Source organism: Gemmatimonadaceae bacterium, assembly GCA_020846935.1.
GTDB lineage: Bacteria > Gemmatimonadota > Gemmatimonadetes > Gemmatimonadales > Gemmatimonadaceae > RBC101.
Map to the genome: position 1 here is coordinate 57,672 of JADLCY010000008.1, position 115,343 is coordinate 173,014.

Below are 115,343 nucleotides of genomic sequence, written 5' to 3' on the forward strand. Positions count from 1 at the left end.
CCACATCGGGCCGGCACACTGCTCGACCTTGGGAAAGTCGAACGCGTCGTGGCCGGCGGGGACGGGCGTGTGCGTGGTGAAGATGCTCGATGCACGCACCTGGTGCACGGCGTCCTCGAACGAGGTGCCGGTTGTGCACAGTTCGCGTACGCGCTCGACCAGCATGAACGCGGCGTGGCCTTCGTTGGCATGCCACGCGGCCGCGCGCGCACCCACCGCACGCAGCACGCGCACGCCGCCAACGCCCAGGATCCACTCCTGACGCAGCCGTACGTCCGGGCCGCCGGTATACAGCTTGGACGTCAGCTCGCGATCCTCGGGCGCATTGGCCTCGAGGTTCGTGTCGAGCAGGTACACCGTCACGCGCCCTACGCGCATCTGCCACGCGGCCACGCGGATGTCCCGGTCGAACGTGCGCACGGTGGCCAGATAGGGCTCGCGCTGGGGGCCGTAGAGACGCTCGAGCGGCGTGTTGGCGATGTCGTATTGCTCGTCGGAGTCGACCTGGTGACCCTGGAGGTCGAGCTGCTGATCGAAATAGCCCTTCTGATAGAAGAGGCCGACACCAATCAGGGGTACGCCGAGGTCCGATGACGACTTGCAGTGATCCCCGGCCAGCACACCAAGGCCACCCGAGTAGATGGGGACCGAGTTGTGCAGGCCAAACTCGGCGCAGAAGTACGCGATCGAGCCGTTGTCCAATGCGCCGAACTGCTCGCGAAACCACGTCCCGTCGAAGGAGTCCTCGCGGGCGGTCTCGCGCGCCACGCGATCGTAGAGGTCGAGAAACCGCGGGTCACGCGCGAGTTCGCTCAGACGGCTCGGGTCGATCCGCCGCAGCATCGCGATCGGATTGTGCCGCGTCAGGTGCCAAAGCGACTCGTCCAGCATCTGAAAGAGCTGGCGCGCGTTCCGGCTCCAGCTCCAGGACAGGTTGGTGGCGATGGTGCCGAGCTGCACTATGCGCTCGGGCAGGTATGGAATCTTCTCGCGATTGGCCGACATGAGGCGGAAAATAACGCGCCCCCACACCGGGGGCGGCGCGCGCAGGGGCGACGACCGCGAGCAGCAGCGCGCATCCCCTGGACCGCGCGTTCAAGGGCGCGCGGTCCTCCTGTGGCTCGCGACCGCCCGCGCGATGCGCCCTTGCGCTCAGGCCCCGACGTGCATACGACGCTGCACCTCGTCGTGACGCGCGAGCGCCACCGGGTCGCGCGACGCGAGTGAGACGACGATACCGATGGCGAATGACAGCGGGATGGTCACCAGCGCCGGGTTCTTGAGCGCGAACCAGGCACCGTCGTGTTTGAGGATGTCGACCTGGATCGTCGGCGACAGCCAGATCAACACCAGCGTGGCCGTGGTGCCCAATACCATCGCCGAGACCACACCCGCGGTGGTTGCGCGCTTCCAGAAGATCGCGAGCACGAGCGCGGGAAAGTTCGAGCTGGCGGCGATCGCGAAGGCGAGCGACACCATGAATGCCACGTTCTGCCCCTTGAACGTGATGCCGAGCACCACCGCTACGATGCCGAGCCCCACCGTGGCGAGCCGAGCCACGCGCAACTGCTCGTGCGGACTCGCGTCGCCCTTGCGCGCCACGTTCACCCAGAGGTCGTGCGACAGCGCGGCCGCACCGGAGAGCGTGAGACCAGCCACGACTGCCAGGATCGTTGCGAAGGCCACCGCCGCAATGAACCCCAGAAAGGGCGTGCCGCCCAGGGTTTCTGCCAGGAGCGGCGCCGCCATGTTGCCGCCGCGATCCACCGCGGTGATCGCGTCGGGACCGACGAGCACCATCGCGCCGAAGCCCAGGATGAACGTCATCAGGTAGAAGAACCCGATCAGGCCCGTCGCGTAAAACACCGACGTACGCGCCGCGCGCGCGTCAGGCACCGTGTAGAAACGCATGAGGATGTGCGGCAGGCCCGCCGTGCCGAACATGAGCGCCATGCCAAGGGACACGGCATCCCAGGGATTCGCCACCAACCGTCCCGGCGCCAGCACGCCGGAGCCATACCGCTCGGCGGCTGCGGCAAAGAGCGCACCGGGACTGAACCCGAACCGGGCGAGCACCAGTCCGGCGAGGATCGTGGCGCCCGCCAGCAGGAGCACCGCCTTCACGATCTGCACCCACGTCGTCGCGATCATGCCGCCGAACAGCACGTAGGCGATCATGGCCGCGCCAACGATCACGATCGCCGTTTCGTACGGCAGACCGAACATGAGACGGATGAGACCGCCCGCGCCCACCATCTGCGCGATGAGGTAGAAGATCACCGTCGCGAGTGTACCGATGGCCGCGGCGATGCGCACGGGCACCTGCCGCAGGCGCGCCGCCACCACGTCGGCGAACGTGTATTTTCCGAGATTGCGCAGTGGCTCGGCGATGAGGAACAGCACGACCGGCCAGCCCACCAGCCAACCCGTGGAGTAGATCAGGCCGTCGAAGCCGGTGGTCGATACCAGGCCAGCGATGCCAAGGAACGACGCAGCACTCATGTAGTCGCCGGCGAGCGCGAATCCGTTCTGCCCGGCCGTGATCGAACGCGCGGCCGCGTAGAAGTCCTCGGTCGTGCGCGTGCGACGCGCTGCCCAGTAGGTGATGCCGAGCGTGACGCCAATGAACGCGAAGAAGAAGAACATCGCCACCGCGTTCGGCTCGCCGATCCGCGTGGCGGTCCGGATCGTATCGGCGGCCGCCTGCGCCTGTGCCAGCAGGATCATCGCGTGGCCTCCCGGACGGCGTCGTCGTAGTGCCGGTTGGCCCAGCGCACGTAGACCCACGTGAGGATCCACGAGGCCACGATCACGAGGGCCCCCGCCACGATCCCGACGCTCAGCCCGCGGCCGATCAGGCGCCCCATCATCGGCTTGTCGAACGCGATGAGGAGGATGAATCCGAAGTAGATCACGACCATCGCCGCGGTGAGCGTCGCGGCGAGGCGAAGGCGCCGGCGCGCAATGTCGCGCAGACGATGTTCACGGTCCGTCATGTCGTGAAGGCAGGAGGCAACGGGCCGGGTGGCTCGCCGAGCACGGCCGTCACCGCATCGACGGCGCGGCCAAGCTGCCACCGGTGGGAGAACAGGGCAAGGGCGCGCACCGCACCGCACTGGTGAGATCCCAGTGGCAACGACGCACGCATCGCCGGGAGCTACAGCGAGTCTTCGCCGGCGTCGCGCGTGACCACGGCCGCGAGGGCATCGACGCACGATGCGTCGAGTCGCGTGCCCTTGTCCCGCTCCAGGATGCCCAGTGCCTTCTCCACCGACATGCCGTCGCGATACGGGCGCGAGGCGGTCAGGGCTTCATAGATGTCCGCCACCACCAGCGCGCGCGACGGCAGGTCCAGTTCATCGGCGCCGAGGTTCCACGGATATCCCGTGCCGTCGAGCTTCTCGTGATGCGTCGCGGCCTGGCGCGCGAAGTCCGCGAACGCGCTGATGCGTCGCAGGATCTCCCACGTGTGCAGGGGATGCCGCTCGATGGCCGCGCGCTCATCGAGGTCGAGCGGCCCGTTCTTGTCGAGGATGCGGTTCGAGACGCCGACCTTGCCGATGTCGTGCAGCAACGCGGCCCGTCGCGTCCGCGTCATCGTCGCCGCGTCAAAACGCAGCTGCTCGCCGATGGCGGTCGCGTACGCGGCCACCTGCGACGAGTGCCGGAACGTGAACGGGGACTTTGCGTCGATGATGTCCGCGTAGGCCCTGGCGATGTCGTCCAGGCCCCGGGCGCCGACGCGCCGCATCTCGGCCACCGGCTCCATCGCCACCACCAGGGCGTCGACGTCGGGACTCTGCACGCTCACCCACAGCGAGGGATCGGGCAGCATCGCCACCGCACGATCCGTGAGCGTGGGATCGAACCAGCGACCCCGCCGATCGCGAAGCATCGTGGCCGTCGCCTCGGGGCCTTCGCTGGCCCAGAAGACCTCGATCGTCTGCGCGATGTTCAGGATGCGCGACAGGAGCGGAATGGCCTCGCCGGAGCGACCTTCGGGATGCCCGTTGCCGTTCCAGTGCTCGTCGAGCGATCGGATCGCCTCGACCGTGCCCTTGGGAAACCCCAGGCGGCGCGCGATCTCGGCGCCGCGCTCGCACCGCGTCGCGATCACGTCGCGCGCCATGTGCTCCTGACGGGCCACGCCCAGGAAGTAGCGCAGGCGCGAGCCTAACGACTGACGCATGCCGCTGGCGCGCCAGGTTTCCACGGCCAGGGCCATGCGATCGTCCCAGTCCACGGTCTTCAGACGCGGCTTGACGGCGTGGTCGTCCGATCCGAACACCGACGCGAGGCGCGCCGCGTTGCTCGAACAGCCGGCGTCCTTGAGCAACAACGCGTAGTACAGCTCCGCGAGGTCGTCCTCCCCGAGCCCGGCTTCGCGGCCGAGCCTCATGCCGATCACGCAGGAACGCACGGAGTGCCCGAGCGGCTGCCCCTCGGTCAGGTCGAGCGCGCGCGAGAGCGACGCGAGCACCTCCGAGACGGGAACAGCCTGGTCGCCAGCATGGGGAACGGCCGGTGTGGACGGCTGAGTGGCGTCGGGCATCGAGAACGTGGCGGGAAGGCCCCGAGGGGGACCGAAGCAGGGACGACCGCGTTGGCCGGCCCGACACCCGCGACATGACAGAGTTCGTCGAGATCGTGAGGGTCGCCGGTCATTCCGTCGCGCCGCACGGCCCTCGGCCTGTCAGACCGGCCAACGTGACCGGCGCGCCGCGCGAGCGCGCACGCGTGTTCGTGTGCCTGGCACACCGTGGGTGTCCGCGTCGCACCTTCAGTTCAGAGCAGATGCGTCAGGCGCCACACCCGCAGGCCTGCGTGTCGCACGCATGCGCATGATGAGCACCGGGTGCGAGTCCGCAACCCGGGGCGTCGGCGCTGGTTGCTGGCCGTGTTGGCCGACCGTACGTTCCCGCCGCACGCGACCCGGCGAACCGCGGACAACCATGGGCGCGCGCAGGGCAACGTGTCAGCTGCTGCGATCCTCGAGCCGGTACGCGCCACGTTCCGAGCGGTGGCGTCCACGGTGATACCGGAAGTTTCGGCGCTCGACCACGAGGGCTGGTCGGCCCTCGAGGCCGCGGTGGAGCGCGCCCTCGCCAAACGCCCCGAAGCAATGCGCCGGCAACTGCTGACTCTGTTGCGGCTCATCGAGTACCTGCCGGTCGCGCGTCCGTTCGGGCGCTTCTCCCATCTCCGCGAGGACCGTCGGCTGGTGGTGTTGCGACGACTGGAGCGGTCACCGCTGCCGCTCATGCGACGCGGAATCTGGGGATTGCGCACGCTCGTCATGCTCGGCTACTACACGCAGCCCGCCATCCAGGACGCACTCGGCTATCGAGCGCACCGGGACGGATGGGCCGCACGCCGGCGCCTGGCGCCGATCGAGTCGCGCGGCGTACCGCCGATCACGCTGGACATGCCGGCGGTGCCTGACACGTCGACGACCACGTGATCGACCGCGCCTGCGACATCATCGTCGTCGGCTCGGGCGCCGGAGGTGGCGCCGTCGCGGCGTCGCTGGCACCGATGGTGGCCCAGGGTGTTCGCGTGCTGGTGCTCGAGCAGGGCCCGCGGCTCGACGACCATGAATACACGGGCCGCGAAGAGGAGATGGCCGATGTCCTCTATGAAGATGGCGGCGGCTTTCTCACGGCCGACGGCAGCATGACCCTCGCGTTCGGGCGGCTCTACGGCGGATCGACGGTGGTGTACACCGGCACGTCGCTCATTGCGCCCGATCGCGTCATCCGCGGGTGGTGCGTGCCGGGCCTCGACCAAGCCGACCTGCAGCGTCGCAGCGAGAAGTACATGGCGCAGAACCACGTGCACTACCTGCCGCGCGTGCTGCTCAACGAGAACAACAAGCTGTTCTTCAATGGCTGCTATCGGCTCGGATTCCGGGCCGAGCAGTTTCCGCTCAACGTGAACGGGTGTCAGGGCTCGTCGCTCTGCAACCTGGGGTGCCCTAACGGCGCAAAGATGGGCACGCACCGCGTACAGCTGCCGGCCGCCGAGCGCCTGGGCGTCGAGGTCGTGACGCGTGCCGAGGTCCTGCGGCTGGAGCAGCGGGTGGCGGTCGTGCGCGTCCATGACAAGCCGCCAGGGGGCAAGGGCCGGCCCTCGGAGTGGGCGCCGGGCGAATACCGCGTGTCGGCTCGCCTCATCGTCGCGGCCGGAGGAGCCATCGGTACGAGCGCGCTGTTGCTGCGCTCACCGGTCACGCAGCGCGTTCCCGGGCTCGGCGAAAGCTTCACGTGCCACCCGGCGCACATCCTGGTCGCCGAACACGATCGCGAGATCACCAACGACGTGGGCCACCCCAAGAGCTACTACCTCGATCGTGCCATCGAAGAGGGCTTCGTTCTCGAAACGTGCATGTACTTTCCCTTCACCACGGCCAAGAACCTCACCGGCTTTGGTCCGGAGCACAGCGCGCTGATGCGCGCGTATCGACGGTTGCAGATGGTTCTGGTCCTCGCCTGCGACAAGGCCGTGCCGGGGAATCGCGTCACGGTCGATCGGCACGGAAAGCCGGTGGTGCACTACACCTTCACGGATGCCGTCGTGAAGTCGATGGTCGCGGCGACGCGCACGTCGGCGCGCATCTTCTTTTCCGCCGGCGCACGGCGCGTCCACGCGCCGTCGGCCGATCCCCCGCTGATCGATCGCGCCGACGCCTATCGCGTCGATGACCTCGTGACCGCCGAGCACTTCCTCACTGGGCGCCTGTCGATCTCGGCGGCGCACCTGATGGGCGGGTGCGGCATGGGCGCCGAAGGGGCCGGTGTCACCGATTCGCGCGGACGAGTCTACGGCGTGCCGTGGCTCAGGGTCGCCGACAGCGCGCTCTTTCCCGATGCGCTGCAGATCAATCCCTATTTGACCGTCATGGCGCTGGCCGATCGCGTGGCCGAGGGCATTCGCGAGGACTGGCCACGCCTCGCGGCGCCGGCGACCGATTCGACTCGAGCGTCGGCCCGGGACCCCTAACTCGTGGGTGGAGCGATGTCGCTGTTGTTGATGTCGCGCAAGATCTTCCATGAGCCGTCGGCCTGCCGGTGCCAGACCGTCAGGTACTTGCCCTTGTCGGGCGCGGGCTTGCCGCCCTTGGGGGTGAGCGTCCACGAGAAGGTGCCCGACTCGATCGCGTAGTCGCCGGTGACGATCACGTCGGCGGTGGTCACGTTCATGTCGGAGATCTTCGCGGTGGAGAGCATGCCGATGATGCCCTGCTCGATCGCTGCTCTCCCCGCCATCCCTGGCGCTCCCGGCATCATCACCATGGCTCCGTCTTCATAGTGCGCCAGGATCCCCATGGCGCGTGCGCTGTCGCCCGATGACATGGCAGCGGTGTTCTCGGCATTGATGGCGTCTATCGCCGCCCGAACCGCTGTGGGGTCGGGTGCGGTGGCGGCCGGAGCCTCGGTCTCTTCCTGGGGCGCAGCGCATGCGACGAGCGCGAAGACCAGCAGACTGCCGAACGGGAAGGCACGCATGGGGCTCTCCGGTGTCACGCTGAGGAGCGTCCGGGCCGGCGCGACGCAGCGCCGGGCGCCAACAGTTGGTTGCATGAGACTGCGTATCGCTGCGCGGCGCTGTCAAGCCGGATGCGCCGAAGAACGCCCGCCTCGCCCCGTGCCGACGTGCCTGGTGTGCGGGGCATCGGCAATGCGCCGGCCCTATCCGAGGTTGCTTCATGAGATGTTCACGAACCCCGGGGGGGAGATCGCGGGGTTGGTGGGGGACATGGCGCATCCGCTCGCCGGTGCGTATCTGGAGGGGTCCGCCACCGCCCTCGCCCGGAGTGAACCATGTCCTGCCGGATCTCCGCCCTGCTGTGCCTCAGCCTGCTTCTGGCCACCGACGCCCAGGGCCAGGGCAGCTCGGCCACCACACCCCGACCACAGCTCAACGCCACCGACGATCCGCTGCTGCGTGGCTTTAGATGGCGATCGATCGGCCCCACGGGGCAAGGGGGCCGCGTCAACGACATCGCCGTGGCCGAAGGGAGGCCCTCTACCTTCTATGTAGGCTTTGCCACCGGCGGCCTGTGGAAGACGACGAACATGGGCACGACGTTCACGCCCGTCTTCGACACGTTCAGCACGCACTCGGTCGGCGACGTCGCGCTGGCGCCGTCCAACCCCGACGTGGTGTACGTCGGCACCGGCGAGCCAAACAATCGACAGAGTTCGTCGTTCGGCGACGGGATGTTCAGGAGCACTGACGGCGGCGCGACGTTCTCGCCCATCGGCCTGCGTGAGACGCAGTCGATCGCCCGCGTGGTCGTACATCCGCGTGACCCGAATACGGTGTGGGTCGCCGCGGTGGGCCGGCTCTTCGGGCCAAACCCGGAACGCGGCGTGTTCAAGACCACGGACGGCGGCCGCACCTGGAGCAAGGTGCTCTACGTCGACGAGCACACCGGTGCCACGGATCTCGTCATCCACCCACGTGACCCCAACACGCTGCTCGCGGCCACATACACGCGCCGGCGGACGTCATGGGGCTTCGCTTCCGGAAGCGCGGGCACCGGCATCTGGAAGAGCACCAACGGCGGACAGACCTGGTCGCGGGTGTCCGGCAACGGGCTCCCGGCCGGCGTGATGGGACGCATCGGACTCGACTGGTCACGTTCGAACCCCGGCGTTGTGTACGCACAAATCGAGGTGGGGCCGAGCGCCGAACCCATCCAGTCGGGCGCCCGCGCGGCGGGGGGACAGGGGAGTGGCGCTCAGGGCGGCGGTGGCGGCGGCGGATTCGGCCAGCAGAACCAGCCGCCTGACGATCGCGTGAGCGGAATCTGGCGCTCGAACGATGGCGGGCGCTCCTGGCAGTTTCGCTCGAACGAGAACCAGCGTCCCATGTACTACTCGCAGATTCGCGTCGACCCGAACAACGAGGACGTCGTGTACGTGGGCGGCGTGAACGCGGCCAAGTCCACCGATGGCGCAAAGACGTTCCGCCAGCTCACCGGGTACGGACACGTCGATCATCACGCCATCTGGATCGATCCGCAGAACAGCGAACACGTGATCTACGGGAACGACGGTTCGGTCGACGTGTCGTGGGATGGCGGCACGACCTGGGAGTCCATCCGACATTGGGCGGTTGGTCAGCCCTACCATGCGTCGGTGGACATGAAGCGCCCCTACACCGTTTGCACCGGCCTCCAGGACAACGGCTCATGGTGCGGACCCTCGTCCGTGCGCTCGGGCCCCATCCTCGGCCAGGACTGGTTCCGCGTAGGCGGCGGTGACGGGTTCTACAGCCAGATCGATCCCACCGATCCGAACATCCTGTACACCGAGTCGCAGAACGGGAACGTGAACCGACTCGACCTGCGCCAGGGCACATCGGTGAGCATTCGTCCCCGCGCACCACAGCGCGGGCCCGACGGGGGCGCCAACTTCGGTGCAGGAGGGCCCAACGTGTTCCCCACACCGGAGCCTGGAACCGTGTTCCGCTTCAACTGGAACATGCCCATCCAGATCTCGCCACACGACGCCAACACCATCCTCACCGGGGCAAACCGACTCTTCATCTCCAGGGACCGCGGCGCCACGTGGTTCATGAGCGGCGAACTCACGAAGGCGGTGAATCGCGACGATCGCGAGATCCTCGGGATGAAGGGCTCTCTGCCGTCCTGCAACCGCCAGCGCGTCGGTACGTGCATCAACTCCAAGAACGACGGCGTCACCTTCTACGGCACGATCATCGCCGTCGGACAGTCGCACATCTCGCCGGACGTCATCTGGGTCGGGTCCGATGACGGGAACGTTCAGGTGTCACGGGACGGAGGGCGCACCTTCACCGAAGTCGGCAAGAACATCCCCGGCGGTACCCGCGAGTACTACGTCTCACGGGTCGAGCCTTCATACTTTGATCTCGGCACGGCCTACGTCTCGCTCGACGGTCACCGGCACGATGACCTCCGGCCGTACGTGTACGTCACGCGCGACTACGGCGCGACGTGGTCCGCGATCACCGGGGATCTCCCGGGCTTTGGCAACGTGAACTCGGTCCGTCAGGATCCCCGCAACCCCAACCTGCTGTATGCCGCGACGGAGTTCGGCTTCTTCACGTCGCTCGATGAAGGCAGGACATGGAAGCGATTCATGACGAACCTGCCCGTGGTGCGCGTGGATGACGTGATCGTGCATCCGCGGGACAACGACCTCGTGCTGTCCACGCACGGACGAAGCGTGTGGATCATGGACGACGTCACGGCGCTGCAGCAGCTCACGCCCGCCGCCATGCAGCAGGACGTGATGCTCTTCGAACCGCGCAACGCGGTGGCCTGGAAGCAGGACATCCGATTGCGGCGCTCGGTGACGGGCCAGAAGAACTTCGAGGGCGACAACGCCCCGACGGGCACCGCCATCGCCTACTATCTGAAGGCGCCGGTCACGGGTGAGGTCAAGGTCACGATCCGCGACCTCGGCACCGGTGATTTCGCGCGGACCATCGACGGCCCCAGGGAGGCGGGCCTGCATCGGGTGCAATGGAACCTGTGCTCCGATCTGCGCCAGGTGCCGCCGGGACAGGGCGGCGGATTCGGTGGCGGCGGTGGCGGCGGCAACCCGTGTGCCCAGGGTGGCGGCGGTGGTGGTGGGGGCGGAGGCGGTCAGGCCGGCGGTGCTCGCATTGGACGTGTCGCCGCGCCAGGTGCTTATCTCGTGACGCTGACCGTCAACGGCCGGGAGTACACGAAGACGGTGACGGTGCTCGAAGACGTGTGGATGCCGTAGAACGACTGCTGGCGTGGTGAGGCACCAGCGCGTCCGCACTCGCAGGCCCGTGCCGGTGCGTGTCGGTGCTGCCCGCACTCGTATGCGGTGGAATCTCCGTTCGCCGTGCAGCACGGATTCGACCAGTGGAAGGGTTCGCCGCCGAATAGCGGCGGGAGATGTGCGAAGGGTCCGGGTCGCGCCCTGACGCGACCCGGACCCTTCCTTTCCTGAACCGGTTGGCGCGGGGCGCCGGTCCGTCAGCGGTGTGTTGCCCTAGCGGGCGGCAGCGATCCGCGCCGTTCCTGGGTCATGAGACAATGGATCACCTCCTCGCAAGCGGGTGGACGTGAGGGCTACCCTTGCATCGGGAACCATAGCGCGTGACGTCGGCAACCGGAATTGCCGCATCACGGAAGCGGCGTGATCGGCACGGCGCTCTGCTGCCGATGCGCCGAGAAATCGCCAATGGGCGGTGTGCCGGCGTCGAGCGCCGGCGCCGCGGCGGGACTCGCCAGCGCGTTCCGCCGCGGGCGCAGCAGCATCCAGCCCGACCACAACAAGAGCGGCGGAATCGTGATCCACCCAAACACTGCGGAGAGCGGAATGGCGCTCATCCACGTGGTCGCACCGCCCTGCATGATGGTCAGGGTCAACGTGCCGTCATCCACCCCGGCGCTCACGCTCCCACGTGACAGCTGCATCAGGATCGTCGCGGGCTTCCAGAGCGCCAGGGCACCGAGCGCGGTCCAGTAGCCAAGCCACGAACCGAGCAGGTGGCGGGGAGTCAGCCGTCCAATCCAGTTGGTCATGGGTCCTCCATGGGGCCGCACCGCGTGCCGCCGCGGCGTCACTCATCATACCACTTCACGCGGCCTGAGGTTCATCGGCGCGTTGCGTGCCTCGTGGCGGGGGGCGAGGTTGACGGCCAGCGCCGTCACCGCGCACGACGCACCCTCCTGCCCACCGGCACCACCGCCCGATGACCCGACACCTTTTCATCGCCTCCTCGGCCCTCGCCCTCTCCCTCACGTCCCCGGCCAGCGCGCAGGGCACCCTGCTCCTGCGCCAGCCCACGGTGAGTGCGCGTCATATCGCCTTTGCGTACGCAGGGAACATCTGGGTGGTGGACCGCGGCGGCGGTCAGGCGCGTCGCCTCACGTCGTTCCAGGGCGGATCTTCAGACCCGCGGCTTTCGCCCGATGGCCAGTGGGTTGCCTTCACTGGAACCTACGCAGGAAATGCAGATGTGTACGTGGTCGCGGTGGATGGCGGCGAGCCGGCGCGCCTCACCTGGCATCCGGGCAATGACGCCGTCACCGGCTGGACGGCCGATGGCAAGCGCGTCGTGTTTGCCAGCGGGCGGGCGAGTCACGCGCCGAACGCCGTGCCGCGCTTCTGGACCGTGGCCACCACGGGCGGGTTCGAGCAGCCGATGGCGCTGCCTCGCGCGTTTCAGGGTCAGGTGAGTCCCGACGGCGGGCGCATCGCCTATCGCATGGCGTCGTCCTGGGACGATGAACGGCGCAACTACCGCGGCGGACAGAACAAGCCCATCTGGGTGGTCAACCTCGCGAACTGGGCGACCGATACCATTCCGCGCCCGATCAACTCCAAGGAGATCGAGCCGGTGTGGCTGGGTGATGACGTGTACTTCATTTCGGATCGCGACGGGGTCCAGAACGTCTGGCGCTATGGCTCGCGCTCCAGGCAACTCACGCAAGTCACGAAGTTCCGCGACTTCGACGTGAAGACGCTGGGTTCCGGCGGCGGCGCCGTGGTCTTCGAGCAGGCCGGTCGCATCCACCTGCTCGATCCGGCGTCAGGAACGAGCCGTGCGGTTCCGATCACCGTGACGGGAGACTTTCCCTGGATCATGCCGCAATGGAAGGACGTGACGGCACGCGTCTCCAACCTCGCGCTTTCGCCCACCGGGCGACGTGCGCTGGTCGAGGCGCGCGGCGAGATCTTCACCATCCCCGCCGAGAAGGGCGACGTGCGCAACCTCACGCACACGAGCGGCGCCGCGGAACGCATGCCGACGTGGAGCCCCGATGGGCAGTCGATCGCGTGGTTCTCCGACGTGTCGGGCGAATACCAGCTCGTGGTCGCGTCGCAGGACGGCATGACGTCGCGGTCGATCGCGCTTCCGTCCATGAGCTTCCCGTACTCGCCATCATGGTCGCCCGACTCGAAGAAGCTCCTGTTCACAGACACGCATCTCAGGCTCTGGGTCGTGGACGTTACCTCGGGGACGGCACGCCAGTTCGACGGCGACCCGTTCATGGTACCGGAGCGTTCGATGAATCCGGTGTGGAGCCCCGACTCCCGATGGATTGCGTTCGCCCGACGCTTGCCGACCTACTATCGCGTGATCGTGGTGATGAACGCCGAGACCGGTGAGCAGAAGCAGATCACCGACGGGCTGGCCGATGCCACGTGGCCGGCCTGGGACGCCAACGGCAAGTACCTGTGGTTCCTCGCGAGCACCGACTTTGCGCTGCGCTCGCAGTGGCTCGACATGACAAACTACGAACGGCCGCGCACCAACGCGCTCTACGTCGCGGTGCTCAAGGCCGGCGAGCCGACACCGTTCACGCCGGAGAGTGACGACGAACCGTTGGGCGGCGCCGGCCGTCCACCGACACCAGGCGGTGCCCAGGCAACCGACGCGGCCCAGTCCGCGGCGCCGCGGTCCGTGGCGGTCGCGATCGACTTTGACGGGTTGGCGCGGCGGACCATCGCCGTGCCCGGCATCTCCGCGCGCGACTACGCGCAGCTCAGGGCCGGATCTGCGGGGACCGTCTTCTTCACGGAGAACGTCGCGGCGTCTGGCACGGGCGGCGGTCCCGGAGGGGCACCGCTGCACCGCTACGTGCTGCGCGAGCGTCGCGCCATGACGTTTGCTAACGGCGTACAGCAGTACACCGTCAGCGCCGACGGCCGCAAGCTGCTGTACCGGACCGGTGGACCACAGGCCGCCCTCTACCTCGTGGATGCCGGCGCTCCCTCGGCGCCGGCCGCGAACAGCGGCCGGCTCAACGCGACGCTCCGCATGTGGTGGGATGGCAAGGCGGAGTTTGCGCAGATCTTCGAGGAAGCGCGCCGCAAGGTGCGGGACTACTTCTATGTGCCGAACCTGCACGGGACTGACTGGCCAAAGGTGGTCGCCCAGTACAAGCCCTTCCTCGCCCACGTGGTGCACCGCGAGGACCTGAACTACCTCCTCGACTGGATGGAGGGCGAGACGGCGGTCGGGCACTCGTACGTACGTGGCGGGGACATGCCCGCCGTTCCTGACGCCAACGGCGGCCTGCTGGGAGCCGACCTCGCTATCGAGAACGGTCGCTATCGCATCACGCGCATCTACGACTCCGAAAGCTGGAACCCGGAGTTGCGCGCCCCGCTGGACGCGCCGGGAATCGACGTCCGTGCGGGAGAGTACCTGCTCGCCGTAAACGGACAGGAGCTCCAGGGTTCGGACAACGTCTATCGGTTGCTCGACGGCACGGCGAACCGACAGACGATCATCACGGTGAATTCGCGCCCGACGCTTGAAGGCGCGCGTCGAGTCACGGTGGTGCCGGTGGCGAACGAGCAGGGACTCCGGACCCGCGCCTGGGTCGAAGGCAACCGGCGGCTCGTCGACTCGCTCTCCGGCGGAAAGCTCGCCTACCTGCATCTCCCCAACACCGGACAGGGGGGCTACGCCTCGTTCAACCGCTACTACTTCGCGCAACAGGACAAGCTTGGCGCCGTCGTGGACGAACGATACAACGGCGGTGGCTCCGCGGCCGACTACATCATCGAACTCCTGAGCCGCGACTTTGACGGATACTTCAACAACCCGGTGGGGGATCGGCGGCCCTTTACGTCGCCCTCGGCCGGGATCTGGGGCCCAAAGGTGATGATCATCAACGAAATGGCCGGCTCTGGCGGCGACCTGATGCCGTACATGTTCCGCCGCCGCAAGATCGGTCCACTCATTGGCACGAGAACCTGGGGCGGCCTCGTGGCCACCTCGGACCAGGCACCTTTTGTCGATGGAGGCGGCCTCGTGGCACCTCGGCTTGGCTTCTTTGATCGCGACGGAAAATGGGCCGTGGAAAACGAAGGCGTCGCGCCAGACATCGAGGTGGAGAACTATCCGCGCGAGGTGATCGCCGGTCGCGATCCTCAGCTCGAGCGAGCAGTCGCCGAAGCGATGAAGCTGCTTCAGGCGAATCCGGTGGTGCTGAGGAAGGAGCCACCCGGGCCCACCTGGGGTCGACGACCCTAGAAGAACGCAGCGGGGCCCGGCAGACGCCGGGCCCCGCCGTGCCTCGGGCGCTGGGCGTTACGGGTTGTTGCTCACTGCCTTCGTCCGCCTGAGCACGTGCTCCGAGAACCACTTGTCCTGTTCCACGTCCAGGTGGAGCCGGTGGACCGGCTCGGTGATGCCGTGTCCTTCGCGCGGATAGCGGAGGAACTCGACCGTCTTTCCGAGCTTCTTGAGCAGCCGATAGTACTCGTCGGCCTGCGGGATGGGCACGCGAGTGTCGTTCTCACCGTGCGTGATCAACAGCGGTGTGGTGACCTTCGTGGCATGCTCGATGGGCGACCACCGCTCGTACGTGGCCTTGGACGCACTCGGCAGGCCGCCGAAGCCGAACTCCAGCAGATTCGGGATATCGGTCTGACCAAAGAACGAGTACCAGTCGGAGATGCCGGCGTGGCCGATCGCGGCCTTGAAGCGCGAGGTCTGCGTGACCGTCCAGAAGGTCATGAACCCGCCGTAGCTGCCACCCATCACAGCGAGCTTTGACGAGTCCGCGACGCCCATCGCGATCACGTGGTCGACGCCCTTCATCAGATCGACGTAGTCCTTGCCGCCCCAGTCGTTCTGATTGGCCGCACCAAACGCCAGCGTGCGCCCGGAGCTGCCGCGTGGATTGCCCTGCAGCACGGCATACCCGCGCGCCGCCCAGATCTGGGCGCCGGCGTTGAAGTTGGCACTGTAGCGTCCAAACGGCCCGCCGTGGACCTGAAGGATCATCGGAACCTTCGCACCCGGCTGGTAACCGAGCGGGTAGGTGAGAATGCCTTCGATGGTCCAGTTGTCGGCCCCCTTCCATGTGATGGGCTCCGATCGGGCGATATTGAACTCATCCAGGCGATCTTGCTCGGCGAGAATACGCACCGGCTGTGTGCCGTCACGACCGGTGAGGTAGACGAGACCTGGCTCGGTGAGTGACCCACCACTCACCAGCCACTTCGTGCCGTCGGACGACGCCGAGAAGTCGCCGAAGACAAAGTCCTTGCCGAGGGGCACTTCCACCGGCGTGCCGCCAGAGGCCGCGATCCGGTAGAGCCGCGTCGTCAGCCCTTCGGCCGACGCAAAGTAGATGTGCGAGCCGTCGGCCGACCACTCGAGGTTGGAGATCGAGTAGTCGTGCGTCGACGTCAGGTTCCGCGCGGTGCCGCCCTGCGCGGGGATGACCTTCAGATCGATCTGGTCGGCCGAGTGATTGCGGAGGTCGCTCGAGGCGTACGCGATGAACTGACCGTTCGGGGAGAACACCGGGCCGTTGTCGGGGCCGAGGTTCGCGCCGGTGATGGCGCGTGGTTCGCCGCCAGCCGCGGGGACAATGTAGATGTCGCTGTTGTTGCTCCAGTTCGCATCGCGCGCCGTGGTGCCGGTGCGGTTCGAGCTGAACGCGATCCACTGCGCATCGGGCGAGAACACCGGCCCCTGGTTGTCGCTGGTACCGCTCGTGATCTGTGTCCGGGCCTTCGTCGCCAGGTCGAACGTCCACACATGCGTATACGTGAGCTTCTTCTCGGCGTAGTAGCCATCGTCCTTCTTCTTGACGCGGTCGTCCCATTCCTTCTTGTCGGGTCGCTCGGTTTCCTGTGTGTAGACCAGGTGCTGGCCGTCCAGGGAGAAGCTGCCACCCGTCGGCAGGCTGTCGCCTTCAACCAGCTTCACTGCTTCGCCGCCGCGCGGGGAAATGACGTACCAGGCGTTGCGCCCATCGCGATTGGACGTAAAAGCCACACGTCCATCCGGCAGGAACCGCGCGTTCGATTCACCGCGCTGGGAGTTCGTCAGCTGGAGCGACGTGCCCGCAGCCACGTCGTACAACCAGATGTGGGATGTGGCGGCCCACTCCCGGGGCTCGCGATCGGTGCGTGTGAAGAGTACGGTCCTGGCATCCGGCGAGAGCCGGTAGCCGCCGTACGTGGGCCGCGCGAGCACGTCGCGGAGCGTGATGTTTTTCTTCTGTTGGGCCGCCATCGGCGCGGCCAGCAGGAGTACCGTGGCGGCCGCCAGCGTGCGCAACAGGTACGCCCGGGTGCAGCGAGCGGAGGAGGTGTGCATGGTGTCGAGGTCGAAGGTGGAAGACGCCGGACGCCGCCAGCGACGCGGAACGCCCGCAGAACCTACAGCCGGGCCGCGGCCGCAACAGCCATCGCGGGGCCTGATGCCGCCGCGGCAGCAGAGACGCGTTGCGCGGCGCTCGCTCGCCGTCGGGCCCGAGGGGCCAGCGAGCGCCGTGTGCTCCCCGAAGCCCACCCGGTTCGCGGTACCTCGCTGGCAAGGCGTTCCGCCTCTCAGCGTGGCACGCCCACGCTCCGCTGACGTGGGCGCACCAACGCCACAGCCGGGTCGGCCGGCGCGGCATCCGGAACGGCGGAGGCGAACGCGCACCCCGCGTCACAGAGTGCTCGTCGGGTGGCGGAGCCAGCGAGGCAGCGGCGAGTCTGCGGGTGTAGCCGATGCCTGACGGACGTCGAAAGCTTGACAGCGGGGACACCGACCCACCGTATGGAGCGAACTGCGCTGCATTCTCGCCCCTTCAGCTCGCCGCCGCCATGCTCCTCACCCTGAGCCTTGCCGCCGTGACGGCGGTCGCCCCCATCGCATCGCGACGGCCCGCCGTCGACACCATCACCATCCGTGAGTGGAGTGTGCCGTGGGACAAGACCCGCCCACGCGACCCCTACGTCGCCGCCGATGGACGTATCTGGTTCTGCGGCCAGGCCGGCAACTACATCGCCGTGCTCGATCCGCGCACCGGCAACTTCAAGCGCTACGAGCTGTCGGAGAATACCAACCCGCACAACCTGATCATCGACAAGCAGGGCTTCATCTGGTATTCGGGGAACGTGAACGCGCACATCGGCAAGCTCGACCCCAGGACCGGCGAGATCACCCGCTTCCCGATGCCCGATCCGGCGGCACGGGACCCGCACACGCTGATCTTCGACAAGGCAGGCAACATCTGGTTCACCGTGCAGAACGGCGCCTTCGTCGGCCACCTCGACACGAAGTCCGGCAAGGTGCGCCTCGTGAAGATGGAAGCCGGGTCGCGCCCCTACGGCATCGTCATGAACTCGCGCGATGAGCCGTACTTCAACCTGTTCGGGACCAACCGCATCGGCACCATCGATCCGAAGACGATGACGCCACGCACGTTCGCGCTGCCTAACGAACGCGCCCGCGGTCGACGCATCGCCATCACCTCCAACGACGACGTCTGGTACGTGGACTACACGCGGGGATTCCTCGGCAGGCTCACGCCGTCCACCGGCGCTGTGCACGAGTATCCCTCACCGGGAGGCCCGAACTCGCTGCCGTACGCGCTCACGGTCGACGACCACGACCGACTGTGGTATTCCGAGAACGCGCCCAACCGGCCGAATCGCATCGTGGGCTTCGACCCGCGCTCCGGCATGTTCGTGCCGGGCATCGAGGTGCCCAGCGGTGGACAAACGGTGCGACACATGATCTTTCATCGTCCCACGCGTTCGCTCTGGTTCGGCACCGACGCGAATACACTCGCCAGGGTCACTCTCCCGTGACGCGCACCACCGCGTCGCGGATCCAGCACTCAGGTCCGTCTGCTCGGCAGGATCGGCAGCGAGCCTGAGTTGCTTACCCCGCGCTCGTGCGGGCCACACGTGCCAGTGCCGTTCCGCCGCCGGGAGTGGGCAGGGTGACTGAATGTGTGTGACGCCTTAACGGCGTCCTCTGACACGCGTCCGATTCAACAGCGGTGAGGGCACAGCCGCCATGCACCTATAGCGAATCGGAGGGTTCCATGCGTTCGATGATCGTCGCTCCACTCGCGGCCCTGCTCGTGGTCGCCACCGCCTCGACGCTCGAGGCCCAGTCTGCTCCGCCCCGATGCTACCGCATGCCCTGCGATCTGCTCGAGGATGTCCGGGATCGACGGGAGAACCGGCGTGATCGCGCGGAGGACGTGCGCGACCGACGCGAAGATGTCCGCGATCGGGCCGAAGATCGCCTGGATCGACGCGAAGACCGGCGCGATGCGCGCGTCGACGGTGGGCCGAGGGATCGACTCGAGGATCGGCTCGATCGGCGAGAGGATCGTGCGGATGTGCGCGAGGACCGTCGTGATCGTCGCGAGGACGTGCGCGATCGTGCAGAGAATCACCGCGACCGCCGCGAGAACCGTCGCGACCGCCGTTCCTGATCAGCACCTCTTCAATGGCAACCGACCCCCGCTCGATCAGCGGGGGTCGGTTTGTCTGTGCCGTACGTTGACTGGACTCAGGGACGCGGCGTGAGCTCGACCCGTTCGGGTGCAGCGATCGCCTCGCGCTTGTCGCGCGCCGGCATCAATGATGTCCTGGTCGACGGCATCACCGCCGCGATCGCAGCGCGCGTGAGCGTCGTCAGCATCGGGATGCCGAGCCCGGTGGCCGCGAGGGCAAGGTTCGCGGCCAGCAGCCGTCCCGTCCATCGGTTCACGAGCGAGCGATCGCGCGTGAGTACGAACGCCGAGATGGCCACGCCATTCATCACGATGAAGGTGAGCGCCGACCACCGAAAGGCTGTCGTGCCGACGCCTGCGAGCCAGCTGAGCATGCCGTCCATGACGCCTCCGCCTGATGCGGCTCCCGCGGACCCCATGGGGTGTGAGGGAGTGGGTCGGGGTCCTGCGGTCGCCGCTGCGCCCTATATACGCCACGCAACGACGATGCGCGAGAGGCGATCTATCCCTTGCCGAGGAGTTTCTGCGCGGCCTTGATGCGGCGATCGGCCGCGCGACGGCTTTCGCCTGCGTATCGACTCTCGGCCTCCATGCTGCCGAGGATCGCACTGCCGCGCAGGATGATTCGCGGCGCACCCGGCAATGGCACCGCCGTTGGGTCGGGCTTGAAGGTGTAGCTCCCCATGAGCGCGTCGCCCTCCATTTCGACCGTCACGCCGGGGGGCAGAAGCAGTTCGACCGATCCCAGCAGGATTTTGGTCTCGATGATCGTCTCGCCCTCGGCGAGGCGCGCCTCGCGCAGGTCAACTTCGACGCTGCCCATGCAGCAGGCGATCCGCAGGTGGCGCGGCACCTCCCACGCCCCGCGTCGTTCCTGCGAACTGAAGAACGACAGGATGCCTCCGCGTTCCCGCACCGCGTCACCTGGGACAACGTCGAATTGATCCTGGCGCGTCGGAAGCGTCATGGTCTCAGGGTGCTTCGATGGGGAAACCTGTCGCCGCCACGGCGCGCTGCAAGGCGTCGAGATCGGGCGCGCTGCCCTGTGCCAGGCGCGGCGACCCTCCACCCTTCCCACCGACGGCCGTGAGCGCGGCCTTCACGCTGCGGCCGGCATCCACGCCCGAATCCTCCGACGACGCAATGAGCAGGGCGCGCGAGGCATCGAGCACGGCGACGTAGACGGCTCGTGGCTGGTTCGCCATGGCCAGTGCGAAGGCGCGCACCTCGTCAGCACCACTGGTCGCGCGACGTTCCACGATCCACCGAACACCTTCTGCATCCGGCGCGGTCGAGTCCCAGCGGGCGCGCGCACGATGCCCGGCAAGCTCGTCTTCGAGTTTCCGTCGTGCGGCCTCGACCGTACGCAACTGCTCGGCCTGCGCGGGCACCAGGGTTCCCAGCTCGTCGATGGACGCCGAGGCCGCGGAGGCGAGAGATGCAAGAATGCTGTAGTCCATCCGCGCGCGACGCACGGCGCGGGCGCCACACACGAACTCCACGCGCGTCTGGCGGCGCATCCGTTCGGCCCGACGCACCAGGATCGGCCCGATCTCGCCGGTGGCGCGCACATGTGTCCCGCCACAGGCGCTGCGATCGATGCCGTCGATCGTGACGATGCGGAGCACGCCCAGCCGATCCGAAGCTTTGCGCAGCGAGGTGACGGTCGCGGCGTCCTCGAACGACACCGTCACCGCGCGATTCGCGGCGACCACTTCATTCGCACGCGCCTCGGCGGCCACGAGGTGATCGAGCGGAATCGCGTCGTGCGCGAGGTCGAGCGTGGCGTAGTCGGGGCCAAAGTGCACGCTGGCCGTTTCGTAGCCGAACCGGTCGGCGAACACGGCGGAGAGCAGGTGTTGACCGGTGTGCTGCTGCATGTGATCGAACCGACGCGACCAGTCCACCACACCCTCGACCGCACCCGGTGCAAGCGGCGCCTCGAGCACGTGAGCGACGCGTGCCTCCTCGTCGATCACGTCCGTCACGGCCACGCCGCTGATCGTGCCCCGGTCCGCCGGCTGGCCACCCGAGGTCGGGTAGAACGCCGAGCGATCGAGATAGACCCGCCGGCCTTCATCGGTCACGTCGACGATGGTTCCGCGGAACGCGCAGAGGTAGGCGTCGCCGTAGTAGAGCCGTTCCGTCATGAAGCGTCCCCGCGGATCGCGGCCGGTGATTCACCCGCGCGGCAGCGCACGCAGAGCATCGAGGCGCCAAAGGCGATGGCGATGCGTCGCCCGATCGAACCGTGCAGGTGCACACCGCAGAGGATCCGGCGACAGCGCTCGCACACGCCCCCGGAGGTGACCGAGAAGCGGCGGTCACATTCGTCGCACTCGGTGAAGAAGATCGACTTGCGGAAGAATGGCACTTGACGCCTCAGTCCTCGAGGGACACCGGATCCCCGGCGCGAATCGGGCCACCGCTGAGGACCTCGCCAAAGGCGCCGCCGCCCCAGTCGGCGGACATCACCTCACGCAGTCCGGCGAGGGCCTCCTCCATCTGCTCGCAGGGTCGCGTCTCCCCGCGGATAGCGATGCGCGTGGCGCCGATGCGCAGCACGCGCCCTCGACTGCCCGCGAGCGCACAGCCGCTGACCATGAGGTTGGCGCGGCGGCGTGCGGGATCCAGCGTTCCACCCAGCGCGGTCATGTGGCGTTCCCACACTTCGCGCTCGATGATCGTGACCTGCCTCTTGCCACCACGGTTGGCATTGCCGGCGAGCCCCTGCCCTTCATCGAGATGGGCCTCGGCCACGGGGTCCATCGGACCCTGCCTGGCGCGCTTGATCCAGATCTGTTCGAGCCGGCCCATGACGGAACTCTCGCGGCGCGACGGTCAGCCGCGCTGGTGTCTGCGTGAGGAATCGTGAGGCAGTTTGCGAAGGAACCACGCCCTCGCGCCGCCGAAGTCGAAGATAAGCACGTCGCCCGGCCCGAAGGTGAAGGCGGCCACCGCATCGTGGGCCATTCCGGGGTACTCGGTGTGCAGGACGTTGCCCTCGACCCGGTACACGAGCTGGAGCGTTTGCCGCTGCGTGCCGACATCGAACGCATAGCGGAGGCGGCCTCCGCGCTGGAACTCCATGCTGACGCCCGGCGCGAAATCCAGGGATGGATCGGCGCGCAGCAGGTGCCACGTACCGAGGAGTTGCTCGTCTGGCGGGGTGGGGGCGGTCACGGCGCGATGCGTATGACGCGTCCGCCAGGACGTCGCGTCCAGTCCGATGAGGTGGGTCGGGTGCGTCGGACCTGCGTGCCGGTGTGGCCCACGATTCGTTAGGCCCCTGCGTGTTCGCTCACGGCGTCCGCGGACCGCGCCGTGAGCGGGGGGTTCGAGAGTGCCGGATCAGCCCTGGCGCGACTTGAGCCACTTCACGGCGGCCTTGAACGCCTTCTCCTTGCCGCCATGCGAGGCGTCACCGAAGAACGCGCGGTGTCTGGGGCGCCACGCGCCTTCCTTGGTGCGATGGTAGCCGACGCGCACGAAGTATCCGTGGGTGCGCGTGGACTCCTGGTCGATGCGGCTCACGCCAGGCACCGACGAGGCGTTCTTCCTGACGGCTTTCTTTGCCACCTTCTTCGCCGTCTTCTTCGCTGCGCTCTTCCTGGCTGCCATGGGTCTTCGGGGGTATCGTCGCCGGGGGACATGCCTGACGACAGCGTGGGACATCGCGACCGCGCCGCGGGTTCGCCAACGGACGGGGCACCAACATACATCGCCCGGAGCGTTTGCGCGCCCCCCGTCGCGTGGCATCGACGCACTCTCGTAAGGCAGGACCGCCGTTAGGCCCGGGCCGTCACATCCTCGCCAGGCAGGTACCGTACCCTGGTTAGGCCTGACGAGTCCCGCCCGCGATCGTTAGACCTGGCAAGCAGGCACCCGTTCGCGTGCACCGGAGCACTCGCGAAAGCAAACAAGTCACCGGTTTTCCACGCGGGCCACCGTGTGCGACGCAGCCCCGCGGGCGCCCGGTCGCCGCAACGGGGCAGACCTGACGCACGCCACGCACGGCGGCCCCATGCCTCGTGCCCCGCGCGGCACGCAGCGCACCCCCTCGTCAGGCACCGAACTGCCGCAGGTGGTGGTCGACGTGTTTCCAGGTGAAGGCGCCCCACGCTGGCCCGTCCATCGACCCGAACGCGGGGTGCGGTGACCACGGCGCGCGGCGGTCCATCGCGACGAACGCCGCGAGCGCCGCCTCGAGCCCCGCGCGTTCCTCGGCCACCGTACCAACCTCCCCCACGCGAAGCGACGGTGCCGTCGGCGCCCCGCGCGGGAACGGCAACACGTTCAGGATCAGGTACCTGAGGGGTGCGAATCGCAACGGCAACCGGGTCCTGAGTCGGGGAACCGGCCGTGCGCCGGTGGCCATCTGCACGCCCCATGTGAGGTGGCGCAGCATCTGCGCACAGCTCATGCGCCCCCATCGAGCCTGGTGGGCGTCCGTGAGCGTGCCGAGCCGCCGTTGGGCGACCGCCAGGTCGTCGGGGTTCCAGAGCGTAGGCATGAAAGTCAGGTGGCGGAACCGCATCAGGTCGCGCTCACCGCGCCCGGAGTCAAGAGGTGCCGAGCGTCCTGCGGCTCAGCGTACGATGGGCCACGCGGGATCCGTGGTGACGCGCTGCCGGTGCGCACGATGCAGCGCGGCGTACGACAACCCGGCGATCATGTCGTACGCCACGTGCACGAGGATCGGCGCGAGCAGCGAGCCGGTCGCGCGCACGAGCCCGTGCATCCCCAGGGCCACGAACGAGATCACCACCGCACTGCGCCACCCCTGCAGCACATGGCTGACGCCGAACACGAGCGACGCAATGACCGCGGCCGCGACCGATGACCCGAGCAGGCGCTCGAGCAGCACCCACAACACGCCCCGGTACGCCACCTCCTCGGCGATGCCCGCGGCCAGCGAAACCAGAAGCCACAGGATCCGCTCGACGCGCGTGGATGGCATCAACAGCTGGATCCTCGCCTCACCGCGTTCCACCGCGCGACGCCACATGGGTCGGAAGGCGAGCACCAATGTCGCGGTCGCAAGGCCGGCGAGTCCGAGCGCCTTGAGCAGCGCATCGGGCGCCACGTAGATCGGCACCCATTCCGTGCGGGCGACGTACCACGCCACACCAAGGATGGCCAGCTGCTGGATCAGGACCGAACGGAATACGGCCAGGCGATCGGGCAGCGGCGCATCACGCATGCGCCGTGCGCTTCGTATCGCCAGGACGGGCACCACGATCGTGAACAGCACCAGGTAGAGCAGGCCGGACACGCCCACATACGGGAACGGGCCCGTCACCGCCACGCCCACCGTGTGACCGCCGGGTGGTTCACGCCACCTGCGCCGCCGATGCGTCGGCTGGGGCGTACTTGCGCAGCAACTGCGCCAGCGGCCCGGCGCGACCCGACTCGGCGAGCGACTGCGGGCAGGATCCGTCGCGGGCCCGAAGGGTGATGTCCGCCCCGTGGCGCAGCAGCTCCTCGACCTCGGCCACCGGATATCGGCGGCGCACGGCATACGACAGCGGCGTGCGACCTTCAGCATCCCCGATGTTGGGGTTCGCGCCGTGACGCAGGAGCCACCTGACCATGCGCGTGCGGCGGAGCCGGGTGGCATAGAGCAGCGCCGTCTCGTCGTGGAAGATCAGGTCGAGATTGGCTCCGTGTTCGTGCAGATGCCTCGCCATGACCACGTCATCGTTCCACACGACGGCCCAGAGGCAGTAGTCGGGGCTCGCGCCCTCGCGCAACAGGTAGCGGGCGAGGGTGCGGTTCTTTCCTCGTGCGATGGCGTGCCAGAGCGGCGTCGCCGGAAACGGCTCCCCCTGGTCGGGGATGCGGTGCACGGCATCGAGCGCCGCACCGGCACGGCGCAGCGCACGCGCTGTGCGGATCGAGGCCGCCACCGGCCGCCGCGCCTTGCCGACGGTGGCCGCCGCGCAGAGGTGCAGCGCGGTGCGGCCGCTGCGATCGGTGACGTTCGCCAGCTCCGGGTGCGCGCGAAGCGCCTCCGCCACGACCTCCGCGTCCCACCGGCGCGCCGCATCGAGGAATCGCGCGGCGCCGAGGCGCGCGCCGGGTTTGCGACCAGACGACGGGGAGCGAGGCGGCATGACTAACGGTAATCTGCAGGGCAGTCGGTGAATGACGATGCCCTGCCGAATCTATGCCCGGCGTCGCGCCATCGCGAGCCGCGCCCGATCCCCTTCTCCGGCGATGCGTCAGACGGTCAGGTGGCGCGCACGCGCACGGCCGTGCCGTAACACAGCACTTCGCTGACCCCCTGCATCACCTCGGTGGCGTCGTAGCGCACACAGATCACCGCGTTCGCCCCGAGTTCCTCGGCGTGCGAGATCATCTGCGCGAACGCGTCCGCTCGCGCTCGCTCGCACAACTCCGTGAGCAGCGTGATGTTACCGCCCCGGATCGTCTGCAGCGCCGCGCCGATCGTCCCGAACACGGATCGGGACCGCACCACGATCCCGCGTACCACGCCGAGCGTCTCCTCGATGCGGTGACCGTCGAGCACCTGCGACATCGTGACGTTTGAGGCCAGCATGATACCTCCAGAGGTGTAGGGAAAGAGCGCTCGGGGGTCCGGATCCAGCGGACCCATCCAGCATGGCCACGCGTCGTGCGCCGGGCAACTGCGGGCGCCGGATCGTCTGATCCGCCGGCCCCGGTCACCGGCACATCCGGCGCTTTGACGCGAGTCGAGCCAGGGCCGCGTTAGGCAGGCGGTCATCGGGTGAACGCACGCTCACCAAAGATCACGAACGAGTTCTCGTCCACCATGACGCCCACGCGCACCAGGTACGCGGCCCCGGCATCGAGGGCGATCGGCCCAAAGGCGGAGCGGTACGCCGGGGGAGCCACGCCGTAAGTCACGTCAGGCGCGATCTTGCCCGTGTCGCCCTGCACGATCCAGTGCACCTGCCGGCGATCGTTCGTCGTGACCTCGAGGTACGTCGCGCCGCATGTCGGGGACCACGTGAAGCGCGGACCGCGGCCCACATCGACCGCGACGGCCAGCGGCTGATGGCAGATCACGAGTCCCGGGGGGACCGATGGCGCAGGGTCACGGCACGCGACGACGCCTGCCACCGCGAGCGCATGCGCGAGGCGGCGAACGGCGCTCGTCAGTCCAGGGCGCGCACGGAGTTGACGAGGATACACCCGTCCGCGCCAGCAAGCGTGATGTCGTGGTGCGATCCGGGGAGCGCCCGATGGTAGTCGCCCGCACGCATCCGCCGACCCTGCACCTCGCAGCTGCCGTGCAGCACGAACAGTTCCTCGATGCCGCCGTGATCGTGGTCGGCCAGCACGGCCCCGGCGTCCGCGTCGACAATGGAGAGTTCGCGAGCTCCGGCGAGAGCCACGCGCGCGCGGATGCCCGGACCCATCGAACCCCAGCCAAGAGACGTGGCGCGAATGGCACCCGCTGGCGCACCATCGACGTCGCGCGTCGCAAGCTCGAGCACCAGTGCGCCGCCCTCGCTGTGCCAGGCTGCACTGCCGAAGGCATCGTCGAACAGGTCGCCGGCGCCCAGCGCTTCCGCGCCGCGCGTAAGCCCGCCTTCGATCACAACCGCGCTCCGCACGCCGTCGATCGGTGCCTCGGGAAGGTCGTGGCCAGCGGCCACGCGCACGAGGCGCGTTGAGAAGCGCTCGCGCGAGTCGTGATACATCTCCCGATAGGCCACCGACGCATCAGGAGCCGGTAGCCAGATGCCCTGCTCTCGATCGAGGAACGTGAACGGCAGCGGCGTCCCGGCTCTGAGCACGCGCTCGCGCAGGGCCGTCGGCGGGTCGCAGCGCTGCAGGCCCGTCGCCAAGGCGGCGAGGACGTCGTCGTCGGTCGGTTCCGGGAGAGAGGTCACGTTCGGAAAGATGGCAGCAACGTGCTGCTACGGCGACCTGAGGGATGCCGCCATCAGACTCGTGCGAATGCGGCGCTCGAGGGCGCCCGTCGACTGGCAAATGACGGCCGTCCCGCCATTGTCGTCGTGCCGTGCCGAGCCCGCGGCCACCGTGGAGAGCCGGGATTGGTGGTCGCCAACGGGTTGAACCTCCATCGTCACCTTCACGATCACGCTGTAGCGATCCGCCGTGCGGCCCATCGCGCTCTCACCACACGAAAAATAGGTGGACAGTCGAGCGCCCCCGAGGGATCCACGAAATCGCGAACTCCGCGTGGTGAGGGTGCCAGCTTTCTGGTCGCTCCCCTCGATCACGAACTGCAGGTCGCCGAGGACTCCAGGCAGGAGTTGCAGGACGGTGTCACGGGGCAGGCTCACCTCGTCGGTGACGGCCTCGTGTCGGCGCATCATCTCCACGCCAACGGCCGCCAGCTCGCCCTGAACCACGGCCTGGTCGGTGATCACCCGCGTGGCGGTACTCCCTCCACCGGTCGCGCAGCCAGCGATGAAAAACAGGAGTGCCGCGTGCCGCATCAGTCCACCCGCTGGATGACGAACCGCGGTGCGCGCAGGAGGGCGCTGGCGCGGCCATCGTGCACGCGTGCCACCAGGTCCACGGCGTCGCCCGGAGCCCACGCCGGCCCGTTGCGCACGACGATTTCCATTTCACCGCCGTCAGCGGGCCGCACCTCGGATGGCTGCGAGGTCCACACGGAGTCGCCACGCACCATCTGCACGTCGGTCACGTTCACCGTGGCCTCGATGGGCCGGTCGCCGCGGAGTCGAAGGACGACGATGAGCGGCTCCCCGTCCGGTCCTCCACGAATCGGCTGGAAGGAGCGCCAGCCCTCGGCTTCCAGGGTAAAGCGATTGCCTGGCGCGGTCCACACGAGCGCGGTGGCGCGCAACGCACTCGCGGGAGTGGCGTCATGGCCCATGGACGGGGACGGCGCGCCGCAACCCGCGAGGGCCGCGAGCACCCACGCCCATCGACGGCTTCGCGCGCCAGGCATTGGAGCGTTAGTGGCGAGCGAACACGGTGGTCTTGCCTGCCTTGGTGAATGCCACGACGTCATACGGATCCTTCGCGCCGTTCGGCATCTCCATGCCCGGGCTCCCGCGCGGCATGCCCGGCGCCGCGATCCCGACGATCGCCGGCTTCTCGCGGAGCATGCGCTGGATGTCGGCCGCCGGAACGTGGCCCTCCACCACATAGCCGTTCACCACCGCCGTGTGGCAGGAGGCAAGATTGTCACCCACCCCACGCTTTGTCTTCTCTGCCTGGAGCGCCTCTTCCCCGAGGTCGGTCACCCGCACCTCGAAGCCGGCAGCTTTCATCTTGTCGATCCATGCCTTGCAGCATCCGCATGTCGGTGACTTGTACACCTGCATGACGGTGGCCGCGGCATTCGGCGCGTTGGCAATCGGGGCGGTCGTCCGCGCCGACGATGCGGCCGCGAGCGTGCCGGCAACGAGTGACAGGCCTGCGAGGAGACGGAACATGTGACGCGCGGTGAAGGTCTGTGGTGAGCCTTCACGAAAGCATCCAGCCCACGGGAAGGCAACCCGCGGGGCCAATGCGATGGAAGCAGTGGGAGGCAGTACGGTCCCTGCTCACAAGCTCAGCGGCAATGCGCTGCATGTGCGTCTGACTCGGGAGGTCCACGCAGTGGCAGTGCGGTCCCTGCTCGCAAGCTCAGCGGCAATGCCCGTGAAGCGGGCCTGTCGGAAATCGGTACGCGGCCGACGAATGCGATCCCGTCGCGCTGCCGAGCCGGCCTACCTCCGGCTTGCGGCGTACGCGACCGTGGCGCCGATGCTCGGCAGCGCGATGGTGACCGCCCCGATCGTCCAGCAGCCGAGCCCGCACGAGCGCCTATCGTCGTCCCAGAGCCAGTTGCCCACGCGCACCGTCAGCGCGGCGGTGCCCAGGCCAACCAGGGAGCCACCGAGCGCGGCCGTGGCCCTGCCGTCGCGACCCACCAGGATGGGACCGGAGGCTGCACCCAGCCACGTACCTGTGTAGGCCGCAATCCATGCGGCACGCGTGGCATGATCTTCCGTCCAGCCGAGTCGCCGGGCTCCGTGTTTGGTGGCCCACCCGCTGGCGACGAATCCGACGGGCGTGAGCGCGGCGCCGAGGGCGAGTTGACCCGCGAGGCGAGGGACGGGCTGCGAGGGCGCGTCGGCCTGCTGCGCGTCGGCCCATCCGGCCAGGAGCGCCAAGGCCACCACCAGCCCCCCAGCGGACCGTCGAGCGCTACGCACCGACCACACCCATCGTGGCGATCTGCGCGCGGTTCACGAGGATCCGGAGGTTGTTGCTCACCGAGTCGGCCGGCGTGAGAAAGAAGTACGGCTTGTTCGGCGGATAGCGGAGCGCGAGCCCGACGACGCGTTCGCCGTCATGAAAGGTGACTTCGACGAGCCGAGCGCCCCGCAGGCGCGGGTCCGCGGGATCAACGGTCGTGCCTTCCTGGTGCGTGCGGTCACCGTCCAGAGACTTCACAAAAAAGAGCGCCTTGAGGTCCTTGAGTTCGACCTCCACCATGTCACCGGTGGCGGTTCGCACGTGGCAGGTGGGGCGATCCTGCGCGACGTCGAGGCTTGTTCCCTTCACGATCCTGCCGTCAGCGTAGCGGGCTACTATGGAGTTCACCATGAGTTGGCGTCGTGGGCTGAAACTCCCCAGTGACGACCCATCGTTGGGAAGGATAACCTTCCCGAGCGAAACCCGAAGCCGGCGTCAGGTCGTAGGGCAAGAGACCCGTCGAGGTACGAAGGCTCGTCCGGGCGCATGGCACCAACGCAGGTCTACGCAGGAGCGGGCATGGAAGAGATCAAGGTATCGGGATCGAAGCTCAAGGAGCGTATCCGGGAGATCCTCAAGGAGGGCAACGTGCGGCGGATCATCGTGCGCAACCCGAAGGGGCGCACGTTGATCGACATGCCGCTCACCGCCGGCGTGGCCGGCGCGGTGCTTCTGCCGTTGTGGGCAGCGATCGGCACGATTGCCGCGCTGGCGACCGACTACACGATTGCCGTGGAGCGTGACCCGGGGACGTCGGTCGCGAAGTAGCGCGCGCTCAGTGCGCGCGCAGGGCCGCGATGCGATCCTCCACGAGGCCGACGAGTTCCGCCATGCCGTCGCGGTCGAAGACGAGGCGCGCCCCCGCGGCGGCGTACAGCTCGGGGAGCGGACGCGTCCCTCCTAACGCGAGGAACGCCTTGTAGCGACGCATGGTTGCCGCCGGGTCGCGCTGCGCGTCGCGCCAGAGCTGCAGGGCGCCCATTTGGGCGATGCCGTATTCGATGTAGTAGAACGGCAGTTCGAAGATGTGCAACTGGCGGTACCACCGGGCCACGCGCTCCGCTTCGAGTCCGGACCAGTCGACCCCGCGCTCGAACCGCTCGCGCTCGGCGAGCCAGGCCTGGTCGCGGGCCACCGCATCGTGGCCCTGGCCGCTGGTGTAGATCCAGCGCTGGAACGCGTCGACGCTCGCGATATGCGCGAGGCTGCCGAGGATGTCCTCGAGATGCTCGACCTCGACCGATCGCGCTTCGTCCGGCGTGTAGTAGCCCGTGGGTGCCACCAGGTGCGGCGCCACCAGCAGCTCCATGCTCATCGACGCCAGCTCCGCCGCCTCGTGTCCGGCTGACCGCTGCCATAGATATGGCAGCCGGTTCGCCGAGAAATCGTGGAAACAGTGCCCGGCTTCGTGTACCAGCGTGTTCACGTCGTCAGGCACGCCGACCGCGTTCATGAAGATGAACGGCTTCTTGCGCCACGACAGGTTGGTGCAGTAGCCGCCCGGTGCCTTGCCGGCGCGCGACGTCAGGTCCAGCAGCCCATCGTTGGACATCTCGCGGAACCGCGCGCCCAACTCGGCGTCGAGCGTGTCAAAGATGCGCTGGGCGGGCTGCACCAGACCGTTGGCGTCCTGGAACGGTCGCACCGGCTCGCGCGACTCGAGGTGGACGAGCGTGTCCCACGGACGCACGCGATCCACGCCAAGCGATTGGGCTCGGTGTCGCATCAACCGCTCGACGACAGGCGCCACCGTGGCTTCGACGGCCTCGTGAAAGCGGGCGCAGTCGTCCGGCGTGTAGTCGAACCGATGCTTGGCGCGGAACGCATACTGCATGAAGTCCGGAAAACCCGCGTTCGATGCAATGCGTTGCCGCACGGCATACATGCGGTCGAACAGCCCGACGAGTTCGTCGCGAATGCCGAGGTAGGCCGCCGCGCCCGCACGAAAGGCGCGCTCGCGGACCGAACGGTCACGTTCCTTGAGGAACGGCTGCAGCTGCGGCACCGTCAGCGCCTGGCCGTCCCACGCGACCGTGAGATTGCCGGTGGCCTTTTGGTAGCCGGCGGTGAACTCCTCGAGTTCGGCGAAGAGCGGCACGTTGGCTTCGCGGAAGATCTCGATGTCGGTCCGGAACTCCCGCGTGACCATCTCCATCTGAGGTGGGACGGAGCCGGCGTCGACGAGTCGTTGCGCGAGACGGACGTGCTGCTCCATCACGTTCGGGAAGATCTCGGACGACCAACGCAGGTTGACCGCCTCCTTTACCGGATCGGCCGTGTCGCAGGTGTAGTCGATCATCGCGATGGTGGCCGCTTCTTCCACCACCTCCTGCAGCGCGGACCACCGGGCCAGCCAGGCCTCCAGGTCGTCGATCGGGGCCATCGCCAGTTCCTCGTACAGCGGCGCGAGGTCGCTCCACGTGGCGTGCGCGAGGTCGGCTGGGGTGGACGGCGGCGTTATGGACGTCATGCTCGATCTGGTGTCGATGAAGGGGATCGGTCGTTTTGGCCGACTCGCGATTCCCGGGCGCTGCAAGGTAATGGCCCGGCCAGCGGGCAAGTCAGACGAGCCCAGAACATGACGTGCAAGCGTCACGTGAGCGACACATCACCGGGGGCGTGGACTGCGTTTCTGACACACGGGTCGTCCCGAGACGCGAACGCCGTTCTGCAGTGTCGGGCGGCGTCGTCCGATACTGAGAACGCCGACTCCGTGCCATCAACCCATGTCCGACATCTTCCTCGTCCGCCAGCCCGTCTTCGACCGCAGCGATTCTGCGGTCGGATACGAGCTGCGTTTCAGGCCGTCGGATGACGGAAGTGACCCGTTTGCAAGAAGTTACATGAGCGGGTCGTTCGAGTTCCTTCGCTCGGGCCTCCCGGCCTGGGTGCGCGCTTCACGCCCGCAGCTCGTCGACGGGATCTTCGATACGCCGGAACCGCAGGCCCTGGTCGTGCTGATTCCCCCGGAGGTAGGGGCAGACGACGAGGTGGTGGAGCGGGTCGCCGCGCTGTCGCGCCGAGGCGTGCGGGTGGTGCTGGACGAGTTCGAGCTGCCCAAGGCGCCGGGGGCACCGATTCTCCGCCTGTTGCAGCTGGCGGCGATGGTGCGCATCGACCTGCGCGTTCAGGATCCGAGCGTGCTCGGCTCGCTGGTGAGCGCCCTCAAGCGCCAGCAAAAGCGGGTGGTCGCCGACCACGTGCTCGACGCCAAGCTGCACCGGGCTTGTGTGGAACTCGGGTTCGAGATCTTCCAGGGGCCGCACTTCAGCCGCCCGGAGCCGCTGCCGGCCGCGGAGATTCCCACGTCGACCGCGGCGGCGTTGCGGCTGCTCGCGCTGGCTCGCGACCCGAAGACGTCGGAGCGGGAGCTGGAACGCGTCATCAGCGCCGACCCCGGCATCACGTATCAATTGCTGCGCATCGTGAACTCGGCGGCGCTGGGTGGGCGCGGAATCACGTCCATTCCGCACGCGCTGCGCCTGGTGGGGCGCGACAACGTCATTCGTTGGCTGGCGCTGGCGTCGGCCACTTCGCGCACCGGCAAGCGTGGCGTGGACGACGAGTTGATCCGGCAGGCCGTGCAGCGCGCCAGGTTCTGCGAGCAGCTCGCCCTTCCGGCCACGGGCCTGGACAAGGGGACGCTCTTCCTGATGGGGCTGTTCTCGTTGCTCGACGCGGTCTTCCGGATGCCGATGTCAGAGGTGCTCGAGCGCGTGAGCCTCAGCGACGAGGTGAAGCAGGCCCTGCTCGACCGCACCGGTCCCTACGCCGACCCGTTGGTCGTGGTGGAGTCCTACGAACTCGGACTGTGGGAGTCGGCGTCGGAGGCAGGCGCGCGCATCGGGCTCGATGCCGCGCACCTGCCGACGCTGTACTCCGAGTGTGTGCAGTGGGCCGCGGAGCAGATGCCGACGAGCAAGCAGCCGGCGGTGGCAAAGGCGAGTTAGGCGCGCCGCCCTCTACTCGTAGCGCAGCGCGTCGATCGGGTCGAGCCGCGCGGCGCGCGAGGCGGGAAAGAGGCCGAACAGAATGCCCGTCAGGCCGCTGGCCAGCAGCGCCGCGACAATCGCGCCTGGCGGAATGGACGCCTGGAGCGGCGTGGCGCTGCGGATGATCAGGGACACGAGTGCGCCCATCACCAGTCCCACCATCGCGCCGATCGCGGTGAGCGTGGCGGCTTCGACCAGGAACTGCCACAGGATGATGCCTCGTGTGGCGCCCAGCGCCTTGCGCACGCCGATCTCGCGCGTGCGCTCGGTGACGCTGATCATCATGATCGCCACGACGCCCACGCCGCCCACGATCAGGCCGATCCCCGAGAGCGTCAGCATGACGAGGAAGAACACGCCCGTCATCTTGCCCCACGTCTCGAACAGCTTGTCCTGCGTGAAGACCGCGAATGTGTTGTCCTGCGAGGGACGCAGCCCGCGCGAGGAGCGCAGCGTGGCGACGACATCGTCGACGGCTTCGTCGCGCGTAAAGCCAGCGCGCGGTTTGACGGTGAAGTCGATCCACTCGATCCAGATGTTCAGGTACTTGCTGCCGGTGCTGAACGGCACGTAGGCACGGGGGCTCGGGCTGCTCATGAAGTCGCCGCCACCCTTGAACACGCCGATGACTTCGAACGGTGACCGATTCACCGTGACGACCTTGCCCAGCGGGTCGCTCTCCTCGCCGAACAGGCGCTTCTTCATTTCTTCGTTGATCACGAGCACGCGCGCCGAGTTCATGTCTTCGGCCGGCGTGAAGTTGCGCCCCTCGATGATGTCGCCGCCGCTGGTCTCGAGCCAGTCGGAAGTGGTCGCCGACACGCGAGCGGAGGGAAGCTGGCGGTCGAAGTATTTCATGGCGGCGTTGGCGCCGCTGCTGACGTTGACGCCCTGAATGCTGGGCAGCCGCCGGATGCTTGCCGCCTCGCTGACTCGCAACGGAGGGTTGTTCCGCCACTTGCACGTGTCGCCGGTGTCGTCGCAGGCCTCGAGCGAAATCGGAAAGCGATTGACGAAGAACGTCGTGGGGCCGGCCTTCTCGAACTCCGAGGCCACGCCCCGGTTGATGCCGTGGATCGCGGCCGACATCACCACGACCACGAACACGCCGATCGCGATGCCGAGGATCGTGAGCGCTGCCCGCACGCGATTGGCGCGGAGCGCATCGATGGCGATGACCACACCCTCGAAGAGGCCGGAGATGCGCGAACCCAGCGCCATGTCTACTCCTGCCGCAGCGCGGCCACGGGGTCGAGGCGCGAGGCGCGGCTCGCCGGGTACACGCCGCTGATGATACCCACACCACCGCCCACCAGCACCGCCACGACCACCGACCAGGTTTCCACCGCCGTGGGCAGCGGCGAGACGGCGGCGATCAGTCGGGCGAGGCCGAACCCGACCGCGATCCCGAGCGAGGCACCGATCACGGCGAGCGTGGTGGACTCGACGAGGAACTGCGAGAGGATGTCGCGCCGCCGGGCGCCCAGCGCCTTGCGCACGCCGATCTCCCGCGTTCGCTCGGCGACCGCCACGAGCATGATGTTCATGATCACGATCGAACCCACGAGCAGGCCGATCGCCGGGAGCGCGATGCCCGCCATCACCAGGAATCCCTGGATCTTGTTCCAGAACTCGAGCGCGCTATCGGAGGTCTGGAGGGAGAAGTTGTCTTTCTGCGACGGTCGGAGCCCGCGGTGCGCCCGCATGAACTGGCGGATGTCTTCCATCGTCGCCTGCATCTGCAGCTCGTCAGGCAACTTGATGATGATGCCGTCGATGATTCCCGGTGCGTTCACCAGTCGCCGCGCCGGCGTCTTGTAGGGCGCCACGGCAAACTTGTCGAGCGAAATCCCGAAGGCGCTGCCCTGCTTCTCGGCCACGCCGATTACCTGATAGGGAATGCTGCCGATCTTGAGTTCGCGTCCGATCGGGTCGAGCCCCTTGAAGAAGTGGTCATTGAGGTCCTGCCCGATGACCACGACCGGGGAGCCCAGGTCGTACTCCTGTGCCGTCGGGAAGCGGCCCGCCGAGAGGCCCATGTTCTTCTGGGCGAACCAGTCGCCGTCCACTACGGTCAGGCTGATCTCACGCGGTCTGGCGTAGCGCGACTCGACGGTTGCGTTGTCCTCGGAGTAGTACGCCCACGAGGCAGTCGCCGGCAGCTCGTCCAGCACGGGCTTGATGTCCGCTTCCCGCAGTCGGGGTCGCGCGTTCCATTCCCGCCACTCGGAGTCGTCGATGTCGCCCATGGTGATGTTGGGCCGACGCCGCAACTCGAAGGAGTTCTTGGGGATGAGCTTGCCGACGAGGTCGTCTTCCATGAAGCGCCCCATGCCGCTCACGATCGAGACGATCGCGATCAGGAACATCACGCCGATCGTGACGCCGAGCAGGGTGAAGAAGCTTTTGAGCTTCTGAGCCCTGATCTGGGCAAGCGCGAGGCGTATGGCTTCGTAAATCGACATGGTTTCGAGGCATACGCGCGCGTCGCCGGGGGGGTTTCATGGCCACCCCCAGGGGCCTGGGCGGCGGCGCCTCACCTGACCGGGCCTTACGCCGCCGCCGCGCCCTATCGATACAGGCGGAACGCCTTGACCTGCTCCGCGAACGCGGCCGACTCCCGGTCGAGGATCGGGATCAGCGCTTCGACCCCACCTTCGGTTTCGACCGCCTTGCGCAGTCGGTCAGAGCCGGCCAGTCGGTCGATCGCGCTTTCGCGCCACTTGAAGTCGGTCGGGTGCCGGCGATAGATGGCGCGCAACATGTGCAGGCCCACCACATGCGGCTTGACCAGCTCGCGATCGCTCACGACGACCACCAGGACGGGCACCGTTTCGCCGCCGAACTTGAAGCCGGCCTCGACGCGCTGGCTCGTCGAGTCGAACACGACACCCGGGATGTTCTTCGCGTTGAGTTCCTTCGCGATCGCACCGGCGTCGGTGAGCCACGACGCCCCGACCATCTGGAAGGGCATCTGCATGCCGCGCCCTTCATTGAGGTTGGTGCCTTCGAAGAACACCGTGCCCGTGTAGATCACCGCGGCGTCGCCGGAGCGGATGTTGGGAGACGGATTGATCCAGCCCAGTCCCGTTTCGTTCCACCACATGGTGGGGCGGTAGTTCTGCATCGGCACCACGGTGAGGTCGGCCTTGACCTGCCCGGACTTCACGAGGTAGTTGGCCAGTTCGCCGATCGTGAGTCCGTAGCGCATCGCCACCGGGTACTGGCCCACAAATGAGCGGAACTTCGGGTCGAGGACGCCGCCTTCGATACGGTCACCGCGAATGAGGTTTGGCCGATCGAGCACGATGAACGGCTTCTTTGCCGCCTCGGCGGCGAGGGCCATCGTCCACGGGTAGGTGTAGACGCGCGCGCCGACCTCCTGGATGTCGAACACGAGCACGTCGACGTCCTTGAGCATGTCCGCTGTCGGGATGCGCGTGTCGCCGTAGAGTGAGTAGACGGGGACACCGGTCGCCGAGTCCACGGACGACGCGATGTGGTCCCCGGCTCGCGCCACGCCACGGATGCCGTGTTCGGGGCCGTAAAGCGCCGTGAGTTTCACACCCGGGGCGCGGAACAGCAGGTCGACGGTGCTGCGGCCCATCGGCCCAACGCCCGTGTGGTTGGTGATCAGCCCGACGCGTTTGCCGCGCACGAGGTGCAGGGAATCGCTGAGGAGCACTTCGAGACCCGTGCGCACGCGCGGCCCCTGGGCCGACACGAACGAGGGGGCCAGCATCGCGAGGAACGCGACCAAGCGGAGAAGGGTGCGGAGGCGCATGCCGGATGATACCCCCACGCGCGGGGGGGCTCCATGCCTCTCGCTCGAGCAGGTAGAGACCAGGGCCGATACGCCGCGCGGCAGGGAACCATTGGTCGGAGTGGCCCCCTCCCCGCCCTGGCTTCGCCTGGCCAGTTTTCGCGCGTGAAGACCGGGCTCCTCCGCCGCCTGTGGCGCATTGCGCTCATTGCCGCCGCGGTCCTCTTGATCGGGCCAGTGGTGCTCGCGCTTCCGCTCAACTTTGTGCAGCCGTTCACTACGATGGTGATGCTGCGTCGAGCGGTACAGCGCCTCATGGCGGGCAAGCGTCCGGTGTATCCTCGGCGCGATGTGGTGGCGCACGACGCGATCTCGGACCATCTGCGGCGAGCGGTCCTGGCCAGCGAGGACGACCGATTCTACCTGCATTACGGTTTTGACCTGACGGAGATCGAGAAGGCGCTGGAGAAGGCCAGGCGTGGCCGGCGACTCCGCGGCGCCTCGACCATCACGCAGCAGGTGGCGAAGAACCTGTTTCTGTGGGAGGGGCGGTCGTTTGTGCGGAAGGGATACGAGGCGTACCTGACCCTGGTGCTGGAGACGTGCCTGTCGAAGGACCGCATCCTCGACATCTATCTCAACCTGGCGGAGTGGGGCGACGGGGTGTTTGGCGCGGAGATGGCTGCGCGCACGCATTTCAGGAAGTCGGCGAAGGCGTTGACGCGCGAGGAGTCGGCGCGCCTGGCCGCGGTGCTGCCGTCGCCCTTGCGCTGGTCGCCGCGGGGTTCGCTGGCCACGCGGCGGGCATCGACGATTCTTGCGCGGATGCAGTACGCCGCACCGCGCGAAGCGCCGCCTGCTCCAACGCGCAGGAGCAAACGCTGAGCCAAGAAGCTCGCCGGCCATTCGACCGTGGGTCGTCTGCTGCTGCGCTCGTGGCAACTGCAGCTCCCAGCCAGGGCGAGGATCGTCGGAGCTGGTGAACGAATGATCTACGTGGTTCAGCGCACGGATGACGACCTCGAGACCTCAGCACCCACCCCAGGAAGGGGCCTCCGGGAATCCCGGGTCGATTCAGAATGCTCCATTTCGGCGTGCGCGCTCGAAGCTACTTGGCCGGGGAGCGTTGCATTCGCGACAGAATGTCGTCAACGCTGTCCCACATCGCGACCCTGCGTATGCTCGAGAGTCCGATTGCGCTCATGACAACGCGGCCGTTCACAATCAGGTGCTCGCTGGGGATGTCGCTACTCGGCCAGTCGCGCACTACTCCGGATACGGGAATCCGCTGCCGCTGCAGGGCCATCTTCGTGTCTTGTTTCGGGGCCTTGTCAAGCATGAGGAACAGCGAGACGCTCCCGTCATTCGCGAGGGCTTCCCAACGTGAGAACATTGTGGAGCACGAGAAGCACATTTCCGCCTCGTACACCAGAACCATGTTCGCACTGGCCGTGGAGGTGGCGACCGCTGACGCAATCGTTCGGCCGTCGTAGAGTCGTTGACCCAGCAGCGAGGCCTCATTTCCGTTGCCGCAGCTCACCGCAGCGAGTGCCCCCAACATCCCCTTGTGAGCCGTAAACGCACCGAGGGCATCGCGTCAGTCTCGCCAGCACGCAGACGAGTCGATCCGCTTGGCCTGAACGATCGTCGTTGGCGCTCCCGCGGGCTCTACGGCCTGCAGGAGGAGGAACACCGTATCTCCCACGACGTCTACCCACGGTTGGGGGTCTGTGATGAGAGTGAGCGACGCATCGCTGCACGCCCGGCGACGCTGGAGGTCAACGAGCGACAGCCACAGGCGCCCGGTCATTCGATTGGAGGCAAAGGTTTGGTCGACTGACGTCAGCGCCAGGATCGATGGATCCCCCGTGCGAGCGAGAAGGAAGGGATACGAAGGCTGATACGCGGCTCGCTGCTGAGACGCAGGGTCATCGTCCGTCACACCGTTGACCAGCTCCGGCATCGCCCCACGCCTGGACTTCACCGGTACAGCGATGCTGTCAAAGGGGCCCGTCAGCGGCCCGAAGTAGAGGAAGTCCGAATTCTGGACCATGACCGCAACGCGCGACGTGTCGAGAGGCACTAGCGCCAGAAATGACAGCATGTTGTCGACCGCAAGAGATCGCCCCATCATCGAGGTGAACGGCCCGCCGTGTACCCGCTCGCTGCCGACAACCCTCTCGACGGTGGTCCGGGCGCCACGGTCGATCAAGCGGAAGAACGCGGCGCTGCCGCCCATCGCCAGGAAACTGGAGCCTGCAGGCCTCGATGCCTCCGACAAGACGGTGCCAGAAGGGAATGCCAAGGTCTTGTGTCGCGATCCGTCGCTAACCCCGACCTGTGACTCGCTCACCTTCACGACGAACGGGCCGCGCGACCACTCGTCCGGGCCCGGACCTCGCCTCCCAATGGCAGCGAGCCGACGGCCATCACGGGCGAAGCGATGGAGAACGCCGTTTCGCCGATCCGCAATGAGGAAAGAGCCATCGGGACCGATGGCGAACCCAGAGGGCTCGGCAACGAACGCGGACTCCGATTCCTGCAGTACAATGCTGTCGAGCGCCACCAGGCCCGGGCGCGGAGAACGGTCCTCTGCCTTGCTACCACCACAAGCCGCTGCAAGCAACACGGCTCCGGTCAGAGCTTGCCGAGTCTTCGCGCGGCCCCGGCGCGGCAGGCATCTCGAGACGCAGGTCGCGAGATGCCTGACAGTTGCTATCCGCACCAGCCGGTCGGCGTGCAGTTCGACCCCGCGCAGCTGCCGATGCCGGAACAAATGCAGCCATCGTACGTCCACAGGCAGCCCATCATCCCCTGAGCCGATGCGGTCGAGGGCGCGATCGAAGCGAGCACGAGCAGCGATGCGGTGATCCTGAACATTCTGCGCATGAGGTACCTCCTTGATGTGAGGCGCGCGCGAGTCTTCATGACATTCCAAGCCAAGTCCCTCCACGGGGTGAGCAGCCAGGAGTTGCACCGACTTCAGGCCGTCTCAGACCATCGCGACCGAGGCGATGATGCGCGCCACGACTCATCCCCGATGCTTGGCCTGTTGTCAGGCCGTGCACCAGCGAGTCTGCAGGCGACGCTTTCTGAGGTCAATCACGATGATGCGACACGAGTGCGTCAACGGCAACCTCAGCCTGTCTCACGCCGCTCGCCACCGTACCCATCGAGCCCGAGGTTCCGGAGGTAGCGTGCCGGCGGGCACACACCCGCTTCGCGGCGCGCCCGGTGTATCCGCGCCGCGAGTGGTGTCGCACGACGCAATTTGAAACCACCTACGGCGGGCCGTGCTCGCCAGCGAGGGCGACGCTTTGCCTGCACTTTGGGTTCGATCTCACGGAGATCAAGAGGCGCTGGAGAAGGCGAAGCGCGGGCGGCGGTTGCGCGGTGCGTCTACCACTGCGCAGCAGGTGGCGAAGAACCTGTTCCTGTGGGAGGGGCGGGTTCGTGCGGAAGGGGTAAGAGGCGCATTTGTCGCTCGTGCTCGAGGCTTGTCTGTCGAAGGATCGCATCCTCGACATCTGTCTCAACCTGGCGGAGTGGGGTGACGGGGTGTTCGGCGCGGAGGTGGCGGCCCGTACGCATTTCAGGAACTCGGCGAAGGCGTTGACGCGCGAGGAGTCGGCGCGTCTTGCGGCGGTCTTGCCGTCGCCGCTGCGCTGGTCGCCGCAGGGTTCCCTGGCCACGCGCCGGGCGTCAACGATTCTCACTCGCATGCAGTACGCCGCGCCACATGAGGCGAGTTCGCTGCGCGCTCGGGAGTGCCGGACAGCAAAGTCTCATCTGTGTGCATGGGAGGAGCGCATCCATTTCCTCGCATTGAGGTGGGGCGCGACCTGGGAACTCGCCTTGCGGTCACCGCGACACCGACGATGTTCATCAATGGTTGGCGCGTGAGAGGTTCCGTCGATTCAGGCCAGATCCGGGAGATGTTTGATGACATCCCGGTGGGGCGGACGCCGAAGCGCACGAGTCGGGAGAGACCGTGAGATCGACCGTGATACCACACCTGCTGTGCGTTTGCTTCTCGTCGCTTCTTTGTGCACAGGCGCAACCCGTGGCAACGCTGCGACCGGCGAGCGGTCACCTCGCGTACGAGTTCACCGACGTACGTGGTGTGCGCGAACTGCCCGACGGTCGAATCATTGTCGTTGACCGCGGGGTCCGAGCCGTGCTTTGGGTGGATCCATCATCAGGCCGCACGGGCCCCATTGGCCGCCAGGGGGAGGGACCGGGTGAGTATCGCTACCCCGCGTTTGTGGTGTCCCTCGGCCTGGACTCGTCGCTGGTTGTGGACACGCAGCTGAGACGCTGGATCCTCCTGGCGGGTGACCGGGTCGTCCGCACGATGGGGCCCGATAACGATCTGGTGCGCCTGCTCGGTGTCGACATCGTCGGGGCCGATCGCCTCGGTCGCGTCGCGTCGCTGTCGGGGGAGCCGCCGATGTCCTACGTGATGAGACAGCCCACGAGCGCGCAAACGCGCTTCGTCGTCACCGCGCGAGCCGGACACCTAAGGCTCGATACCATCGGCACGATCCGTGTGCGTCGGGGAAACACGATCGTTCGACGCGGCACGACGGCGTACTTCCTGCGCAACCCGCTGGCGATCGATGAGCAGAGCGTGCTGATGCGTGACGGCTGGCTGGCGGTGGCGAGAACATCGCCCTACCGTGTCGACTGGGTTTCGCCCGCGGGCGTCGTCGTCGCGGGAGCACATCAGGAAGTCATGCCGCGGGTCACCGAGGCCTACAAGCAGAGTGCGATTGCCCGCGAGTGGCTCGTGCCGGGCTATACCGGGCCCGTCTGGGTACCGACGGACTTCCCCGAGTGGCCGGCGGAAATGCCGCCATTCCTCGGAAGCGCCCTGATGGCAAGTCCTGAGGGACAGCTCCTTGTTGAGCGTTCTGCGCTTGCATCGTCTCGCGGAACACTGGTGGATGTGTTTGATCGATCCGGCTCGCGTGTGCGGCAGCTGCAGCTCCCCGCCAGGGCGAGGATCGTCGGATTCGGCGAACGAAGGGTCTACGTGGCTCAGCGCAACGATGACGACCTCGAGACTCTGAGCATCCACCCCTGGCCATGACGCGCCGAACGATCCCTACCGCCATTGCCAGCGAGTGAGTCGCGCCGATTCGTGCGGAGACGGCGGGCGCCCCTGCTCATGATGGCCATCGCACGAAGCGGCAGCGACCATCGCGCAAGGAACAAGGAGGGCGATGCCACTTTGCAGTGCGTCAAGCGGCTCGCCAGCGCGGCCCGACGCATATCTGGGAGCCCGAGCGCGCTGATGACAACGCGCCCATTCAAGAGCACGTGCTCGCTGGGAACGGCGGACGTTGGCCAGTTGCGCATCACACCGGAAACTGGAATCATCTGGCGCATCAGGGCCATCCGCGTGTCCTCTTTCAGCATGAGGATCACCGACGCCCTGCTCGTGTTCGCCAGGGCTTCCCAATGTGAGAGCATGGGGGAACGCGAGAAGCAAGGCTCCGCCTCGTACAGTCAACCTGCCGCCTAGTGCCCTCGTCCCTGGGGTCATATGAGGTGAGCCACACCGTGCTTCCGTTGAAGCTCGCGGTCACGTCCCACGTCCTCCCCGAGGAAGGCGCTTCCGAATCTTCGCTGCCTCACGTTTCTCGTCGAGGTACATCCGAACCAAAGTGCCGACAGGAGGTGGGAGGAATGTTGGTCGAGGGCGAAGGCGCCACACAGAGTCGCTTTGCACTCGGAACAGCGCCGTATCGACGATACCTGCAGGACGCCAGATGAAGAGGGTGACCGTGTCGCCCGACTCACGCAGCGTCACACTGTCGCTCCTGTCCATTCCGGGTAGGCGGGATCCAGAGGGACTCTGAGCTGGAAGCGTAGCGGCAGGGACAGTCGCAACGGTTGCTACGACCCACCAGAACCGCCAGGGCAACGGAGCCAGGAGGCGCGTCACTGATCGTTGTTCCCGTGGTAGGCGTGGCAGCCTGAAGCGTTATTGAGATTGTTTGGGCGCGGAGGGTTGATGTGAGCGTGCGTAGCTCGCCGTTCTTCTGAGCTGCCTGCTCGTCGTTACTAACCGCGCGATCGGGAGCAGAGTCGCGAGGACGAGGACGGCGGCAACACCAACGCGCGGTCCCTGACAGAGCGACGACGAGCGCTCCGAGGGCGGCTCCTGCTCGGCAGCCGTTGGCGACATCGCGCGGACGACGATTGCGCGGCACTCTGGGTGCACCCAAGTGCCCAACTGACGAAAGGGGCCAGCCTGAAGGATCGCGCCAGTGCTGATGAGCGCGAGCACAATAAGCGTTACGACGTTTGGGCCAATGAGAAGCCAAGCCCTGCCTTGCATCGCTGAAGCCTCCACTTCGGAGCGGTTTGCGACTGCTGCGAAGCACCGGATCGCACAACTGCCGGTTCTCCCTTGACTCATCATTCGACGGGGCGCACACAACCGCTGGAGCTCACCGGGAACCCTGGACAGCGTGGGCTCCCGCCCAAGAAGGCACACGGCTTCAAAGTTCTTCCCGTGCCCGTTGCCTCGACCAACTCCCGGCTACGTCTCGGACTCCGGCGACAGGGCGGGACCTGCTGCCCCAACCAACGGGACCGATCCGACCAACTTGACGATGCGCGCCGTGGCTCATTCGAGCCCCGAGACATGCTCGTAGGCGACCAGCAGGGCGAGCTCAGAGCCCGCGAACCCCAGCGCACGGCCGCTCGCGGACACGTGCGCGAAGGTCGCCTGATCCGTCAGCACCCCGATGCGCGCCGCGCAGATGGCCTCACCTCCTGCCTGTCCACCCTGACTCATTCCCGTGCCCCCCTCCGAAACAAAGCCAGGATCCCCCGAGGCCCTCGCCGTGCCAGCAACGGTCAAATATCCGCAGCGGCTTGCGTTGTCAAGCAGCCACAGGCGGAGGGCGATGACGCTCCACATGCACGACTGTCCATTCCGTCACTTAAGCTGGGTACGTCATGCCTCCCGCTAATCGCCGACCCGCTTGCGCTCCGTCTCGAACGCGCGACGCACCGCCTCCGAGCCGTCGATGTTGCTGATCAACACCTTGAGCAGGCCGTCGCTCAGGCCGTAAATCATCCCGTGCAGCACCGGGCGCGCTCCGCGCTTCCATGCCTCCTGCACGATCGGCGTGCGCGAAAGGTTGTGCACCTGCCGCAGCACGTTGAGCTCCACCAGCCGCTCGAAGCGCTCGGACTCGGCGCCACACGCGCTGAGCTCCTCCTGGTGCCGCCGTCGCGTTTCGCGCACCCCGGCCAGCCAGTGGTCCACCAGTCCGTACGTGTTGTCGCTCATCGCAGCGCCCACGCCGCCGCACTGCAGGTGACCGCACACGATCACGTGCTTCACGTCGAGCACCTCAACGGCATACTGCAGCACCGACAGCATATTGAGGTCGCCGGGATAGACCTGGTTGGCGATGTTCCGGTGCACGAACATCTCCCCGGGAAGTACGCCGGTCAGCATCTCCAGCGGCACACGACTGTCAGCGCAGCCAATGAACAGGAAATGCGGCTCCTGCTTTCCGGCGTTGCGGCCAAAGAAGCCCGGATCGCTCTTGGTGATCTCGCGGGCGAAGGTGCGATTGTTGTCGAGAATGCGCTTCAGGTCTTCCACGGTCAGGACTGGTGGGACGGCATGATGGTGCTGTCGGGAATCCCGACTAGGCGATAGTCGATCTTACGGCTCGTGGCGGTTTCCCGAAACTCATGGATGAGTTCGAGCACGTCATGATCGAGGTGGCGCGCGTACCGGCCGTCGAGTTCGATCCGGCTGCCGGGCGGCAGGGCCTCGAGGGTCTCGGCGAGCGACGCCTTGTGCAGAAAGGACACGGTGTCGTTGAACCGGAGGCGCGTAAGGACCGCACCGTGTGGACTCACGACGGAAAAGCCCGCCGAGCGCTGGTGCTCAATGAATACGAACAGGAATCCGACCGCGAGCCCGGTGACCATGCCCGTCAGCAGGTCCGTGAACAGGATCGCCAACGCGGTCACCAGGAACGGCGTGAACTGGCGCCAGCCCTGCCGCCAGACGTGCGCCACGAGCGTGGGATGCGCCAGACGGTAGCCGGTGTACAGCAGGATCGCCGCAAGGACCGCCAGCGGAATGGCATTGAGCGCGAACGGAATCAGCACGACGGCGAGCAACAGCAGGATCGCGTGCATCATCACCGCGGCCTTGGTTCTTGCGCCCGCGTCGATGTTGACCGCACTGCGGACGACCACGCCGCTCAGCGGCAGACCCCCGACGAGCCCAGACACCATGTTGCCAAAGCCCTGCGCAAACAGCTCACGGTTTGTCGAGGGCTCCCGGCGATGAGGGTCGATACGGCTCGTGGCGCTCAGCGCCAGCAGCGACTCGAGGCTGGCGACCACCCCCAGCGTCAGGCCGATGCGCCACGCCTCGCCTCGCAGCAGCACCGACCAGTCGGGCAGCTGTAGCACGGGACCCAATGCGGCCCACGACGTCAGGTCGGGAAGCTGCACGAGCTGGCCGCCGGTCAGCGCCCAACTCGGCCGCCAGGCGCCAAAGAGCGCGTTGAGCGCGATCCCCACGATCACGATCAGCAGCGGTCCCGGCACCCATCGCCTGGCGGTCGTCGTGCGGGACCACCCGATGAGCAGGAGCAGCGAAATGACGGTAACGCTCACCGCACCGGGGTGCATGCTTTCGAGCGCGGTGACGACGCTGGTGAACGTGTTCTCGTTGTTCAGCTGGCGGAATGCCTCATCGCCCTCGAAGTCGACGCTGTAGCCGACAGCGTGCGGGATCTGTTTGAGAACGAGAATGATGCCAATGGCCGCCAACATACCCTTGATGACCGAAAGCGGGACGACGTAGCCCAGCACGCCGGCACCAACGATCGAGAGCACCACCTGCATCGCGCCGCCAACCACGAGGGCGGCGAGGAACCCCCGGTACGACCCCAGCGCCGCGGTGGCGCTGATCGTGATCGCCGCGAGCCCCGCGGCCGGACCGGTCACCATAAGCGGCGACTGCGAGATCGCACCCACGAGCAGGCCACCGATCACACCCGTGATGACGCCGGTGAGCGGCGGCGCGCCGGACATGACGGCGATCCCCACGCACAGAGGAAATGCCACCAGCACGGTGACCATGGCTGCGCGGGCGTCGGCAGCCCAGGTGAGCGACGTGCGCAGGGCCGCAAACTCGTGCGTCGCGGTGGCCAGCGCCTCCCGACCCACGCGGTCGAGTTGCAGCCGGTCCGTGAGAGCCTTCATGGTGCTGGGCCGGTCAGGCGCCGGGGGCAACGTGTCCCCCGACTCCGAACCGGGCCGGTGATCGGCATCGGTCGTGGCCATCGATATCTGTGTCAGAGAACGGACCGGGCCAGCTGAACGCGTTCCGCCGACGCCCGCACGCGCCCAGGTCAGATCTCGCCCCGCTTCGCGAACTCGGCGATGCGTTCACCGGCCCTGAAGGCCAGCGCCATGATCGTCATGGTGGGTTGCCCTCGCCCGGACGTTACCAGACTGGAGCCATCGCACAAGAACAGATTTTTCACGTCGTGAGTGCGGTGGAACTTATCAATCACGCTCGTGCGCGGATCGTTGCCCATGCGACAGGTACCGAGCAGGTGGGCCGTCCCCGTCTGGACCTCGACCGGGAGCCGCCACGACTGCGTCGCGCCGGCGGCCTGGTGAATCTCCATCGCCCGGTCCTGGAGGTACTTCATCATCTTCAGGTCGTCATCGTGATCGCGATAGGTGAAGCGGATCGCGGGCAGACCCCAGTCGTCCTTGAGCGTGGGATCGAGGCTCACGCTGTTGCTTTCCACCGGTAGGGACGTGGTGTGCCCGAAGATGACCATCTGGCGCGAGAAGCCGTGCTCGAGGAATCGCTTGTGCTCGGCGCCCCAGTTGCGCACGCCGGGTTTGCCGCCGTTGAGCGCGAAGAAGATGGGCAGGTTGATGTCACCGCGCGCGTCGATTCCCCCGCCTCCATAAAAGCCGCGCTTGGGGTCCGAATCGTACCAGTCGTGCGCGATGCGCGTGACCTGCACGCCCTTGTATTCGTTGAGCGGATGTTCGTAGATGCCCGGCGCGAGCGAGGCACCGTTGAACATCAGGTGCTTGCCCACCATGCCTGACGAGTTTGCGAGCCCGTTGGGGAAGCGGTTGCTCGCTGACATGAGGAGCAGGCGCGGGGTCTCGGCGCCGTTCGCGCACAGGATCACCGCCTTCGCCCGCTGCCGCTGCTCGCGCCGGTTTTCGTCGAAGTACACCACCCCCGTCGCCCGCCCACGGGCGTCGACTTCGACCTGCCTTACGTACGCGCGCGCGCGGATCTCGCACTTGCCCGTGCGCTCGGCCATCGGGATCATCGAGGCGAGCGTTGAACTCTTTGCGCCGTATTCGCACCCAAAGCCCTCGCAGAAGCCGCAGTTCTGGCAGGCGGCGCGCCCGTTGTGGGGCTGCGACAGGATCGCCATCGGTGCAGGATACGGATGGAAACCGAGCTTCCGCGCCCCGCGCTCGAAGAGCACACCGGAGGACTTCACCGGCAGAGGTGGTACCGGGTAGGGCCTGGACCGCGGCGGATCGTTAGGCCCCGGCGCCCCGCTCACGCCGATCTCCCAGTCGACCTTCGTGTAGTACGGCTCGAGATCCTGGTACGTGATGGGCCAGTCGACCAGCGACGCGCCGGGAATCGCGCCCAGTCGGCTCCGCTCGTTGAAATCCACGGGGCGGAAGCGCCAGAAGTTCGCCGTGAAGTGCACGCTGCTGCCGCCAACCATCTGCGCATACCAGAGGATCCCGCCCGGCTTTGCGACTTCCGTGGGCGTCTGCCGCCAGGTGATCGGCTGCCTGGTGTTGATCTCGTTGCGGAAGAAGTAGGCGTATTCGTCGTGGTGGAACTGCGAGGGATGAATGCGCGGCCCCTGTTCGAGCACCACCACCGTGTGCCCGCGCGTCGAGAGCTCCTTGGCCATGATGCCCCCGGCCGCGCCTGAGCCGACGATCACGAAGTCGACCTCGGTCGTGAGGGGAAAGCGCGCGGCTTGCTGCTGCGTCATGCCTTCTTCCCTCCACGCTGCAGCGGCGCGTCGTAGTAGCCGAACGGCGGTCGATGCACGGGCTGAGGGTCGAAGCCGATGATCTTCCAGCCGATCCTGTCGCGATTGCCGCCGTACTTCGGGTCGCCGAACATGCCGACCATCGTGGCCGTGCGCATCTGTTCAAAGAAGGGCGTCTTTTCGATCGCAGCGAGAATCGCGTCCTGATCGCGCACGGGCAGCGCGGCGAACGACGCGGCACCGCGCTGCCTGCGCGTCGCGCGCGCACGGAGATCGGCCAGGCCCCGCCGTACCTCGGGGAGCGCGGCCTTGTCGAACGTGGCAAGCGCCTTGTCGATGAAGAAGATCACGCCGGCCTCCTTCGCCCCCGGGGTTTCCGTCGTCGGGACGATGCGCTGTGCCATGGCGTCGAGGTCACGCGCCTCAGCCGCGCTCAGGGCGGTGAACGCCGGCGGCGGCTGCGTGACGCTCCTCGCGGCGTGTGCGAGCGCGTCTTCGACCAAGGCCCAGTCGGTGGCCAGCCACGCGGCGCCAAGCCCAGCCGCGCTGATGATGAACGATCGTCGGGAAGTTGCCATCGTGGGCGTTGGCGCGAGAGGAGTGCCGCAGGAGGCACCAAACTCGTGCCTACCGGTCCGTCACGGAAGCGGGTCGCGGTGCCCGTTGGTCGACGCCGGGAGGCTCAGGGGCGCAGTCTCGGGGACGCGCGGTGCGGTGAGCCGGCCCCACCAGTCGGCCACGCCGCGGGCAGCCCGGCCGAGGACCGCGCCCACGAGGGTTGGGTAGTCGATCGGGGAGGAGCCGTCGCCCAGGTCGAGCGAGCGCAGGATGCGGCCCCGCATGCGCAGCGCGATCGGCGTCGCAAAGGTGATGGCGTTGAACGCCGGGTCGTAGCGCACGCCCAGCCCCTCGATGAGGGCCGCGGTCCGCGCGAAGTAGACCATCTCGCTCGTCAGGCGCACCGGCCAGTCATACAGCGACGCCAGCACCTCCTGGGCCAGCAGGTCCACGCGCTCGGCCATCGTCGACCGGTCATACGCGATATCCATCAATCGTTCGGCGAGCGGGCGCAGTTCGTCGTTTGTGACATGCGCGTCGAGGAGGCCGAGCGACCGGAAGCCGTCGAGGATGCCATCGAGATCGCGACGGATCGCGGCGAAGACCGTGCGGACGAGGTTGGCGCGCATCTCGCGCGGCACGCGGATCACCATGCCGAAGTCGAGCAGGACGACGCGCCCGTCGGGGGCCACAAGCACGTTGCCCGGATGCGGGTCGGCGTGGAAGAACCCGTCGACCAGCATCATCTGGAGGTAGAGCTCCATCACGCGACTCACGACGCCACCGGGGTCGTGCGTCGGGTCACCGGGGTGCGGCTGCAGGCGATCCACCCGGATGCCCTCGATGTACTCGAGCACCAGCGTGCGCCGCCTCGTCAGGCTGCCGATGACCTCGGGCACGATGACCCGCGGATTGTCGCACAGGTTGGCTCGGATCTCGATCGCGTTCGCCGCCTCGTGTTCGAAGTCCAGTTCCTCCCAGATGCGGTGGGCGAACTCCTCGATGACGACGCGCGCGTTCTCCACGTGTGGATTCGGGAACCGTCGAGAGAACCAGCGCACCAGGGGGCGAAACACGGCAAGGTCGTCGCGGATCAGCGCCTCGACGCCGGGCCGCAGCACCTTGATGACCACGTCGCGCCCGCCGTGGCGCGCCCGATGCACCTGTCCCAACGAAGCCGCGGCCAACGGCTCGGCCTCGAACCGTTCGAACAACTGCTCGGGTGGGCGACCATAGCTGCGTTCGATCTCCTCGCGAATGCGCGCCGTGGGCACCGGCGGCACCTGATCGGTGAGCGTGGAAAGTGCGCTGACGTAGGGTTCGGGAATGAGGTCGGCGCGCGACGAGAACACCTGCGCCATCTTCACGAACGACGGCCCGAGGCGCGCGAGCGCGGCGACCAGCGCCGTGGCGCGTGCCCGATGAAAGGCCGGGCTGCGGGTCGCGGCACGCCCCCACCAGATCCAGCGGCGCCGGTCGCGGAGGAACGACGCCGTGAGCGGAGCCAGGTGCCACAGGATCACGAGCGCGCGCATGCCGCAATCTACCGCGCTCCTCCCGAGCCCTTCATCGTCCGGTATGACCTCCCGACTCCGAATGTTCTGCCCGGCCGCGCTCCCCGCTGCCCTGCTCTTCTCGCTGACGGTCGCGCCCCTCGGCGCTCAGTCCCCGGAGGCGCGGTCGAGCGCGCGCGAAATCCGTCGCCTCAGGGAATCGTCGAACGCGGCGATCGCGCGCCACGACACCGCCGGTGTCGCCGCGATCCTTGCGCCCGACGTGGTCGTCGTGTCCTCGAACTCCACGCACATCGTGGGTCGCGAGGCCAACGCCCTGCGGTTCGCCGAACAGTTCCGGCTGCGCCCCGATGTGACCTACCGACGCGCACCCGGGAGCGTGCGCATCTTCGAACCGTGGCACATGGCCGCCGAGGAGGGGACGTGGGCCGGCTCGTGGACGGACGCCGACGGGCGCGTCAGCATCGGCGGCCGCTACTTCGCCAAGTGGCGCCGCATCGACGGCGCCTGGCGCGTGGAGAGCGAGACCTACGTGCCGTCGTACTGCCGGGGCAGCGCGTATTGCCGGCGCGCGCCCCAGTGATCGCGGCTCAGAAGGGAAACAGCGGGCGCGCCCATGGGGTGAACGCGAGCATCGCCACGAGTGCGAGGCCACACCACAGCGTCGCCGTCTGAAATCGGCCGGAGTCACTGGTCGCCTTCCGGACTCGCGCGGCTCCGATGTGGATGAGCGCCACCGCGATCAGCATGACCAGCGGATGCTCCACGATCATCTGGCGCACGGCGGCGGTGCGCATGGCCGCGCCCATGTCGCCCAGCCCCTCTCGCACGAGCGGACTCGCGAGGGCGAGCAGCACACCGAGGGTGAACTGCAGCGATGCGACGTGGGTGAAGATCCGGAGCGCGAGGCCGTCGGCCGGGGACCAGGCGGCGCGCGTCATCCATCCGCGCCACGAGCGCGCCACGACGTACACACCGGCCGCGAGGATGAGCCACCTAACGATATTGTGTGAGGCCAGCAGGAACGGGTACATGGGCGGCGGCGGTGGGCGAGCGTGGTCGAGCGGTGCGGACGCGTGGTGCGGAACCTATGCCGGGCTCCCGTTGCGCTCCAGCGGCCCGGCGACTCGCTCCCGGTCCACACTATAGATTCGCGCCGACCCCTCCCGACCCTACGCGCATGACCCGACCCGTCCACCTCGCGCTCGCCGCCGTCCTTGTCGCTGCTCCCGGTGCTGCCAGCGGCCAGCACACCTACTCCGAGGCCGGCGCCACGTACGATCCACGGGTACCGACCCCGCGCTCGGTGCTCGGCCACGACATCGGTGAGCGGTTCACCACGCACCGGCAGATGCTGCGGTACATCGAGCGCGTGGCCGCGGCAACGGCGCGGGTGAAGGTCGACACGGTGGCCCGCACGTTCGAGGGCCGCGAGATGCTGCTCATCACCATCTCCTCCGAGGCGAACATGGCGCGCCTCGCCGAGCGTCAGGCGGATGCCCGGCGCATCGGCGACCCGCGCTCGGCGCCGGCCGCGGAGGTCGATGCGGCCGTCCGGCGGAGCCCGTCGATCGTGTGGCTGGCGCAGTCGGTGCACGGGGGCGAGGCCTCGGGCGTCGAAGCCGGGCTCGCGCTCTTCTACCAGCTCGCCGCCGGCACGGACGCCGAGACCCGCATGGCGCTCGACAGCACCATCGTGCTGATGGACCCCAGTGAAAACCCGGACGGTCGCGAGCGACATACGCACGACATCGAGCGCACGTGGAGCGCGATGTCGCTGCCGAGTGAGCCCGGTGCCCTCAACAATGCGGGATCGTGGCCAGGCCCGCGCACCAGTCACTACGCCTTCGACCTCAACCGCGACTGGTTCATCATGTCGCACCCGGAGTCGCAGGGACGCGTGAAGTCGTTCCTCGCGTGGTGGCCGCACGTGGCGATCGATGCGCACGAGCAGGGGTCGAGCGCATCGTTCTACTTTGCGCCACCGCGCGAGCCGGACAACAAGAACAACCCGGCACACCTGTTCAAGTGGTTCGACATCTTTGCTGCGGCGCATGGCGAGGCGTTCGATCGCCATGGGTGGTCGTACTTCCGCCGCGAGGGCTACGACTCGTTCTATCCGGGCTACGGCGAAGGCTGGCCGATGCTGACGGGTTCGATCGGCATGCTCTTTGAGTCGGCGTCGTCGTCAGGCGGTGCGATTCGACGAAGCGATGGACTGCTGCGCACCCTGCGACAGGCCGCGTGGGAGCACTACACCGCGGAGTGGACGACGGTCCGCACCGCCGCTCGGCGCCGCACGGAGCTCGTCAGCGACTATGCCAAGTCACGGCGCGATGCGATCACGAAGCACGCCGCTGGCCCGATGCGCGCAATCGTGTTCGAGCGCGACCTGCAGGGACGCGCCGACTCGCTCGCGGCCAAGCTGCTCGCCAACGGGATCGACGTGCTTCGCCTGGGCGGTGATACCGACCTGCGCGACGCCACACCGTTCGGCGAGCGTACGGCCGTGACCTCGGCGCGTGTGCGTGCCGGTTCGTACGTCGTCGACCTTGCCCAGCCGCAGGGCCACCTGGCCAAGGCGATCCTGGAGCCGGACGCCGAACTCGACTCCGCGTTCATCAAGGCGGAGCTGGAGATGCGACGCACCGGGCAGCCCGATCGCTTTTACGACGTGACCGCGTGGTCGCTGCCGTTTGCGTATCGCGTGCGCGCCTGGCACCTCCGGGCCGTGCCTGCCGGTACGACCCAGCTCACCGCGGTCGCGCGTCCGGCGGCGACCGTGCCCGCACGCGCGCAGTACGCGTATGCGTTCGAGCCTGGTTCCGAGGCCTCCAACCGGATGCTGGCGTGGCTGCTCCGGGATTCGGTGCGCGTCTGGCACGCCACGCGCTGGTTCACGACGGGCGGAAAGCGTTTCCCGGACGGCGCGTTCGTCGTGCGTGTGGCGGCCAATGACACGTCGGTGCACGCGCTCGTCGCGAGGCACGCCGCGGCCGCCGGCGCCGCGGTCTTTTCGATTCGTTCGGCGGGCGTTGACGAGGGGACGGATCTTGGCTCCAACTCGGTGCAGCCGATCCGCATTCCGCGCGTGGCGCTGCTGAGCGGGCCACCGGTGAGCGGCGGCTCGTGGGGCTTCACCTGGTATGCCATGGATCAGCGGCTTGGGTATCCCACCACGCTGGTCGACGCGTCGTTCGTGGCCGGCGGCGGGCTGGAACGGTTCAACACACTGATCGTTCCCTCGGTGGCGGGCGCGGCCCTCGATCGGGCGCTCGGCGACGCGGGCAAGACGAGGCTCGCGGAGTGGGTGCGCGGCGGTGGCCTGCTGATCACGATCGACGGCGCGTCGGCCTGGCTCGCGCAGGAGAGCACGCGCCTGGCGCGTATCCGCGTGCGGCGCGACACCACCCGCGCCGATAGCGCTGGCGGTGCTCCGCTCCAGACATCCCTCCCGGGCGTGCTGGCCCGGGCCACGATCGACACACTCTCGCCGTTGCTCGCCGGCATTCGCGATGTGGAGCTGCCGGTGTTCGCCAACTCCGACCGCGTGTACACCGTCCCGCGCGACCTGACGGCCGGCGAAGCCGTGATCCGTTTCGCGCCGAAGGAGCGTGTGCGCCTGGCCGGCTACTTCTGGCCGGAGATGCCCGAGCGCATCGCGCTGTCGCCATGGTTGTGGACGGAGAACGTGGGACGCGGACGGGTGGTGGCGTTCGCGCACGACGTGAACTTCCGCGATCTGTTCCGTGGATTGCTGCCGATCTTCGGCAACGCCGTGCTGCTTGGAGGAACCTTCTGACGAGCGGGGTGCAGTTCACCCGCGAGTCCGCCGACTCGGCCGACCTGCGCACGCTGGCGGCCGAGCTCGACGCCGAGCTCCTGGAGCGATACGGCGCTGACCAGGCCCAGTTCACTCCACACAACGCGCTCGCTTCGCTCGATGCGGTGGTGATCGCCCGCACGGATGCGTCCCTCGTCGGCTGTGGCGCCTTTCGCCGGCATGACGCCGAGTCGGTGGAGGTGAAGCGCATGTTCGTGCGGCGGACGCACCGAGGTTCGGGCGCAGCGGCGGGTGTGCTTGCGGAGCTGGAGCGCTGGGCGAGGGAGCTCGGGTTCACGCGATGCGTGCTCGAGACGGGGGTTCGTCAGCCCGATGCGCTGCGGTTCTACGCGAAGATGGGCTATACGCGCGTCGACGCCTTTCCGCCCTACGTGGGCAACACGCTGAGCGTCTGCCTCGGCAGGGCGATAGCCTGAATGCGTGCGAGGGACGGCGACTGGCCGTCCCTCGCGAGTCGTGATGACGCGCCGGTTCAGCGCGTGGCGAACTTTGCCGGAAACTGCTTTGCGATGGCGTCGGCGAGCGGATCAGCGATCATCTGCATGTGCATCGCGGCGGCCCGGAGCGCGGTGAAGGTGGCCTTGCCATCCATCGCGGCCTGCGCGTCGATGACCGCCTTGAGCGTGAGGACGTGGTCCTTCACGAGGCCGGCCACGGCGTCTTTCGGCAGGTTGGGATTCGCCGAGGCGAGGAAGGCGCCAAAGTCCTGCGTGTACTGCACCAGATCACCGACCGCCTTCTCGGACTTCTTCGCGTCCTTGGTGGCCAGGCCCACCGTGTAGTCGACGACGAAGCCGATGTGCTTGCGCCACAGGGCGAGGAAAGCCTGCTCGGCGCCTGCGCCGTACACGGACCCGATGGCCTTTGCAACGTCGACCGAGTTCATGTCGAGCGCGCCGGCGGCGGCCTCAAACTCGGCCTTGCGCCCGCCGAGGGCGGCGCCGGTAGCGTTGCTGGCGAGGAAGGCGTGCTCCTGCAAGAGCGTGCGGAGGTTGGCGCGCAGGGTGGATCCGGCCGCGCCGGCCATGGTGTGCTGTGCGTGACTCGTCGCGGGAGCCACGGCGAGGATGGCGCCGAGGACGGCGACCGGGAGCGTGCGGAACATTGAGGGGGGTCTCCTAACGAGTGGGAGTGACGATGACGGTGCCCTTCATGAAGCGGTGCCGATCGCAGAAGTAGTCGTAGCGGCCGGCGCGTGCGAACGTCCTCGTGCCGACACGGTCCATGGCGGCGAGGACGATGTTCCAGCCGGCAACGGGTGCCTCGGGCGTGCCACCGGTGACCGTGTGTTCGATCTGGTCCCGGTTTACCCAGCGCACCGTGGTGCCCACCGGCACGCGGAGCGTGTCCGGCACCACCTGGAACGTCCGGTACTCGACCACGGGCTCACGCGTGCGGAGCAGGCCCGGAAGTGCGAGCGGGAGACAGAGGATGAATGCGCGGAGAGCCATGACGGGTCGGCGTTCGAGCGGCCGAATTGCCGCACGGCCTGTCTACGACCGTACTGGCGTGGCGGATTGCCCCCGATGCTCCGACGCCGGACCTCGGCTCACGCGCGCCTGAGGTGGCGTGATCGCCGGCCGGTCCGGCGCTGTCGTGGCTCGCGGCCCCGGTCGTCATGCTCCGACCCCAGCCGGGTCCACGAGCCAGTCGCCGCCGCTCCGTGGGTTGTGGTATCAGCTGCGGTACCCACGAAGCCTACACTTTCAGTGCTGGGAATCTCTGCTGGAAACCACTGAACGAGGGTTACGCATTTTCGGCATGCTCGTGGTCCCGGCCCGCGCGCGACGCGCAGGCCTCCACGGCGGCGCGCTCGGCCGCTCAGCGAGGCCGCAGGCGACGCAGCTCGATCTCGGACATGATGAATGCAAACCCCGGCCAGCCTCCGGAACGCACCGCGGCCTCGAAATGGCCAAGCGCGCGCGCCGTGTCTCCCTGCACGACGTACCAGTTCCCCAGGCCGTAGTTGAGCGTGGCGATCTGCACGTCGGCGGTATCGGAAGACGTGATCACCCGCTCGGGCGTCAGCTCACCACGGTACAGTCGCAGGCGCGCCACGTATGCGTTGTTGGCCGGCAACGAATCCGGCCGCTGCGCAAGCATCGCCGCCGCCTCGCTGCGCCGACCAGCCCGCATGAGCGCCATCCATCGCCAGTCGGTGGAACCCGCGAGTTCGCCGGCGTCGGGATAGTGCCGCTGTGCCCGACGGAACAGCTCGGCCGCTGCAGCAAAGTCGCTCTGGGCAAACCGCACGATGCCCAGGTGGTAGAGTGCGCCGTAGTTTATGCTGTCGAGTTGCAGCGCCCGGCCGAGGTCGGCCTGCGCACGATCGAGCTCGCGCACCGACAGGTACCGATGCCCGCGCCAGCGATACAGCATCGGGTGATCGGGGGCGACCTCGATTCCGCGCGTGAACGTGGCGATCGCCTCACGGAACTGCCGCGCCCCGGACTCGGCGACCCCCAGTTCGATGAACCGCTGCACATTGCGCGGCTCGCGGGCGAGCGCTTCGCGCGCGCGGGCAATCGGGCCGCTGTCGGCTTGGGCCTTGTAGGCCACGCCAGCGGGCGAGGTGTACTGCACGGTTTGCGCGCCTGCCTGCCCCGCTACCATTGCGGCCATCGCCAGCAGCAGTCGTCCTCGCCTCATATTGAGACCCCGCTCTGATGAAGGCGCCGAGCTTCGCACCACGAGGCCTCTGGCGCCAGCCTGAATCTCAACGTCCGATGCGGGCGAGGTCGCTTCGGAGGGCAGCGACGCCCGGTGGCCGCCCAAGGAAGCCCTCGAGTACGTCACGCGATCGGCGACTGCGGCCAAAGCGGTAGAGGTGACCCGCGAGCCATGGGTAGAGCTTCGGCGCCCCGGCCATGAATCCGCCGCGCTGCTCACGCACGCGCTCGCGCACGTCGGCGGCAACGATGGCACCCAGGGCGTAGTTCACCATGTAGCCAGGGCTCTCGACCAGTTGACCACGCAGGGCCCACCACGACCACTCCGTGTGCGGCGCAATCTGCAGGTAGCGTCCGGTGATGTCGGCCCACACGGCGTTGGGATCGCGACCGGGGTCGCGGTGCATGCGCAGTTCGAACAGGGCCCACGCCACGTCCATCATCACGCCGGCGTACTTCTCGCGCAGTGACTCACCGGTCGACGCCGAGTCGCCGAGAAATTTCACTTGCCACGCGGGCTCGTATGCCTCGAGGGCCGGGACGTCGGCAAGCGCCTCGGTGAACGGATCGCTGTCCGGCCAGTCGGCAAACGCGGGCCGCGTCGCCACCGCCGCGATGTGGACGGCGTGCCCGGTCTCGTGCAGCAGTTCCACCAGGTTGCCGAATCCGCCCTCGCGATAGGTGGCAAACACGCGAGGGTCGGCGCCACGCGGTCCGTCACGACCCTCGCGGGGCAGCCCACCAAACTGCGTGAACGCGACCGCGGGCTTGCCCGCGCGCGGTGCAAGGTCGAAGACAATGCCCAGCGCCCGCGGTGAGGCACCAAACGAGGCGTAGTAGGCTTCGTTGACGCGCTCCAGTTCACCGAGCGGCAGGCGCGCGAGGAGTCGGCGGCTGGCGGCGCCGTGAACGAACCACCAGTCCCACGGCTCGACCATTCGCTCGGGTTGTCGGTCGCGCCACGCGTCGAGGAGTTCGGTGAGCAGCGCCTCGACCCGACCGGGTTCGAAGCCGAGCGACGTCGCGGCCCCGTCCACCGGAGACTCGTCGAGGCGCCAGCGTTCGGCGCTCATCGCGATCAGGCGACGCCACCGTTGCCCGGGAGTATTCGTGCCGTTCGCGCTCTCCCAAACCGGCCGCAGCGCGAGAAATGCCTCCCTTCGCCGCACGGCCGAGGTGTCGTTCGCAAGGCGGGCGAGGACCGTGAGCCGATCCAGGGTATCGCCCCGCACGACCACGTTCGATTGCGCCTGCCGATAGCACGCACCAATACTCGCGCTGAGCGCGTCGAGCGTGGTGGCTCCGGCGTCGGTCGCGGCACAGGGCACGGACGACCCCGTCTCGATGGACGCCCCCAACTGGCGGTGCATCGCCTCCCAGGCGCGGCGGTCCACGGGGCCAAGGCGATTGGCGTCGATGGCCTCGAGTCGCTCGAGGGCGCGCTCGCGCAGGGCGCCATAGCTCACGCGCAGCGCTTCGAGCGGTACGCCGTTGGCGGCACGTCCGGTTCCGCTCGCCTGGGTGACCTCCGCCTTGAAGTACAGGTCGCGGGCATCGGCGTAGAGTCGTTCAGCCTCGGCAAAGCGTTGCGCCAGCGAGGCTTCGCTGGGCGGGGCGATGTACTGGACGCACCCCGTCAGCACGATCAGTGCGCCAGCCGTGAGTCGACGGCCGGACAGATTCAGGGGACGAAGTCGCTCGCAGTGGCTCGAAATGCGCCGGTCCTCGAAACGCTTGACGGCGGTCGGGGATTCGCCCGACTCATCCTTATGAAGCACGCGGTAGTTTCCGAACGAACCCTTCGCGTGCATGAATACAACGCGCCGGATGCCGTTCCACCCTACGAGGTGCCACTCGTGCCCACCTATCGCGCTCCAGTCGACGACTACCGCTTCCTCCTCACCGAGGTCTTCGATACCGCACGGCTGACGCGGTACCCCGGCTATGAGGAGGTCACGCCTGACCTGCTCGTCTCCGTGGTGCAGGAGGCCGGCGTGCTCTGCGAATCGCTGCTTGCGCCGCTCAACATGCGCGGCGACGCTGAGGGCTGTACCTGGGAGAACGGGGTGGTGCGCACACCGCAGGGGTTCGGCGAAGCATTCCGGCAGTACGGAGGTGGAGGGTGGATCGGCCTGTCCTGCGACCCGGCCTTTGGCGGTCAGGGCTTGCCCGTGTTTCTGCGCTATGTCGTTGATGAGATGGTGTGCGGCGCCAACCTGTCGCTGGCAATGTACCCCGGCCTCACGCAGGGCGCGTTCGAGACGATCCACCGCCACGCGTCCGAGGAACTAAAGGCAAGGTACCTCCCGAAGATGGCGACCGGCGAGTGGACGGCGACGATGTGCCTGACCGAGGCCCACGCCGGCACCGATCTCGGGATGATCCGCACGCGCGCCGAGCCAATGGATGACGGCAGTGCGCACATCAGTGGTACCAAGATCTTCATCACGGCGGGAGAGCACGACCTTTCGGAGAACATCGTGCACCTCGTGCTCGCGCGCCTACCGGACGCGCCGGCGGGCTCGCGGGGCATCTCGATGTTTCTCGTGCCAAAGCGGCTCCCGCATGCAGATGGGACACTGGGCGCACCGAACGGCGTGACCTGCGGCTCCATCGAACACAAGATGGGCATCAGAGGCTCGGCGACGTGCGTGATGAACTTTGATGGCGCCAAGGGCTGGCTGGTCGGCGAGCCGCACAAGGGCCTCAAGGCCATGTTCACGATGATGAACGGCGCTCGGCTCGGCGTGGGACTGCAGGGCCTCGGCCTCGCCGACGCCAGCTATCACGGTGCGGTGGCGTATGCGCGCGAGCGCCTGCAGGGACGATCGCTGTCCGGCGTGAAGAACCCATCCGGACCGGCCGACCCGATCATCGAACACGCCGACATCCGGCGCGGGCTGCTCTTCATGCGCGCATTCATCGAGGGGGCGCGCGCGCTCTCGGTGTTCTGCTCCCTGCATCTCGATGAGGAGGAGCGCAACCCCGACGCGGCCTCGCGCGAAGCGGCCGCTGATGTGGTCGCGCTGCTCACACCGGTCATCAAGGCGTTCTTCACCGACCTCGGCTTTGAGTGCACAAACATCGGGCTGCAGACGCTGGGTGGGCACGGCTACATCCGTGAGTCCGGCATGGAGCAGTTCGTGCGCGACGCGCGGATCGGCATGATCTACGAGGGGACGAACCACGTGCAGGCTCTGGACCTGGTGGGCCGAAAGCTCCCCGAGGGCGGCGGGCGGTTGCTGCAGCGGTACGCGAAGATCGTTGGCGATGAGATCGAACAGGCGCGGTCGGTTCCGGAGGTTGCGGAGTTCGCCGCAACGCTGGGCGGCGCGGCCAAACAGCTGCAGGAGGTCACGATGACGCTCGGGATGCGCGCCATGCAGAACGGTGATGAGGCCGGCGCCGGCGCGAGCGAATATCTGCGGATCTTCGGGTTGGTTGCGCTGGGGCACATGTGGCTGCGGGCGGCACGCGTGGCGGTGCAGCGCAAAGCGGCAGGCGGCGCGTTTGACGCGAGCTTCTATGACACCAAACTCGCACTGGCGCGCTATTACTTTGCGCGCATGATGCCGGCGTGCATGTCGCTCGCCGCCAGCGTGAAGGCGGGCGCGGGCCCGATCCTCGACTTTCCGAAGGACCGCTTCTAGTTCGGAGAGGTTGCGCTCTGCGCCGGATCCGCTGGATCGTCCTCGCCGTGCTGCTGCTCGTTGGAGGGTGCAGCGCGTGGCTGGCGCGCGATCCGGTCCCGGGGTTCCTGGCGCGGCGACAGACGGCGGTGCGCGTGGAGCGCGTCGTGGAACCACCGCAGGGCGAACACGTGAACGAGCACGTCCGGCTCCTGGGTGACAACGGCCTCCGGGTCGACCTGCAACTGCGGCGGCCGCTGTCGCGCTCGAACGATGGCGCGGTGCGGCGCCCCGTCTTTCTGATCCTCGGGGGCTACGCCACGGGCGATCGTGCCGCACAGCTCATTCCCGACACGCGCGGCAACATCGTCGGTGCCCTGTCGTACCCGTATGCCGGCGACGTGCGCGTGAAGGGACTGGCCGTGCTGCCGGTGGTGCCAGCGCTGCGTCGCGCCATCCTCGACACGCCGCCCGCGTTGATGCTGGCCATCGATTACGTGCTCTCGCGACCCGACGTGGACCCGGCGCACGTGGAGCTGGTGGGCGCCAGTTTCGGCACGCCGTTCGCGACCGTCGTGGGCGCGCTCGACCAACGCGTGACGCGCGTGTGGGCGGTGCATGGTGCGGCGTGGCCGTACAGGCAGATCGAACACAACCTGCGTGCGCGCATGCGCGCGCCCATGCGCCAGGTCGTCGCGGCGCTGGCTACGTCGTTTGCGTCCGGATGGCAGCTCGATCCCGCGCACTGGGCGCCGCGCATCGCGCCGCGGCCGTTCGTGATGATCAACGCGCGACAGGACGAGCGCATGCCAGCCGACGCCGTCGCGGCACTGTACGCGGCCGCCCGCGCACCGAAGGACCAGCTCTGGATCGACGGGCCGCATGTGCAGGGCAACCGGCGAGAGGTGATCGCCGCGCTCGTGGACGCCGTGCTGCAACGTGCCGCTAAGCATTGAGTGGAGTGGCGTCGCTGAAGTACTCGCCGCGCCGGCGGGCGACCACAAGGACGTGGTGCTGGTTGTGGTACAGCGTGAACAGCAGCATCTCGCGTACCGTGAGCCGCCCGAGCAGCGGGTGGGGGAGCCGCACACTGTCCACCTGGCGACGGGTCCAGCGCATCGTGCGCGCGGCGAGGGCGTGCACCTCGGCGTGGTGGCGCGCCAGCAGCTCCCGACGGTAGTGCGCCGGATCGCCGACCACCGACCGGGGAGCCGGTGCAAAGCGCCCGGCCTGTCCGCCCGCCTGCAGGCGAGCGTGGTACATGGAGACGAGCTGGTCGTACGGACGTGAGACCACACGGGACCAGCCAAACACCACGCGCAGGATGAGCCTGGGCACGCGCATGCCCTGCGAGACGGCGCGCACGGTCCCGGTGAGGTGCCGCACGTGATCGGCCGGCGACCACGCGACCCCGAAGGGGGCGACGAACTCCTCGTCAGGCATCGCGTTCCAGTACAGCTCGCTGTTCGCGCACACGCGGCGCAGGCCATGCGCGATCTCGGCGCGGTGATACGCGGAGACCGACGGCGGGACGAGGTGCGCAAGCGAGCTGTGCGTTGCCGACATTCCGGAGGTGTTGTCGCTTCGGGTTCGATCAGCGGCTCGCCAACCTCGGGGGCTCGATGCGAGGACGCAAGGGCCGCTCTGTCCGTTTGCCGCGAGCCGGACTCGGCGCCGGCATTGAGGTTCTGCCGACGTCGAGCCCGACGCGCGTCACGTCTCGTCTTCGATCTCGAGCGCCGCGAGATGTGCTCGCTGACGCGCCCGCTGACGCGGTGTGGAGTCGTACAAGCCCTGAATCTCCACGGTCTGCAGTCGGATCAGCGACCCCACCGAATCGACAAACTCGATCCAGCGCGGGCGCAGCCGGCGCCCGGTGACGTCGGCGATCCACGCACCCACCTCACGGGAGACGCGCAGCGTCCCGAACTCACCCCACACCACGACGAACTCGGCCGACGCGCGCCAGGCACGCGTCGGTTCGCGCTCGATCGTTCGCCACATCATCATCATCATCGGGATCACCGCTGGTTCCCTGGTATTGAAAACACCACGCCCCGCCACGAATCGCTTCGCGGCGGGGCGGTCGCTGAACGACGCGGTCTTGCGTCGCCCTATCCGATTCCCTCATCGCGACGCCGTCCTCGGCATCGGTCGCTCACGTCGACGGCCATGCCGAACGACGCACGCCCAGGGCGCGCGTCGAGGTGCATGTACGTCGATGGGCAGGTGGTCGACATCAGAACGTGATCGAGGGAGAGTGACGGGAATGCACCCGTGGTACCAGGGAGACCCCGACCTCGGCAGAGCCGTCACACTCGCGGGTGAGCGGATCGTTGTCGGGCTCGACGTGGTTGTCCGGGCCCGCCATCATTCGCCATGCCGATGCGACCGCCGTCTCCGCGTGTCGAACCCTCACTGACGGACGCCACGCGGCCACGGCCACGGGACACAAGGCCGCGGCCCGGCACATGACTCGCAGCGACTCCCGGCCGTGACGCGGCGCATGTGGCCGCTCTGGGCGCTTGTGATCGTCACGAGCACCGCCCCCTTATCCGCGCAGGAGCCGGCCTGGCCGCGCGTGTTGCGCCTCACGCCGCGCGACACAGCGCCGTCGCTCGACGGGTATCCGGGCGAAGCAATCTGGCTTCGCGCCGACAGCATCGTCGACTTCACCCAGCGCGACCCGAGCGAGGGCTCGCCGGCCTCCGAACGCACCGTCGTGCGACTGCTGGCCGCGGACGCGGGGCTCTGGATCGGGATCTGGGCGTACGACCGCACGCCCGACGGCATTCGCCACGCGCAGCTCCGTCGAGACGCCGACTTCGAGACCGACGATCACGTGACGGTCGCGATCGACGCCATGAGCGACCGACGCTCCGGATTTCTCTTCTCCGTCAACCCCAACGGCGCCATCGCCGACGCCGAGATCATCACCTTCGAAAACGAGAACCCGCGCTGGGACGGCATCTGGGACGCGCGCGCGCGCATCACGAGCGAGGGCTGGTTCGTCGAGGCGCTGATTCCGTGGCAGACGCTGCGCTACCCGACGGGCGCCACCGGGTGGGGACTCAACGTTCAGCGATTCATCCGCCGCAAGAACGAGTTTGCCCTCTGGCGCGCCTGGCGGCGGGGCGAGGGGATACGCTTCCTCGAGCGCGAGGGGCGCGTGGAGGGCCTGGCCGAGCTTCCGGGCCGCGCACGCGTGGAGCTTCGGCCCTATGCCCTGACCACCGGTCGCTTGCCGGAGCGCCGGCACAGCGACACTGCTCCCGATTCGATCCTCGCTTCGTCGTCCCTCACCGGCGAAGTCGGCATTGACGCCAAGCTCCCGGTTTCCAACACCCTGACGCTCGATCTCACCTACAACACCGACTTTGCCCAGGCCGAAGTCGACCAGCAGGTGGTGAACCTGACGCGCTTCCCGGTGTTCTTCCCCGAGACGCGCCAGTTCTTCAACGAAGGCGCCGGCATCTTCGACTTTGGTCGCCTGCGCGAGACCCAGCTCTTCTACAGCAGACGCATTGGCCTGCGTGAGGGGCGCGCGCTGCCGATCGTTGGCGGCGCGCGCCTCACCGGACGCGCGGGCCGGCAGCAGGTGGGCGCCCTGCTCGTGCGCACGGGCGGCGATGACGACGCCACCGACTTTGCCGCGCGCATCAAGCGCGACATCCTGGGCCGGGGCTACGTGGGTGCGATGGCCACCGGACGAGAGGCGCGCGACGCCCCGGCGAGCGTGGTCGGTGGGCTGGACGTCAACCTGCCCTACATCGTCGGCGGCAAGAACCTCGTGTTCATCGGCTCGACGGCGTGGCATCGCGACAGCACGTCGGGCACCGTGTCGAACTACTCGCGCCTCGTCGTCGACTTTCCGAACGACGTGGCGGACCTGGTGGCCCGGTACGATCGCGTGGGTGAGGGGTTCGAACCGGCACTCGGGTTCGTGGCGCAGTCCGGCATTCAGCGCTTTGCCGGGAACCTTGCGTACACGCCGCGTCCGCGACGCTGGGGCATTCGCCGGTTCGACTTCTCCTTCGGCCGCTGGGACTGGGTCTCGCGCCTCGATGGATCGCTCGATAACGCCGAACTCGCGTTCACGCCGCTGGGCGCCGATTTCGAGAGCGGGGACTCGTTTTCTCTCCAGGTCCAGCGGAGCTGGGACGTGCCGCGCCAGGCGTTCGAGATCTTCCCTGGTTCGGTCATACCGGCGGGCCGCTATTCGTGGGATGCGATCGAGCTGCAGGTGGACGGCTCCGAGGCCAGGGCCATCGTGCCCGAGTTCTCCATGACCGTGGGTGAACTCTATGACGGACGCCGCATCGAATGGAGTCTCGCCCTCGGGGTCCGACGGGAGCCCCACGTACTGCTCAGCGCCGAGTACGAGCGAACAAGGGTCACCCGGGGATCGCAGGGATTCACCGCAAGCGTGGCCCGCCTTCGCAGCGATTATGCCGTCTCGCCGCGACTCAACACCACGTTGTTCGCGCAATACGACAACGAAACCGAGCGCGTCTCGGTGAACGCGCGCCTGCGCTACACGCGCTCGCCGGGCAGCGACCTGTACGTCGTCTGGAACAGTGGTTGGCCGTCAGGGCTGGAACGCGGCATTCCGTGGAGCCGACCAACTCGCGGCGCGCTGGTGGTGAAATACGTGCAGTACCTGCGGCGATAGTGCTGATCGCGCGGGCGTGCGTTCGGCGCTCGAGGCATGGGGCGCACCACGAGCGCCGGCCCGACCTGGCGCGGGGAGCCACTCGTCCGGGGTGTCGGCGGCGAACATCGCAGGACCGAGCTGAAGCCAGAGCCTCGCTCGCGGCGATCCGCTATCGCGCCCGGAAGGTCGCCACGGCGCCTTGTGCCGAACGCAGCGTCAGCGTGGAGTCGCTGACCGTCCAGCCACGCACTTCGGCGAGCATGTCAAAGAAGACGCGTTCGACCGAATCGCCATCGTGGCAGAACATCTTCGTGGCGGCGAGTGCGCCGAACACGAGCGAGTCCGCGGCCATGGTGTATGGCCCGTTGTACCGGTTGCAGCCGCCAAAGCCGCCAGCCCGTCCGCTCGCCGCGTCGAGTCGCAACGTTGGCGCACGCCCTCCACTCCCCGTGGGCGCGACGGCGCCACGGCCGAACGACGCGAGTTCCCAGTCGCGGTCGGTCACGGCGAGCGTCGTCGCGCTGTCAACAGTTGGGGCCACCGCGGCCGGTGGGAGGACGGACGACGAGTCAGAAGCACCTCCCCCGGACGGCGAGCACCCGATCCAGACCGCACACCCAAGGGCAACCATCGGACCGACCTGAAGCGCGCGCATGGGTCACCTCACGATGAACGAGACGGTGTCGCGCCTGACGCCGGGCATCGCGACGTGGTCCCCACCGGCGAACACCGCGATCACGCGATGCGGACCGGGCGGCAGGGTCGCGATGACGTAGTCCGACGCGCCGTTCCCGAGATGAATCACTTGCGGCGGCTTGGGGAGCGGCGGCAGCGGGTCCTCTGGCACATCTCCGTCGATGATCAGGTGGTGATGACCCTTTCCCTCTTCGCGCTGCCCGGTCGCCGGCACGACGACCACACCGGTGGCGCCGAGTGTGAGGGTCAGGGGAAGCGCGACCGAGTCTCCATCGGCCGGTGAGGTAATGTCGACGCTGGCAGCGGTGCCGGACAGCAGGGTGGTCACACTACCTGGCGTTTCACCGCCGCTCCCGTCGCACCCGACCACGAGCGTGAGGCCGGCAAGGCTAAGCAATCGAGTGGCAGTCACTGGGGTACCGTCGCAGGGATAGGCATCACGAGGGAATGAATGGCGTCACCCGGGAAAGTCCAGTTCCCGTCGACCTTGCCCGCCCTCGACCAGCGTCCCAACTTCGCCGCTCCAATTCCTGCAGAACGGAGACGACCGTGCGCGCTCGATGGATGCTGTCGCTGTCTGTCATGGCTGTGCCTGGCGCCGCGGCGCTGGCGCAGGCAAAGCACCGGAACCCGATCGTGGACCTGCTCGATCAGCACAAGCCGGTCTTCGGGCTGTACGCACCCTCCAACCCGCGCATGCGTCCGGGCCAGTCCCCGGCGGCCAACGCGCCGGCGCCACGGACTCAGGCTCAGCTTGCCCAGGATGCCCTCGCCTACACCAACGGCGACTACGTCTTCGACGGCAGCATGGAGGGCAACTTCGACGCAGGCCTTGTCACGTTCTCCGAGTTCGTGAAGGGCATGGCCGTGGGAGGTTCGCTCGCGCGAACACATCCGCTCATGGTGAAGGTGCCGGAGATCGCGCCCAATCTCGCCCTCGCCCGGGAACGCATTGGCCGCCAGCTGAACCTTGGCGTGAGCGGCATTGTCTTTGTTGACGTGGAAAGCGCCGAGGAAGTGCGGCAGGGACTGGCCATGATGCGTCCGCGGTCCAGCGGAGGAACGCGCCCTGACGACGTGGGGCAGGCACCGTCGCTGTGGGGAATGACCGAGCGCGAGTATCGCGCCAAGGCGGATCTGTGGCCGCTCAACCCGGCGGGCGAGCTGGTGAACTGGACGATCGTCGAGTCGAAGGAGGGTCTCGCGCGAGTCCGCGAGATCGCCGCGGTGCCCGGCATTGGCGTGCTCTTCCCCGGCGCGGGCACGCTCCGCGGCGTGTTCTCGACGACCGACTCCACGGGGCGTCGCGTGGTGGACGAGGTGGCCTGGGAGGGCGCGATCCAGCAGGTGCTGGCGGCCTGCAAGGAGTTCAAGATCCCCTGCGGGTACCCGGCAAACCTCAACGACATCGAACGGCGCATGAAGCAGGGCTTCAGCGTGTTCGTGATCGGCTGGGGCGAGCCGGGCATGAAGACGATCGAGCTCGGAAAGCGGGTCGGCGGTCGCTGATCGCCGGGAACTCGGGGCGCACGAGGGCGCTTCGGGTCGTTGGCCCCCGGGGACTGCCCAAGCGATCCCGGGCGCTGCATCGTTCTGCGCTGAGCCCTCACCGGATCCGTGCCTGTGCGCTCCCTCCTCCTCGTAGCCGCCCTTGCCTGCGCGACGACCCTCCCCGCGCAGCAAAACTTCGACACCGTGCAGGTCCGAGCGACCGCCCTGGCCGGCAGCGTCCACATGCTCGTGGGATCGGGCGGCAACATTGCCGTGTCGGTCGGCGACGACGCGGTGTTCATCGTCGATGACCAGTTCGCTCCGCTCACGCCGAAGATCCAGGCCGCGATCGCGCGACTGACCCCGAAGCCGGTGCGGTTCGTCGTCAACACGCACTGGCATTTCGACCACACGGGCGGCAACGAGAACTTCGGCAAGGCGGGGGCGCTCATCGTCGCGCACGACAACGTGCGCAAGCGCATGTCGACCGAGCAGTTCATGGCCGCGCTCAACCGGCGCGAGCCACCGTCCCCGCCGGCAGCGCTCCCGGTGGTGACCTTCTCCGACGGCGTCACGTTCCATCTCAACGGCGACTCGGTGGTCGTCACGCACGTGCCGCCGGCCCACACCGACGGCGATGCGGTGATTCACTTCGTGAAGGCCAACGTCGTGCACATGGGCGACGCCTTCAACAATGCGGGCTTGCCCTTCGTGGATCTCTCGAGTGGCGGCTCCATCAATGGCATCATCGGCGCCGCCGACAAGGTGTACGCGATGACCAATGACGCGACGAAGATCGTGCCGGGGCATGGTCCGCTGGCCAACCGGGCTCGCCTCAGGCAGTATCGCGACATGCTCTTTGCCCTGCGCGAGCGGGTGCAGCGCGAAGTGGCATCGGGCCGCTCGGTCGACCAGGTCCTCGCGCTGAGGATCACTGATCCATACGCGCGCGACTTCCCCGGTGGGCACGAGCGTTTCGTGCGGCTCCTGCACGAGGAACTGAGCCGGCGCTGACGTCCTCGTCGAAACGCCTCGGTCCGCTCGACGATCGCCTCGCGGAGGCCGGCGACGATCGCCTGGCGCAGGCCGGGCCCCGACCCGACCCGGTGACGGTCGCGCTTCAGCCCGGGGATCCCCTGTTGTCGTTAGCTTGCGAGTGACCGGGCACGCGCCCGGCGGCGACGACATCAGGCGACATGACGGACAGCAAGGGCACCATTGGCATTCTCACCGGGGGCGGCGACGTCCCCGGACTCAATCCCGCGATCCGCGCGATCACGATCCGCGCTCTCCGCGAGGGATATCGCGTGATCGGCATCCGGCGAGGCTGGGCCGGGCTGGTGGACTACAGACGCGAAGCGGGCGCCGACAATAGCGACAACGTGCAGGTGCTGTCCGAAGCGATCGTCAATCGCGCGGGCCGCACCGGTGGCACGTTTCTCCACACGTCGCGCACACGACCCAGCCACCTGCCGCGTGAACGCGTGCCTGCGTGGCTCACCGGGTACGATCGCGACCTCAACGACGTCACCCCCGACGTGCTGCGCAACCTCGAGCACATGGGAATCGACACGCTCATTCCCATCGGCGGCGACGACACGTTGAGCTACGGCAAGCGCCTGCACGACGAAGGCGTGAACGTGGTCGCGATCCCAAAGACCATGGACAACGACGTCTATGGCACCGACTACTGCATCGGGTTCTCGACCTGCGTCACGCGCACGATCGAGCTGACCCACGCGCTGCGCACGTCGGCGGGGTCGCACGAGCGGTTCCTCGTGATCGAGGTCTTCGGTCGCTACGCCGGATTCACCGCCCTGCTGCCGACCATGGCCGGCGCCGCGGATCGCTGTGTCATTCCGGAGTACGCGGTCGACGTCGAGCGGCTCGCTGAACTCCTGACCGGCGATCGCAATCGACATCCGAGCCGATACGCGGTGGTGCTGGTCTCCGAAGGTGCGACGCTGGCGACCCAGGACGGCATGAGCTTCGAAGGTCATGAGACGGACATGTTCGGCCATCGCAAGCTTGGTGGCATCGGTGACAAGGTCGCCGCAGCCCTCAAGGAGTATTCGCCCCGGTTCAACAACGGTCGCCGGATCGATGTCGTGAACCAGCGGCTGGGCTACCTGGTACGCTCCGGCGACCCCGACGCGCTCGACTCGATCGTGCCGATGGCGTTCGGCAACCTCGCGCTGGACCTCATCCTGAAGAAGGAGTACGGACGGCTCGTGAGCATTCACCGCGGGTTCTACGACAGCGTTCCCATCTCGAGCGTCACGTCGGAGAAGAAGGTCGTGGACGTCGCCCGCTACTACAACACCGACCGGTGCCGCCCGATCTACGACTTCGATCGCGCACCGCTCTTCATCATGACGAGCGACTGAGGCGTCGCTTGCACCGTTCACGCCTCGTCCTGCTGGCCGCGCTGCTCATCGCGAGCGCTTGCCGACGGTCACCGGCCCCTGCCGTGGCGCCCGTCGTCGCACCGGCTCCCTCATCGCAGAACCCCTCGCCGATGGTCGAGCGCACTCGCGCACACGGCCGGCTGGCGCCCCGCGAACTCCCCGGCCGACGACATACGGTCAGCGGCATCCTCCCACGGCCGTTCGAGGTCTTCGTCCCGACCGCTGCCGATTCCGGACGCGTCCCGTTGCTCGTGCACTTCCTGGGCGCGGCGTACATCCCGATCGAAGCGGCACAGCACGCGGATCCGCGCATGGTCGTCGCCACGGTGAACCTTTCGGCCGGCAGCGGCGCGTACGAACAACCGTTCCGTGGCACCACGACCTGGGCGCGCCTCCTCGCTGCGGTGGATTCCGTGTTGCAGGCAGACTCCAACGGCCGACTGCGACGAAGCACGACGTGGCTCTCAGCGTTCAGTGCGGGCAATGGAGCGGTGCGCGCCATCCTGGCGTCCGATGCCCAGGCCCGCGCCATCGACGGCGTCGTGATCCTCGATGGCATTCATACCGGGTACGACCCGCCGGGCCGCGTGGTCGCCGACAGCGGTCGACTCGACCCGGCGAACTTGCAGTCGCTGCTACGGTATGCCCGCCGAGCCGTGGCCGGAGAGGTTCGCATGCTGGTGACCCATTCGGAGGTCTTCCCCGGCACCTTCGCCAGCACCACCGAGACCGCGAACTGGCTGATCGATCAGCTGCGGGTGCCGCGCAGCGCCGTGCTGCGCTGGGGCCCGCAGGGCATGCAGCAAACGTCGGTTGCCACGCTCGGCGCGTTCACGCTGCTTGGCTTCGCCGGCAACAGTGCGCCCGACCATCTCGATCACCTGCACGCGCTGCCGGAGCTGCTCGCCCTCGTCACACGCCAAGAGTAGGCCCGGCGGCGCGCCGAGCGATCGGCGAGCGGCCTGCGGACCCCCACGCGGGATCGCCTGCGGTCGAGCCCGCCGTGGCGTGCACGCCTCAGGCTGGTCAGGTCGACACCGGCAGTCCTACGTTGGACCAGCACTTCGAGGAGGGGCGATGTTCTGGCATCGAGCGGTGGCATGCGCAGTGCTCGTGATGACGACAGCGTGTACGAGCACGGCGATCGAATACGACCGGATGACGGGTACCGCGTTCCCGCAACCGCAGGCGCGCAACAACGCGACGCACACCATCCCCACGATCTATGCGGCAGAGGGGTACCTGGTGAGCGTGGGCGAAGACCAGACCAACATCGCGGCGCTGACCGGACCACCGGACCCCAACGATCCGAATCAGTACGATTTCATTACGGAAGCCGAGCTTGACGCGCTGGAGACCGCCAACCGGTCGAGCCCGGTGGGGTCGACCCGGTTCCTCTGCTTCAACTGGGGGATCGTGCCATCGTACTGCACGAGGTATCACCTGTATGGCATCGTCGTGAACCACTTTTACGAAGATCCGAGCGGGGTACGGCGCCCCACGATTCTCGGCATCATGTGGACGGCGAACAACCGGCGTGCGTTTGCCGGGTTCTGGCGCAACACGACGGTATCCGGCGACAACGGCAAGTACCTGCGATCGACGGCGCACGAAATCGGCCACGCGTTCAACCTGCACCACGAGGACGGCAACGGGTCGACCGACATCATGAACCAGACGGGCGTGGTGGGGAACAACTACGTGTACGACTTTGTCGCGACCGCGAGCACCGATCACCTGTCGCAACACGACAAGGGCTGCGTCTGGCCCGGCCTCAGCGCGTTCGCTGCGGCGCACACCAACCACGCCGATCACGGGTATAATTCGGGCACGTGCCCGTAGGGGGTCCAATGCGCGTTGCTCGAATGGCCGTTGCGTGCCTGCTTTCGCTCGCTGTCCCCTTTGACATGACTGCCCAGCAGGCGCCCGGTTTGCGGCTGGTGATCGAGACGGAGCGACCGAGTGTCGCCCTCGGCGAACCGGTCTACCTCACGGCGCGTGTCCGTAACGAAGGCTCGGCGGCGGCACGCCTCATTCCGCTGCTTCAACCATCGGATGGCCTGCTCGTCATCTCGATGTCGGGGCCGCGCGGTGAGCGCCTTGGCTTCGTGCCGCTCGGCGTCCGCGACAGCGAGACACCGCCGTCGGACCTGGCGCCCGGTGCACAGGTCGCCACGTCGTTCCCGGTGTTCTTTGGTGCGTCGGGCTGGACCATGCGAACTCCCGGGACGTACACCCTCCGAGCGCGCTTCACGGTGCATGACGGCCAGGGCGCGCCACGGGAGCTGCGTTCGGACTCGCTGACGATCCGCGTCGGTGACCAGCCGGCGGAGCTCGCAACGGCGCTGCTCACCACCAGTGCCGCGTCAGAACAGGCCGGCAAGTTTCTCACCTGGTCGGGTGGCGACCACCTCGGCGCCGGGCAGGAGTTGCTGGCCTCACTGGTGACGCGCTTCCCGGGCGCCGCGCTCATCGATCACTATCGGCTCGCGCTGGGCCGCAGCCTGGGTCGGCCCTTCAAGGACTACACACGGAGCGCGGTTCGACCGGCCGACCCCGCGCGATCGGTCGCCGCGCTCGAGCAGGTGCGGGACAGCGTGGTCCCGGCCGTCCTGCGCATCCAGAAGTACCTTGGCCTGGCCACCGGGTATCGCGCGCTCGGTCGATCACCCGATGCGACCCGCGCGCTGACCGCGGCGAGGGCGTTGGCGGGCGAACGCGCCGAGCTTGCCGAGTTCAGGGAAGCGATCGATCGCGCCGGACGACCGCAGGGCGGAGCGACGACGCGTTAGGCAGACCTTGCCCCGTGAGCGGGGCGACGGAGAGATTGTGTGATGCGATTCTCTCCGTTGGTTGCCTTTGCCTGCGCCGCCCTGGCGTGCGATGGCGCGCCGCCTCGCGCCGAGGGCGCGCCAAGAGCGCCGGCCACGGCGGAGAGCGCACGCCCGGTGCCGCCGACGCCACCGGAAACACCGACACCACCGGCGCGCACACCGCGACCCGACAGCGTGCGCGCGCTGTACGTGAATGCGTGGGCCGCGGGATCGCGGGGTCGGATGCAGGAACTCATCCGCCTCGCCGATGCCAGCGAGATCAACGCGTTCATCATCGACGTGAAGGAGTCGGATACCTATCTCGCCTACACCGGGACGAAGATTGCCCTTGCCCGGGAGATCGGCGCCGACCGGCGACCCGCGACCACGTGGCTCCCGTCGCTCATCGATACGCTGCGCGCGCACGGCATCTACTCCGTCGCCCGCATCGTGGTGTTCAAGGATCGGATGCTCGCCGAGCGCAAGCCGGAGCTGGCCATCCGCCACGAGAACGGCTCCGTGTGGCGAGACAACAAGGGCGGAGCGTGGGTCAACCCGTACGACCGACGGGTCTGGGACTACAACATCGCCATCGCCCGCGAAGCGCTCGCCATGGGCTTCAGCGAGCTGCAGTGGGACTATGTCCGCTTTCCCGACGTGACTGATCGCATGCGGGCCGTCATGCGCTTCCCGGGCAGCAACGACGTGAGTCGCGCAGACAACATTGGCGCCTTCATCACCTACTCCAAACAGCAGCTGCGGGAGTTCGACGTGCCGGTCACCGCCGACGTGTTTGGCCTCGTCACGCACGTCGAGGACGACGTGGGGATCGGCCAGAACTGGGAGAAGGTGATCGCCGCCGCCGACGTCGTCCTGCCGATGGTGTACCCGTCGCACTACTACGCCGGGCTGTATGGCTTCAAGCGACCCATCGCGAACCCGTACGAGATCGTGCGACTCGCCTCGACGGATGCCGTCGAACGCTCGGCGTTCGTGCGCGACTCGATGAAGCAACCGGTGGGCGAGGTGATGCCCTGGCTCGAGGCGATGAGCATCCGTGGCGCCAGTTTTGGGCCCGCGGAGGTCCGCGCCCAGATCCAGGCCGTGTACGACGCCGGCCTGAGGAGCTGGGCCCTGTGGAATCCGGGATCGAAGTACGGCGTCTACGCCGACGCTCTGCGTCCGGCTTTGGGCGGACCGTCGCCCGTCGAGCGACGTGGGTGGACCGCACCACGCTGGGACGTGCCGCGCGAACGACTCAGCCGAGTCATCGTGAGGCGTGACCGCGCGGCCCGCGCCGCGGCCCCCGCAGACAGCAGCACCCGATCGCGAGCGCCGTAACGCCGTCGCGCGTGCGTGTTGGAGTCCAGCGCGATCGCCAAGGGGAGCTCCGCGCGCACGCGGCTCACGCGAACGCGGAGATGGTGCGACGGCGGTCGCGGGCGGGAGTTCCTCGCACACTCGGCTCACGCCCCAACCCGGTTCCGCGCCCGTGCTACGCGCTCAGAACCGGCCGCACCCGCACGAGCCAGGTCCGCATCCTGGTCCCGGCTCGGGCATCGACTTCTCCTGGCCGTTCATGAGGCCGAACCCGCCAGAGATGAGCCGGCGCACCGGAACCCCCGTCACTGGATGTCGCTCGAGCGGTGGGTCCGACATCGACTGCCGGACCTCGAACCGTTCGGCGGCCGCATCAGGTGCGGGAATGGTTTCGTACAGGTAGGTGGGCATGGCTCTGGCGCGCAGTCGGTGGGGATATGCTCCCGCTGGAGAATGACGGATCGGCGCGCTCACCTCAAGCCGCACGCCTGGTCGCGGGGCGATGTCTTGCTGCGCACGCCCGGGTTTCGTAGCGTGGCGGCGTCTCTTCCGGCCCTCGCATCATGATCGAATCCCGGCATGGCGTGACGCTCGCCTGCTGTCTGTTGCTGTTCGCCACCGTCGCGCGCGCGCAGGAGCGGCTGCTGTACTGGCCAGCCATCGACGTGACGGCGCACCTCGACAGCGCGGGCCGACTCCACGTCACCGAGCGACAGGACATGAGCTTTACCGGTGACTGGAACGGCGGACAACGAGCGTTCACGGTCGCCTTTGGGCAGGACTTCTCGCTGCATCGGATCGCCCGCGTGGACGCCGCGGGTCAGCGTCGCGACCTCGTGGAGGGCGACATCGACCAGGTGGACCATTACGAGTGGGGCTCGGGCAAGACTCTTCGGTGGAGAAGCCGCCTTCCGACCGACCCGCCATTCGGCCAAACGATTCTGAGCTACGTCCTGGACTTCACGTACGGCGAGATCCTCGTACCCGAGGGCACGGGCTTCCGGCTCGACCATGGATTCGCGTTCGCCGATCGCAGCGGCCCGATCCAGCGCTACACGCTTCGCATCACGCTCGACCCGGCGTGGCAGGCTCCTCCAGGGTTCACTGGCGAGTTCGGGCCCCTGCCCCTGCCTCCCGGCGAAGACTTCGTGGTGAATATCCCGCTCCAGTATGTGGGCGTTGGCCGGCCCGGCGGAGTTTCCCTGGGCGCTACACAACAGGAACGACAGACGCTGGCGAGCATGCTCGTCGCTGGCCTGCTCGTGCTCCTCATCTTGCTCCTGCGCCGCGAGCATTCGCTTGGCCGGTTCGCGCCGCTCGTCCCCGTGTCGAACATCGACGAAGCCTGGCTGCGTGAACACGTACTCCATCTGCGTCCCGAGGTAGTGGGCGCGGCGTGGGACGACAGCACCGCCGGGCCGGAAGTTGCGGCCGTGCTGGCTCGGCTCGTCGCCGAGGGAAAGCTCAAGAGCCGAGTGCAATCGAGCGGGAGCGGCTGGTTCCGTCGCGACGTACTGCACCTGGAGCTGATGGTCAGGCGCAGCACACTCGAAGGGTACGAGCGCGAACTCATCGATGCGCTGTTCTCACCGGGGAGTCGGGCCACGAGCACTGATCAGGTCAAAGCGCGCTACCGGAAGTCGGGCTTCGATCCAGCCTCGAAGATCAAGGACGGGATCGAGGCGGTGCTCCGCGGTGAAGGACGGAGCAGTGATGCTTCGCTCAAGCCAACGGCGTGGGTGACGCGAGTGCTCCTGCTCGCCGGTGTCGCGTTGCTCGCCTACGCGGTCACGCGGCATCCGCGAGATCTCATGGTGGTGCCGATGGCGATCGGACTCGTGGTGGCGACGATGATCCTCTCCTCACCGGGCGCCGTGTTGTGGCGGGTGCGCGTCGCGCGGCTCTGGCGTCACATGTTCTGGTTCCTCGTGCCTGTGCTGGCGGGGCTCGTCGGCGTCCTCGCGGTGCTGCAGCGACAGGACCTGCGCGTCAGCGCGCTCGCGCTGGCTGGACTCGGCGTCATCGCACTCGGCGTGTGGAACAGTGTCTTCAACCTGGCCAAGGCACGCCAGCCAGTCGACTACATCGCCAAGCGCAAGCGCCTGGGCGCGGCACGCGAGTACTTCCGGACGGAGCTCAAACGACCGGCGCCGCGGCTGCGCGACGAATGGTTCCCCTGGTTCATCGGGTTTGGCCTCGGCGGCCAGATGGACAAGTGGTTCAAGGCCTTTGGCGGCGAACGGGGCAGCATCGCTCGCACGACATCGTTTGGGTCCGGCCGTGACGGCACGTCGTCAACCACGGGGAGTCCGTCGTGGACGGGACTTGGAGGTGGCGGCGGCTTTGCTGGTGGTGGGTCGAGCGGCGCGTGGGTTGCTGCGGCCGGTGTCATGGCGGCGGGCGTCTCGGCGCCGTCGAGCAGCGGCTCGAGCGGTGGCAGCAGCAGCTCGGGCGGCAGTTCGTCGGGCGGCGGTGGCGGGGGAGGGTGGTAGGGGGGACGGGTGACCTGCGGACGACGGGCGAACGGGCGGGGGACGGATGGGGGTTCGGAGGGATGCGATGGTGTCCGGCCCGGCGGATCGTCGGGCGTCAGCGCTCGGCGAGCAGGGCCGGGAGGTCGAGTGCGGCCGTCACCATCTGCAGCGAGCCGTCCGCGCCGCGTGGCCACTCGGACTGCGGCCGGTCGCGGTATAGCTCAACACCATTCTCATCGGGGTCGCGCAAGTAGAGCGCTTCACTCACGCCGTGATCGCTCGCGCCGTCGAGGGTGATGCCGGCGTCGATCAGGCGCTGCAGTGCGTCGGCCAGCGATGCCCGCGTGGGGTATCGGATGGCCACGTGATACAAGCCGGTGGTCCCGCGCGGTGGCGGCGAGCCACCGCGGCTCTCCCAGGTGTTGAGCCCGATGTGGTGATGATAGCCGCCCGCTGAGATGAAGGCGGCCTGGGTGCCGTAGCGCTGTTGGACCTCGAACCCGAGGACACCGCAGTAGAAGGCCAGCGACCGTTCGATGTCGCTGACCTTGAGGTGCACGTGCCCAATGTCGACGCCGGGGTCGATCGGGCGCGGTGTCGTCATTGCGCGACGCGGGTGGTGGGTGCGGCCTTGCGCGGCAACTTCTCGTCGCGCATTGCCGTGTTATATGCAAACCACGCCACGACCGTCGCCATCTGCTTCATGTCGGCTGCCTGGACGTGGTCCACGGTGTCCATGTTCGAGTGGTGAGTGCGTGAGTTGTACTCGAGCCGCTCCTGGATGAACTGGAAACCGGGAATGCCGACCGCATCGAAGGCCGCGTGGTCGGTGCTTCCCACGCTGCGGGGCCCGAGCGTGTTGACGTCGAGGTCCTTGAGCGGTTCGATCCACTGACGGAAGATGGGTGACACTCCGTAGTTGGACTGCATCCAGATCCCGCGGATCTTGCCGGTCCCGTTGTCGATGTTGTAGTAGGCCGAGATCTTGGCGTGGTCGGGCCTGAGCTGCATGGTGGCCGGGTCGGCAAAGTGCTGCTTGACGTATTCGCGCGCGCCCATGAGGCCCATTTCTTCGCCGCCCCAGAGCGCAATGCGGATCGTGCGACGCGGGCGCACGCCCAGCGTCTTGAGGATGCGCATGGCCTCCATCATCGCCGCGCTGCCGGCCGCGTTGTCCGTGGCGCCCGTGCCGGCGTGCCAGGAGTCGAAGTGGGCGCCAATCATCACGACCTCGTCCTTGAGTACCGGGTCCGTGCCAGGAATCTCGGCGACGATGTTGAACGCCTGTGGCGTCATCTCCTCGTGGAACTTCACGCGCACATCGAGCTCCACCTTCACCGGCACGCCCTTCTCGAGGATACGCACCATGCGATTGTAGTGCTCCACGGCGAGCGTGACCTGGACCGGGACCGCCGGAGCATTGGGCTCCCGGCTGCCGCCGGAACCTACAAACACAGTGCCGCCGTCGACGCGCTGCGTCTGCCACGACATGTCGGATCCACCGGCTGACATGTCGCTGTCAGACCCGCGATCGAGGACGGCGATCACACCCTCGTCGACCCAGAACTTGTTGAGCTGTGCCGGCGACACCGCACCGCCACCGGCGCCGCCCGGCCCGCGCCCCGGTCCCGCGGTCGTCGGCACCGGCGTCGACTCGGCCTCGGCCTTCTCCTTTTCGCCCATGCGCAGCACGATCGGTCCGTCGAGCAACCGGACGTCTCGGGCGCGTTGCGGCAGCACGATCTTGCCGCGCAGCGTGCCCTTCACCTTCTCCATGTCGGCCTGTGTGTTGATGATCACCTGCACCACGTCGCCGGTGACGACGCCGTTGGTGCCCGGCGTCCAGGCTTTGGGGTAGCCGATCAACGGCTGGATCTGCGGTTCGATCATGTGGCCGCTGAACCGCTCCAACGACCAGGAGCGCCCCATGGCCCATGGCTCGTACTTCACGTTGGCGAGCCCCCACTTCGTCATGCGGTCGACGGCGAAGGCTCCGGCGCCCTTGAAGCCGGGGCTACCGGTGAGGCGTGGGCCGTGCACGTCCGCCAGCCAGGACAGCGTCTCCATCACCTGCGAGCGCTGCAGCCCCTCCTCGCGGATGCGGCCCAGCATGGTGTAGTCGAGTTTCTCGGGCGCCTGACCAGGCAGGGCCGACCCGAGGACGAGGAACGCGAGGACAGCGAAGACGGAACGGCGATACATGGGAACTCCGCGAGCGGGGACGCACCGAATGTAGGCGCGGGACGAACGGTCGGGAGGCGGTCGAGGCCGGCGCGAGCTCCGGTACAGGTGCCGCCACGTGGCGCCCTGGGGCGGCGCCGCCTGCCGATCCCAACGGAGGACCCGAGCACGGACTTTGCCCTCCTGGGCGACCCTCCCCCCGGATGCCGCGGGCGTGTCGGGAATGCCGACCTGCCTACGCATTGCTTGCCGGACCGCCCAGGCGTCGCCACGTTCTTGCGCCTGCGGTGTTCCCCTCTCCCAACCACGCGGCAACAGGCCGCCCCGGAGGAACCACCAGTGTCAAACCTGCCAAACCCGTCCGAACATCATGACCGCCGCGCCTTCCTTGGGCGCGCCGCCACCGCCGCGTTGGGCATTGGCGCCTCGGCCACTGCGCTGCGCGAGGCCCTTGCCGCCCCCGTCGACGCCCAGGGCGCCGATCGATGGCTGAGCGGCCTCAAGGGGAAGTACCGCCAGCTCACCGACATCTTCGAGCCGAACGATGGCTTTGGCTTCGCGTACGCACACATCTTCCTCGCGACCCAAGGCCCGCAGCCCGACGCCAGCGCCGTCGTCGTCCTGCGTCATGGCGGCTTTCCCTTTGCGCTCAGCGACGCCATCTGGGAGCGCTACAAGATCGGCCAGGCCATGAAGATCAACGACCCGGCCACCAAGGCGCCGGCGGTGAAGAATCCGTTCTTCCGGCAGAAGCCGGGCGCGCTGCTGGTGGACGACATGGCCATCGATCGTCTGTTGGGACGCGGCGTGATCTTCGGCGCGTGCAACATCGCGCTGCAGGTGCAGAGCGGCATGCTGGCCAGTCAGGCCGGGGTGACCGCCGAGGTCGCGCTCAAGGAGTGGACGGCCGGAATCATTCCGGGCATCACCGTCATCCCGAGCGGTGTGTGGGGCGTCAATCGGGCACAGATGGCCGGCTGCACGTACTGCTCCGGCGGCTAGCGGCGAACAGACAATGGACCGCTCTCGTTGCCCTTCGGGGCGACGGGATCGGGCTCCGATTGCCCGCCGTTGCCCCGCCCTACTCACCGCTCTCGTCGATCGACTTCGGCCAGTCGCTCTTGAGCAGGCGCGAGAGCGATCGATCGGCGAGCAGGCGGCCTTCGGTCTGGCAGCGCGCGCAGTAGTTGGTTTCGTTGTCGGCGTATCGAATGCGTTGCACCGGCGCGTTGCACACCGGGCAGGGCTGGCCGTAGCGACCATGCACGGCCATGCCCTCCCGGAACGCCGTCACGGTTTCGGGAAACCCGGTGCCGGTCTCGTTACGCAGACGCGTGATCCACTCGGTCAGCACGCGCTGAGTCGCGTCATGGAGTGCATCGATCTGCAGGTCGGTGAGGCGCGCCGTCGTGAGCAGGGGCGAGAGCCTCGCGCGATGCAGAATCTCGTCGGAGTACGCGTTGCCGATTCCGCTGAAGAGCCGCGGATCGGTGAGCGCACGCTTGAGCGTGTGGTTCTCCCTGCGCAGCGGCTCGGCGAACTGGTCGCGTGAGCTGCCGAGCACCTCGATGCCTCCGCGATCGATCGCGCGCAGGGCCTCGCGACCGCGAACGCACGTGAGTGAGGCCCGCCGCTTGGTACCGGCCTCGGTGAACACGAGCCAGCCGCGGTCGAACTCGAAGGTCGCCAGCGCCGCACGTCCCGGCGCCTTGCCGCCCGGCGGTCGCCACCGCAATCGCCCCGCAATCATCAGGTGAATCACGAGGTGCAAGTCGTCTTCGAAGACCAGCACGATGCGCTTGCCGATTCGTTCGACGCCCACCACGTCACGCCCAACGAGCGCACTCACCGGCGGATCCACCGAACGCACGAGAAAGGGGCTCGTGAGCCTGAGCCCCTGCAGCTCGCGTCCCACGACGTGGCGCTGCAGGCCTTCGACGTAGCAGACGATGTCGGGGAGTTCGGGCATGCCTGGGACGCGGGAACCTTTGGCCTGTCGAGACGACACGCGCACGGCGGTCCGCGAGAACGACTCATGGTCGCGTGCGCCGCGCGATGACGATCTCGCAACTTACGCCGCGCCCGAACCGCACGCATTGCGCGCATCGAACCGCTAACATGCGTGCGACCTCGTTCCCGTCGCCGTGACCGAGCTACCCGTTCGTCAGGTCATCCCCGAGTTGCAGCGCGCGCTGGCGCTCGGGCGCAATGCGGTCCTGCAGGCCCCGCCGGGGGCGGGCAAGACCACACTCGTCCCGCTCGCGCTGCTCGGCGCTCCATGGCTGGGCACGGGCCGCATCGTGATGCTCGAGCCGCGGCGGCTCGCCGCCCGTGCGGCGGCGCGCCGCATGGCGAGCCAACTCGGCGAGTCGGTGGGTGAAACCATCGGGTACCGGGTGCGCCGCGACACGCGGGTCTCGTCACGCACGCGCATCGAAGTGGTGACGGAGGGCGTGCTCACCCGCATGCTCGCCAGCGACCCCGCGCTCGACGGTGTTGGCGTCGTGATCTTCGACGAGTTCCACGAGCGATCACTGCATGCCGACCTCGGGCTCGCCCTCACGCGCCACGCGCAGCAGCTCGTACGCGATGACCTGCGCATCGTGGTGATGTCGGCCACGCTCGACGGCGAGCCCGTGGCGCGACTGCTCGGCGACGCCGCGGTGATCACCAGCGAGGGACGACGTCATCCCGTGCACGTGACGTGGGTCGGCCGCCGTCCAGATCAACGCATCGAGCCCGCGATGGCCGCGGCGATCCAGCGGGCGCTGCGCGAGACCGAAGGTGATGTCCTCGCGTTCCTCCCCGGGCAGGGCGAAATCGCGCGCACTCTCGAATTGCTGGAATCCGCAGCGGTCCCCGCCGAACTGCATGCTCTCTACGGCAACCTCACGTTCGATCAACAGGACCGCGCGCTCGCACCATCGCCTAACGGGCGTCGCAAGGTGGTGCTGTCCACGTCGATCGCCGAATCGAGCCTGACGATCGAAGGTGTGCGTGTGGTGGTGGATGGTGGTTTGTCGCGTGTTCCGCGCTTTTCGCCACGCACGGGCATGACGCGCCTCGAAACGGTGCGCGTCTCGCGCGCATCGGCGGAGCAGCGGGCCGGGCGCGCCGGACGACTTGCGCCCGGCGCGTGCTATCGCCTGTGGGCGGCCGGAGAACACGCACATCTCCTGGCCCATGCCACGCCGGAGATTCTCGAGGCCGACCTTGCCCCGCTGGCTCTCGAACTCGCCAATGCAGGCGTCACGCACGTGGCCGATCTGCCGTGGCTCGACCTGCCTCCTGCCGGCGCGCTGGCGCGGGCACGTGCGCTCCTGCGCGAGCTCGACGCGCTCGATGCCGACCATCGCGTGACGGCGCATGGACGCAGGATGGCGTCTCTTGGCACGCACCCGCGGCTGGCCCACATGCTGGTGCGCTCGAATGATCGAGGTGAGGCGGCCCTCGCATGCGACCTTGCCGGACTGCTGGAGGAGCGTGACGTGCTGCGCCAGGACGCCGGGGCGCATGATGCCGACTTGCGCCCTCGCGTGGAGCTGGTGCGGCACGCCCGTCGGCGCGAGCGCGTGGCGCAGGACGTGGCGGGGATGCGCGTCAACCACGATGCCCTGGCTCGCGCGGCCGAAGGGGCGCTCGCCTGGCGACGTGAACTTGCCGTGCCGCGTGCGGTGGACTGGACGGACGATGACGCGCTCGGCCGGATCGTGGCGCTCGCGTATCCCGACCGCGTCGCCCAGCGCCGGCCTGGTGATGCGTCGCGCTTTCTCATGCGGAGCGGCGCGGGCGCGACCTTCCGCGATTCGCCCGCTCTCGCCCGCGAGCCCTGGATCGTGGCCGTGGAGACCGATGGTCGATCGCCGGAGAGCGCGGTGTACACGGCCGCTGCCATCTCGCTCGACGACGTCCTCGCCGACTTCGCCGGACACGTCGCCGCGCGCGACGACGTGCGCTGGGATGAGGGCGAAGGTGTGGTTCGCGCCACGCGCCGGGAAACACTCGGCGCGATCGTGCTTCGGGAGCGGACTATTGCACGACCCGACGATGCGCTGGTGCTGCAGGCCTGGCGCGACGCGTTAGGGTCGCGAGGCCTCGGTATTCTTGACTGGAGTGACGCTGCCGTCGCGCTACGTGCCCGCCTCGCCTGCGTTCACGTGCACATGCCCGACTGGCCCGACGTGAGCGACGCTGCGCTGGTCCAGTCGGCGGAGGCGTGGCTCCTGCCGCACCTCACGACCGTGCGCACCAGACAGCAACGTGCCGAGCTGGATGTGGGTGGCCTGCTGCTGTCGCGGCTGGATTGGGCACAGCGCGCGCGGCTGGACGTGCTGGCGCCAACGCACTTCACGGCGCCAACCGGGTCACGGCTCCCGATCGACTACGGCGATGCGCATGCACCCGTGGTGCGCGTACGCCTGCAGGAGATGTTTGGTGTGCGCGACACGCCTCGCGTGCTCGACGGGCGTGTCCCCGTCACGCTGCACCTCCTGTCGCCGGCGCATCGTCCGTTGCAGGTGACGCAGGACCTCGCCGGGTTCTGGCGCACGTCGTATTTCGACGTGCGCAAGGACATGCGGGGCCGGTATCCGCGGCATCCCTGGCCCGACGATCCCCTGGCCGCCGAACCTACGCGTCGCGTGAAGCCACGCGGGACCTGAGGTCGTCGTGTCCTTGTGTTCCGCTCGTCAGCCGCCTCGGCGCCCGGGGGCGGCCGAGCCAGACTCCGGGCCTCGTTAGGCCTGCGGGAGCAGCCGCGTCGCCTGCCAGTGAACGCATTTCCAGGCGCCGTCTTCGTGCACCAGCACGTGCACGTTGCGGTAGGCGCCGTCGGGTACACCCGGGGCGCTGCGTCGCTCCGTGGTGACGAGGCTCCTTACCACGGCCAGGCCGGCGTCTTCGTCGCTCCACACGTGGTCGACGGTGAGTGTTCGCACCAGGTCCGGATTCTTTGGTGCAGCGATCGTCTGGAGGATCTGCGGGCGTGACTCTTCGAACCCGGCGGAGCGCGTGATGCCGGAGAATCCAGCGGCAAGGTGTCGATCGGCGAGTGCTCGATCCTGCTCGTTCTCGGCGCGAATGAGATCCGCGACCACCTGCGCCGGTGTGGCTGTTGGCGGCGTGCGTCGGGTTCGCATGACGAGAAGCTAGCCGCTTCGCGGCGGTGGCGGCGGCGTGCGTGAGGGTGCCGGGGATGTCTCAGCTCCGTGGGGTGTGCGGCATGGCCCAGCCGAGTCTTCGGCGAGGGGGTGATTCGAACTGGGCCGATTCGATCCCGCACTGAGGCGAGGGTGGGGTGAGATTGTGAAGTTGTCCGTTCCCGGGAGACCGTTCCGCGTCGCCGGTTGCTCGACGACGTTCGCGCCGCCTTGCGGGCACGGCACATAAGTCTCCGAACGGAGTCCGCGTACACGTGCAGTGGGTCAAGCGTTACGTGCGCCATCATGGGCTGCGCCACCCCGCTGAGCTTGGTGAGGAACACATGGTGGCGTTCCTCACATACCTCGCGGCCGAAGGGAAGCTTGCGCGACCCATTCAGATGCAGGCGTGAGCGCGCTCAACTTCCTGTATCGGGTCGTGCTGCGACGCGAGGTGGCTGACCTGCGCAGAGTGTTGCGCTCGACCGGCCCTCCGCGACTCCCGGCGGTGTTGTCACGCGAAGACGTCCGGCGCCTGCTCGGCGTGATGGAGGGAGAGCGGCGACTGGTGGCGTCGCTGCTGTACGGGGGCGGTTTGCGCCTGATGGAGTGCCTTCAGCTGTGGGTGAAGGATGTGGAGCTCGAGCGCAGAGAGATCCGAGTGCGCCGCGGGAAGGGTGGCAGGGACCGAGTGACCATGCTGCCCGACGCCGCGCACGCTGCTGGAGGCACAGCTTGCGCGTCTGCGAGCCCTGCACTCTGCGGACCTGGCGCGCGGGGCGGCGCCGCGCCTTTGCCCGGCGCCTCTGTCTCGTAAGGCACCCGGTTGGGCTACGGACCTTGCCTGGCAATGGCTGTTCCCGGCCCGCCGTACCTGGCTCGACTCGATTACGGGGAAGGCGCACCGCCATCACTGGCACGAGAGTGCCGTTCAGCGGCAGATGCGGGGCGCGGTGCTGCGGTCCGGCATCGCGAAGCGCGCGACCTGTCACACGCTGCGGCACTCCTTCGCGACCCACCCTGTTGGAGGATGGTTACGACATCCGAACGGCACAGGAGTTCCTGGGTCACACGGACGTGAGCACGACGATGATCCACACACACGTGCTGAACCGGGGCAGCCTGGGAGTTCGGAGCCCTGCGGACCGGGCATCGGGTTGACCGCGGTGAGGAGTCCAGGCCAAGCGCGCCTGGATTGTTGTGCACGGGCAATCCGCCGATTCCCTGAGTATTGCCGCGAGGAGTGGTTGCCTGATACGCACCGCCGCGAAGCGGATATCACGGCACCGCAAGCGTCCATATCCGGATAGCGGCGGAAGCTGAATCCGGACATGTGGTGGGCCTCTATGGTGTTGCGGCGCCTGGGGGCCCCTGATCTTCGAGTGCTGGATGATGGGCTACCGGCGGGCCTCGTCCAGGTTCTGCCGCTCGCGGAGTCGGTGTCCCCATCGCATCATTCCGCCCGAGCGCGGGGGAAGGGATTGGTCGACGCGTGCTATCGTGGCTGGGAGGCAGACTCCCTCCGCAGCCCACTAGAGAGTCAGGTCGTCACGAGCGAGGCGAGCGCTTCCAACCCCGGGCGAGCCGTCTCCACTCCGTCCGTAAGTCCTTGCGTACTCAGGCGATGAGTCAGATATTTCGGCCTCTGTTCGGCCAGCCAGTCTTCCAGCCTGTCTGCCATGAAAGGATTCGTACCAACACCGGCAGGCATTGTCGACCGGCTGGTCGAGAAGCTCATGGCCGGAGTTTCCGATCCCCGAGACCTGCGCGTCCTGGACCCAGGCTGCGGCGAAGGCGAATTCATCGAGGGTCTGCTGCGCTATTGTGAGCGCCATCGACTCTCAAGACCTCGAATCGTTGGCATTGAATTGGATCCGGGCCGCGCGAGCGTCGCTCGGCAGCGATTCTCGAACGTGAGCGAAGTTGAGATTCGGGAAGCGGATTTCCTAGTTCCGTCGACGGAGAGGTTCGAACTAATAGTTGGCAATCCGCCCTACGTCTCGATTCTCGAGTTGAGTCAAGTCGAGCGCTCGCATTTTCGTCACGCCTACGAATCGGCCCGCGGACGATTCGACCTATACGTCCTCTTTTTCGAGCAGGCGATGCGGATGCTCGCGACTGGTGGACGACTCGTCTTCATTACGCCTGAGAAGTATCTCTACGTCGAGAGCGCTCGCGGACTGCGCAAACTCCTTCTGTCCCGCCACGTGAGCGAGCTCCACTTCGCGGACGAAAGCACCTTTGGCGCGCTCGTGACCTATCCGCTAGTTACGACCGTCAGCGCCGAAGGCAGCCTCGCTCCAACGCGAGTCATAGATCGCGACGGAACAGAGCGGGACGTGCGCCTCGAGTCAGCCGATTCCTGGTTGCCTACGGTCAGAGGCCACACCTCAAGCGACCATCGAGGCCTCGTTCTCGGCGACGTAGCACTGCGCGTTAGTTGCGGCGTAGCCACCGGCGCGGACCAGGTCTTTGTCGTGCGCGCAACTGCGCTTAGCCCCGCGCTCACTCGTTTTGCGCATCCAACTCTTTCTGGGCGACAGATTGCGCTGGACCGTGGGATCGCTAGTGATCACGTGATGCTTGCGCCCTACGATGACACCGGTCGGCTGCTTCCAGAATCATCTCTTGGAGTGTTGGGGGCATATCTCAACGAGCCCAGTCGACGTGCTCAACTTGAGCGACGCACCTGTACGGCTAGGAAGAAGTGGTTCGCCTTTCACGACAATCTTCCTTTGGATGTGATCTTGCGGCCGAAGTTGCTTTGTAAGGATATCACGGAGACTCCGTTCTTTGTCGTTGACGAGGCCGGCTTAGTCGTTCCGAGGCATTCAGTTTACTATGTCGTTCCCGTCGACCCGAGCGATCTGGGGCCGCTAGCCTCATACCTGAATTCTGCGGAGGCACGGGACTGGATGCGCTCTCACTGCCAGCGCGCCGCCAAGGGATTCTTGAGGATGCAGAGCCATACGCTGAAGCAGCTTCCGCTTCCACCGTCCTTCGCTGCGAAGCTCAGGGGGCTGCCTTCACTCTCGACTCAACTTGAGGCACGGCTGGCTTGACCACTCCGTTTGACGCTGCCATCGAGGCGATTCAGAAAGCTGGCTATCACAACCATCGCCTCGAAGGTCACTCCGACATCGTCAGCCAGGGCATATTCTCCGACCTTGTCGCGTCATGCCCAGCGTTCCGTGCCGACGTCGAGTCGGGAAAGGTTCAGGTCTGGAAGAACGTATCGTCACCCGGCGACCGAGAGCGCCGCGTCGACCTTTTCGTTGGCGAGCCGGGCGCCGAGGGACAACCCAACATGGCCAAGTGCCGGCTTGCCGTTGAGAACAAGTCCGTCATTACAGCGCACCGGAACCGGACAAACAGGTTTGACGATCTCAAGAAAGTCGTCGCTGCGATACAGGGCGAGCGCCCGGAGGCGCTGCTGATCGCAACTGTTCTCATCGGACTCTCGGGCCGCGTCTTGAACATCCCCGACCAGGTTCACAAGTTCTATCGTGATCGCGAGGACGAGTTCGACCGAGATGTTCTGCCTCGGCTTTCAACGGGAGACGAGAGCCTGTTTGACGAGTTCAACTGGGCCATCAGCAGCAACCGCTCGTCGGAGCCGAAGAAGACACTTGAGCTTTTTCAGACGCTGCCGACGCGAGGGTCGGCGCAGACCCATTTGACCGCTTACGACTCGGTACTGCTTGTTCCAGTCCGGATCGATAATGTTCATCCACCGGAGCTGCCGCGGCCAAACGCACTCGGTATCGATGTTGATGCTGAGTACGCTGCCTTCATCGACAGAACATGCAAGGCGTACACAGCGCGATGGCACATGTAGGGCGCGCGTAGCGGCCGTTCTAGGGTGCGACCTAGCAGTGGGTTGCTGCTGCCGCCGCACTGGGGAGAAGTGGTCCCGGATTTCTGAACAGGTGAGATAGCTGGACCGGCGGGCTCCACGAGCGAGATTACGCTCCTTGAGTCAGGAGACCGCATCATGGCCAGACGTACCCGCCGCAATCACGCCCCAGCCTTCAAGGCCAAGGTCGCCCTCGCGGCGATCCGCCACGAAGGCACCATCGCCGAGTTGGCGAAACGATTCGATGTCCACCCCGCCCAGGTGACGGCCTGGAAAGAGCAATTGCTCAGCGGTGCCGTCGACGTCTTTGGTGGCGGCGGCCGTTCAACCGAGCCGCCCATCGACGTGACCACGCTCCACGCCAAGATTGGCGAACTGGCGCTGGAGAATGATTTTTTAGAACGCGCGCTCGGCAAGGCCGGCCTGCTGAGCGCCAAGCGATGATCGACCGGACTCACCCGCTGCCGATTGCCCGGCAGGCCGCGGCGTTGGGGATCAGTCGAGGCGCGGTGTACTACAAGCCGCGACCACCGTCGGCGTTCGATCTCGCCCTGATGCGTCGGATCGATGCGGTCCACCTGGAGATGCCGTGGTTCGGGGCGCGCGGGATCAGGCGCGTTCTCAGGAAAGAGTACCCTGGTTTGGGCCGCCGCCGGATCGGGACCCTGATGCGCACCATGGGGCTCAGCGCGATCGCGCCGCAGCCGGGCACCAGCCGTCGTCATCGGGCGCATCCGGTGTATCCGTACCTGCTCAGGCAGCGCGTGATCACGCGACCGAACGAAGTCTGGGCGATGGACATCACCTACATCCCGATGGCGCGGGGCTTCGTGTATCTCGCGGCGGTCATGGACTGGGCCAGCCGACGGGTGCTCAGCTGGCGGCTCTCGCTCACGCTCGACAGCGCGTTCTGCGTCGAGGCCGTGCAAGAAGCGATCACGCGCTACGGCCGGCCGGAGATCTTCAACACCGACCAGGGCGTGCAGTTCACCAGTGCCGCGTTCACCGGTCTCCTGCTCAACCACAACATCCGGATCAGCATGGATGGGCGCGGGTGCTGGCGCGACAACATCTTCGTCGAGCGCCTCTGGCGGACTCTCAAGTACGAGGAGGTCTATCTGCACGCGTACGACTCGGTCTCTGCGGCACAAGCCGGGATCGCGCGCTATCTCACCCTCTACAACTCCCGTCGTCCCCATTCCAGCCTCGCCGACCACACCCCGGACGAAGCATACTTCCTCCCGCTGTCACTCCCCGTGGCAGCTTAACCCCGCTCGCCGATCCCGTTAACTCACGCCCTTAGGCTGTACAGAAAAGCGGAGCCACTTCTCTACGTCCATGCCGCGAGGCTTCTGGACACATGGGAAGGCGCAGTCGACGCTCTTGCCCGTTTGAAGGCGTTGTCTCAACTAGACGCCTTTGTGCTAGGGAAGCCAACCAGCCAAGAGATTGTCGCGCTCTTTGCGTGAGCATGCCTCCAGGAGACTGCTTCACGGCGATGTACTGGCATGTGCTGCTACCTAACAGTCGACTGCACCTGACAGTCGTTCGGGGCGGGCCGGCTTTCATCCCCTCGGCTGCAGGTGAGCCGGCGCCGTTGGGCGCTCATCGTGGAGACGAGGTGTGGAACTTACTCCTGGCTATTGCTATTCTCGCCGGCGTGAAGGGCTGGCACCGGCGTGACTTCCGCCCGCTGCCCTTGTCCACGAGAAGCAGCGCCGAGTTGAGGTATCGCTTGGCCTGGAGGCGCGCCGGCGGAATCGCGGCGTCGGTCTTGAGCGCATGCAGCAGATCATGCGCCAGAAGTGGTTGCCACAGAGTTCTGGCGTGGGTACCTGCGAGAGCAACCGCTGGTCAAGCTCGGGAAGGCCAAAGCTGCAACCGTGATGGCTCGGTGGGCTCCCAGCCTCGCCGAGAGAATCGTGAAGCGTGGGTGACATGCCGCCCAATACCTCCATCGAGTGGACGGCTTCCGGCTGGCTCCGCATGCCTCCGGTCGCCGTTGATATCGAGCGTTCGGCCTGTCACCGGGTAGGGAGATCAAGTCGCAGGCGTGTAGTGAACGCGCGCACCAGTGGGGTGAGCTTGACGCCCTACACCTCCGACGCCAGGCGCGGCGGGAGGTTGACGTTGAGCCTTGGGAGGTGCGGCATCCCGTTCCGCACGCGTCCATCCTCGTCGTTCCCGTGCGACTGCCCACAGTTGTTCGACGAAGGTGTCTCGCCAGCCTCCGCGCCGGGCCAGGGCGACGCCGCCCAGGACCAACGCAACGAGGCTCAAGCGACGCTGCTTCCCGCAAACGCCGCGACTAGCTTGCATCATCGCGGAGCGCCGTCATGTCCCTGTACCAGCGCGACTTCATCCTTCGACTCATCGAGGCCGTTGGCGCCACGCTCCGCCGCGCCCTCAAACGCCGCGAAGAGAACGACCTCGCCGGCGCGCGGCAGGAGATTGCCCTGACCATCGGTGAAGTCCTTGGCCCGGGCGCCGCGATGGTGCCGATGGTCGATGCCACCACGGCGGCGAACCTGGTGTCCGACCCACAACGGCTCGCACTCTACTGCCAGCTCCTGGAGGCAGACGCCGAGTTGCTGTCCGCGATGGGTCAGACCGATCGCGCCGCGGCCGTCGCGCGCCGGGCAACGGAGCTGCTGCTGGAACTGGTGCTCAGGCGCGTCGAGCTGCCTGACGACACCATTGCGCGCATACAAACGCTGGTGCAACGCACCGACGTGGCATCGCTCGGCCCGCGCTACCGTGACGCGGCCGCGGCCGCGATGCGCCTCACCTCGGCGCCGACGCGCACGAACTGATCAGCGGCGCGGGATGAGGGCGATCGCGCGCAGCGGCCCGCCGGAACCGCCCTCGATCTTCATTGGCAGCGCGATCACCGTCGCACCGGTTGCGGGCAGCAGGTTGACGTTGGCGAGGTTCTCCAGCCCGATCACCCCGGCGCTCGCCGCCACCTGGTGCACGATGAAGTCCCTGGACGCCCCATAGTCGATGGAGGCCACGTCCGCACCTAACGCGGACACCCTGCGCTCGTGCACGAGCAATCGGGCCGCGTCTTCACCATAGCTGGGAAAGTGAAGCCGCGACGCGTCGCCGCGGGTGTCGTCCCCGAGATAGCGCCGAGCGTCGGGCCACCGCGCCGACCACCCGGTGCGAAGCACCACGATCGCTCCCACCGGCACTCGGCCGTTTGTGCGCTCCCAGGCCAGAACGTCGGCCCGGGTGAGCCGATAGTCCGCGTCGCGCGCTGCCCTCGCGCCGACATCGATCACCACCGCGGGCCCCAGAAAGCGCTCGATCGGAATCCGATCGCTGGTGAGTCCATCCTTCGCGAAATGGATCGGCGCATCGAGATGCGTACCGCCGTGCTCCGGCGCGGAGAACCCGTTGGCCGAATAGAACCATCCACCGGGCGTGGGGCCGAACGCGAAGGATTCGAGACGAAAGCCCGACGGCGAGGTGGGCCAGTACAGGGTGCGGTTGTTGAACGCATGCGTGAGGTCGACGATGCGGAAACGCGAGAGGTCGAGCCCCTGGGCCTCGACGCGGCCGGAGACGAGCAGGCACACGGCGCCGGCGATCATCGTGGTTCGGCAGTTCACGGGCGACCTCCAGAGGGTGAGAGCCGTGTCTCGCCGCGCCCCCAGCCCGTGGCAACGACCAACGGCACCGTCACGGCGAGAACCCAGGCGTATGTGTTGAACATACCGGCGGCGAGCGGCGAGACCCGCGGCATCCCCTGCGCCGCCGCGCCGCCGCTCGCGTTGGACGCAATGATCGTGGGCAGGAACCACGGCAGGAGGAAGGGCCAGGTGCACACGGTCATGTCGAGCAGGTTCGTCCGACGATAAGCACTGAGTCCAGCGCTCTGGCCGATTTCGCGAACCAGGGCGCCCACGCTCAGCATCGCGACCACGCTGTGGGTGGTAAGCAGCACCGCGGCCGACACGAGTCCGACGGTCCACCATTCCGCGCGACGCGGGTCCGCGGTGCCGTGCTGCAGCGCGCGCGTGAGCCGCTCGAGCACACCCGAAGCCTGAACACCTCCCACCAGCCCCATGAGCAGGATCGTGAAGATGGAGATGCCAACGCCGCGCCCCAGGCCATCGATCACGAGCCCGCGCGCGCCGAACGCCGTTCGATCGACATACATCACGCGCTCCAGCGGCACGAGACCAAGCGACACGGCCAGCACGAGCGCGAGGACGATGCCGGCGAGCAATCCCTCCAGCAGGTGTCGGCGACGTGCCAACAGCACGATCACCGCCACCGGCACCGCGAGCAGCGGCAGTGCGCGCGAGGAACCCGTGGCCACACCGCTGCCAACCGCCACCGCGCCCGATGGCGCCGAGAGCGCCGCCAGCAGGATGCTCACCCCCAGCGCCACGAGGCCCGCCGGCACGACGTATTTGAGGCGACTGCGCACGGATCCGGGCACGTCGGTGTGCTGCGAACCTGCGCTGGCGATGCTGGTGTCGGACACCGGCGAGATGGAGTCGCCCCACGTGGAACCGGCCAGAATCGCTCCCATCAATACGGCGGGCGCTGCACCGAGCGGCCCTCCTGCCTGATAGAGCAGCGGTCCGGCGACGAGCAGCGTGCCGAACGAGGTACCGGTCGCCGTGGAGACCACGGCACACGCAACGAAGGCGAGCCCCACGTACGCGGCCGCACCCAGGCCAGCTCCACTCGCGAGCCACACGATGGATTGCACCACGCCGGACTCGGTGAGCACCAGGCCAAGCACGCCCGAGAGCAGCCACGCCACCACCATCAGGGCAACGATCGGTTGCCCCATGCCGGCAAGGACAGCGTCGGCGTAGGCATCCGGGCGCCGCGCCATCACCAGGCCCACGGCAAGCGCGGCGAGGATCACCGGCCAGAATCCGCGCTCGTCAGGCGCCCCGAGCACGGCGAGGGTGAGCACGCCGGCGAGGAATACGCCAAACGGCGCAAGGGCGCCGAGCAGGCCGCCGCGAAACTCGATGGGGGTCGTCACCGCGTTATCATACGCGCAAGCCGTTCCCGTGGAAGGAGAGTCGACATGCCTGACGACACGTTCACGCTCTACGACCTGCGGATCGAGGTGATCGCCACGGAGCGCGCGATGGTGTGCAACCATCGGCCCGGCGACTGGTTTGCGCTCTCGGGCGAGAGCCTTCGCTTTCCCGATGGCCAGACGTTTCCGCTCTATCCGCTCGCCGCGCTGCTCCCGCTGCTTCCGGCCAAGCAGCGAATGACGCACGCGGCGGACTGGATGACGACCGACACCGACGTCGCGTGCCCCGACCCAAACTGCGGCGCGCGGTTCCGCATCACCCGCACCGGCGTGCGCACGTTCCGACACGGCGACGTGACCGTGGTGCCGATGCCCGACGCGACCTGAGCCCGGGCACCGTCACGCGTGAACGGCGACCCGTCCCCACTCGCGCCGCCTTGCTCCCACGCACCGATGGCATCGCCCACCTGGCGGGCTAGATTTTCACGCTTGGCCCCAACAAGGACTCGACCATGACGCTTCGCCGCTCTCTCGCGCTGGCCTTTGCCGCCGTCGCTCTGACCAGCGCCGCCGCCGGCGCCCAGAACACCACGCTCATTCCCGACCTGCTGCGCGACCTGGCCGAGGTCGAGGAAAAGCTCACCGGGCTCGCCAAGGCGATTCCGGCGGACAAGTACGGCTGGCGCCCCAGCGCAGGCACCCGCTCGGTCGGCGAAGTCGTGATGCACGTCGCAAGCGACAACTACTTCATTCCCGCCGCGGGTGCGGGCATGCCCGCCCCCGCCGCAACGGGCATCAAGGTCGACGACTACAAGACCGTCTCGGCGTACGAGTCACGAAAGGTGACGCCCGCGCAGGCGCTGAAGGAAATGGAAGCCTCGTTTGCGTTCCTCAAGAAGGCGATGCAGGGCGCATCACCGGCGAGCCTCAACACGAAGCAGAAGGTCTTTGGCATGGAGATGACCGGGCAACAGCTGTGGATCCTCACCGCGACGCATCTGCACGAGCATCTGGGTCAGCTGATCGCGTACGCTCGCAGCAACAACGTGGTCCCGCCCTGGAGCAAGTGATCGTCAACCGATCGCCGGCGTCACGAACTCGCCGGCGATCACCGTGAGTGTTCCGCGGGTCTCCCTGGCCCCCGGCTATGCGATCTCCCGCCTGCTCAAGGGCGGGTGGCAGCTGGCCGGGGGCCATGGCGTCGTGGACCCGGAGGCCGCGTGGCGTGACATGGACGCGTTCGTCGAGGCGGGGATCACCACGTTCGACTGCGCCGACATCTACTCCGGCGTCGAGTCGCTGCTCGGTGGCTACCTGCGCCGGACAACGCACGACGTGCAGGTGCATACCAAGTGCGTGCCCGACCTCGACCGGCTCACCACGCTGACACCGGCCGACCTGCGCCGCACCGTCGAGCGCTCGCGCGAGCGCCTGGGTGTCGACGTCCTGGATCTGGTCCAGTTCCACTGGTGGGACCTCACGGTCGGCGACCCGATCGCCGCCCTGCGCGCGTTAGGCGCGTTGCGCGACGAGGGACTCGTGCGGCACATAGGCCTCACCAACTTTGCCAGCGCGCCGCTCCGGGCGATCCTGGACGCGGGCATCGGCGTCGTCTCGCACCAGGTGCAGTACTCCCTGCTCGATCGCCGGCCGGCGCGCGCCGTGGCGCCGCTCTGCGCCGAGCACGGCATCGGGCTGCTGTGTTACGGCGCGCTCGCCGGCGGCTTCATGCACGAACGCTGGCTCGGCGCGCCGGACCCGACCCTTCCCCTCGAAAACCGCTCGCTGGTGAAGTACCGCCTCATCATCGAGGAGTGCGGCGGATGGGCCGCGTTCCAGGCGCTGCTCGCCGTGCTCGCCGACGTCGCCGCAGCGCACGGTACCGGCATTGGCGCGGTTGCCATTCGATGGGTGCTCGACCAACCGGGCGTCGCGGGCGTCATCGTCGGCGCAAGGCACGCCGGGCACCTCCAGGATTCCCTCGCCGCGCTGCACCTCGTGCTCGATGATGGCCAGCGGCAACGCGTGGCCGATGCACTCGCCCAACTACGGCACCCTCCGGGCGACGTCTACGAACTCGAACGCGACCGCGAGGGACCGCACGGACGCATCATGCGCTACAACCTGAACGGCTAAGGCGCATCGCGGGGCCACACTGGCGCCGGCACGTCAGGGAGCGGTCATCAGCTCACCGCCTTCCGGTTGCGACGTTTGCGGAAACCTGACCGGGAGCGGTCGATCTCCACGTCGCAGGCCTTCCGTGGCGTTGCGTGGGCGTTGCGCGCTTGCTCCACGGGCCCGAGGCGCATATCGTCCCTGCCATGCTCCACACCGTCGAGACCTGGCGACCGGGAACTTCCGGAGACAGCAGACGCCACTGGCGTCGCTGACCCGACCCGTCTGACCGCGCGATCACCGCGCGGAACGCCTTCTCGACCACGAAGTCCACCACGGACTTCAGCACCCCGGAGCATCCCGAAATGCACGACGCGGAGTTCGCGCGCCTTGCCGCCCTCGGCTACAACCGCATCCCACTCGTCCTCGAGACCTTTGCCGATCTCGAGACACCGCTTTCGATCTATCTCAAGCTCGCCGCGGGGCCCTACTCGTACCTGCTCGAGTCGGTCCAGGGCGGTGAACGATTCGCGCGCTACTCGTTCATCGGTCTCCCGGCGTCGAGTCGCCTGGTGGTCCGAGGTCATGATGTGCAGGTGCTGCACGGCGAGAACGTGACGGAACGCGCCACGGTCGAGGATCCACTCGGGTTCGTGCGAGACTATCTCGCACGGTTCTCCGTGGCTCCCGTGCCGCACCTACCGCGCTTCTGCGGTGGGCTCGTGGGCTACATCGGCTACGAGGCGGTGAAGTGGGTGGAGCGCAAGCTCGCCGCCCGACCGACCAAGCCCGATCCGATCGACGCGCCCGATGCCGTGCTGCTCCTGTCGGAGGAAGTCGCGATCGTCGACAACCTGGCGGGAACGTTGACCCTCGTGGTGTTCGTCGACCCGCGCAACCCGATGGCGCTGCGGCACGGACGTGAGCGGCTGGAGCACTTGCGGGACCGGCTGCGACGCCCGCTGGAAGCGCCCGCGCACCTCGCCGTGGCCGATGCCGAAGCCGTCTCCAACACGAGCCGCGATGCGTACCTGCACGCGGTCGACGTGGCCAAGCGCTACATCGTCGACGGCGACGCGATGCAGGTGCAGGTGTCGCAACGGTTCTCGCGCCCGTTTGCCGCCGAGCCGCTGGCGCTCTACCGCTGCCTGCGCACGCTCAATCCGTCGCCCTACATGATGTACTTCGATCTCCGCGATCTGCACATCGTCAGCGCGTCACCGGAGATCCTCGTGCGCAAGGAAGGTGACCGCATCACCGTGCGACCGATTGCAGGCACGCGTCGACGCGGCACGACGGCTGACGAAGACGCCGCACTCGCCGCCGATCTCCTCGCCGATCCCAAGGAGCGGGCAGAGCACGTCATGCTCATCGACCTCGGTCGCAACGATGTCGGTCGCATCGCCGAGACGGGCTCGGTGCGGGTGACGGAGCAGATGGTCATCGAGCGCTACTCGCACGTGATGCACAGCGTATCGAACGTCGACGGCCGCCTCCCCGCCGCACGCGATGCCGTGGACGTCCTCCGCGCCACGTTCCCGGCCGGCACGGTGACCGGCGCGCCCAAGGTGCGGGCGATGGAGATCATCGACGAGCTCGAACCGGTCGCACGCGGCGTGTATGCCGGCGCCGCGGGTTACCTCGGGTTCCACGGCGACATGGACATGGCCATCGCCATTCGAACCGGGGTCGTGAAGGACGGCGTCCTCCACGTGCAGGCCGCGGCCGGCGTCGTGGCCGACTCGGTGCCCGAGCGCGAGTGGGAGGAGACGAACATCAAGGCCCGCGCGCTGCTGCGCGCCGCGGAAATGGCGTCCCGTGGACTCGAAGCGCGCAGGGAGGCCTGAGCCATGATCCTCATGATCGACAACTACGACTCGTTCACCTTCAACATCGTCCAGTACCTCGGCGAACTCGGGGCGAACGTGCGCGTGGTGCGCAACGACGAAATGCCGGTGGACGATCTGCTGGCCCTCGGCCCTGAGCGGGTCGTCGTCTCTCCGGGTCCATGTGCGCCCGATCAGGCGGGCGTCTCGCTCGAGGTCATCACGCGCTTCGCCGGGCGGGTGCCCGTGCTCGGCGTGTGCCTGGGTCATCAGGCGATTGGTCAGGCGTTCGGCGGCCAGGTGGTCCACGCGCAGGAACTCATGCACGGCAAGGTCTCGCCCGTCGAGCACCTTGGCGTCGGCGTCTTTGCCGGACTGCCCACGCCGTTCATCGCCACCCGGTATCACTCACTCGCTGTCGCGCGTTCGACGCTCCCCGCGCAACTCGAGGTCACGGCCTGGACCGCCGATGGTGAGATCATGGGACTGCGTCACCGCACGCTCGACGTCGAAGGCGTCCAGTTCCATCCCGAGTCGATCCTCACCGAACACGGACACGCGCTGCTGCGAAACTTTCTTACCCGGCCGGCAACACCGTCAGCGTGAACGTTACGTCCACCGGCGCCACGCCAGCGGCTGCGAGACGGATGGTGACGAGATAGGTACCTGGCACCGCGCTCGCGCTCGCGGTGAACCCGACGGAAACCGTGTCGCCGGTCGTCGGATTCTCCCCGAACGTGACGCTCACCTCGGCAGGTGCCGAGAGCACGGAGAGCGTGACCGGGGCAGTGAGGTTGGTGCGCGTGAGGCGCAGGGACCCGGTCCCGCTCCCGCTCCCTGCCTGCACGGTCACGGACTCCGGCACGGCGATGGCCGCGAGTGATGGCGCACCGGCCACGACGAGGTCGAGGTTGGTGCTGAAGCTGGGTACGCCGTCCGCCGACGCCGTGACCGTGAGCGGATGGAAGCCGGGTGGCGTCGACGGACTCACGAAGAGCGTAAGCATCGCCGACGCGGACGTCGTCACCATGGGTGCGAAGACTGCCACCACACCTTCAGGCAACCCGGCTGCGCTCAGCGTCACGTCGCCCGTGAAGTTGCGCCGTTGAATGGTGACGACGGCCGTTCCGGGTGCATCGGGGCGCGCGGTGACTCGCGCCGGCGTCAGCACGATCCCGAGACTCGCCACCGACGGCGAGAGCACGCGCAGGCGCAACGCCGCGCTGGCTTCAGGGATGCCCTGCCCGATCGCGAGCAGCTGCAATACATAGACGCCCGGCAGCACGTCGGGCCCCGCCGAGATGACGGCAGTAGCGAGGCTCCCGGTGGCCGGTGCATCCGGGAAGGTGATGCGCACACCGGGCGGCGCGCCGTCCGTGTCAAACACGACCGGGCCGGTAAAGCTGAACCGCGCGATGTCCAACGTGATCGTGCCGGATCCTCCGGCGATCACCGAAATGGAGTCCGGCTTGGGCGTGAGCACGATCTCGGGGGCACGCGTGATCGTGATCGTGACCGGAAGTGCCTGCGCATTCACGCGGCTCGACGACGCGGTGATGACCGCCGTGTAGGCGCCGGGTCGCGCGGTCCGGTCCACCGCGAGCACGAGGGTGCTCGCGAGTGACGTCGCCGGCAGGACGGACATGGTGAAGGCACCGGTGACTCCGGTGGGCAGATCACTGACCGTGAGGCGGACGTCGTCCGGTAGGTTGGTGCGTGTGAGGACGACCTGCACCAGCGCTTCCTGTCCGGCGTGCAGCGTGACCGCCGATGACGAGAGCGTCAGCGCAAGCGCTGGTACTGGCGGTGGCGGTGTAGGGGTGGAGTCCGTGCTCCCGCAGGCGATCAGCGCGGCGTTCGCGAGGAGCGACAGCCAGCGGCGCGCGCGCAGCGAGAGGGGCGTGCCGGAAGGTTCAGGTGCCGAGGAGTGCGTCCGCGATCGTGGCGATCTCATCTGCTTCGCGCCACGCCTGGGCGAGGTCGGCCAATTCACCTTCCATGGCACGACGCTCACTTTCTTCATGGGCGGCGATTTCGAGCGCAACACGATCTACCAATGGTACGTCGAGCAACGTCGTAGCGGGATCGCTGCCGATCCCTCCGCGCCCCCAGAACGTGCGTCCCGTGAGCCGCCACGCCAGGCGTTCGGTTTCGCTGGTGGCCAGCTCGAGCATTTCCACGTTTGTGACGGGCGACACATCGGCGTCTTCGCGCCCCCATGAGGAGCGAAGCGCGATGGTGAGCACCCGATTGAAGTAGCTGTCGGGCCGCGCCGACTCCTCGACCTTCGCGACCGCCGCGGTGAGCAGGTCGTGCGAGAAGCCGCGCCCGCGTTCGGTACCATTGATGACGGCAAGCATGCGCGCGACGGTACGCACGCCGGCTTCACCCTCGAGCGTAAGCACTCCCTGGTCATGCGGTACGGCGAGCGACCAGGGTCTCCCGGGTTCGGGGCGCATGAGGCTGGCCCCGACGAGGTGTCGGAGCCTGATGATCGCCACCGGAAGGTCCGTGGATGGAGCGTTCGCCGCTGGCAGATGCACGACATCCGCGACCCGGTGGCCGTACACGCCGAGGACGACGTCGGCGAGGGCGCGGCGTGCTCCGGTGCGATGCGGTCCGGTGGCCGCGAGGAGGCGTCGCAGGCCGCGCACGGCGAGGCCGGCCATGCCGCCTAACGCGCGCGCGTCGCGGGGCCGACGCCTGGTGAGCATGCGCCCGTAGCGCCACGCCGCGACTTCGGGACGCAGGGCCGGCCCGATACGGATGAGGTCGAGGTCGCCCTGGAGCCACGCGAGACCAACGTTCCCCGATGAGTAGCGCAGGCTCGTCGCGCGGAATCTCCGCTCGCATTCGTCCAGCGTTTCCCAGCGTTCCTCGATCGGGGCGAGGTTCCAGCGGGCGCACAGGGGGCACACGGCCCAGAGGCATCCGCGGCCGGGGTCAAAGGCGACCCGCCGCGCGATACGAAACGTCTCGAGCACGGTGTTCGTGCCGAGCGGTCCGTAGCAGAACGTGCAGGTGGTGTACATCGTCGCCGGCTGCTCGGGTCGCAGGTGCCGCCGAGGAGAGGCTACCGAGCGGGTGTCGTCGCCACCAGTCCGGCGGGATGGGCCGAGCCCGACGCCCGACCGGAGGCCGGAGCCCGGGGCGCACCGACCGGCGCCGTGGACCGTGAATTGGAGTTCACGAATGGTCGGGCGGCGTGCGCGGGGGCCACCGACGGCTCCGGAGCGCGGTTGCAGGTGATCGTTAGGTGGGCGCCGGCACGCCCTGCCCCATTGCCCTGCGTTCCCAGCTGCGCTATTGGTAAGGCACACACATGAACGTTCACCCTTCCACGCCCCACATCATGGCCTCCCGCAAGCGCAGACCAGGATCCGATGCGACGAGGAGCCGCCGCAGGCGGCCCGCCACGACGAAGCGCCGGGCGCCAAAGCGCGGAGCGTCGCCCGGCTTCCCCAAGGGCAGCAAGCATCCCTCCGCACAGCTCACGCTGGCGCAGGTGAAGGCCCTGCGGGCCGGAAAGCACGATCACCAGCCGTATGCGCGGCTCGCGGCCAAATGGGGCGTGAGTCCCGCGGCCATTTCGCTCGCTCGCACTGGCCGCACGTGGTCGTGGGTACCCGGGGCCCGCAAGCCCATCAAGCCTACCGACCCAAAGCGGCATCGCAAACGGGCGACCGGTCGCGCCCGATAGCGTTCCCCGGCGACCGGCCGGTCTCGGGGGCGACGAGGGCGTGGGAGCCCTCGCCAGGGGCGGCTACCTCACGGCTCGTCCCGTGCCGTTACCGACGCGCCATGGCCCCGATAGTTTGCGGGCCATGCGCGCTCGCCTCCTTTCACCACTCGCCGCCGCCTCGCTCGCCTGTCATCAGGAACCCACGGTGGCCAAGCTGGGCACCGATCCGGTGTCGATCTCGCTGTCCGTCTCGACGCAGGTACTCCGGGCCGGCCAGGCGGACACGCTGCGCGTCGTAGTCACGAACAACGTCGATGGCGCGGTTCGGCTGAACTTCCCGACGCCCTGCCAGGTGTACTTCACCATTCGGTCGCAGGCCGGAGAGATCGTCACGCCACGCGACGGGCGACCGGGCTGCCTCCCGGTGGGGTCAAGACTCAACCTGCCGCTCGGCGGATCGCAGACCTTTACGGCGATCTGGACCGGAGGCTACGACTTCAACCCACCCGGGACACCGGCGCGAGTACCGCCCGGCTCCTACTTCGTGTCGGCCGCACTGATCGCGACCGGCTATTCCACCGTGGCGCCGGCGTTCAAGGTCGAGGTGGAATAGTCCGTTGCTTCGGGAGTAGGATACGGAGCGGTTCCGCTCCCTCCCCGCTCCGACCTCAGACGCCACCATCATGCACATGCCCCGCCTGCTCGTTGCCGCATGCCTCGTTCTGCTGGCCCTGCCGGCGGAGGCACAGGATCCCCACCTGGCCAAGGCCATGCGCGTGTTGCGCACCACGCCGCTCATCGATGGGCACAACGACCTCCCATGGGCCATCCGCACCGCGCCGGGAGCCCCCCGCGACGTGGACGCCTACGACCTCACCAAACGCACGGCCGGCCATACCGATATCCCGCGACTCAAGCAGGGCATGCTCGGCGGACAGTTCTGGTCGGTCTACATCCCCGGCGACGTGAAGGACTCCGGGTACGCGAAGATCCAGCTGGAACAGATCGACATCGCACAGCGCGTGTTCCGGAAGTATCCGACCGTGTTCCAGCCGGCGCTCACCGCCGCCGACGTGCGACGTGCGTTCGCCAACCGGCGCCTCGGGTCGCTCCTGGGCATGGAGGGCGGCCATGCCATCGAGAACTCCCTCGGCGCACTGCGTGCGTACTACGCCATGGGCGTGCGCTACATGACGCTCACGCACAACGTGACGCTCGACTGGGCAGACGCAGCCAACGGTGAGCAGTTGCGCGGCGGCCTCACGCGCTTTGGCGAAGAAGTCGTCCACGAGATGAATCGACTCGGCATGCTGGTCGACCTCGCGCATACCTCACCGTCGACCATGAGCGACGCGCTCACCACGAGCGAGGCGCCGGTCATCTGGTCGCATGCGTGTGCGCGCGGCATTACCGACGTTCCCCGCAACGTGCCGGACTCGATCCTGCGTCGCGTGCCGAAGAATGGTGGCGTCGTGATGATCACCTTCGTGCCGTCCTTCCTCTCGCAGAAGGTCGTGGACCACGCGGCCGCGCGCCGCGCGCGGCAGACGCAGCTCCAGACGCAGTTCCGCAGCGATTCCACGGCCCTGCGCCGTGAGTTGGACGCCTGGGACCGCGAGCATCCGGCGCCACGGGCCACCATTGCCGACGTGGCCGACCACATCGAACACGTGCGCAAGCTCGCCGGAGTGAATCACGTGGGCATCGGCTCTGACTTCGACGGTGTCGAGGACCTGCCGGAGGGACTGGAAGACGTCTCGAAGTACCCGGCCCTATTCGCCGAGCTGTCGCGTCGCGGCTGGAGCGAAGCCGACTTGCGCAAGCTCGCCGGCGAAAACGTGCTGCGCGTGCTCACCGAGGCGGAGCGGGTCGCCGCACGCCTGCAGCGCTCGCGCCGCCCCTCGACAAAGACCATCCAGCAGCTCGACGGCCGCGTCGGCGCGTAGGACGCCGCAGCGGCGCCCAGACCACCCTCCCACGGCTCCCGATCGGAGACGCGAGAGGGCGCGCGGGCGCCGCGCGGTGCCGCGTTAGGCGCCGATCAACGACCGAACCGGACCTCAAAGCGACCCAGGCGCGTTCGGCCCTCGCCCTCCAGCGAACGCAGCCGGTTGCCATCGCGACGCAGCTCCACCACGCCAGTCGCCCGCAGCTCGTTCACATCGGTGAGATCCACGCGCAGCGTGTTCCCGTACCCCGAGACCCGCCCGCGCAGCCGGATGGTCGTGCCGCGTCCGTCGAGCGCGATCTCCGCGTCGCGGTCGCTACCCAGGATCACGCGCACGCGGTCGAATTGAAGCGCGGGCCCGAGATCCTGGCGCAGCCAGCCCGTGCCGCGCATGCTGAGGTCCGCACGGTCGCCCCAGTCGCGGTCGTTGCCCCATCCACCGTTCCAGTCATCGCTCCGCCGGTTGCGCGCGTCAAAGTCGAGCTGCCAGCTACCGCCGTCGCTGCCGCCCGAGCCGTTGATGCGGTCGACCTGCTCACGGTCTCGCATCATGACCACCAGCTCGCCGTTCGCCCGGCGACCGAACACCTCGCGCACCCGCAGCGTGATCCGGCGATCACGAATGTCGGTGATTTCGGCGCGCACCTCGCCCCGCGTCGGCTCGCCGAACTCGAGCCGCGCCTCACGATCACGCTCCAGCCGCAGACGCAGCGTGCCCAGGCGGCCGTCCCTGATGCCCGACAGGCGCAGCGTCCCGGTGCCGTCCACCGTGGTGGCGATCGTGCGCCTCAGGCGCGTTCCGTTCCCGAGGTCGAAGTCGAATCGGTCGTCATCGTCCTCGTCGCGACGTGCATCGAGCGCCGCAATGGACGCGCGAAAGTCGCCGTCGCCCGTGCGCCCTTCGAGTTCGAGCCGCACCGGCTGGTCGCGCCAACCGCTGTACACGAGCGACCCGGTGCCGCTCGCGCGCCGGCCGAACGCATCGCTGATGTCGATGCGCTGGAGGCCCGGCCGGCCGCGCCGATCCCAGCGTCCACGCACGAGGTACCGTTCGTTGCGCACGAACAGCGTCACGGCAAACGCACCATCGTCCCGGAGCGTCAGTCGCGCTTCACGCATCGGGAGTCGACCGAATCGCTCTGATCGCGCGTCAAACCATCCGTCGCCGCGGATGGTGTAGTTTCGTTCCGCGGCCTCCGACCGCGCGCTGAGCGCGGCGACCGCGATGAGTGCAGCAGACCAATGACGGCGCATGGACCCTCCTTCCGGTTCCGGTTCCACCCGGCAGCACCGGGCGTTCCCTGACCCTATTGGAAGGAAGCGTGCCACGATAAATCCCCGGAGTCGGCGCGCTTTCGTCCTCTCCCGTGGGCAAGTCACCCATCTCCGGGAGGACAGTTCCGCGCCAGAACCCTGTCCACACCACTGGTGCCAATCACCCCTTGCAGGGCCCGTCGTGCCACCGCCGTGGTGCTCGTCATCGCCGGCGGACTCGTGCCCGGCTGCGCGACCGATCGCCCACCCGTGCCACCCCTGATGACGTTCGTGGACTCGCTCTTCACCGACTTCGATCGCCCCGGTATGCCCGGCGCCAGCGTGCTGGTGATGCGCGGAGACTCGGTCATCCTGCGCGCCGCGTATGGCCTCGCCGATGTCGACTCCGCGGTGCGCGCCACACCGGAGACGAACTATCGCCTGGCCAGCGTGTCGAAGCAGTTCACCGCCATGGCGATCCTCCAGCTCGTTGCTGACGGCCGACTCACGCTCGATGATTCCGTCTCGACGCGCCTGACCGGCTTCCCTGCGTATGCCCGCGGCGTGACGATCCGGCACCTGCTCACCCACACCTCAGGTCTCCACGACTACGAGGACTTCGTACCGGATAGCCAGGTGCGTCAGGTGTCCGACGCCGATGCGTACGACCTCGTGCGCACCCGAGCCGAGAGCCTCTACTTCGCCCCGGGTTCGGCATGGCGCTACTCCAACACGGGGTACGCGCTGCTCGCGCTGCTCGTCGAGCGCGCGACCGGCCAACGGTATGCCGACGTACAGCGGGAGCGCATCTTTGCCCCGCTGGGCATGGCGAACACCGTCGCCTACGAAGCGGGCCGCAGCACGGTGGCGCACCGGGCGTATGGCCATCAGGTGCGCGGTGACACGGTGCGACGCACCGACCAGAGCAACACGAGTGCGGTGCTCGGAGACGGTGGCATCTACTCCTCGATCGACGATCTCACCCGCTGGTATCGCGCACTCGATGCGGGCAGGCTCATCCCCGACACCCTGTGGCGCGAGGCCACGACGCCGTTCGTGCTCTCCGATGGAACGCCCACCACCTACGGCTTCGGCTGGTTCATCGAGCCGTTCGAGGGTACCACGCGCTGGCGACATCACGGGGAAACGCGCGGCTTCACCAACATCGTGTATCGGTTTCCCGCTCAGCAGCTGACGATCGTGGTGCTCACCAATCGCAGCGAGGCGGCGCCGTGGGACCGCGCCGACCGCATCGCATCGCAGTTGCTGGCCACCCGATGAGTGCATGTCCGGGTCCGTCCGACGCGCGCTGATTTCGTCGGCGAGTGCGACTTTCTACTTTCGCAAACGACGGTGCGTATGTACTATTGCTGCCGGCGAGCGGAATACGCTCGCTGATGTTCGATGCGGCGCCAGGATCTCCGGGGATCCTGGTGCCGCATCGCTTTTAGGGCTGAGGAGCCTGAGGCTTGAGGCGAGGGCGCGGCGGCCAGGCGCGCGCATGACCTAACAGCCTGCTGCTCAGGGCTCGACGACGCGGCGGGGCGGCAGGACCGCCGGCCCTTCGGCGACCGGCGAACCGCCAGCGTGACGCGGCGCGCGGCTCATCAGTGTCTGGACGATGCGCACCGAGGCGAGGCCGTCACCGTAGGGCGGATCCCCCTCGGCCATGCGATCGAGTTCGCGCTGGTCGTCCAGCAAGCGCGTTGCCGCGTTCACCACGCGTTGCGTCTCCGTACCCACGAGCTTTCCAAAGCCGGACGCCACCACCTCCGGGCGATCGCAGGACCGCCGCAGGATAAGCACCGGACGGCCGAGCGCGGCGCACTCTTCCTGCACGGTACCCGCGTCCGTCATCACGAACTCCGAACGACGCAGCAGTTCGAGCATGTCGGCGTATCCCACGGGCTCCACCAACGTGACCCGAGGGACACCGTCGAGCGTACCGACTACCACGTCACGCACGCGGGGATCGAGATGCACGGGTACGACGATCTGCAGATCGCCGTGCATGGCGGTCAGGTCCGCGAGGGCATGGCACACGTGCGTGAGCGGTTCGCCCAGGCTCTCGCGACGGTGCATCGTGACCGTCACCACTCGGCGCTTCCCCCATGGCAGCACGTTGAGGTCGGGTTCGTCGAACACTGCACGTCTCGGCATGAGCCGGATCGCGTCGAGCACGGTGTTGCCGGTGACCACGATGTGATCGGGGGATACCGCCTCGCGCAGCAGGTTGTCGCGCGCGTAGGTCGTCGGCGCGAAATGCAGATCGGCCACCACGGCCGCGAGCCGTCTGTTCAGTTCCTCGGGAAACGGGGTGCGCAGGCTCGAGGATCGCAGCCCGGCATCGACGTGACCCACCGGAATGCCGAGATAGTGCGCCGCCAGCGAAGCCGCCAGCACCGTCGAGTTATCGCCCTGCACGAGCACCAGGTCCGGTCGCAGCTCCACGAAACAACTCGTCATCGCGAGCAGTGCCCGCGACGTGAAGTCGGCGAGCTGCGCGCGCGTCGTGAGAAGGCCAAGGTCCACCTGAGGCAGGATGCCGAACGCCTCGAGAGCCTGCGCCAGCATCTCGCGGTGCTGCGCCGTGGTCACGACGATGGCCTGCACGGTCCGCCGGTGGCGTTCGAGCTCACGGATCACCGGCGCAAGCTTGATCGCCTCGGCGCGCGTGCCGATCATCACGCACACCCGATAGCGCCCACCGCCCAGGGCGGCGACGTGACCTGGCGTGAACATGTGACGCTCGAGTCCCCCGTCCGCGCCGGACGCCTGCGACGAATCTGTCAGACAACCGCTCCTGTGGGCCCGTGAACTTCCGCCTGCAGGACGGTCCGCGAGGGTGTGGCGCAACACGCGCAGCGAGCCGAGCCGGCCGAGTGAATGCGCCCTCATCACACATGGTGGTACGGCTCGCGCGGCGAGCGCCGCTTGCGAGCTGCTTCGCGACTTGGCTGGACCACGATCTCGGCCATTGCGAAGCCCCCGCTCGACTACGGCGTGCGCACCGCCTTGAGCTCGGCCTGTCGTCGACCGACGTCGTATGCCCACCACTCGAGATAGCTCGCCATGACGGGCAATGGCACCGGCCCGAGCGCGAGCACGGCCGCGTGCCAACTCGGCTCGTCGAAGGCGGGGCCGAGCGTTCCCCGGATCCACGCGCGTTGCGCCGCGATCTCGCGCGCGCCGATTGCGCTCGCACCTGCTCGCCCCGGCGCCAGGATCACCTGATCGACGAGACGCGCCCGGAGGGTCGAGTCGTCGGCAAATGAAAAGGGCCGCAGCACCGCCAGCGCCTGCTCCGGTGTCCACCCGAGGTAGTGAATGCCGGTGTCCGCGATGAGCAGCGCCGCATTCCATCCCTCGTGCATCAGTCGGCCGTACGCGTCGAGCGGGTTCACGTACGCGCCCAGTTCGCCGGCGAGCGACGCCGCGTATTCCGCCCATCCCTCCTGCGTGGCACGCGAAGGATGCAGCAGCAGCATCGGGTTGAGCGTGTCGTGCGCGTAGCTCTGCGTCATCGCCAGGGCGGCGCCGGGCCATACCCACCGCATCACACGACTCGGGCCTTCGAGCTGCGACTCGACGCTCAGCCATGCTGGCGTGATGGTGACTCGCGCCGATTCGCCAACGTTGCGCGGCGGGCGCACCAGTCCCTCGGGATCGAGGAGCTGTTCGAGCGGCGTCGCCATGCGAATGTCGGGGGTCTGGCTCAGCGGAGCATCGATCCGTGTGACGATGGAATCGCGCATCGCGGCGAGTGTGGCGTGTAGGTGCGCCATCGCGCTCTCGGCGGACACGGGAGCAAACGCCGGCAGCTGCCGGAGTGAATCATGGAACGCGGCCACCGAGCCGTTCCACCCGAGTCGCCGCCGCACAGCGATGAGCAGCGAGTCGATGCGTCTGGCCTCGGCGAGACCGACGCGGTGGGCATCCTCCGGCTCGATCTCCACGCCCAGGTGCCGCCGCAGGAGGTGTCGATAGAACTCCTTGCCACCCGGATATTGCCACAGCCCGGGCCTGAGCATGCTGCGTGCTTCGTATTGCCCGAGATACGCGGTGAGCGAATCGATGGCTGGGCCGATCTGCTCCGTGATTGCCCGCGCTTCTTCTCCCCGGAACTGCGCCACGTGCGCGGGGGCGATGGCCGTCAGCCGGTCGTCGCCAATACGGAGCTCGCCGCGTCGAACCACGGCTCGTAGCGAGTCGAGAAGACCCCGAAAGGCCCGCACGGCGTCGCGTGAAGCAAAGGCCTGATCGCGCGCACGCAGCTCGAGGGCGTTGCGCGCGTCAAGGAGCCAGAACGCGATGCCATCCAGCAGGAACAGGTAGCGGTCGAGGTCCATCGTGCTCGCGAATTCGAGGCGCGTCGAGACCTCCAGCGGAACGCGCAAGGCGCTCCGTGCCGGTGAGAGCAGCGAGAAGTCGATCGACGCAAACGCCTGCGCTTCTGCCGCCGACTCGACCTCCCAGCGCAACGTCTGCATCGTGGCATAGTCGGTGGGAGAGAGAGCGCGCGCGTCGACGGTTTCGAGCTGATCGATCACGCGGATCGCGGTCCGACTGGCCGAGTGGTCATCGGCGCTCAGCACCGGCGACACGAGCGCTTCGATGGGCCGGCCCACGGTCGCGGCAAGGTCAGGGCGCGACGGCAGCACGAGGCGCCAGTACGTCTGCGTCGCCTCCTGAAGACGCTGTCGCGCCACCAGGGAATCGGCTGGCGTAGGGGCGGGTTCTGGGCGTGGCGTCAGCGCGCATGCCTGGGCACAGCACCAGACACCCGTCAGCAGAACAGCCCGGGCCGGCATCCAATCGACGCCGGGCGGCCCCCTCGTCGCGCCCGCCTCACCCTCCGGCTTGCCCCTCCTCGTGTGCACCGTCACGGCGCGGCAAGGTACATATGGGACGTACTATGGCAATTCCCGCCGACGTGACCACCATGACTCTCGCTTTCGCCTCCTGCTTCGCGATGCGCCGCGCCATCCTGCCGACCCTGGTCGGCATGGCGCTCCTTGGAAGTTGCGGCGGCAATGACGCCCCGGCGTCGCCCGGCCCCACGCAACCATCCGACCTCGACGTCACGACACTCGTCGGCGGGTTCGACACCATCTGGGATCTGGCGTGGGCCCCCGACAACACGATCTGGGTGACGGAGCGCGGCGGACAGATCTCGCGCGTGAACCCAGCCTCGGGCGCGGTCACACGTATGGGCAGTGTGGCGGTCAGCGAAATCGGCGAGGGCGGGCTCATGGGCCTGGCATTCCATCCCGACTTTGCCAATGGGCAGCCGTGGATCTACGTCGCCCACACCTACACATCCAACGCCGGCGTGCGGAATCGCGTCGTGCGTCTCGCCGCGTCGTCGACCGCCCTCGGAGCGCCTGAGGTGCTGCTCGACAATCTCCCCGGCAGCTCGATTCACAACGGTGCGCGCCTGGCCATCGGGCCCGACCGGTTGCTGTACGTGACGCTCGGCGACGCCTCCAACACGTCGCTGCCACAGGATCGTGCCTCCCTGGGCGGCAAGATCCTGCGGTTGATCCTCACTGGCGCGCCGGCACCTGGCAATCCGTTCGGCAACGCCGTGTTCAGCTACGGACACCGGAACCCGCAGGGCCTCGTCTTCCTTCCCGGTGGAGCACTCTACGCGACCGAACACGGGCCCTCTGACAACGATGAGGTCAACCGGATCGAGGTGGGCCGCAACTACGGCTGGCCGAACGTGCGCGGCGCGTGCGATGGCGACGCCGGGCCGGCCGAGGTGCCGTTCTGCCAGGCCAACAACGTGGCCACGCCCCTGGCGATGTGGACACCGACCATCGCGCCCGCGGGCATCGACTACTACGGCAGCACCCGCATCCCGCAGTGGACCGGTAGCCTGCTCTTCACCACGCTCAAGGGTGAGGCGCTGTACCGGCTCACCCTGTCGGCCGACGGACGCAGCGTGACCGGACGCGAGACGCTCTTCGCCGGAACGCATGGCCGCCTCCGTGACGTGCTCGTGGCACCGGACGGCACGGTGTACCTCGGCACCAGCAATCGCGACGGCCGCGGCAGCCCTCGCGGTGAAGACGACCGTATCGTGCGCATCCGAGCGCGCTGATCGGCCTCCCGCCGGCAGGACGGTTTGCCCGAGGCCTGCTAGCTTGAGTCCGTGTCTCCCCTCGAAGCCTTCGCCGCCGCCTTCGGCGTCATTGCGGTCTACCTTGGTGCGCGCGAGAACATCCTCAGCTGGCCGACGGCACTGGTGAACGTCGGCCTCTATGCCGTCGTGTTCTTCGAGGCACGGCTCTACGCCGACATGGGGCTGCAGGTCATCTACTTCGTGTTGTCGGGCTACGGCTGGTACCAGTGGAAGTTCGGCGGTGCCCGGCGCACCACGCTGCGTGTCTCGCGGGCGAGCGCCCGGATGTGGATCGCGCTCCTGGCGGTGAACGCGATCGCGTGGGTAGCGCTGGCGGCGATGCTCGCGCGACACACCAATGCCGTGCTCCCCTGGCTCGACTCGCTGCTCTCTACGACCTCGCTCTGCGCGCAATGGCTGATGACGCGCAAGGTGCTGGAGAACTGGGCCATCTGGATCGCGGTCGACCTCGTGTACGTCCCGACGTTCCTGTCGCGCGGCCTGTATCTCACGGCCGCGCTCTATGCCGTCTTTCTTGTGCTCGCCGTCGTCGGGTGGCGCACGTGGAAGCGTGGCATGACCACCGAGGCTCTGGTGACCGCGTGAGCTCGCGCGGTGCGCCTCGCGGCGTTGGCCCATTCGGGCCCGTGCGATGACCCGCCGCATCGTCGTCACCGGGCCCGAGAGCACCGGCAAGACGACGCTCGCGCGCGACCTCGCCAGGTCGCTCCACACGATCTGGGTCCCTGAATACGCGCGTGACTACGCGGCCTCGCGTTCCGAACTCACCGCAGCCGATGTCGAACCGATCGGCCGTGGACAGGCCGCACGAGAGGACGCGATCCTTTCGGAGCAACCCTCCCTCGCCGACGTGGTTCTCGACACTGACCTGCTCAGCACGACGGTGTACGCCGAGCACTACTACGGGAGCTGCCCCCGATGGGTGTGGACCGAAGCGCAGCGGCGCCTGGGCGCGCTCTATCTGCTGTGTGATGTCGACCTGGCGTGGGTGGCGGACGGGGTGCGAGACCAGCCCGAGGCACGCACCGAGCTCCACCAGTGTTTTGGCCGGCGGCTCCAGGAATTTGGGGCGCGTGTCCTGCCCGTGGCGGGGGTCGGGCCGGTTCGGCTCCAGGTAGCACTTGCCGCGGTTCGCGGCTGGCGCGCCGCTCAGCCTCGGCTCCATGGCTCAGACGGCGGGGATCCGCAGGGTCGCTTGGCTGCGGTGATCAGCCCGAAACGTTTTGTTCCGTAAGTGACTGTGACTTGGATGTTTGGAGACGCCTCCACCTACCGTTGCACGGCGGAACCGGCTGCCGACTTCTACGGCAGAGTCACAGTTCGGACCAGAATCCGCTAGGTTTAGGGGTCCAGTTTCAAGGAACCTTCCAGTGGCCGCTCCAAAGATTTCGTCGATGTTCGAGTTCGAGGAGGGTGGCGTCACGTACACCTGCTGCCTCGAAAGCCCGACCGGCAAAGACCAGTCTGATGCCTGGTGGTGGTTCAGCGTCTCATCCGCTGCCGACCGCCAGCGCTACGCCCCGTTCCGCGCCCAATCCGGCGACACGCCGGCCAAGGTTCGCCCGAAGATCGTGGCGTGGTACGCGGATCTGCTGGTCAAGCGCGCCCAGCCCAGTGTTCCTGCGTACCGTCGCGGGCGTCCGCCAGCGGCCGTCGCAGCCGCCAAGTCAGCGGCTGCTGACGCCGCCGAGGAGTCGGACGGAGAAGAGTAGTCTCCGGTCGGCGACTGGAATGAAGATGGGGAGCGCGTCGATGACGCGCTCCCCGTTTTTCTTCGTCTGTGCCTACCTGCCCGCTGCAGGCCTCTAGTAGCGGTAGTGGTCGGGCTTGTAGGGACCCGCCACCGGCACGCCAATGTATGCGGACTGCTCAGCCGTCAGCGTGGTGAGCTTTACGCCAAGCTTGGCGAGGTGAAGCCGAGCGACCTTTTCGTCCAGGTGCTTGGGCAGCACGTACACCTTCTTTTCGTATGCGCTCGTGTTGCCATACAGCTCGATCTGCGCAATCACCTGGTTCGAGAACGACGATGACATCACAAAGCTCGGGTGGCCCGTAGCGCAACCCAGGTTGAGCAGGCGACCCTCGGCGAGGATCAGCACCGAGTGCCCGTCGGGAAAGACGTATTCGTCGAACTGCGGCTTGATGTTGATGCGGGTCACGCCCTGCGTCTTGAGTCCGGCCATGTCGATCTCGTTGTCGAAGTGGCCGATGTTCCCGACGATGGCGTTGTGCTTCATGCGCTTCATGTGCTCGACGGTGATGATCTTCATGTTGCCCGTCGCGGTGACAAAGATGTCCGCGGTGGCCAGCACATCGTCGAGCGTGGTGACCTGGTAGCCCTCCATGGCCGCCTGCAGCGCGCAGATCGGATCGATCTCCGTGACGATGACACGCGCTCCCTGGCCGCGGAGGGCCTGCGCGCATCCCTTGCCCACATCGCCGTAGCCGCAGATCACGGCCACCTTGCCGGCCAGCATCACGTCACTCGCGCGCAGGATGCCGTCGGTGAGCGAGTGCCGGCAGCCATAGAGGTTGTCGAACTTCGACTTGGTCACCGAATCGTTGACGTTGATCGCCGGGAAGAGGAGCGTGCCGGCTTTCATCATCTCGTACAGGCGATGCACGCCCGTAGTCGTCTCTTCGGTCACGCCCTTGATGGCGGCGGCCACCTTGGTCCAGCGGCCCGGGTTGGCGGTGAGCTCTGCGCCGAGGAGCTGAAGGATCACGCCCCACTCCTCCGAGTCAACTGAGGCATTGAACGCCGGCACGGCGCCCGCCTTTTCGTATTCGACACCCTTGTGGATCAGCAGGGTGGCGTCACCACCGTCATCGAGCAGCATGTTCGGACCCGCACCATCGGGCCACATAAGCGCCTGTTCCGTGCACCACCAGTACTCCTCGAGCGTTTCACCCTTCCACGCGTACACCGGCACGCCGGTCGGATGCTCGAGTGAGCCCTTCGGTCCCACGACCACGGCGGCCGCCGCGTGATCCTGCGTGGAGAAGATGTTGCACGACACCCAGCGCACGTCGGCGCCCAGCTCAACGAGCGTCTCGATGAGCACCGCCGTCTGAATGGTCATGTGCAGCGAGCCCATGATGCGCGCGCCGGCGAGGGGCTTCTTAGCGCCAAACTCGGCGCGCAGCGCCATCAGGCCCGGCATCTCGACTTCCGCCAGCCGGATCTCCTTCCGGCCCCATTCGGCAAGCGAGAGATCCTTCACCTTGAAGGCGGCACGATCGAGCGGGGACGTGGAACCGGGTTGGGGACGCAGGGTCGAGGTCATTGGTGTGTGACGGGTGAGCGTGCGGAGCGAGTGCGACAGGTTTGAACGAGTGTGTCTACGGCTTGACCGCAGTGAGCAGGAACAGCGCGGGCCCCATGGCGTCTGCGTCGCTCGGCAGCGTGCGCAGCTGAACGTTCGAGAAGCCGGCTTCGCCCGTCCAGGCACGGAGTTGCTGCTCCGAAAAGCCCGTCCAGGCGTGGCCCATCGTGTGCCGCAGTTCATCGCGGTCGTGCGGAGTCATGTCTACGATGAGCAGACGCCCGCCCGGTCGAAGTGCGCGCCATGCTTCGGCGAGCACACGACCGGGTTCGGCGACGTAGTGCAGCACCAGCGAACAGATCGCGGTGTCGAGCGTGCCGGCCTCGATGGGGAGTCGCTCGAGGTCTGACTGTCGGACATCGACATTGGGAAACGCCGCCAGGCGACCGCGGGCCGCGGCCAGCATCTCCACCGATGCGTCGACGGCGATCACGCGCGCTACGTGCGGCGCGAGACGTTCCGCAAACTGACCCTCGCCGCACCCGAGGTCGCCCACGGTGCTTGTCGGGTCCAGCAGCGCGAGTGCGACGTGCAGGTCGACCTGCGAGCCGAACAACGCTCGGCGCACCTCTGACCATTGGCCGGCGACCGTGGAGAAGTACTCGCGGGAGCGGCGGCGGCGATCGGCGACAACGGTCGTTTCGCGTGCGCGATCCTGCGCGGCGGCTGAGGAACGTTCAACGTCGTCTCGGACGACCTCCCAGAGCCTGCGCGTCCACTCTCCCGTCGGGTCGGTCATCCTATAGAAACGGCTGGTGCCGTCCGCACGCGAACTGACCCATCCGTCGTCTCCCAGGACCTTGAGGTGCCGGGAGATGGTCGACTGCGGAAGTTGAAGAATGACACAGAGTTCCCCCACCGTGAGCTCGTGCCTCTCGAGCACGAGCAGCAGTCGACTCCGGGTCGGGTCGGCGAGCGTGCTGAGGTGGGTAGACGCCGTGGTCATATATCCGTGTATGCGGATTGAGAGATACAACCCCTGGGAGGCTTTGGTCAAGCCACGGCCGCTCGCGCACGCGGACCCGCGTTCGGAACTCGGCAACCCGACCGGGTTACTTGGGCCGTCAGCGTGCGACCGTCTCACTGGATTCCCGGTGCAAAGCGGACGAGTTTCCCGCGGTCGCGACCGAACTCTCCCCCGATCTGTCGCCATCCAACCCCATGGAGGTCTCATGCGCAGGTTCTCTGTTGCCCTTCTCCTCATCGCGGTGGCCGCGCCCGCGGCGTTGGCGCAGGACGCCGATCGCAGCGTCGCTGGCGGCGGCATTTCGGCCCCGGGCTGGAAGGGCAAGGTCGACGCGCGCGCGGCGCGTCAGGGCAAGACAGTGAATGACTCGAAGTTCGCGTTGAGCGGCGGCAAGTTGCACCTCACCATCGGGCCCGCGGCTACGTACTGGAACGACGCAAACAAGGCGAGCGGCAACTACGAGGTGAAGGCGTCGTTCACGGAGAACAAGCACGACCCCGGCCATCCGCATTCGTACGGCATCTTCATCGGTGGAGCCGATCTCGATACCGACAACCAGACGTACGCCTACTGCATCGTGTACGCGGATGGGAAGTATTCGGTGAAGTTCTTCCACGGTGCCAACGTGGTTACCCTGACCAAGCCGACTGAAAACGCGGCGATCCGCAAGGCCGTGAACGGCGTGGCCACCAACGAAATCGGTTGGCGTGTCCGCGGGGGCAAGGCGAGCTGCTTGGTGAACGGCACGGAAGTGGAGAGCTTCGATGCGGCCGCTCTCGTCAGCGCCGACAAGCTCAAGTCACTCGATGGCCTCTACGGCATTCGAGTGACCCACAACGTCGACCTCACGGTCACCCCGCTCGCGCTCAGCAAGTAGTCCTGAGACACAGAGCCCGGCCCCTCGCACGGGCCGGGCTCTGTTGTATCCGGGCACGGCGCCGGCCACGCGGATCTCGCCACATCCGTGTCCGCACGGCAACTTTGGAGCGCACGCACGGTTCCGGTTTCCACAGCGGTCGCCCGCTGTAGCCATCGGGTCACACGTGAGTCACTGCTGGCGATGCGTGCGATGAGATCATCGCGGAATCGCTGAAGCGTTCCGCCGCCATCGTTCCACAACGCGCCTTTCGTTTCAGCGCGATACCAACTCATTGATGATACTCGACGCCATCCGATCACTCCTTCAGGGGCGCACCGCCGAAACGCGCGCCGACCCTGCCTCCACCGCGCCGATCGATCCGGTACACGTGGCCGCGTGTGCCCTCTTGCTCGACATCGCGCACGCCGACCGTGAGTTCAGTGCATCGGAGCGCGCGCACCTCGAGGACGTCCTTGCCCGGCACTTTTCGCTGAACCCCGAGGCCGGCAAGGCCCTCATCGACATCTGCCAGCAGGAACGCGCACACGCGGTCGACCACTTCCAGTTCACGCGCGTGCTCCGCGAGAACTATGACGTCGGCCAGAAGATGGTGCTGGCCGAGATCATGTGGGGGCTCGTACTCGCCGACGGACAGATCGCCGAACACGAGCACTACCTCA

The 115,343-nt window shown here is 67.6% G+C and carries 104 protein-coding genes and 2 pseudogenes (2 of these 106 cut by a window edge); 45 read left to right on the plus strand and 61 right to left on the minus strand.

Going from position 1 to position 115,343, the window contains the following annotated elements:
* The 4 genes from glgP to IT361_09715 form a co-directional block, all read right to left on the minus strand.
* Positions 1–1,005, minus strand: the beginning of a protein-coding gene (glgP, locus tag IT361_09700; protein ID MCC6317952.1) for an alpha-glucan family phosphorylase. The gene continues 1,152 nt to the left of window position 1, outside the view; 1,005 of the gene's 2,157 nt are visible here — the first part of the coding sequence; the start codon lies at positions 1,003–1,005; the stop codon falls past the left edge of the window.
* 147 nt (positions 1,006–1,152) lie between these two features.
* Entirely contained in the window at positions 1,153–2,727 is a 1,575-nt protein-coding gene (gene actP / locus IT361_09705; protein ID MCC6317953.1) for a cation/acetate symporter ActP, read from the minus strand.
* The gene (locus tag IT361_09710) at positions 2,724–2,996 is read right to left on the minus strand and encodes a DUF485 domain-containing protein (GenBank protein MCC6317954.1); all 273 of its coding nucleotides are present in this window, start codon (positions 2,994–2,996) and stop codon (positions 2,724–2,726) included. The genes actP and IT361_09710 overlap by 4 nt, the downstream gene beginning before the upstream one ends.
* A gap of 161 nt (positions 2,997–3,157) precedes the next feature.
* The gene (locus IT361_09715; protein MCC6317955.1) at positions 3,158–4,552 is read right to left on the minus strand and encodes an HD domain-containing protein; all 1,395 of its coding nucleotides are present in this window, start codon (positions 4,550–4,552) and stop codon (positions 3,158–3,160) included.
* Positions 4,553–4,855: 303 nt separating this feature from the next.
* Here IT361_09715 and IT361_09720 point away from each other — a divergent pair, with 303 nt between their 5' ends.
* Together IT361_09720 and IT361_09725 are read left to right on the plus strand one after the other, a co-directional pair.
* A complete protein-coding gene (locus tag IT361_09720) occupies positions 4,856–5,461 on the plus strand; it encodes a hypothetical protein (protein ID MCC6317956.1) in 606 nt (201 codons plus the stop codon).
* Positions 5,458–6,999 carry a GMC family oxidoreductase gene (locus tag IT361_09725; GenBank protein MCC6317957.1) on the plus strand — a complete coding sequence of 514 codons (1,542 nt, stop codon included), beginning with the start codon at positions 5,458–5,460 and terminating at the stop codon, positions 6,997–6,999. Before IT361_09720 ends, IT361_09725 begins: the two co-directional genes overlap by 4 nt.
* Here IT361_09725 and IT361_09730 read toward each other — a convergent pair.
* Positions 6,996–7,505, minus strand: coding sequence for a DUF4440 domain-containing protein (locus tag IT361_09730; protein ID MCC6317958.1), 510 nt, complete (start codon positions 7,503–7,505; stop codon positions 6,996–6,998). The two genes, IT361_09725 and IT361_09730, sit on opposite strands and share 4 nt — an antisense overlap.
* A 315-nt stretch (positions 7,506–7,820) precedes the next feature.
* Between IT361_09730 and IT361_09735 the strand changes: the two genes are divergently transcribed.
* Positions 7,821–10,760 carry a hypothetical protein gene (locus tag IT361_09735; protein ID MCC6317959.1) on the plus strand — a complete coding sequence of 980 codons (2,940 nt, stop codon included), beginning with the start codon at positions 7,821–7,823 and terminating at the stop codon, positions 10,758–10,760.
* Positions 10,761–11,149: 389 nt separating this feature from the next.
* Here IT361_09735 and IT361_09740 read toward each other — a convergent pair whose 3' ends face one another.
* Positions 11,150–11,551: a hypothetical protein gene (locus tag IT361_09740; GenBank protein ID MCC6317960.1), complete on the minus strand. Its 402-nt coding sequence runs from the start codon at positions 11,549–11,551 to the stop codon at positions 11,150–11,152.
* Between the two features lie 170 nt (positions 11,552–11,721).
* On the opposite strand from IT361_09740, the gene IT361_09745 reads away from it, so the two are divergent.
* Entirely contained in the window at positions 11,722–15,018 is a 3,297-nt protein-coding gene (locus IT361_09745; protein ID MCC6317961.1) for a PD40 domain-containing protein, read from the plus strand.
* A gap of 57 nt (positions 15,019–15,075) precedes the next feature.
* Here IT361_09745 and IT361_09750 read toward each other — a convergent pair whose 3' ends face one another.
* Positions 15,076–17,100 (minus strand): S9 family peptidase, encoded by a 2,025-nt coding sequence (locus IT361_09750; GenBank protein MCC6317962.1) that lies wholly within the window; start codon positions 17,098–17,100, stop codon positions 15,076–15,078.
* A gap of 494 nt (positions 17,101–17,594) precedes the next feature.
* Here IT361_09750 and IT361_09755 point away from each other — a divergent pair, with 494 nt between their 5' ends.
* Positions 17,595–18,584 carry a lyase gene (locus tag IT361_09755; protein ID MCC6317963.1) on the plus strand — a complete coding sequence of 330 codons (990 nt, stop codon included), beginning with the start codon at positions 17,595–17,597 and terminating at the stop codon, positions 18,582–18,584.
* Positions 18,585–18,769: 185 nt separating this feature from the next.
* On the opposite strand, the gene IT361_09760 is transcribed toward IT361_09755, so the two are convergent.
* From IT361_09760 to IT361_09850, 19 genes are all read right to left on the minus strand, one after another.
* On the minus strand, positions 18,770–19,183 hold the full coding sequence (locus tag IT361_09760; GenBank protein ID MCC6317964.1) for a hypothetical protein: 414 nt from the start codon (positions 19,181–19,183) through the stop codon (positions 18,770–18,772).
* Between the two features lie 116 nt (positions 19,184–19,299).
* A complete protein-coding gene (locus IT361_09765; GenBank protein MCC6317965.1) occupies positions 19,300–19,662 on the minus strand; it encodes a hypothetical protein in 363 nt (120 codons plus the stop codon).
* A gap of 83 nt (positions 19,663–19,745) precedes the next feature.
* Positions 19,746–20,096: a hypothetical protein gene (locus IT361_09770; protein ID MCC6317966.1), complete on the minus strand. Its 351-nt coding sequence runs from the start codon at positions 20,094–20,096 to the stop codon at positions 19,746–19,748.
* A 118-nt stretch (positions 20,097–20,214) separates the two neighbouring features.
* Positions 20,215–21,393, minus strand: coding sequence for a hypothetical protein (locus IT361_09775; GenBank protein ID MCC6317967.1), 1,179 nt, complete (start codon positions 21,391–21,393; stop codon positions 20,215–20,217).
* Complete coding sequence (locus tag IT361_09780) at positions 21,390–21,617, minus strand: hypothetical protein (protein MCC6317968.1); 228 nt, start codon at positions 21,615–21,617, stop codon at positions 21,390–21,392. Before IT361_09780 ends, IT361_09775 begins: the two co-directional genes overlap by 4 nt.
* Before the next feature lie 8 nt (positions 21,618–21,625).
* Entirely contained in the window at positions 21,626–22,060 is a 435-nt protein-coding gene (locus IT361_09785) for an MOSC domain-containing protein (GenBank protein MCC6317969.1), read from the minus strand.
* Positions 22,061–22,084: 24 nt separating this feature from the next.
* A complete protein-coding gene (locus tag IT361_09790; GenBank protein ID MCC6317970.1) occupies positions 22,085–22,426 on the minus strand; it encodes a hypothetical protein in 342 nt (113 codons plus the stop codon).
* A gap of 168 nt (positions 22,427–22,594) precedes the next feature.
* A complete protein-coding gene (locus IT361_09795) occupies positions 22,595–22,864 on the minus strand; it encodes a hypothetical protein (GenBank protein MCC6317971.1) in 270 nt (89 codons plus the stop codon).
* Between the two features lie 442 nt (positions 22,865–23,306).
* Entirely contained in the window at positions 23,307–23,756 is a 450-nt protein-coding gene (locus IT361_09800) for a DUF1569 domain-containing protein (GenBank protein ID MCC6317972.1), read from the minus strand.
* Positions 23,757–23,831: 75 nt separating this feature from the next.
* The gene (locus tag IT361_09805; protein MCC6317973.1) at positions 23,832–24,545 is read right to left on the minus strand and encodes a CPBP family intramembrane metalloprotease; all 714 of its coding nucleotides are present in this window, start codon (positions 24,543–24,545) and stop codon (positions 23,832–23,834) included.
* A gap of 31 nt (positions 24,546–24,576) precedes the next feature.
* Complete coding sequence (locus IT361_09810; GenBank protein MCC6317974.1) at positions 24,577–25,359, minus strand: ankyrin repeat domain-containing protein; 783 nt, start codon at positions 25,357–25,359, stop codon at positions 24,577–24,579.
* 116 nt (positions 25,360–25,475) lie between these two features.
* On the minus strand, positions 25,476–25,805 hold the full coding sequence (locus IT361_09815; GenBank protein MCC6317975.1) for a YbjQ family protein: 330 nt from the start codon (positions 25,803–25,805) through the stop codon (positions 25,476–25,478).
* A gap of 182 nt (positions 25,806–25,987) precedes the next feature.
* Positions 25,988–26,296, minus strand: coding sequence for a hypothetical protein (locus IT361_09820; protein ID MCC6317976.1), 309 nt, complete (start codon positions 26,294–26,296; stop codon positions 25,988–25,990).
* Between the two features lie 89 nt (positions 26,297–26,385).
* The gene (locus IT361_09825; GenBank protein ID MCC6317977.1) at positions 26,386–27,126 is read right to left on the minus strand and encodes a cupin domain-containing protein; all 741 of its coding nucleotides are present in this window, start codon (positions 27,124–27,126) and stop codon (positions 26,386–26,388) included.
* Between the two features lie 27 nt (positions 27,127–27,153).
* Positions 27,154–27,699, minus strand: coding sequence for a hypothetical protein (locus tag IT361_09830; GenBank protein ID MCC6317978.1), 546 nt, complete (start codon positions 27,697–27,699; stop codon positions 27,154–27,156).
* Positions 27,699–28,178, minus strand: coding sequence for a hypothetical protein (locus tag IT361_09835; GenBank protein ID MCC6317979.1), 480 nt, complete (start codon positions 28,176–28,178; stop codon positions 27,699–27,701). Before IT361_09835 ends, IT361_09830 begins: the two co-directional genes overlap by 1 nt.
* Before the next feature lie 7 nt (positions 28,179–28,185).
* On the minus strand, positions 28,186–28,668 hold the full coding sequence (locus tag IT361_09840) for a DUF411 domain-containing protein (GenBank protein MCC6317980.1): 483 nt from the start codon (positions 28,666–28,668) through the stop codon (positions 28,186–28,188).
* 276 nt (positions 28,669–28,944) lie between these two features.
* A complete protein-coding gene (locus IT361_09845; GenBank protein MCC6317981.1) occupies positions 28,945–29,391 on the minus strand; it encodes a hypothetical protein in 447 nt (148 codons plus the stop codon).
* A 34-nt stretch (positions 29,392–29,425) separates the two neighbouring features.
* Positions 29,426–29,827: a hypothetical protein gene (locus IT361_09850; GenBank protein MCC6317982.1), complete on the minus strand. Its 402-nt coding sequence runs from the start codon at positions 29,825–29,827 to the stop codon at positions 29,426–29,428.
* Between the two features lie 168 nt (positions 29,828–29,995).
* On the opposite strand from IT361_09850, the gene IT361_09855 reads away from it, so the two are divergent.
* Entirely contained in the window at positions 29,996–30,244 is a 249-nt protein-coding gene (locus IT361_09855) for a DUF4342 domain-containing protein (GenBank protein MCC6317983.1), read from the plus strand.
* A 7-nt stretch (positions 30,245–30,251) separates the two neighbouring features.
* Here IT361_09855 and IT361_09860 read toward each other — a convergent pair whose 3' ends face one another.
* Positions 30,252–31,946 carry a M3 family oligoendopeptidase gene (locus IT361_09860; protein MCC6317984.1) on the minus strand — a complete coding sequence of 565 codons (1,695 nt, stop codon included), beginning with the start codon at positions 31,944–31,946 and terminating at the stop codon, positions 30,252–30,254.
* Between the two features lie 256 nt (positions 31,947–32,202).
* On the opposite strand from IT361_09860, the gene IT361_09865 reads away from it, so the two are divergent.
* Positions 32,203–33,426, plus strand: a complete 1,224-nt coding sequence (locus tag IT361_09865; GenBank protein ID MCC6317985.1) for an HDOD domain-containing protein — start codon at positions 32,203–32,205, stop codon at positions 33,424–33,426.
* A gap of 12 nt (positions 33,427–33,438) precedes the next feature.
* Here the strand turns inward: IT361_09865 and IT361_09870 are convergent, their stop codons facing one another.
* The 3 genes from IT361_09870 to IT361_09880 form a co-directional block, all read right to left on the minus strand.
* The gene (locus IT361_09870) at positions 33,439–34,689 is read right to left on the minus strand and encodes an ABC transporter permease (GenBank protein MCC6317986.1); all 1,251 of its coding nucleotides are present in this window, start codon (positions 34,687–34,689) and stop codon (positions 33,439–33,441) included.
* A 2-nt stretch (positions 34,690–34,691) separates the two neighbouring features.
* The gene (locus IT361_09875; GenBank protein ID MCC6317987.1) at positions 34,692–35,933 is read right to left on the minus strand and encodes an ABC transporter permease; all 1,242 of its coding nucleotides are present in this window, start codon (positions 35,931–35,933) and stop codon (positions 34,692–34,694) included.
* A 104-nt stretch (positions 35,934–36,037) separates the two neighbouring features.
* Positions 36,038–37,252 carry a DUF1343 domain-containing protein gene (locus IT361_09880; protein MCC6317988.1) on the minus strand — a complete coding sequence of 405 codons (1,215 nt, stop codon included), beginning with the start codon at positions 37,250–37,252 and terminating at the stop codon, positions 36,038–36,040.
* A 144-nt stretch (positions 37,253–37,396) separates the two neighbouring features.
* Here IT361_09880 and mtgA point away from each other — a divergent pair, with 144 nt between their 5' ends.
* Entirely contained in the window at positions 37,397–38,116 is a 720-nt protein-coding gene (gene mtgA / locus IT361_09885; GenBank protein ID MCC6317989.1) for a monofunctional biosynthetic peptidoglycan transglycosylase, read from the plus strand.
* A 223-nt stretch (positions 38,117–38,339) separates the two neighbouring features.
* Here the strand turns inward: mtgA and IT361_09890 are convergent, their stop codons facing one another.
* Both IT361_09890 and IT361_09895 read right to left on the minus strand, forming a co-directional pair.
* On the minus strand, positions 38,340–38,792 hold the full coding sequence (locus IT361_09890; protein ID MCC6317990.1) for a hypothetical protein: 453 nt from the start codon (positions 38,790–38,792) through the stop codon (positions 38,340–38,342).
* Between the two features lie 36 nt (positions 38,793–38,828).
* Positions 38,829–40,184: a hypothetical protein gene (locus IT361_09895; protein ID MCC6317991.1), complete on the minus strand. Its 1,356-nt coding sequence runs from the start codon at positions 40,182–40,184 to the stop codon at positions 38,829–38,831.
* A 340-nt stretch (positions 40,185–40,524) separates the two neighbouring features.
* Between IT361_09895 and IT361_09900 the strand changes: the two are divergent.
* Both IT361_09900 and IT361_09905 read left to right on the plus strand, forming a co-directional pair.
* Positions 40,525–41,134, plus strand: a pseudogene (locus IT361_09900) (transglycosylase domain-containing protein).
* A gap of 160 nt (positions 41,135–41,294) precedes the next feature.
* Entirely contained in the window at positions 41,295–42,323 is a 1,029-nt protein-coding gene (locus IT361_09905; protein MCC6317992.1) for a hypothetical protein, read from the plus strand.
* Positions 42,324–43,868: 1,545 nt separating this feature from the next.
* Here the strand turns inward: IT361_09905 and IT361_09910 are convergent.
* The 6 genes from IT361_09910 to IT361_09935 all read right to left on the minus strand — a co-directional run bounded on the left by IT361_09910 (position 43,869) and on the right by IT361_09935 (position 50,375).
* Positions 43,869–44,039, minus strand: a complete 171-nt coding sequence (locus IT361_09910; protein ID MCC6317993.1) for a hypothetical protein — start codon at positions 44,037–44,039, stop codon at positions 43,869–43,871.
* A 174-nt stretch (positions 44,040–44,213) separates the two neighbouring features.
* Positions 44,214–44,861 (minus strand): carbonic anhydrase, encoded by a 648-nt coding sequence (locus IT361_09915; GenBank protein ID MCC6317994.1) that lies wholly within the window; start codon positions 44,859–44,861, stop codon positions 44,214–44,216.
* 2 nt (positions 44,862–44,863) lie between these two features.
* On the minus strand, positions 44,864–46,486 hold the full coding sequence (locus IT361_09920) for a SulP family inorganic anion transporter (protein MCC6317995.1): 1,623 nt from the start codon (positions 46,484–46,486) through the stop codon (positions 44,864–44,866).
* A gap of 149 nt (positions 46,487–46,635) precedes the next feature.
* A complete protein-coding gene (locus tag IT361_09925) occupies positions 46,636–48,282 on the minus strand; it encodes a GMC family oxidoreductase (protein MCC6317996.1) in 1,647 nt (548 codons plus the stop codon).
* Positions 48,279–48,860 (minus strand): gluconate 2-dehydrogenase subunit 3 family protein, encoded by a 582-nt coding sequence (locus IT361_09930; protein MCC6317997.1) that lies wholly within the window; start codon positions 48,858–48,860, stop codon positions 48,279–48,281. Before IT361_09930 ends, IT361_09925 begins: the two co-directional genes overlap by 4 nt.
* 60 nt (positions 48,861–48,920) lie before the next feature.
* Complete coding sequence (locus IT361_09935; protein ID MCC6317998.1) at positions 48,921–50,375, minus strand: AarF/ABC1/UbiB kinase family protein; 1,455 nt, start codon at positions 50,373–50,375, stop codon at positions 48,921–48,923.
* Between the two features lie 43 nt (positions 50,376–50,418).
* Here IT361_09935 and IT361_09940 point away from each other — a divergent pair, with 43 nt between their 5' ends.
* Positions 50,419–50,937 carry a nuclear transport factor 2 family protein gene (locus tag IT361_09940; protein ID MCC6317999.1) on the plus strand — a complete coding sequence of 173 codons (519 nt, stop codon included), beginning with the start codon at positions 50,419–50,421 and terminating at the stop codon, positions 50,935–50,937.
* Between the two features lie 7 nt (positions 50,938–50,944).
* Here the strand turns inward: IT361_09940 and IT361_09945 are convergent, their stop codons facing one another.
* Positions 50,945–51,388, minus strand: a complete 444-nt coding sequence (locus IT361_09945; GenBank protein MCC6318000.1) for a hypothetical protein — start codon at positions 51,386–51,388, stop codon at positions 50,945–50,947.
* Positions 51,389–54,026: 2,638 nt separating this feature from the next.
* Between IT361_09945 and IT361_09950 the strand changes: the two genes are divergently transcribed.
* A complete protein-coding gene (locus IT361_09950) occupies positions 54,027–54,614 on the plus strand; it encodes a GNAT family N-acetyltransferase (GenBank protein ID MCC6318001.1) in 588 nt (195 codons plus the stop codon).
* 56 nt (positions 54,615–54,670) lie between these two features.
* Here IT361_09950 and IT361_09955 read toward each other — a convergent pair whose 3' ends face one another.
* From IT361_09955 to IT361_09970, 4 genes are all read right to left on the minus strand, one after another.
* Positions 54,671–55,303 carry a hypothetical protein gene (locus tag IT361_09955; GenBank protein ID MCC6318002.1) on the minus strand — a complete coding sequence of 211 codons (633 nt, stop codon included), beginning with the start codon at positions 55,301–55,303 and terminating at the stop codon, positions 54,671–54,673.
* Between the two features lie 13 nt (positions 55,304–55,316).
* Positions 55,317–55,649, minus strand: a complete 333-nt coding sequence (locus tag IT361_09960) for a hypothetical protein (GenBank protein MCC6318003.1) — start codon at positions 55,647–55,649, stop codon at positions 55,317–55,319.
* A 370-nt stretch (positions 55,650–56,019) separates the two neighbouring features.
* Positions 56,020–56,847, minus strand: coding sequence for a tetratricopeptide repeat protein (locus IT361_09965; GenBank protein ID MCC6318004.1), 828 nt, complete (start codon positions 56,845–56,847; stop codon positions 56,020–56,022).
* 67 nt (positions 56,848–56,914) lie between these two features.
* A complete protein-coding gene (locus tag IT361_09970) occupies positions 56,915–58,645 on the minus strand; it encodes a hypothetical protein (GenBank protein ID MCC6318005.1) in 1,731 nt (576 codons plus the stop codon).
* 78 nt (positions 58,646–58,723) lie between these two features.
* Here IT361_09970 and IT361_09975 point away from each other — a divergent pair, with 78 nt between their 5' ends.
* Both IT361_09975 and IT361_09980 read left to right on the plus strand, forming a co-directional pair.
* Entirely contained in the window at positions 58,724–60,517 is a 1,794-nt protein-coding gene (locus IT361_09975) for an acyl-CoA dehydrogenase C-terminal domain-containing protein (protein MCC6318006.1), read from the plus strand.
* 47 nt (positions 60,518–60,564) lie between these two features.
* Positions 60,565–61,452 carry a hypothetical protein gene (locus tag IT361_09980; protein ID MCC6318007.1) on the plus strand — a complete coding sequence of 296 codons (888 nt, stop codon included), beginning with the start codon at positions 60,565–60,567 and terminating at the stop codon, positions 61,450–61,452.
* Here the strand turns inward: IT361_09980 and IT361_09985 are convergent.
* Both IT361_09985 and IT361_09990 read right to left on the minus strand, forming a co-directional pair.
* On the minus strand, positions 61,442–62,062 hold the full coding sequence (locus IT361_09985; protein MCC6318008.1) for a DinB family protein: 621 nt from the start codon (positions 62,060–62,062) through the stop codon (positions 61,442–61,444). The two genes, IT361_09980 and IT361_09985, sit on opposite strands and share 11 nt — an antisense overlap.
* 147 nt (positions 62,063–62,209) lie before the next feature.
* Complete coding sequence (locus IT361_09990) at positions 62,210–62,512, minus strand: hypothetical protein (GenBank protein ID MCC6318009.1); 303 nt, start codon at positions 62,510–62,512, stop codon at positions 62,210–62,212.
* 490 nt (positions 62,513–63,002) lie between these two features.
* On the opposite strand from IT361_09990, the gene IT361_09995 reads away from it, so the two are divergent.
* Positions 63,003–65,168 carry a carbohydrate binding family 9 domain-containing protein gene (locus IT361_09995; protein MCC6318010.1) on the plus strand — a complete coding sequence of 722 codons (2,166 nt, stop codon included), beginning with the start codon at positions 63,003–63,005 and terminating at the stop codon, positions 65,166–65,168.
* A gap of 151 nt (positions 65,169–65,319) precedes the next feature.
* Here the strand turns inward: IT361_09995 and IT361_10000 are convergent, their stop codons facing one another.
* Both IT361_10000 and IT361_10005 read right to left on the minus strand, forming a co-directional pair.
* Positions 65,320–65,691 (minus strand): META domain-containing protein, encoded by a 372-nt coding sequence (locus tag IT361_10000; protein MCC6318011.1) that lies wholly within the window; start codon positions 65,689–65,691, stop codon positions 65,320–65,322.
* A gap of 117 nt (positions 65,692–65,808) precedes the next feature.
* The gene (locus IT361_10005) at positions 65,809–66,258 is read right to left on the minus strand and encodes a DUF4399 domain-containing protein (GenBank protein MCC6318012.1); all 450 of its coding nucleotides are present in this window, start codon (positions 66,256–66,258) and stop codon (positions 65,809–65,811) included.
* A gap of 137 nt (positions 66,259–66,395) precedes the next feature.
* Here IT361_10005 and IT361_10010 point away from each other — a divergent pair, with 137 nt between their 5' ends.
* From IT361_10010 to IT361_10040, 7 genes are all read left to right on the plus strand, one after another.
* Positions 66,396–67,355, plus strand: coding sequence for a hypothetical protein (locus tag IT361_10010; GenBank protein ID MCC6318013.1), 960 nt, complete (start codon positions 66,396–66,398; stop codon positions 67,353–67,355).
* 114 nt (positions 67,356–67,469) lie between these two features.
* A complete protein-coding gene (locus IT361_10015) occupies positions 67,470–68,351 on the plus strand; it encodes an MBL fold metallo-hydrolase (GenBank protein MCC6318014.1) in 882 nt (293 codons plus the stop codon).
* Between the two features lie 182 nt (positions 68,352–68,533).
* The gene (locus tag IT361_10020; protein MCC6318015.1) at positions 68,534–69,724 is read left to right on the plus strand and encodes an ATP-dependent 6-phosphofructokinase; all 1,191 of its coding nucleotides are present in this window, start codon (positions 68,534–68,536) and stop codon (positions 69,722–69,724) included.
* An 8-nt stretch (positions 69,725–69,732) separates the two neighbouring features.
* Positions 69,733–70,674, plus strand: a complete 942-nt coding sequence (locus IT361_10025; protein MCC6318016.1) for a hypothetical protein — start codon at positions 69,733–69,735, stop codon at positions 70,672–70,674.
* Positions 70,675–70,822: 148 nt separating this feature from the next.
* A complete protein-coding gene (locus IT361_10030; protein MCC6318017.1) occupies positions 70,823–71,587 on the plus strand; it encodes a hypothetical protein in 765 nt (254 codons plus the stop codon).
* A gap of 65 nt (positions 71,588–71,652) precedes the next feature.
* Complete coding sequence (locus tag IT361_10035; protein MCC6318018.1) at positions 71,653–72,537, plus strand: hypothetical protein; 885 nt, start codon at positions 71,653–71,655, stop codon at positions 72,535–72,537.
* Between the two features lie 42 nt (positions 72,538–72,579).
* The gene (locus IT361_10040; protein ID MCC6318019.1) at positions 72,580–73,899 is read left to right on the plus strand and encodes a putative glycoside hydrolase; all 1,320 of its coding nucleotides are present in this window, start codon (positions 72,580–72,582) and stop codon (positions 73,897–73,899) included.
* Between the two features lie 162 nt (positions 73,900–74,061).
* Here the strand turns inward: IT361_10040 and IT361_10045 are convergent, their stop codons facing one another.
* Positions 74,062–74,289 (minus strand): zinc ribbon domain-containing protein, encoded by a 228-nt coding sequence (locus tag IT361_10045; GenBank protein ID MCC6318020.1) that lies wholly within the window; start codon positions 74,287–74,289, stop codon positions 74,062–74,064.
* A 152-nt stretch (positions 74,290–74,441) separates the two neighbouring features.
* On the opposite strand from IT361_10045, the gene IT361_10050 reads away from it, so the two are divergent.
* Positions 74,442–76,370, plus strand: coding sequence for a hypothetical protein (locus tag IT361_10050; GenBank protein ID MCC6318021.1), 1,929 nt, complete (start codon positions 74,442–74,444; stop codon positions 76,368–76,370).
* A gap of 97 nt (positions 76,371–76,467) precedes the next feature.
* On the opposite strand, the gene IT361_10055 is transcribed toward IT361_10050, so the two are convergent.
* On the minus strand, positions 76,468–76,956 hold the full coding sequence (locus IT361_10055) for a VOC family protein (GenBank protein MCC6318022.1): 489 nt from the start codon (positions 76,954–76,956) through the stop codon (positions 76,468–76,470).
* Complete coding sequence (locus IT361_10060; GenBank protein ID MCC6318023.1) at positions 76,953–78,554, minus strand: M20/M25/M40 family metallo-hydrolase; 1,602 nt, start codon at positions 78,552–78,554, stop codon at positions 76,953–76,955. The genes IT361_10055 and IT361_10060 overlap by 4 nt, the downstream gene beginning before the upstream one ends.
* Before the next feature lie 318 nt (positions 78,555–78,872).
* Here IT361_10060 and IT361_10065 point away from each other — a divergent pair, with 318 nt between their 5' ends.
* Positions 78,873–79,535 carry a hypothetical protein gene (locus tag IT361_10065; GenBank protein ID MCC6318024.1) on the plus strand — a complete coding sequence of 221 codons (663 nt, stop codon included), beginning with the start codon at positions 78,873–78,875 and terminating at the stop codon, positions 79,533–79,535.
* 79 nt (positions 79,536–79,614) lie between these two features.
* Here IT361_10065 and IT361_10070 read toward each other — a convergent pair whose 3' ends face one another.
* Positions 79,615–80,502 (minus strand): formamidopyrimidine-DNA glycosylase, encoded by an 888-nt coding sequence (locus IT361_10070; protein ID MCC6318025.1) that lies wholly within the window; start codon positions 80,500–80,502, stop codon positions 79,615–79,617.
* A gap of 175 nt (positions 80,503–80,677) precedes the next feature.
* On the opposite strand from IT361_10070, the gene hrpB reads away from it, so the two are divergent.
* Positions 80,678–83,194, plus strand: a complete 2,517-nt coding sequence (gene hrpB / locus IT361_10075) for an ATP-dependent helicase HrpB (GenBank protein MCC6318026.1) — start codon at positions 80,678–80,680, stop codon at positions 83,192–83,194.
* Positions 83,195–83,269: 75 nt separating this feature from the next.
* Here the strand turns inward: hrpB and IT361_10080 are convergent, their stop codons facing one another.
* A complete protein-coding gene (locus IT361_10080; GenBank protein MCC6318027.1) occupies positions 83,270–83,671 on the minus strand; it encodes a nuclear transport factor 2 family protein in 402 nt (133 codons plus the stop codon).
* Positions 83,672–83,878: 207 nt separating this feature from the next.
* Here IT361_10080 and IT361_10085 point away from each other — a divergent pair.
* The 5 genes and pseudogenes from IT361_10085 (at position 83,879) to IT361_10105 (ending at position 90,340) form a co-directional block, all read left to right on the plus strand.
* A pseudogene (locus IT361_10085) lies at positions 83,879–84,832 on the plus strand (integron integrase).
* A gap of 518 nt (positions 84,833–85,350) precedes the next feature.
* A complete protein-coding gene (locus tag IT361_10090) occupies positions 85,351–86,733 on the plus strand; it encodes an Eco57I restriction-modification methylase domain-containing protein (GenBank protein ID MCC6318028.1) in 1,383 nt (460 codons plus the stop codon).
* Entirely contained in the window at positions 86,730–87,509 is a 780-nt protein-coding gene (locus IT361_10095) for a hypothetical protein (GenBank protein ID MCC6318029.1), read from the plus strand. Before IT361_10090 ends, IT361_10095 begins: the two co-directional genes overlap by 4 nt.
* A gap of 156 nt (positions 87,510–87,665) precedes the next feature.
* Positions 87,666–88,795, plus strand: a protein-coding gene (locus IT361_10100) for an IS3 family transposase (GenBank protein MCC6318030.1) whose coding sequence is annotated in 2 segments (ribosomal slippage) — positions 87,666–87,927 and positions 87,927–88,795 — 1,131 coding nt in all. Because the reading frame shifts where the segments join, the coding sequence is not laid out codon by codon here.
* Positions 88,796–89,863: 1,068 nt separating this feature from the next.
* On the plus strand, positions 89,864–90,340 hold the full coding sequence (locus IT361_10105) for a hypothetical protein (GenBank protein ID MCC6318031.1): 477 nt from the start codon (positions 89,864–89,866) through the stop codon (positions 90,338–90,340).
* On the opposite strand, the gene IT361_10110 is transcribed toward IT361_10105, so the two are convergent.
* Together IT361_10110 and IT361_10115 are read right to left on the minus strand one after the other, a co-directional pair.
* Positions 90,341–91,123, minus strand: coding sequence for a cyclase family protein (locus IT361_10110; GenBank protein MCC6318032.1), 783 nt, complete (start codon positions 91,121–91,123; stop codon positions 90,341–90,343). It abuts the gene before it with no gap.
* A 14-nt stretch (positions 91,124–91,137) separates the two neighbouring features.
* On the minus strand, positions 91,138–92,538 hold the full coding sequence (locus IT361_10115; protein ID MCC6318033.1) for a hypothetical protein: 1,401 nt from the start codon (positions 92,536–92,538) through the stop codon (positions 91,138–91,140).
* A 45-nt stretch (positions 92,539–92,583) separates the two neighbouring features.
* Between IT361_10115 and IT361_10120 the strand changes: the two genes are divergently transcribed.
* The 5 genes from IT361_10120 to IT361_10140 all read left to right on the plus strand — a co-directional run bounded on the left by IT361_10120 (position 92,584) and on the right by IT361_10140 (position 97,085).
* Complete coding sequence (locus IT361_10120) at positions 92,584–92,925, plus strand: TIGR04076 family protein (GenBank protein MCC6318034.1); 342 nt, start codon at positions 92,584–92,586, stop codon at positions 92,923–92,925.
* 125 nt (positions 92,926–93,050) lie between these two features.
* Positions 93,051–93,608 carry a DinB family protein gene (locus IT361_10125; protein MCC6318035.1) on the plus strand — a complete coding sequence of 186 codons (558 nt, stop codon included), beginning with the start codon at positions 93,051–93,053 and terminating at the stop codon, positions 93,606–93,608.
* Positions 93,609–93,651: 43 nt separating this feature from the next.
* Positions 93,652–94,674 (plus strand): aldo/keto reductase, encoded by a 1,023-nt coding sequence (locus IT361_10130; GenBank protein ID MCC6318036.1) that lies wholly within the window; start codon positions 93,652–93,654, stop codon positions 94,672–94,674.
* 344 nt (positions 94,675–95,018) lie between these two features.
* A complete protein-coding gene (locus IT361_10135) occupies positions 95,019–96,500 on the plus strand; it encodes an anthranilate synthase component I (protein ID MCC6318037.1) in 1,482 nt (493 codons plus the stop codon).
* Between the two features lie 3 nt (positions 96,501–96,503).
* A complete protein-coding gene (locus IT361_10140; protein MCC6318038.1) occupies positions 96,504–97,085 on the plus strand; it encodes an aminodeoxychorismate/anthranilate synthase component II in 582 nt (193 codons plus the stop codon).
* Here the strand turns inward: IT361_10140 and IT361_10145 are convergent.
* Positions 97,057–98,433: a hypothetical protein gene (locus IT361_10145; protein MCC6318039.1), complete on the minus strand. Its 1,377-nt coding sequence runs from the start codon at positions 98,431–98,433 to the stop codon at positions 97,057–97,059. The two genes, IT361_10140 and IT361_10145, sit on opposite strands and share 29 nt — an antisense overlap.
* On the minus strand, positions 98,393–99,511 hold the full coding sequence (locus IT361_10150; GenBank protein ID MCC6318040.1) for a hypothetical protein: 1,119 nt from the start codon (positions 99,509–99,511) through the stop codon (positions 98,393–98,395). The genes IT361_10145 and IT361_10150 overlap by 41 nt, the downstream gene beginning before the upstream one ends.
* Positions 99,512–99,831: 320 nt before the next feature.
* Between IT361_10150 and IT361_10155 the strand changes: the two genes are divergently transcribed.
* The 3 genes from IT361_10155 (at position 99,832) to IT361_10165 (ending at position 102,107) form a co-directional block, all read left to right on the plus strand.
* Complete coding sequence (locus IT361_10155) at positions 99,832–100,179, plus strand: hypothetical protein (GenBank protein MCC6318041.1); 348 nt, start codon at positions 99,832–99,834, stop codon at positions 100,177–100,179.
* Between the two features lie 124 nt (positions 100,180–100,303).
* Positions 100,304–100,774: a hypothetical protein gene (locus IT361_10160; GenBank protein MCC6318042.1), complete on the plus strand. Its 471-nt coding sequence runs from the start codon at positions 100,304–100,306 to the stop codon at positions 100,772–100,774.
* 76 nt (positions 100,775–100,850) lie between these two features.
* Complete coding sequence (locus IT361_10165; protein MCC6318043.1) at positions 100,851–102,107, plus strand: dipeptidase; 1,257 nt, start codon at positions 100,851–100,853, stop codon at positions 102,105–102,107.
* Positions 102,108–102,202: 95 nt separating this feature from the next.
* Here the strand turns inward: IT361_10165 and IT361_10170 are convergent, their stop codons facing one another.
* On the minus strand, positions 102,203–103,363 hold the full coding sequence (locus tag IT361_10170) for a hypothetical protein (protein ID MCC6318044.1): 1,161 nt from the start codon (positions 103,361–103,363) through the stop codon (positions 102,203–102,205).
* A 174-nt stretch (positions 103,364–103,537) separates the two neighbouring features.
* Here IT361_10170 and IT361_10175 point away from each other — a divergent pair, with 174 nt between their 5' ends.
* Positions 103,538–104,644, plus strand: a complete 1,107-nt coding sequence (locus IT361_10175) for a beta-lactamase family protein (GenBank protein MCC6318045.1) — start codon at positions 103,538–103,540, stop codon at positions 104,642–104,644.
* A 240-nt stretch (positions 104,645–104,884) separates the two neighbouring features.
* On the opposite strand, the gene wecB is transcribed toward IT361_10175, so the two are convergent.
* Both wecB and IT361_10185 read right to left on the minus strand, forming a co-directional pair.
* The gene (gene wecB, locus IT361_10180; GenBank protein ID MCC6318046.1) at positions 104,885–106,105 is read right to left on the minus strand and encodes a UDP-N-acetylglucosamine 2-epimerase (non-hydrolyzing); all 1,221 of its coding nucleotides are present in this window, start codon (positions 106,103–106,105) and stop codon (positions 104,885–104,887) included.
* Between the two features lie 254 nt (positions 106,106–106,359).
* The gene (locus IT361_10185; protein ID MCC6318047.1) at positions 106,360–108,072 is read right to left on the minus strand and encodes a DUF885 domain-containing protein; all 1,713 of its coding nucleotides are present in this window, start codon (positions 108,070–108,072) and stop codon (positions 106,360–106,362) included.
* 233 nt (positions 108,073–108,305) lie between these two features.
* On the opposite strand from IT361_10185, the gene IT361_10190 reads away from it, so the two are divergent.
* The 4 genes from IT361_10190 to IT361_10205 all read left to right on the plus strand — a co-directional run bounded on the left by IT361_10190 (position 108,306) and on the right by IT361_10205 (position 111,223).
* On the plus strand, positions 108,306–109,469 hold the full coding sequence (locus tag IT361_10190; protein MCC6318048.1) for a PQQ-dependent sugar dehydrogenase: 1,164 nt from the start codon (positions 108,306–108,308) through the stop codon (positions 109,467–109,469).
* Positions 109,470–109,520: 51 nt separating this feature from the next.
* On the plus strand, positions 109,521–110,096 hold the full coding sequence (locus IT361_10195; protein MCC6318049.1) for a nicotinamide mononucleotide transporter: 576 nt from the start codon (positions 109,521–109,523) through the stop codon (positions 110,094–110,096).
* 46 nt (positions 110,097–110,142) lie between these two features.
* Positions 110,143–110,745, plus strand: a complete 603-nt coding sequence (locus tag IT361_10200; GenBank protein ID MCC6318050.1) for an ATP-binding protein — start codon at positions 110,143–110,145, stop codon at positions 110,743–110,745.
* A 136-nt stretch (positions 110,746–110,881) separates the two neighbouring features.
* Positions 110,882–111,223 carry a hypothetical protein gene (locus IT361_10205; protein ID MCC6318051.1) on the plus strand — a complete coding sequence of 114 codons (342 nt, stop codon included), beginning with the start codon at positions 110,882–110,884 and terminating at the stop codon, positions 111,221–111,223.
* A 93-nt stretch (positions 111,224–111,316) separates the two neighbouring features.
* Here IT361_10205 and IT361_10210 read toward each other — a convergent pair whose 3' ends face one another.
* On the minus strand, positions 111,317–112,798 hold the full coding sequence (locus IT361_10210; GenBank protein ID MCC6318052.1) for an adenosylhomocysteinase: 1,482 nt from the start codon (positions 112,796–112,798) through the stop codon (positions 111,317–111,319).
* 55 nt (positions 112,799–112,853) lie between these two features.
* Positions 112,854–113,783 (minus strand): metalloregulator ArsR/SmtB family transcription factor, encoded by a 930-nt coding sequence (locus IT361_10215; protein ID MCC6318053.1) that lies wholly within the window; start codon positions 113,781–113,783, stop codon positions 112,854–112,856.
* Positions 113,784–114,009: 226 nt separating this feature from the next.
* Here IT361_10215 and IT361_10220 point away from each other — a divergent pair, with 226 nt between their 5' ends.
* Complete coding sequence (locus IT361_10220; protein MCC6318054.1) at positions 114,010–114,681, plus strand: hypothetical protein; 672 nt, start codon at positions 114,010–114,012, stop codon at positions 114,679–114,681.
* A 277-nt stretch (positions 114,682–114,958) separates the two neighbouring features.
* Positions 114,959–115,343, plus strand: partial view of a TerB family tellurite resistance protein gene (locus IT361_10225; GenBank protein ID MCC6318055.1) — the 5' portion only. 83 nt of this gene lie beyond the right edge of the window; only the first 385 of its 468 coding nucleotides appear in the window; it begins with the start codon at positions 114,959–114,961; its stop codon lies off the right edge, out of view.

Excerpts from the sequence above, each read along its gene's own strand:
- IT361_10070 (MCC6318025.1), bottom strand. The coding sequence starts at position 80,502 with ATGCCCGAACTCCCCGACATCGTCTGCTACGTCGAAGGCCTGCAGCGC.
- IT361_09745 (MCC6317961.1), top strand. The coding sequence starts at position 11,722 with ATGACCCGACACCTTTTCATCGCCTCCTCGGCCCTCGCCCTCTCCCTC.
- IT361_10040 (MCC6318019.1), top strand. The coding sequence starts at position 72,580 with ATGCGATTCTCTCCGTTGGTTGCCTTTGCCTGCGCCGCCCTGGCGTGC.
- IT361_10045 (MCC6318020.1), bottom strand. The coding sequence starts at position 74,289 with ATGCCCACCTACCTGTACGAAACCATTCCCGCACCTGATGCGGCCGCC.
- actP (MCC6317953.1), bottom strand. The coding sequence starts at position 2,727 with ATGATCCTGCTGGCACAGGCGCAGGCGGCCGCCGATACGATCCGGACC.
- IT361_09835 (MCC6317979.1), bottom strand. The coding sequence starts at position 28,178 with ATGCCTGGCGCGCGAAGCCGTCGATGGGCGTGGGTGCTCGCGGCCCTC.
- IT361_10135 (MCC6318037.1), top strand. The coding sequence starts at position 95,019 with ATGCACGACGCGGAGTTCGCGCGCCTTGCCGCCCTCGGCTACAACCGC.
- IT361_09935 (MCC6317998.1), bottom strand. The coding sequence starts at position 50,375 with ATGCGCGCGCTCGTGATCCTGTGGCACCTGGCTCCGCTCACGGCGTCG.
- IT361_09710 (MCC6317954.1), bottom strand. The coding sequence starts at position 2,996 with ATGACGGACCGTGAACATCGTCTGCGCGACATTGCGCGCCGGCGCCTT.
- IT361_10120 (MCC6318034.1), top strand. The coding sequence starts at position 92,584 with ATGCCTGACGACACGTTCACGCTCTACGACCTGCGGATCGAGGTGATC.
- IT361_09830 (MCC6317978.1), bottom strand. The coding sequence starts at position 27,699 with ATGCGGCACGCGGCACTCCTGTTTTTCATCGCTGGCTGCGCGACCGGT.
- IT361_09800 (MCC6317972.1), bottom strand. The coding sequence starts at position 23,756 with ATGCCTACGCTCTGGAACCCCGACGACCTGGCGGTCGCCCAACGGCGG.
- IT361_09740 (MCC6317960.1), bottom strand. The coding sequence starts at position 11,551 with ATGACCAACTGGATTGGACGGCTGACTCCCCGCCACCTGCTCGGTTCG.
- IT361_09795 (MCC6317971.1), bottom strand. The coding sequence starts at position 22,864 with ATGGCAGCCAGGAAGAGCGCAGCGAAGAAGACGGCGAAGAAGGTGGCA.
- IT361_10060 (MCC6318023.1), bottom strand. The coding sequence starts at position 78,554 with ATGTATCGCCGTTCCGTCTTCGCTGTCCTCGCGTTCCTCGTCCTCGGG.
- IT361_10200 (MCC6318050.1), top strand. The coding sequence starts at position 110,143 with ATGACCCGCCGCATCGTCGTCACCGGGCCCGAGAGCACCGGCAAGACG.
- wecB (MCC6318046.1), bottom strand. The coding sequence starts at position 106,105 with ATGTTCACGCCAGGTCACGTCGCCGCCCTGGGCGGTGGGCGCTATCGG.
- IT361_10220 (MCC6318054.1), top strand. The coding sequence starts at position 114,010 with ATGCGCAGGTTCTCTGTTGCCCTTCTCCTCATCGCGGTGGCCGCGCCC.
- IT361_09995 (MCC6318010.1), top strand. The coding sequence starts at position 63,003 with ATGTGGCCGCTCTGGGCGCTTGTGATCGTCACGAGCACCGCCCCCTTA.
- IT361_10160 (MCC6318042.1), top strand. The coding sequence starts at position 100,304 with ATGCGCGCTCGCCTCCTTTCACCACTCGCCGCCGCCTCGCTCGCCTGT.
- IT361_09860 (MCC6317984.1), bottom strand. The coding sequence starts at position 31,946 with ATGACGTCCATAACGCCGCCGTCCACCCCAGCCGACCTCGCGCACGCC.
- IT361_09855 (MCC6317983.1), top strand. The coding sequence starts at position 29,996 with ATGGAAGAGATCAAGGTATCGGGATCGAAGCTCAAGGAGCGTATCCGG.
- IT361_09815 (MCC6317975.1), bottom strand. The coding sequence starts at position 25,805 with ATGCTGGCCTCAAACGTCACGATGTCGCAGGTGCTCGACGGTCACCGC.
- IT361_09730 (MCC6317958.1), bottom strand. The coding sequence starts at position 7,505 with ATGCGTGCCTTCCCGTTCGGCAGTCTGCTGGTCTTCGCGCTCGTCGCA.
- IT361_09775 (MCC6317967.1), bottom strand. The coding sequence starts at position 21,393 with ATGACGGAACGGCTCTACTACGGCGACGCCTACCTCTGCGCGTTCCGC.
- IT361_09890 (MCC6317990.1), bottom strand. The coding sequence starts at position 38,792 with ATGTTGGGGGCACTCGCTGCGGTGAGCTGCGGCAACGGAAATGAGGCC.
- IT361_09945 (MCC6318000.1), bottom strand. The coding sequence starts at position 51,388 with ATGTACCCGTTCCTGCTGGCCTCACACAATATCGTTAGGTGGCTCATC.
- IT361_10210 (MCC6318052.1), bottom strand. The coding sequence starts at position 112,798 with ATGACCTCGACCCTGCGTCCCCAACCCGGTTCCACGTCCCCGCTCGAT.
- IT361_10110 (MCC6318032.1), bottom strand. The coding sequence starts at position 91,123 with ATGATCGCCGGCGCCGTGTGCCTGCTCGTCTCCGGCCGCGTCGAGGCC.
- IT361_10140 (MCC6318038.1), top strand. The coding sequence starts at position 96,504 with ATGATCCTCATGATCGACAACTACGACTCGTTCACCTTCAACATCGTC.
- IT361_10190 (MCC6318048.1), top strand. The coding sequence starts at position 108,306 with ATGACTCTCGCTTTCGCCTCCTGCTTCGCGATGCGCCGCGCCATCCTG.
- IT361_10035 (MCC6318018.1), top strand. The coding sequence starts at position 71,653 with ATGACTGCCCAGCAGGCGCCCGGTTTGCGGCTGGTGATCGAGACGGAG.
- IT361_09875 (MCC6317987.1), bottom strand. The coding sequence starts at position 35,933 with ATGTCGATTTACGAAGCCATACGCCTCGCGCTTGCCCAGATCAGGGCT.
- IT361_09870 (MCC6317986.1), bottom strand. The coding sequence starts at position 34,689 with ATGGCGCTGGGTTCGCGCATCTCCGGCCTCTTCGAGGGTGTGGTCATC.
- IT361_09930 (MCC6317997.1), bottom strand. The coding sequence starts at position 48,860 with ATGGCAACTTCCCGACGATCGTTCATCATCAGCGCGGCTGGGCTTGGC.
- IT361_09960 (MCC6318003.1), bottom strand. The coding sequence starts at position 55,649 with ATGGCTCTCCGCGCATTCATCCTCTGTCTCCCGCTCGCACTTCCGGGC.
- IT361_09735 (MCC6317959.1), top strand. The coding sequence starts at position 7,821 with ATGTCCTGCCGGATCTCCGCCCTGCTGTGCCTCAGCCTGCTTCTGGCC.
- IT361_10055 (MCC6318022.1), bottom strand. The coding sequence starts at position 76,956 with ATGACGACACCGCGCCCGATCGACCCCGGCGTCGACATTGGGCACGTG.
- IT361_09990 (MCC6318009.1), bottom strand. The coding sequence starts at position 62,512 with ATGATGATGATGATGTGGCGAACGATCGAGCGCGAACCGACGCGTGCC.
- IT361_09965 (MCC6318004.1), bottom strand. The coding sequence starts at position 56,847 with ATGAGGCGAGGACGACTGCTGCTGGCGATGGCCGCAATGGTAGCGGGG.
- IT361_09810 (MCC6317974.1), bottom strand. The coding sequence starts at position 25,359 with ATGCCGCCTCGCTCCCCGTCGTCTGGTCGCAAACCCGGCGCGCGCCTC.
- IT361_10030 (MCC6318017.1), top strand. The coding sequence starts at position 70,823 with ATGTTCTGGCATCGAGCGGTGGCATGCGCAGTGCTCGTGATGACGACA.
- IT361_10170 (MCC6318044.1), bottom strand. The coding sequence starts at position 103,363 with ATGCGCCGTCATTGGTCTGCTGCACTCATCGCGGTCGCCGCGCTCAGC.
- IT361_09840 (MCC6317980.1), bottom strand. The coding sequence starts at position 28,668 with ATGTTCCGTCTCCTCGCAGGCCTGTCACTCGTTGCCGGCACGCTCGCG.
- IT361_10150 (MCC6318040.1), bottom strand. The coding sequence starts at position 99,511 with ATGTACACCACCTGCACGTTCTGCTACGGACCGCTCGGCACGAACACC.
- IT361_09765 (MCC6317965.1), bottom strand. The coding sequence starts at position 19,662 with ATGGGGTCCGCGGGAGCCGCATCAGGCGGAGGCGTCATGGACGGCATG.
- IT361_10020 (MCC6318015.1), top strand. The coding sequence starts at position 68,534 with ATGACGGACAGCAAGGGCACCATTGGCATTCTCACCGGGGGCGGCGAC.
- IT361_09750 (MCC6317962.1), bottom strand. The coding sequence starts at position 17,100 with ATGCACACCTCCTCCGCTCGCTGCACCCGGGCGTACCTGTTGCGCACG.
- IT361_09715 (MCC6317955.1), bottom strand. The coding sequence starts at position 4,552 with ATGCCCGACGCCACTCAGCCGTCCACACCGGCCGTTCCCCATGCTGGC.
- IT361_10155 (MCC6318041.1), top strand. The coding sequence starts at position 99,832 with ATGGCCTCCCGCAAGCGCAGACCAGGATCCGATGCGACGAGGAGCCGC.
- IT361_10050 (MCC6318021.1), top strand. The coding sequence starts at position 74,442 with ATGATCGAATCCCGGCATGGCGTGACGCTCGCCTGCTGTCTGTTGCTG.
- IT361_09925 (MCC6317996.1), bottom strand. The coding sequence starts at position 48,282 with ATGACGCAGCAGCAAGCCGCGCGCTTTCCCCTCACGACCGAGGTCGAC.
- IT361_09850 (MCC6317982.1), bottom strand. The coding sequence starts at position 29,827 with ATGGTGAACTCCATAGTAGCCCGCTACGCTGACGGCAGGATCGTGAAG.
- IT361_10090 (MCC6318028.1), top strand. The coding sequence starts at position 85,351 with ATGAAAGGATTCGTACCAACACCGGCAGGCATTGTCGACCGGCTGGTC.
- IT361_09920 (MCC6317995.1), bottom strand. The coding sequence starts at position 46,486 with ATGAAGGCTCTCACGGACCGGCTGCAACTCGACCGCGTGGGTCGGGAG.
- IT361_10145 (MCC6318039.1), bottom strand. The coding sequence starts at position 98,433 with ATGAGATCGCCACGATCGCGGACGCACTCCTCGGCACCTGAACCTTCC.
- IT361_09950 (MCC6318001.1), top strand. The coding sequence starts at position 54,027 with ATGGTTGTGGACGGAGAACGTGGGACGCGGACGGGTGGTGGCGTTCGC.
- IT361_09880 (MCC6317988.1), bottom strand. The coding sequence starts at position 37,252 with ATGCGCCTCCGCACCCTTCTCCGCTTGGTCGCGTTCCTCGCGATGCTG.
- IT361_09785 (MCC6317969.1), bottom strand. The coding sequence starts at position 22,060 with ATGGGCCGGCTCGAACAGATCTGGATCAAGCGCGCCAGGCAGGGTCCG.
- IT361_09755 (MCC6317963.1), top strand. The coding sequence starts at position 17,595 with ATGCTCCTCACCCTGAGCCTTGCCGCCGTGACGGCGGTCGCCCCCATC.
- IT361_09865 (MCC6317985.1), top strand. The coding sequence starts at position 32,203 with ATGTCCGACATCTTCCTCGTCCGCCAGCCCGTCTTCGACCGCAGCGAT.
- IT361_10080 (MCC6318027.1), bottom strand. The coding sequence starts at position 83,671 with ATGCGAACCCGACGCACGCCGCCAACAGCCACACCGGCGCAGGTGGTC.
- IT361_09955 (MCC6318002.1), bottom strand. The coding sequence starts at position 55,303 with ATGTTCCGCACGCTCCCGGTCGCCGTCCTCGGCGCCATCCTCGCCGTG.
- IT361_09940 (MCC6317999.1), top strand. The coding sequence starts at position 50,419 with ATGACCTCCCGACTCCGAATGTTCTGCCCGGCCGCGCTCCCCGCTGCC.
- IT361_09910 (MCC6317993.1), bottom strand. The coding sequence starts at position 44,039 with ATGAGTCAGGGTGGACAGGCAGGAGGTGAGGCCATCTGCGCGGCGCGC.
- IT361_10215 (MCC6318053.1), bottom strand. The coding sequence starts at position 113,783 with ATGACCACGGCGTCTACCCACCTCAGCACGCTCGCCGACCCGACCCGG.
- IT361_09985 (MCC6318008.1), bottom strand. The coding sequence starts at position 62,062 with ATGTCGGCAACGCACAGCTCGCTTGCGCACCTCGTCCCGCCGTCGGTC.
- IT361_10165 (MCC6318043.1), top strand. The coding sequence starts at position 100,851 with ATGCCCCGCCTGCTCGTTGCCGCATGCCTCGTTCTGCTGGCCCTGCCG.
- IT361_10105 (MCC6318031.1), top strand. The coding sequence starts at position 89,864 with ATGTCCCTGTACCAGCGCGACTTCATCCTTCGACTCATCGAGGCCGTT.
- IT361_10125 (MCC6318035.1), top strand. The coding sequence starts at position 93,051 with ATGACGCTTCGCCGCTCTCTCGCGCTGGCCTTTGCCGCCGTCGCTCTG.